At 34.4% G+C, this 115,343-nt stretch carries 124 protein-coding genes, 1 tRNA gene, 1 other RNA gene, 3 pseudogenes and 1 riboswitch (2 of these 130 cut by a window edge); of the genes and pseudogenes, 31 read left to right on the top strand and 98 right to left on the bottom strand.

Going from position 1 to position 115,343, the window contains the following annotated elements:
• The 7 genes from D2K62_RS01250 to D2K62_RS01220 all read right to left on the bottom strand — a co-directional run.
• A protein-coding gene (locus tag D2K62_RS01250; RefSeq protein WP_112181077.1) for a polysaccharide deacetylase family protein crosses the window boundary here: on the bottom strand, positions 1–155 show its beginning. It extends 412 nt beyond the left edge of the window; 155 of the gene's 567 nt are visible here — the first part of the coding sequence; the start codon lies at positions 153–155; its stop codon lies off the left edge, out of view.
• A gap of 82 nt (positions 156–237) precedes the next feature.
• A complete protein-coding gene (phnC, locus tag D2K62_RS01245; RefSeq protein ID WP_112181078.1) occupies positions 238–1,002 on the bottom strand; it encodes a phosphonate ABC transporter ATP-binding protein in 765 nt (254 codons plus the stop codon).
• A 49-nt stretch (positions 1,003–1,051) separates the two neighbouring features.
• Positions 1,052–1,807: a phosphonate ABC transporter, permease protein PhnE gene (phnE, locus tag D2K62_RS01240; RefSeq protein WP_112181079.1), complete on the bottom strand. Its 756-nt coding sequence runs from the start codon at positions 1,805–1,807 to the stop codon at positions 1,052–1,054.
• Between the two features lie 11 nt (positions 1,808–1,818).
• Positions 1,819–2,712, bottom strand: a complete 894-nt coding sequence (gene phnD, locus D2K62_RS01235; RefSeq protein ID WP_112181080.1) for a phosphate/phosphite/phosphonate ABC transporter substrate-binding protein — start codon at positions 2,710–2,712, stop codon at positions 1,819–1,821.
• A 12-nt stretch (positions 2,713–2,724) separates the two neighbouring features.
• Positions 2,725–3,636, bottom strand: a complete 912-nt coding sequence (locus tag D2K62_RS01230) for an NAD-dependent epimerase/dehydratase family protein (protein WP_112182716.1) — start codon at positions 3,634–3,636, stop codon at positions 2,725–2,727.
• Positions 3,637–3,719: 83 nt separating this feature from the next.
• Positions 3,720–4,772, bottom strand: coding sequence for a selenide, water dikinase SelD (gene selD / locus D2K62_RS01225; RefSeq protein ID WP_198663111.1), 1,053 nt, complete (start codon positions 4,770–4,772; stop codon positions 3,720–3,722).
• A 38-nt stretch (positions 4,773–4,810) separates the two neighbouring features.
• The gene (locus D2K62_RS01220; RefSeq protein WP_198671265.1) at positions 4,811–5,806 is read right to left on the bottom strand and encodes a glycosyltransferase family 4 protein; all 996 of its coding nucleotides are present in this window, start codon (positions 5,804–5,806) and stop codon (positions 4,811–4,813) included.
• Positions 5,807–6,055: 249 nt separating this feature from the next.
• Here D2K62_RS01220 and D2K62_RS01215 point away from each other — a divergent pair, with 249 nt between their 5' ends.
• Positions 6,056–6,634 (top strand): cupin domain-containing protein, encoded by a 579-nt coding sequence (locus tag D2K62_RS01215; protein WP_112181082.1) that lies wholly within the window; start codon positions 6,056–6,058, stop codon positions 6,632–6,634.
• Between the two features lie 157 nt (positions 6,635–6,791).
• Here D2K62_RS01215 and D2K62_RS18670 read toward each other — a convergent pair.
• Positions 6,792–6,888: transfer RNA gene (locus D2K62_RS18670), tRNA-Sec, on the bottom strand.
• A gap of 309 nt (positions 6,889–7,197) precedes the next feature.
• Between D2K62_RS18670 and D2K62_RS01210 the strand changes: the two genes are divergently transcribed.
• The 5 genes and pseudogenes from D2K62_RS01210 to D2K62_RS01190 all read left to right on the top strand — a co-directional run bounded on the left by D2K62_RS01210 (position 7,198) and on the right by D2K62_RS01190 (position 12,844).
• On the top strand, positions 7,198–7,674 hold the full coding sequence (locus tag D2K62_RS01210; protein ID WP_112181083.1) for an NUDIX hydrolase: 477 nt from the start codon (positions 7,198–7,200) through the stop codon (positions 7,672–7,674).
• Positions 7,675–7,871: 197 nt separating this feature from the next.
• On the top strand, positions 7,872–9,752 hold the full coding sequence (selB, locus tag D2K62_RS01205; RefSeq protein WP_112182717.1) for a selenocysteine-specific translation elongation factor: 1,881 nt from the start codon (positions 7,872–7,874) through the stop codon (positions 9,750–9,752).
• A 135-nt stretch (positions 9,753–9,887) separates the two neighbouring features.
• Positions 9,888–10,073 (top strand): annotated as a pseudogene (locus D2K62_RS19355) (Rdx family protein); the annotation flags it as partial.
• A gap of 105 nt (positions 10,074–10,178) precedes the next feature.
• Positions 10,179–11,588, top strand: coding sequence for an L-seryl-tRNA(Sec) selenium transferase (gene selA, locus D2K62_RS01195; RefSeq protein WP_112181085.1), 1,410 nt, complete (start codon positions 10,179–10,181; stop codon positions 11,586–11,588).
• 23 nt (positions 11,589–11,611) lie between these two features.
• Complete coding sequence (locus tag D2K62_RS01190; protein ID WP_112181086.1) at positions 11,612–12,844, top strand: NADH:flavin oxidoreductase/NADH oxidase family protein; 1,233 nt, start codon at positions 11,612–11,614, stop codon at positions 12,842–12,844.
• A gap of 57 nt (positions 12,845–12,901) precedes the next feature.
• On the opposite strand, the gene D2K62_RS01185 is transcribed toward D2K62_RS01190, so the two are convergent.
• Complete coding sequence (locus D2K62_RS01185) at positions 12,902–14,080, bottom strand: acetyl-CoA C-acetyltransferase (RefSeq protein ID WP_112181087.1); 1,179 nt, start codon at positions 14,078–14,080, stop codon at positions 12,902–12,904.
• Between the two features lie 412 nt (positions 14,081–14,492).
• Here D2K62_RS01185 and D2K62_RS01180 point away from each other — a divergent pair, with 412 nt between their 5' ends.
• A complete protein-coding gene (locus D2K62_RS01180; RefSeq protein WP_112181088.1) occupies positions 14,493–15,665 on the top strand; it encodes a hydroxymethylglutaryl-CoA synthase in 1,173 nt (390 codons plus the stop codon).
• Between the two features lie 79 nt (positions 15,666–15,744).
• Here D2K62_RS01180 and D2K62_RS18660 read toward each other — a convergent pair whose 3' ends face one another.
• Both D2K62_RS18660 and D2K62_RS01175 read right to left on the bottom strand, forming a co-directional pair.
• Positions 15,745–15,921: a hypothetical protein gene (locus tag D2K62_RS18660; protein WP_157967309.1), complete on the bottom strand. Its 177-nt coding sequence runs from the start codon at positions 15,919–15,921 to the stop codon at positions 15,745–15,747.
• Positions 15,922–16,093: 172 nt separating this feature from the next.
• On the bottom strand, positions 16,094–17,383 hold the full coding sequence (locus D2K62_RS01175; protein ID WP_112181089.1) for a hydroxymethylglutaryl-CoA reductase, degradative: 1,290 nt from the start codon (positions 17,381–17,383) through the stop codon (positions 16,094–16,096).
• Between the two features lie 236 nt (positions 17,384–17,619).
• Here D2K62_RS01175 and D2K62_RS01170 point away from each other — a divergent pair, with 236 nt between their 5' ends.
• The 5 genes and pseudogenes from D2K62_RS01170 to D2K62_RS01155 all read left to right on the top strand — a co-directional run bounded on the left by D2K62_RS01170 (position 17,620) and on the right by D2K62_RS01155 (position 20,363).
• On the top strand, positions 17,620–18,156 hold the full coding sequence (locus D2K62_RS01170; RefSeq protein WP_117148792.1) for a DUF5412 family protein: 537 nt from the start codon (positions 17,620–17,622) through the stop codon (positions 18,154–18,156).
• Positions 18,157–18,369: 213 nt separating this feature from the next.
• Positions 18,370–18,489, top strand: a pseudogene (locus D2K62_RS19230) (DUF5613 domain-containing protein); the annotation flags it as partial.
• 39 nt (positions 18,490–18,528) lie between these two features.
• A complete protein-coding gene (locus D2K62_RS19000) occupies positions 18,529–18,960 on the top strand; it encodes a GNAT family N-acetyltransferase (RefSeq protein ID WP_232824036.1) in 432 nt (143 codons plus the stop codon).
• 98 nt (positions 18,961–19,058) lie between these two features.
• Positions 19,059–19,556 (top strand): LURP-one-related/scramblase family protein, encoded by a 498-nt coding sequence (locus D2K62_RS01160; RefSeq protein WP_112181090.1) that lies wholly within the window; start codon positions 19,059–19,061, stop codon positions 19,554–19,556.
• A 24-nt stretch (positions 19,557–19,580) separates the two neighbouring features.
• Entirely contained in the window at positions 19,581–20,363 is a 783-nt protein-coding gene (locus D2K62_RS01155) for an alpha/beta hydrolase (protein ID WP_117148793.1), read from the top strand.
• Between the two features lie 283 nt (positions 20,364–20,646).
• On the opposite strand, the gene D2K62_RS19350 is transcribed toward D2K62_RS01155, so the two are convergent.
• Positions 20,647–21,006 (bottom strand): hypothetical protein, encoded by a 360-nt coding sequence (locus tag D2K62_RS19350; protein ID WP_332871727.1) that lies wholly within the window; start codon positions 21,004–21,006, stop codon positions 20,647–20,649.
• A gap of 219 nt (positions 21,007–21,225) precedes the next feature.
• Positions 21,226–21,322, top strand: a riboswitch (cyclic di-GMP riboswitch).
• 131 nt (positions 21,323–21,453) lie between these two features.
• Between D2K62_RS19350 and D2K62_RS01145 the strand changes: the two genes are divergently transcribed.
• The 7 genes from D2K62_RS01145 (at position 21,454) to D2K62_RS01115 (ending at position 25,805) form a co-directional block, all read left to right on the top strand.
• On the top strand, positions 21,454–22,437 hold the full coding sequence (locus D2K62_RS01145; protein WP_117160771.1) for an HD-GYP domain-containing protein: 984 nt from the start codon (positions 21,454–21,456) through the stop codon (positions 22,435–22,437).
• Positions 22,438–22,496: 59 nt separating this feature from the next.
• Positions 22,497–22,634 (top strand): YpzI family protein, encoded by a 138-nt coding sequence (locus D2K62_RS01140; protein WP_112181094.1) that lies wholly within the window; start codon positions 22,497–22,499, stop codon positions 22,632–22,634.
• A 192-nt stretch (positions 22,635–22,826) separates the two neighbouring features.
• A complete protein-coding gene (locus tag D2K62_RS01135) occupies positions 22,827–23,594 on the top strand; it encodes a DUF975 family protein (protein WP_117160770.1) in 768 nt (255 codons plus the stop codon).
• A 102-nt stretch (positions 23,595–23,696) separates the two neighbouring features.
• A complete protein-coding gene (locus D2K62_RS01130) occupies positions 23,697–24,089 on the top strand; it encodes a hypothetical protein (RefSeq protein WP_117148795.1) in 393 nt (130 codons plus the stop codon).
• A 71-nt stretch (positions 24,090–24,160) separates the two neighbouring features.
• On the top strand, positions 24,161–24,715 hold the full coding sequence (locus D2K62_RS01125) for a GNAT family N-acetyltransferase (RefSeq protein ID WP_112181097.1): 555 nt from the start codon (positions 24,161–24,163) through the stop codon (positions 24,713–24,715).
• 99 nt (positions 24,716–24,814) lie between these two features.
• The gene (locus D2K62_RS01120; RefSeq protein WP_112181098.1) at positions 24,815–25,372 is read left to right on the top strand and encodes an isochorismatase family protein; all 558 of its coding nucleotides are present in this window, start codon (positions 24,815–24,817) and stop codon (positions 25,370–25,372) included.
• Between the two features lie 31 nt (positions 25,373–25,403).
• A complete protein-coding gene (locus D2K62_RS01115) occupies positions 25,404–25,805 on the top strand; it encodes a DUF4181 domain-containing protein (RefSeq protein ID WP_112181099.1) in 402 nt (133 codons plus the stop codon).
• Between the two features lie 111 nt (positions 25,806–25,916).
• Here D2K62_RS01115 and brnQ read toward each other — a convergent pair whose 3' ends face one another.
• The gene (brnQ, locus tag D2K62_RS01110) at positions 25,917–27,248 is read right to left on the bottom strand and encodes a branched-chain amino acid transport system II carrier protein (RefSeq protein ID WP_117148796.1); all 1,332 of its coding nucleotides are present in this window, start codon (positions 27,246–27,248) and stop codon (positions 25,917–25,919) included.
• 306 nt (positions 27,249–27,554) lie between these two features.
• Here brnQ and solA point away from each other — a divergent pair, with 306 nt between their 5' ends.
• Both solA and D2K62_RS01100 read left to right on the top strand, forming a co-directional pair.
• On the top strand, positions 27,555–28,688 hold the full coding sequence (gene solA, locus D2K62_RS01105) for an N-methyl-L-tryptophan oxidase (protein ID WP_112181101.1): 1,134 nt from the start codon (positions 27,555–27,557) through the stop codon (positions 28,686–28,688).
• 465 nt (positions 28,689–29,153) lie between these two features.
• Complete coding sequence (locus D2K62_RS01100; RefSeq protein WP_117148798.1) at positions 29,154–29,564, top strand: hypothetical protein; 411 nt, start codon at positions 29,154–29,156, stop codon at positions 29,562–29,564.
• 362 nt (positions 29,565–29,926) lie between these two features.
• Here D2K62_RS01100 and D2K62_RS01095 read toward each other — a convergent pair whose 3' ends face one another.
• From D2K62_RS01095 to D2K62_RS01065, 7 genes are all read right to left on the bottom strand, one after another.
• Complete coding sequence (locus D2K62_RS01095) at positions 29,927–31,063, bottom strand: glycosyltransferase family 4 protein (protein WP_112181103.1); 1,137 nt, start codon at positions 31,061–31,063, stop codon at positions 29,927–29,929.
• A gap of 17 nt (positions 31,064–31,080) precedes the next feature.
• Entirely contained in the window at positions 31,081–32,229 is a 1,149-nt protein-coding gene (locus D2K62_RS01090; protein WP_112181104.1) for an NAD-dependent epimerase/dehydratase family protein, read from the bottom strand.
• 111 nt (positions 32,230–32,340) lie between these two features.
• Positions 32,341–33,105 carry an alpha/beta fold hydrolase gene (locus D2K62_RS01085; RefSeq protein WP_112181105.1) on the bottom strand — a complete coding sequence of 255 codons (765 nt, stop codon included), beginning with the start codon at positions 33,103–33,105 and terminating at the stop codon, positions 32,341–32,343.
• Positions 33,106–33,110: 5 nt separating this feature from the next.
• Positions 33,111–34,652: an FAD-dependent oxidoreductase gene (locus D2K62_RS01080; protein WP_117160769.1), complete on the bottom strand. Its 1,542-nt coding sequence runs from the start codon at positions 34,650–34,652 to the stop codon at positions 33,111–33,113.
• Positions 34,653–34,812: 160 nt separating this feature from the next.
• Complete coding sequence (locus tag D2K62_RS01075; protein WP_117160768.1) at positions 34,813–36,045, bottom strand: peptidase U32 family protein; 1,233 nt, start codon at positions 36,043–36,045, stop codon at positions 34,813–34,815.
• A gap of 15 nt (positions 36,046–36,060) precedes the next feature.
• Positions 36,061–36,987, bottom strand: coding sequence for a peptidase U32 family protein (locus D2K62_RS01070; RefSeq protein ID WP_112181108.1), 927 nt, complete (start codon positions 36,985–36,987; stop codon positions 36,061–36,063).
• Between the two features lie 89 nt (positions 36,988–37,076).
• Entirely contained in the window at positions 37,077–38,063 is a 987-nt protein-coding gene (locus D2K62_RS01065; RefSeq protein WP_112181109.1) for a P1 family peptidase, read from the bottom strand.
• An 89-nt stretch (positions 38,064–38,152) separates the two neighbouring features.
• Here D2K62_RS01065 and D2K62_RS01060 point away from each other — a divergent pair, with 89 nt between their 5' ends.
• The gene (locus D2K62_RS01060; protein WP_112181110.1) at positions 38,153–38,431 is read left to right on the top strand and encodes an acylphosphatase; all 279 of its coding nucleotides are present in this window, start codon (positions 38,153–38,155) and stop codon (positions 38,429–38,431) included.
• 54 nt (positions 38,432–38,485) lie between these two features.
• On the opposite strand, the gene D2K62_RS01055 is transcribed toward D2K62_RS01060, so the two are convergent.
• From D2K62_RS01055 to D2K62_RS01000, 12 genes are all read right to left on the bottom strand, one after another.
• Positions 38,486–38,725 carry a ferredoxin family protein gene (locus tag D2K62_RS01055; RefSeq protein WP_112181111.1) on the bottom strand — a complete coding sequence of 80 codons (240 nt, stop codon included), beginning with the start codon at positions 38,723–38,725 and terminating at the stop codon, positions 38,486–38,488.
• A 98-nt stretch (positions 38,726–38,823) separates the two neighbouring features.
• Positions 38,824–39,369: a histidine phosphatase family protein gene (locus tag D2K62_RS01050; protein WP_117160767.1), complete on the bottom strand. Its 546-nt coding sequence runs from the start codon at positions 39,367–39,369 to the stop codon at positions 38,824–38,826.
• 98 nt (positions 39,370–39,467) lie between these two features.
• On the bottom strand, positions 39,468–39,671 hold the full coding sequence (locus tag D2K62_RS01045) for a DUF6501 family protein (RefSeq protein WP_112181113.1): 204 nt from the start codon (positions 39,669–39,671) through the stop codon (positions 39,468–39,470).
• 77 nt (positions 39,672–39,748) lie between these two features.
• Complete coding sequence (locus D2K62_RS01040; protein ID WP_112181114.1) at positions 39,749–40,807, bottom strand: AbrB family transcriptional regulator; 1,059 nt, start codon at positions 40,805–40,807, stop codon at positions 39,749–39,751.
• A gap of 86 nt (positions 40,808–40,893) precedes the next feature.
• Positions 40,894–41,856 (bottom strand): peptide-methionine (S)-S-oxide reductase MsrA, encoded by a 963-nt coding sequence (gene msrA, locus D2K62_RS01035; RefSeq protein WP_117160766.1) that lies wholly within the window; start codon positions 41,854–41,856, stop codon positions 40,894–40,896.
• A 67-nt stretch (positions 41,857–41,923) separates the two neighbouring features.
• Positions 41,924–42,484, bottom strand: a complete 561-nt coding sequence (vrrA, locus tag D2K62_RS01030) for a VrrA/YqfQ family protein (protein WP_117160765.1) — start codon at positions 42,482–42,484, stop codon at positions 41,924–41,926.
• Between the two features lie 193 nt (positions 42,485–42,677).
• Complete coding sequence (locus D2K62_RS01025) at positions 42,678–42,926, bottom strand: DUF2584 family protein (protein WP_112181117.1); 249 nt, start codon at positions 42,924–42,926, stop codon at positions 42,678–42,680.
• A gap of 51 nt (positions 42,927–42,977) precedes the next feature.
• Entirely contained in the window at positions 42,978–46,085 is a 3,108-nt protein-coding gene (locus D2K62_RS01020; protein WP_117160764.1) for an AAA family ATPase, read from the bottom strand.
• A 1-nt stretch (position 46,086) separates the two neighbouring features.
• Positions 46,087–47,241: an exonuclease SbcCD subunit D gene (locus tag D2K62_RS01015; protein ID WP_117160763.1), complete on the bottom strand. Its 1,155-nt coding sequence runs from the start codon at positions 47,239–47,241 to the stop codon at positions 46,087–46,089.
• A 66-nt stretch (positions 47,242–47,307) separates the two neighbouring features.
• A complete protein-coding gene (locus tag D2K62_RS01010) occupies positions 47,308–47,523 on the bottom strand; it encodes a YozE family protein (protein ID WP_112181120.1) in 216 nt (71 codons plus the stop codon).
• A gap of 24 nt (positions 47,524–47,547) precedes the next feature.
• Positions 47,548–48,039 carry a dihydrofolate reductase gene (locus D2K62_RS01005; RefSeq protein ID WP_112181121.1) on the bottom strand — a complete coding sequence of 164 codons (492 nt, stop codon included), beginning with the start codon at positions 48,037–48,039 and terminating at the stop codon, positions 47,548–47,550.
• A gap of 17 nt (positions 48,040–48,056) precedes the next feature.
• A complete protein-coding gene (locus D2K62_RS01000) occupies positions 48,057–49,016 on the bottom strand; it encodes a thymidylate synthase (RefSeq protein ID WP_117160762.1) in 960 nt (319 codons plus the stop codon).
• Between the two features lie 143 nt (positions 49,017–49,159).
• Here D2K62_RS01000 and D2K62_RS00995 point away from each other — a divergent pair, with 143 nt between their 5' ends.
• The gene (locus D2K62_RS00995; protein ID WP_117160761.1) at positions 49,160–50,233 is read left to right on the top strand and encodes a C40 family peptidase; all 1,074 of its coding nucleotides are present in this window, start codon (positions 49,160–49,162) and stop codon (positions 50,231–50,233) included.
• Positions 50,234–50,289: 56 nt separating this feature from the next.
• On the opposite strand, the gene D2K62_RS00990 is transcribed toward D2K62_RS00995, so the two are convergent.
• Together D2K62_RS00990 and D2K62_RS00985 are read right to left on the bottom strand one after the other, a co-directional pair.
• The gene (locus D2K62_RS00990) at positions 50,290–50,904 is read right to left on the bottom strand and encodes an HD domain-containing protein (RefSeq protein ID WP_117160760.1); all 615 of its coding nucleotides are present in this window, start codon (positions 50,902–50,904) and stop codon (positions 50,290–50,292) included.
• 18 nt (positions 50,905–50,922) lie between these two features.
• Entirely contained in the window at positions 50,923–51,780 is an 858-nt protein-coding gene (locus tag D2K62_RS00985) for a DUF72 domain-containing protein (protein WP_117160759.1), read from the bottom strand.
• Between the two features lie 267 nt (positions 51,781–52,047).
• On the opposite strand from D2K62_RS00985, the gene D2K62_RS00980 reads away from it, so the two are divergent.
• Positions 52,048–52,452, top strand: coding sequence for an RNase H family protein (locus tag D2K62_RS00980; protein WP_117160758.1), 405 nt, complete (start codon positions 52,048–52,050; stop codon positions 52,450–52,452).
• Here D2K62_RS00980 and D2K62_RS00975 read toward each other — a convergent pair.
• Positions 52,445–52,717 (bottom strand): DUF6123 family protein, encoded by a 273-nt coding sequence (locus D2K62_RS00975; RefSeq protein ID WP_112181127.1) that lies wholly within the window; start codon positions 52,715–52,717, stop codon positions 52,445–52,447. The two genes, D2K62_RS00980 and D2K62_RS00975, sit on opposite strands and share 8 nt — an antisense overlap.
• A gap of 268 nt (positions 52,718–52,985) precedes the next feature.
• Here D2K62_RS00975 and D2K62_RS00970 point away from each other — a divergent pair, with 268 nt between their 5' ends.
• Positions 52,986–53,510, top strand: a complete 525-nt coding sequence (locus tag D2K62_RS00970) for a hypothetical protein (RefSeq protein WP_117160757.1) — start codon at positions 52,986–52,988, stop codon at positions 53,508–53,510.
• A gap of 41 nt (positions 53,511–53,551) precedes the next feature.
• Here D2K62_RS00970 and cypC read toward each other — a convergent pair whose 3' ends face one another.
• Positions 53,552–54,808 carry a CYP152 family fatty-acid peroxygenase CypC gene (gene cypC, locus D2K62_RS00965; RefSeq protein WP_117160756.1) on the bottom strand — a complete coding sequence of 419 codons (1,257 nt, stop codon included), beginning with the start codon at positions 54,806–54,808 and terminating at the stop codon, positions 53,552–53,554.
• A 338-nt stretch (positions 54,809–55,146) separates the two neighbouring features.
• Between cypC and D2K62_RS00960 the strand changes: the two are divergent.
• Positions 55,147–55,811: pseudogene (locus tag D2K62_RS00960) on the top strand (hypothetical protein).
• Between the two features lie 85 nt (positions 55,812–55,896).
• Here the strand turns inward: D2K62_RS00960 and D2K62_RS00955 are convergent.
• From D2K62_RS00955 to D2K62_RS00940, 4 genes are all read right to left on the bottom strand, one after another.
• Positions 55,897–56,364: a hypothetical protein gene (locus D2K62_RS00955; protein WP_117160755.1), complete on the bottom strand. Its 468-nt coding sequence runs from the start codon at positions 56,362–56,364 to the stop codon at positions 55,897–55,899.
• A gap of 54 nt (positions 56,365–56,418) precedes the next feature.
• Positions 56,419–56,958, bottom strand: a complete 540-nt coding sequence (locus D2K62_RS00950) for a hypothetical protein (protein ID WP_117160754.1) — start codon at positions 56,956–56,958, stop codon at positions 56,419–56,421.
• A gap of 185 nt (positions 56,959–57,143) precedes the next feature.
• The gene (locus D2K62_RS00945; protein WP_232827948.1) at positions 57,144–57,617 is read right to left on the bottom strand and encodes an NUDIX hydrolase; all 474 of its coding nucleotides are present in this window, start codon (positions 57,615–57,617) and stop codon (positions 57,144–57,146) included.
• A gap of 79 nt (positions 57,618–57,696) precedes the next feature.
• Positions 57,697–58,503, bottom strand: a complete 807-nt coding sequence (locus tag D2K62_RS00940; RefSeq protein ID WP_117160753.1) for an alpha/beta fold hydrolase — start codon at positions 58,501–58,503, stop codon at positions 57,697–57,699.
• Positions 58,504–58,963: 460 nt separating this feature from the next.
• Here D2K62_RS00940 and D2K62_RS00935 point away from each other — a divergent pair, with 460 nt between their 5' ends.
• Both D2K62_RS00935 and D2K62_RS00930 read left to right on the top strand, forming a co-directional pair.
• Positions 58,964–59,521 (top strand): winged helix-turn-helix domain-containing protein, encoded by a 558-nt coding sequence (locus tag D2K62_RS00935; RefSeq protein WP_112181133.1) that lies wholly within the window; start codon positions 58,964–58,966, stop codon positions 59,519–59,521.
• A gap of 26 nt (positions 59,522–59,547) precedes the next feature.
• Complete coding sequence (locus D2K62_RS00930; protein ID WP_117160752.1) at positions 59,548–60,852, top strand: MFS transporter; 1,305 nt, start codon at positions 59,548–59,550, stop codon at positions 60,850–60,852.
• A 242-nt stretch (positions 60,853–61,094) separates the two neighbouring features.
• Here the strand turns inward: D2K62_RS00930 and D2K62_RS00925 are convergent, their stop codons facing one another.
• The 9 genes from D2K62_RS00925 to D2K62_RS00885 all read right to left on the bottom strand — a co-directional run bounded on the left by D2K62_RS00925 (position 61,095) and on the right by D2K62_RS00885 (position 66,940).
• Positions 61,095–62,594 carry a carboxypeptidase M32 gene (locus tag D2K62_RS00925; RefSeq protein WP_117160751.1) on the bottom strand — a complete coding sequence of 500 codons (1,500 nt, stop codon included), beginning with the start codon at positions 62,592–62,594 and terminating at the stop codon, positions 61,095–61,097.
• 14 nt (positions 62,595–62,608) lie between these two features.
• Positions 62,609–63,742 carry a THUMP domain-containing class I SAM-dependent RNA methyltransferase gene (locus D2K62_RS00920; protein WP_117160750.1) on the bottom strand — a complete coding sequence of 378 codons (1,134 nt, stop codon included), beginning with the start codon at positions 63,740–63,742 and terminating at the stop codon, positions 62,609–62,611.
• A gap of 101 nt (positions 63,743–63,843) precedes the next feature.
• An RNA gene (gene rnpB, locus D2K62_RS00915) (RNase P RNA component class B) lies at positions 63,844–64,232 on the bottom strand.
• Between the two features lie 131 nt (positions 64,233–64,363).
• Positions 64,364–64,666, bottom strand: coding sequence for a cell division regulator GpsB (gene gpsB, locus D2K62_RS00910; RefSeq protein WP_117160749.1), 303 nt, complete (start codon positions 64,664–64,666; stop codon positions 64,364–64,366).
• A gap of 60 nt (positions 64,667–64,726) precedes the next feature.
• Positions 64,727–65,296: an SLOG family protein gene (locus D2K62_RS00905; protein ID WP_369974614.1), complete on the bottom strand. Its 570-nt coding sequence runs from the start codon at positions 65,294–65,296 to the stop codon at positions 64,727–64,729.
• 71 nt (positions 65,297–65,367) lie between these two features.
• Positions 65,368–65,664, bottom strand: a complete 297-nt coding sequence (locus D2K62_RS00900; protein ID WP_112181148.1) for a CotD family spore coat protein — start codon at positions 65,662–65,664, stop codon at positions 65,368–65,370.
• 134 nt (positions 65,665–65,798) lie between these two features.
• Entirely contained in the window at positions 65,799–66,194 is a 396-nt protein-coding gene (locus tag D2K62_RS00895) for a cytidine deaminase (protein WP_117160748.1), read from the bottom strand.
• Positions 66,195–66,243: 49 nt separating this feature from the next.
• Positions 66,244–66,594 carry a DUF1798 family protein gene (locus tag D2K62_RS00890; protein ID WP_117160747.1) on the bottom strand — a complete coding sequence of 117 codons (351 nt, stop codon included), beginning with the start codon at positions 66,592–66,594 and terminating at the stop codon, positions 66,244–66,246.
• Positions 66,595–66,628: 34 nt separating this feature from the next.
• Positions 66,629–66,940: a hypothetical protein gene (locus D2K62_RS00885; protein ID WP_117160746.1), complete on the bottom strand. Its 312-nt coding sequence runs from the start codon at positions 66,938–66,940 to the stop codon at positions 66,629–66,631.
• 315 nt (positions 66,941–67,255) lie between these two features.
• Between D2K62_RS00885 and recU the strand changes: the two genes are divergently transcribed.
• Together recU and D2K62_RS00875 are read left to right on the top strand one after the other, a co-directional pair.
• The gene (gene recU / locus D2K62_RS00880) at positions 67,256–67,846 is read left to right on the top strand and encodes a Holliday junction resolvase RecU (protein WP_117148818.1); all 591 of its coding nucleotides are present in this window, start codon (positions 67,256–67,258) and stop codon (positions 67,844–67,846) included.
• An 18-nt stretch (positions 67,847–67,864) separates the two neighbouring features.
• On the top strand, positions 67,865–70,390 hold the full coding sequence (locus D2K62_RS00875) for a transglycosylase domain-containing protein (protein WP_117160745.1): 2,526 nt from the start codon (positions 67,865–67,867) through the stop codon (positions 70,388–70,390).
• Between the two features lie 31 nt (positions 70,391–70,421).
• Here the strand turns inward: D2K62_RS00875 and D2K62_RS00870 are convergent, their stop codons facing one another.
• From D2K62_RS00870 to D2K62_RS00785, 18 genes are all read right to left on the bottom strand, one after another.
• Entirely contained in the window at positions 70,422–70,739 is a 318-nt protein-coding gene (locus D2K62_RS00870; protein WP_157967829.1) for a YpoC family protein, read from the bottom strand.
• A 13-nt stretch (positions 70,740–70,752) separates the two neighbouring features.
• Positions 70,753–71,421 carry an endonuclease III gene (gene nth, locus D2K62_RS00865; protein WP_117148820.1) on the bottom strand — a complete coding sequence of 223 codons (669 nt, stop codon included), beginning with the start codon at positions 71,419–71,421 and terminating at the stop codon, positions 70,753–70,755.
• Between the two features lie 14 nt (positions 71,422–71,435).
• The gene (locus D2K62_RS00860) at positions 71,436–72,128 is read right to left on the bottom strand and encodes a DnaD domain-containing protein (protein ID WP_117160743.1); all 693 of its coding nucleotides are present in this window, start codon (positions 72,126–72,128) and stop codon (positions 71,436–71,438) included.
• A gap of 97 nt (positions 72,129–72,225) precedes the next feature.
• Positions 72,226–73,518 carry an asparagine--tRNA ligase gene (gene asnS / locus D2K62_RS00855; RefSeq protein WP_117160742.1) on the bottom strand — a complete coding sequence of 431 codons (1,293 nt, stop codon included), beginning with the start codon at positions 73,516–73,518 and terminating at the stop codon, positions 72,226–72,228.
• Positions 73,519–73,545: 27 nt separating this feature from the next.
• Entirely contained in the window at positions 73,546–74,730 is a 1,185-nt protein-coding gene (locus D2K62_RS00850; protein ID WP_112181158.1) for a pyridoxal phosphate-dependent aminotransferase, read from the bottom strand.
• An 18-nt stretch (positions 74,731–74,748) separates the two neighbouring features.
• Positions 74,749–75,279 (bottom strand): cell wall elongation regulator TseB-like domain-containing protein, encoded by a 531-nt coding sequence (locus tag D2K62_RS00845; RefSeq protein ID WP_112181159.1) that lies wholly within the window; start codon positions 75,277–75,279, stop codon positions 74,749–74,751.
• The gene (locus D2K62_RS00840; protein ID WP_112181160.1) at positions 75,245–75,415 is read right to left on the bottom strand and encodes a YpmA family protein; all 171 of its coding nucleotides are present in this window, start codon (positions 75,413–75,415) and stop codon (positions 75,245–75,247) included. The genes D2K62_RS00845 and D2K62_RS00840 overlap by 35 nt, the downstream gene beginning before the upstream one ends.
• Before the next feature lie 243 nt (positions 75,416–75,658).
• Complete coding sequence (locus D2K62_RS00835; protein WP_117160741.1) at positions 75,659–76,450, bottom strand: ComEC/Rec2 family competence protein; 792 nt, start codon at positions 76,448–76,450, stop codon at positions 75,659–75,661.
• Between the two features lie 53 nt (positions 76,451–76,503).
• Positions 76,504–79,296, bottom strand: a complete 2,793-nt coding sequence (gene dinG, locus D2K62_RS00830; protein WP_117160740.1) for an ATP-dependent DNA helicase DinG — start codon at positions 79,294–79,296, stop codon at positions 76,504–76,506.
• A gap of 103 nt (positions 79,297–79,399) precedes the next feature.
• Positions 79,400–79,789: an aspartate 1-decarboxylase gene (panD, locus tag D2K62_RS00825; RefSeq protein ID WP_112181163.1), complete on the bottom strand. Its 390-nt coding sequence runs from the start codon at positions 79,787–79,789 to the stop codon at positions 79,400–79,402.
• Positions 79,790–79,800: 11 nt separating this feature from the next.
• Positions 79,801–80,673, bottom strand: coding sequence for a pantoate--beta-alanine ligase (panC, locus tag D2K62_RS00820; protein ID WP_117160739.1), 873 nt, complete (start codon positions 80,671–80,673; stop codon positions 79,801–79,803).
• A 2-nt stretch (positions 80,674–80,675) separates the two neighbouring features.
• On the bottom strand, positions 80,676–81,503 hold the full coding sequence (gene panB, locus D2K62_RS00815; RefSeq protein ID WP_255421345.1) for a 3-methyl-2-oxobutanoate hydroxymethyltransferase: 828 nt from the start codon (positions 81,501–81,503) through the stop codon (positions 80,676–80,678).
• A 13-nt stretch (positions 81,504–81,516) separates the two neighbouring features.
• On the bottom strand, positions 81,517–82,491 hold the full coding sequence (locus tag D2K62_RS00810; RefSeq protein WP_117160738.1) for a biotin--[acetyl-CoA-carboxylase] ligase: 975 nt from the start codon (positions 82,489–82,491) through the stop codon (positions 81,517–81,519).
• Positions 82,467–83,669: a CCA tRNA nucleotidyltransferase gene (locus D2K62_RS00805; RefSeq protein ID WP_117160737.1), complete on the bottom strand. Its 1,203-nt coding sequence runs from the start codon at positions 83,667–83,669 to the stop codon at positions 82,467–82,469. The genes D2K62_RS00810 and D2K62_RS00805 overlap by 25 nt, the downstream gene beginning before the upstream one ends.
• The gene (bshA, locus tag D2K62_RS00800; RefSeq protein ID WP_112182722.1) at positions 83,662–84,798 is read right to left on the bottom strand and encodes an N-acetyl-alpha-D-glucosaminyl L-malate synthase BshA; all 1,137 of its coding nucleotides are present in this window, start codon (positions 84,796–84,798) and stop codon (positions 83,662–83,664) included. Before bshA ends, D2K62_RS00805 begins: the two co-directional genes overlap by 8 nt.
• An 8-nt stretch (positions 84,799–84,806) precedes the next feature.
• Positions 84,807–85,211: a methylglyoxal synthase gene (gene mgsA / locus D2K62_RS00795; protein WP_112181167.1), complete on the bottom strand. Its 405-nt coding sequence runs from the start codon at positions 85,209–85,211 to the stop codon at positions 84,807–84,809.
• A gap of 31 nt (positions 85,212–85,242) precedes the next feature.
• Entirely contained in the window at positions 85,243–86,043 is an 801-nt protein-coding gene (dapB, locus tag D2K62_RS00790) for a 4-hydroxy-tetrahydrodipicolinate reductase (protein WP_112181168.1), read from the bottom strand.
• Positions 86,036–86,392, bottom strand: a complete 357-nt coding sequence (locus D2K62_RS00785) for a nucleotide pyrophosphohydrolase (RefSeq protein WP_198663113.1) — start codon at positions 86,390–86,392, stop codon at positions 86,036–86,038. Before D2K62_RS00785 ends, dapB begins: the two co-directional genes overlap by 8 nt.
• 197 nt (positions 86,393–86,589) lie before the next feature.
• Here D2K62_RS00785 and D2K62_RS00780 point away from each other — a divergent pair, with 197 nt between their 5' ends.
• The gene (locus D2K62_RS00780; protein WP_112181169.1) at positions 86,590–87,465 is read left to right on the top strand and encodes a YitT family protein; all 876 of its coding nucleotides are present in this window, start codon (positions 86,590–86,592) and stop codon (positions 87,463–87,465) included.
• 45 nt (positions 87,466–87,510) lie between these two features.
• Here D2K62_RS00780 and D2K62_RS00775 read toward each other — a convergent pair whose 3' ends face one another.
• From D2K62_RS00775 to sleB, 31 genes are all read right to left on the bottom strand, one after another.
• Positions 87,511–88,191, bottom strand: a complete 681-nt coding sequence (locus D2K62_RS00775; RefSeq protein ID WP_117160736.1) for a zinc metallopeptidase — start codon at positions 88,189–88,191, stop codon at positions 87,511–87,513.
• Positions 88,192–88,256: 65 nt separating this feature from the next.
• Entirely contained in the window at positions 88,257–89,024 is a 768-nt protein-coding gene (locus D2K62_RS00770; RefSeq protein ID WP_157967828.1) for a sporulation protein YpjB, read from the bottom strand.
• An 80-nt stretch (positions 89,025–89,104) separates the two neighbouring features.
• Positions 89,105–89,695 (bottom strand): lipoprotein heptaprenylglyceryl N-acetyltransferase LhaT, encoded by a 591-nt coding sequence (gene lhaT, locus D2K62_RS00765; protein ID WP_117160734.1) that lies wholly within the window; start codon positions 89,693–89,695, stop codon positions 89,105–89,107.
• A gap of 123 nt (positions 89,696–89,818) precedes the next feature.
• Positions 89,819–90,373 carry a ReoY family proteolytic degradation factor gene (locus D2K62_RS00760; RefSeq protein WP_112181172.1) on the bottom strand — a complete coding sequence of 185 codons (555 nt, stop codon included), beginning with the start codon at positions 90,371–90,373 and terminating at the stop codon, positions 89,819–89,821.
• Between the two features lie 100 nt (positions 90,374–90,473).
• The gene (locus tag D2K62_RS00755; protein WP_117160733.1) at positions 90,474–91,739 is read right to left on the bottom strand and encodes a tetratricopeptide repeat protein; all 1,266 of its coding nucleotides are present in this window, start codon (positions 91,737–91,739) and stop codon (positions 90,474–90,476) included.
• A gap of 849 nt (positions 91,740–92,588) precedes the next feature.
• Positions 92,589–93,881 carry a 3-phosphoshikimate 1-carboxyvinyltransferase gene (gene aroA / locus D2K62_RS00750; protein WP_117160732.1) on the bottom strand — a complete coding sequence of 431 codons (1,293 nt, stop codon included), beginning with the start codon at positions 93,879–93,881 and terminating at the stop codon, positions 92,589–92,591.
• A 14-nt stretch (positions 93,882–93,895) separates the two neighbouring features.
• A complete protein-coding gene (locus D2K62_RS00745; protein WP_198663114.1) occupies positions 93,896–94,996 on the bottom strand; it encodes a prephenate dehydrogenase in 1,101 nt (366 codons plus the stop codon).
• On the bottom strand, positions 94,993–96,099 hold the full coding sequence (hisC, locus tag D2K62_RS00740) for a histidinol-phosphate transaminase (RefSeq protein WP_117160731.1): 1,107 nt from the start codon (positions 96,097–96,099) through the stop codon (positions 94,993–94,995). The genes D2K62_RS00745 and hisC overlap by 4 nt, the downstream gene beginning before the upstream one ends.
• Before the next feature lie 18 nt (positions 96,100–96,117).
• Complete coding sequence (gene aroH, locus D2K62_RS00735; RefSeq protein WP_112181176.1) at positions 96,118–96,480, bottom strand: chorismate mutase; 363 nt, start codon at positions 96,478–96,480, stop codon at positions 96,118–96,120.
• Positions 96,477–97,562 carry a 3-dehydroquinate synthase gene (gene aroB / locus D2K62_RS00730; RefSeq protein ID WP_112181177.1) on the bottom strand — a complete coding sequence of 362 codons (1,086 nt, stop codon included), beginning with the start codon at positions 97,560–97,562 and terminating at the stop codon, positions 96,477–96,479. The genes aroH and aroB overlap by 4 nt, the downstream gene beginning before the upstream one ends.
• A complete protein-coding gene (gene aroC / locus D2K62_RS00725) occupies positions 97,562–98,728 on the bottom strand; it encodes a chorismate synthase (RefSeq protein ID WP_112181178.1) in 1,167 nt (388 codons plus the stop codon). Before aroC ends, aroB begins: the two co-directional genes overlap by 1 nt.
• A gap of 187 nt (positions 98,729–98,915) precedes the next feature.
• Positions 98,916–99,686 (bottom strand): CheR family methyltransferase, encoded by a 771-nt coding sequence (locus D2K62_RS00720; RefSeq protein WP_112181179.1) that lies wholly within the window; start codon positions 99,684–99,686, stop codon positions 98,916–98,918.
• A 92-nt stretch (positions 99,687–99,778) separates the two neighbouring features.
• Complete coding sequence (gene ndk / locus D2K62_RS00715) at positions 99,779–100,183, bottom strand: nucleoside-diphosphate kinase (protein ID WP_112181180.1); 405 nt, start codon at positions 100,181–100,183, stop codon at positions 99,779–99,781.
• Between the two features lie 24 nt (positions 100,184–100,207).
• Positions 100,208–101,176, bottom strand: a complete 969-nt coding sequence (gene hepT / locus D2K62_RS00710) for a heptaprenyl diphosphate synthase component II (protein WP_112181181.1) — start codon at positions 101,174–101,176, stop codon at positions 100,208–100,210.
• Positions 101,177–101,199: 23 nt separating this feature from the next.
• On the bottom strand, positions 101,200–101,916 hold the full coding sequence (locus D2K62_RS00705; protein WP_112181182.1) for a demethylmenaquinone methyltransferase: 717 nt from the start codon (positions 101,914–101,916) through the stop codon (positions 101,200–101,202).
• Between the two features lie 3 nt (positions 101,917–101,919).
• On the bottom strand, positions 101,920–102,711 hold the full coding sequence (locus D2K62_RS00700; protein ID WP_232827959.1) for a heptaprenyl diphosphate synthase component 1: 792 nt from the start codon (positions 102,709–102,711) through the stop codon (positions 101,920–101,922).
• 97 nt (positions 102,712–102,808) lie between these two features.
• Entirely contained in the window at positions 102,809–103,033 is a 225-nt protein-coding gene (gene mtrB, locus D2K62_RS00695) for a trp RNA-binding attenuation protein MtrB (RefSeq protein WP_112181184.1), read from the bottom strand.
• A gap of 88 nt (positions 103,034–103,121) precedes the next feature.
• Positions 103,122–103,394, bottom strand: coding sequence for an HU family DNA-binding protein (locus D2K62_RS00690; RefSeq protein ID WP_112181185.1), 273 nt, complete (start codon positions 103,392–103,394; stop codon positions 103,122–103,124).
• Positions 103,395–103,712: 318 nt separating this feature from the next.
• On the bottom strand, positions 103,713–105,191 hold the full coding sequence (spoIVA, locus tag D2K62_RS00685; RefSeq protein WP_117160729.1) for a stage IV sporulation protein A: 1,479 nt from the start codon (positions 105,189–105,191) through the stop codon (positions 103,713–103,715).
• 360 nt (positions 105,192–105,551) lie between these two features.
• Positions 105,552–105,812: a stage VI sporulation protein F gene (locus D2K62_RS00680; RefSeq protein WP_112181187.1), complete on the bottom strand. Its 261-nt coding sequence runs from the start codon at positions 105,810–105,812 to the stop codon at positions 105,552–105,554.
• Positions 105,813–105,872: 60 nt separating this feature from the next.
• Entirely contained in the window at positions 105,873–106,913 is a 1,041-nt protein-coding gene (locus tag D2K62_RS00675; RefSeq protein WP_117160728.1) for an NAD(P)H-dependent glycerol-3-phosphate dehydrogenase, read from the bottom strand.
• A gap of 18 nt (positions 106,914–106,931) precedes the next feature.
• A complete protein-coding gene (der, locus tag D2K62_RS00670; protein ID WP_117160727.1) occupies positions 106,932–108,242 on the bottom strand; it encodes a ribosome biogenesis GTPase Der in 1,311 nt (436 codons plus the stop codon).
• 216 nt (positions 108,243–108,458) lie between these two features.
• Positions 108,459–108,644, bottom strand: coding sequence for a capping complex subunit for YIEGIA (locus tag D2K62_RS00665; protein WP_112181190.1), 186 nt, complete (start codon positions 108,642–108,644; stop codon positions 108,459–108,461).
• A gap of 1 nt (position 108,645) precedes the next feature.
• A complete protein-coding gene (locus D2K62_RS00660; RefSeq protein WP_112181191.1) occupies positions 108,646–109,539 on the bottom strand; it encodes a YIEGIA family protein in 894 nt (297 codons plus the stop codon).
• Positions 109,532–110,137, bottom strand: coding sequence for a YphA family membrane protein (locus D2K62_RS00655; RefSeq protein WP_112181192.1), 606 nt, complete (start codon positions 110,135–110,137; stop codon positions 109,532–109,534). Before D2K62_RS00655 ends, D2K62_RS00660 begins: the two co-directional genes overlap by 8 nt.
• A 119-nt stretch (positions 110,138–110,256) precedes the next feature.
• The gene (rpsA, locus tag D2K62_RS00650; RefSeq protein WP_117160726.1) at positions 110,257–111,396 is read right to left on the bottom strand and encodes a 30S ribosomal protein S1; all 1,140 of its coding nucleotides are present in this window, start codon (positions 111,394–111,396) and stop codon (positions 110,257–110,259) included.
• 103 nt (positions 111,397–111,499) lie between these two features.
• Positions 111,500–112,081 carry a lysophospholipid acyltransferase family protein gene (locus D2K62_RS00645; protein WP_117160725.1) on the bottom strand — a complete coding sequence of 194 codons (582 nt, stop codon included), beginning with the start codon at positions 112,079–112,081 and terminating at the stop codon, positions 111,500–111,502.
• Entirely contained in the window at positions 112,078–112,764 is a 687-nt protein-coding gene (gene cmk, locus D2K62_RS00640) for a (d)CMP kinase (protein WP_117160724.1), read from the bottom strand. Before cmk ends, D2K62_RS00645 begins: the two co-directional genes overlap by 4 nt.
• 252 nt (positions 112,765–113,016) lie before the next feature.
• Positions 113,017–113,673: a flagellar brake protein gene (locus D2K62_RS00635; protein WP_112181196.1), complete on the bottom strand. Its 657-nt coding sequence runs from the start codon at positions 113,671–113,673 to the stop codon at positions 113,017–113,019.
• Positions 113,674–113,801: 128 nt separating this feature from the next.
• Positions 113,802–115,142 carry a germination protein YpeB gene (gene ypeB, locus D2K62_RS00630; RefSeq protein ID WP_112181197.1) on the bottom strand — a complete coding sequence of 447 codons (1,341 nt, stop codon included), beginning with the start codon at positions 115,140–115,142 and terminating at the stop codon, positions 113,802–113,804.
• Positions 115,143–115,160: 18 nt separating this feature from the next.
• On the bottom strand, positions 115,161–115,343 hold the final stretch of the coding sequence (gene sleB / locus D2K62_RS00625; RefSeq protein WP_112181198.1) for a spore cortex-lytic enzyme. Its footprint extends 747 nt past the window's final position; 183 of the gene's 930 nt are visible here — the last part of the coding sequence; the start codon falls outside the window, past its right edge; its stop codon occupies positions 115,161–115,163.

The raw sequence follows: 115,343 nt of genomic DNA, 5'->3' as shown, positions 1-115,343 counted from the left end.
GGCCTTTTTGGATATAAAAGTCGAGTTTGCCAAAAAAACATTGCAGGGACTTCTTCTTTTTTTAATATGTCGAGTATTTTTGAAAGCACTCGACTCGGACCATCATCAAATGATAAAACAACTGTTTTATTACTAAGCGTAGATACTTTGGTCATTACTTTTGGATGCTTAGAGTCGTACACGACCCTTGATTGATCAACTATTCATGGGCTTTTTATCAACGGTAATCAAACTCCTTTACTTCGTTAAGGCTAACTTGTTTGTTTCTGAATGATAAGTATGGTAATAAGCTTCTTCATTAAATAATTCAGGAGCATCATCAAACACTATTTTTCCATCCTTTAATGCAATGATACGCGTTGCATATTGTCTAGCTAAATCAACATCATGTACATTAATAATAGTGAGTAATCCTAAGCGTTCATGCATTTCTTGCATCAGATTAAATATATGGCTAGATGTACCAGGATCAAGGCTTGAAACAGGTTCGTCCCCAAGAAAGATAGCTGGTTCTTGTAATAAAGCACGTGCAATACCTACACGTTGTTTTTGACCACCACTTAACTGTTCAATGCGGCGATGAGTTTGATCCGCAAGCCCGACGTCAGCAATTATTTTTTTTGCCCGATTTACTTCTTCGGTTGTAAACCACCCAATTAAATTCTTAAAGGTAGAACGATAACCAAATAAACCAGTTAAAACATTCTGAATAACAGAGAGGCGGGGAACCAAATTAAAATGTTGAAAAATCATTCCCATTTCTCTGCGAACCGTTCTTAATTGTTCTTCATTCAATTTTGAAATTTGTTGATTATTCCAGTGTACTTCACCAGTTGTGGGTTTTTGTAAACCATTGATACAACGAATAAATGTTGATTTCCCAGAACCACTTTGGCCCAAGATACATACGAAATCACCTTTTTCAAAAGATAAATTAATATCCGATATAGCATCTTCTTTTCCACCAGAATATCGAACAGAAAGATTTTTTAACTCTAACAATTTAATCGTGCTCCTTTGTACGTATGCTTTAGGCTAAAGAAGTTATACATTAAATGACTTTATTTCTTACATAGCTACCAAATAAGTCTACGATAACCACTATAACCATGATAATTAGTACATCGAGTGAGACTGCAGAATATTGGAACGTTTTAAAGTCATTAAATAGTCTTTGTCCAATACCGCCTCCACCAATAAAACCCAAGATAAGCGAAGTACGGATCGCAACTTCAAAGCGATAAAAATAATGTGATAATAGATTTGGCCAAATTTGTGGCATGGTACTAAAAATGTAGGCAAACCCTTTTTTAGCACCAACAGCCTTTATTGCTTCTTGTGGTCCAGGATCTGACGATTCAATGAGTTCTGAGATCAATTTACCTAATACACCGACATTATGAAACATGATTGCCATAACAGCAGGGAAGGGGCCTAGGCCTAGCGCAGTTAATAATATTAACCCAAAAACAATTTCTGGTATTGAACGAATAAAACTAAGTGCAAATCTTGAAAAGTGATAGAGAGACTTAGATGGTGACGTATTCGATGCAGCAAAGAAACTTATAGGCAATGCAATTAAAAGACCGAGAAAACTACCTAGAAAAGCCATTGCTAAAGTTTCCATACTATCCTGTAACATAAGCGGTAGCTTAGAAAAATCCATCGGGAACCACTGCGACAAGAAATCAATCATATTTCGGAAGTCTCTAAATTTTGTTAAATCAAACTCAGTTAACCTCATGCTAATGTATAGGAACACGATTAACAGGATCACTGTATAGATGTTTTTTTTCTTGAACCACACGTTAATCAACTCTATTCTTCAATAATACCTTGCTTAATTGCTGCTTGTTTTATACTTTCATAATCTTCATCGGTAGCTTCTGTAAATCCACTAGCACCAAAAGCGTTTAAAATATCTTCATCTTCAATAGCAAAGAAGGCTTCTTGTAAAGTTTCAATGGTTTCTTGATCTGTATTTTCATGAACAGCCCATGGATATTGGAACAATTCTTCTGATTCCCAAATTATTTTTATTTGTTCCTCATCAATTTTTCCAGCTTCAACAAGTTGATTATAAATTGCACTATCTATTGCTCCAGCATCCACTTGTTGGTTTTGAACAGATAGAGCTGTTGCATCATGTGAACCTGTATAACGAACGGAATTAAACGCATGATCATCCTCAGACATATAAGCTCCACGATCTTGTAATTCAATACTAGGTATTAAAGAACCAGAAGTGGAGTTAGGATCTCCAAATGCAAAATCAACTTCGGCAGAATCCTCTAGCAGTTCATCAAGTGAATCCCATTTATTATCGGTATGCGTAATGATATATGAATGATAAAATGGCTCGCCATCAATTAACTGCGTGATAATAGCTTGGGCTCCACTTTTTGCATTAGCAACAACGTAGGTCAATGGGCCGAAATATGCCATATCAATTTTGTCATAATTCATTGCTTCAACTACACCGTTATAATCAGGGTAAACTTCAACTTCAACATCTATTTCTAATGCATCTGTCAATGTATCTTGTAACTTAGTCATTGCCGTATCCATTTCACCTTCTGTTTGTGCTGGAATGACACCAATTGTGAAAGTATCTTGCTCATCTAAATTTTGACTTTCTTCATTTTCTTCTCCACATGCAGCAAGTAAAAGAATAAGTAAAAAAATGCTTAACGTTAGTAAGACTCTCTTCATTTAAATACACCTCTAATTTATATTTTTTAATTCAGCTACCATCAGACGTAATCCTCGTTCTAAAGAATAAGAACTTTCCCAATTTAACTTCTCACGTGCCAACTCATTTGATAAAAAACTGTGTGAAATATCTCCAATACGAGAAGGGAGGTAGGTTGCTTTTTGGTTTTTCTCTAATATTATGTTCAACTTGTCCACTAATTCATTAAGGGTTGTTGGATTATTCGTACTAATATTTACGGTTTGTCTATCACCTTGCGTAATTGCAGCAACATTAGCACGTGCAACATCTTTTACAAAGATAAAATCTCGAGACTGTTCACCATCACCAAAAATAGTAGGGGAGTTGTCCGATGTTAATTTGTCTATAAATCTTGAAATAACATTTCCATCTTCTATTCTTAAGGAACCAGGACCATAAACATTTGCATACCTTAAGATCGTATAATTTAATCCATGTAGTGCTGCAAATGTTTCAATATACGATTCAGCAGTAAGTTTCGATACACCATAGAATGAATTAGGACTCTTGGGGTGATTTTCATCAATTGCCAAGTATGTAGGTTCTCCATAAATAGCTGCTGATGATGCATAAATTATCTTCTTTACTTGCTGTTTTTTACAGTTTTCTAAAATATTTAATGTTCCCAAGATATTGGTAGAAGCGTCTAACATCGGATCTTTCACAGATTTAGATACATCAACCTGTGCAGCAAGATGAATAACAATATCAGGTTTTTCTTGCTCAAATATAGCTGTAACATCTTTCGTAATATCTGCACAGTAGTAGTGCACTTGATTATCTAAATCAGTCTGATCAAACGGTTCTAGATCAATAACTGATACGTGGTAATCTCCTTGTAAAAGTTCATTAATAACATGTCTGCCAATAAAACCGGCACCGCCTGTAACCAAAATTCTCATTTGGATAATCCTTTCATATAAAGAAGGACTCAACAGAAGTAGAGTCCTTCTTTCATTTCAATTTAGTAAGTGAGATTAATATTTTAAATAACCGTTATTTTACCAGGTTTCTCACTTGTTACTTCACCAATTATTGCTGAAAACACATTATTATCTTTTAGTTTTTGTTGTAATAAGTCTGCTTCAGATTCCGGAATTGAAATCAATAATCCACCTGATGTAACAGCATCACAAAGGATATATTGATCAACTTTACTAATATGGTCTCCGTATTCAATGCAATCAGAAAGCCATTTATGGTTCTTCTTCGTACCACCAGGAATAATATCTTGTTCAGCTAGTTCACGCGTTTTGGATATAACGGGGACATCTTTATGGTTTACCGTAATTCCAACATTACTACCTTCAGCAATTTCACGTGTATGACCAAGTAGGCCAAAACCAGTTACATCGGTACATGCGTTAATAGTATAGCCGTCCATTGCTTCAGAAGCGTATTTGTTTAATGTCGCCATTACATCCATGACTTCTTCAATTGTGTCATCATCTAACAAACCATTTTTAAGCGCAGTTGTTAAAATACCAACTCCTATTGGTTTTGTTAAAATAATACGATCACCAGGTTGGGCACCAACGTTAGCGCGTATATGATCAGGGTGAACGGTACCTGTTACAGATAAACCAAATTTAGGCTCATCATCATCAATAGAATGTCCACCAACTAATACTGCACCAGATTCAACTACCTTATCAGAAGCACCAGCTAATATATCTGCTAAAATGCTTTTATCTAATGTATTTATTGGAAAACCAACAATGTTCATGACTGTCAACGGTTTACCACCCATAGCATACACATCACTTAGAGCATTTGCTGCACCAATTTGTCCAAACATATAAGCATCATCGACAATTGGAGTAAAGAAATCTAATGTTTGTACAAGCGCAGTATCATCATTTATCTTATAAACACCAGCATCATCAGATGTATCTAATCCAACGAGTAAATTGGGATCAACTGCAGTTTTTGGTAAGTGTCGCAGAACCTGCGACAGGTCTTCAGGACCAATTTTGCATCCTCAGCCACCTTTTGTAGATAAAGATGTTAATTTAATAATCTCTTCTTTCTTTGACATGGTATCACTCCTTTAAACAAATAATCTCTGTTAACAAATCATCTTAATCGGGTTTCATATATAGCTAATAAGCTTTTTATCTCATCATTACCTGAATGATGAGAAGAAATATAATTCATAGCTTGATGCCCGATAGCTTGCCTTAAAGTTACATTATTCATTATTTTCTCTGCATAATCAAGAAATTGGTTTTGCGAGTCATATATAAATCCAGTTTCCTCGTTCATTATAATACTCGCATTACCCTCATTATTTGCTACTAAAACAGGTAAACCATATCCCATTGCTTCTAAAATGGCTGAAGACTGTCCTTCGGAAATAGACGTATTTAAAATGCAATCCGCTTCCTCGTATATGGTCCCCATTTGATCATGCGGAACTTGTCCAAGATAACTTACCCATTCTTTATTCTCTTCGACCAAACGTTTCACTTTATTACCTTCTGATTCTTCAAGTATAGGTCCTACTAACCAAAGCCGAATTTGATTATCTTTTTCGCGTAGTAACTGAAGCATCTTAATTGCTGCTGGTACATCTTTTATCTTTCTAATACCGGCTGGTAAAACAAACAAAAATGAGCCATCTGGTTTTTTGTGCGGAAAACTTGTACTAATAAACTCACTTGTTCCTTGAGGAATCATAAACAATTTGTCTTTTACATCTGGAATTTCTTTCTCAATTGTTTTTTTACCTTCCTCATTAAATACATGAATCGCTTTTGCTTCACGAAGGCAAGTTATTACATCTTGGCGCGTGTCTTCATCATATAAATTATGATTTAGATCCGTACCAGTTATCGTAATCATGTATGCTTTTGGTTTAGTATCCAATTGTTGCATAAAAGTGTAGAAACGATAGGCATGAAAACCATGAACAATATCCGCTTCAGGTAAACTATACTTTTGAGGCTTTTCTGTTGTTGAAATAATCTCCGTAGTTATACCGTTTTTTTCTAATCCATCCGCAATCCGTTGCACCGTTATCGTATTTCCACGTGGCTGATGAAAATTAGGTGTTGCTAATAAAACTTTCATATTATTCATCCTTTAGTCGACTTGTTTAGTTTAAATATACTGTTTAAAGGTGATGGCACGGATTTGAAATGCCTCTACATTACTATGTAACAATATATTCCTTAGTATTGCTTATTCCATTATATAAATGCTTAAACTTAATTACAATTAATTCATTCTATATACAAAAGTAAATTTACGCAAAATCAACAAGTACATTCGCTCCATTCTTGCATAGGATAATGTGATAAACAGAAGGGATTGAAAAGAATGTACTATGTTCCTTATATGTATCCTGGTCAACATCCTCATTATAGGCATGCTCCAATGTATAATTATGGCGGACAGTTTGTTCAGTTAGATTTTTCTAATCAGTCAAATCATTGGGGTGGAATTGATAATCTACGATACTCAAACATTGAGGCAAATAGGCTGTTAAAAGATTATGGACCTGAACCCTTTGTCATTAATATCAATGAAGCAACTAAGAAAAACAATACATTTCGCACTGCTTTATGGACAGGAAGCCATCTTCAGGTGACGTTGATGAATCTGGAAGTTGGTGAAGATATTGGTTTAGAAATGCACGCAGATGTTGATCAATTCTTACGTATTGAACAAGGCCAAGGAAATGTTCGAATGGGCAACACGAAAAACAATGTAACTTTTGAAGCAACTGTTTATGATGATTCTGCCATCGTTATACCTGCAGGGACGTGGCACAATCTCATTAATACAGGTACTATTCCACTAAAACTGTATTCTATATATGCCCCACCAAATCACCCATTTGGCACTGTTCATCCAACCAAAAGAGATGCAATGACTGCAGAAGAAGGAAACAGTTAAAAGGAGAGAAATGATAGGATAGTAGGAAAAGACCAAACCGCATAACGATTTGGTCTTTTCCTATTTATAAGCTAACGGTTTTAACTGATTGACGTATTATAAAGATCTATTAGTTAAGGGGAATATTATAATAAATCACTTGATAATTATGTTAGTTTGGCGGAATTGTGTGGGAATCGAACCCACCGAGCCTGACACGCAGGCCCCTCAGGGTTTTGAAGACCCAGGAGGACACCAGTCACCCATCCAACCCCATAATATACTTAATATTACTGTTCTCTACTGAAGCCAATAATAAGCCTCACTTGAACTGACTAATTTACATTATACTTATTTTCATACAAATGGACAAGAAATTAAAACTTTAAATGGGAAAGGTATATTTCGCTTGATCAAAGTAAAAGAACGGTCCTCAGTTAAATTGAATTTTATGGTAAAATAAAATTATAGTTAGAAGAAATTCCATAAGTGTATAAGGTACATTTAAATTAAGTATTTATTTGGTATCAAAAGAAAAGAAAGTGCAATGTCAATGCGTATGATAAAACTTGGAGGTGAAAACTATGGATGCAACATTTTTTCTAAAAAATGCCGTTTTTAATTATAGAGTTGCTGGAGTTATGATTGAAGATGATCACGTACTTATACATAAACAAGTAAAGGAAAAGCATTGGGCTTTGCCAGGTGGAAGAGTAAAAGTTTTAGAGGACTCGCAGACAAGTATCAAAAGAGAGATTAAAGAGGAATTGGGATTTGATGTATCGGTGGATAATCTGCTTTGGATTACGGAGAATTTCTTTGCGTACAATAATCAAAACTATCATGAAATAGGATTATATTATCGTATTTCTTCAGCAGCTTTCTCATCCAGTTTTACAAAAGAGGAATTTTATGGTGAAGAAGGGGAAAGATTAATTTATAAATGGACACCTATTAGTGAAATTGATGGTATTAATCTATATCCTGAATTTTTAAAAGATGGACTTAAGGAGATACCTTCTACACCGAAACATCTTATTCTTAAACATTATAAAATGTAGAATTTCTGATTAAAATGAAAGATGATATAGAATCTAAGGATTTGGAGATTGACTTGAAAGGAAATGTAGTTGAGATAAATGATAAGTTTCCTTTTGAAGTAGGTGGTTCATTAAAGATTTTAATGTATTATGCTTGATTCACCTGTAAACTATGATTAAAGTAGGGTTATATAGATCATATGAAAGCAGGTTTAAAAATGGAAGAGTCATATTATACAATTGGCATGGCTGGACATATTGACCATGGCAAAACAACCCTAACAAAAGCATTAACAAACGTCGATACAGATCGATTAAAAGAAGAAAAAGAACGTGGCATCTCCATTACTTTAGGATATGCCCCGATACATACACAAGACGGCACTCACGTTTCAATCGTTGATGTACCAGGGCATGAACGGTTTATCCGTCAAATGATTGCAGGAGTGGCTGGTATTGATCTCGTCGTGCTTGTGATTGCAGCAGACGAAGGAGTAATGCCGCAAACAAAGGAACATATAGAAATATTAGAATTTCTAGGTGTAGAACATGCAATTATTGCCGTGACAAAGATCGATCGTGTCGAAGCGGATATGTTAGAGCTTGTAAGCTTAGATATTGCCGAGAATCTCGAAGGAACTACTTTTGAACAGGCAGCTGTATTTTATGTTGATAGTCTCTCAGGTAAGGGCATTGATCAATTAAAAGAAACAATATTTACTCAGGTAAATACAATACAGAATAGAGACCGTTATGGTTCTTTTCGAATGCCAATTGATCAGGTTTTTACTGTTCAGGGACAAGGGACGATAATAAGAGGTACAATCTATGAAGGTATTGTTAAACAAGCAAGCCAATTAACTGTATTACCATCGAGAAAAAAAGTGCGTGCGCGAAATATTCAGGTACATAACAATGATGTAATAGAAGCAAAGGCTGGTCAACGAACAGCGATTAATCTCACTGGATTAGACCGTGAAGAGATCCAACGTGGGGATGTTTTAGTAACTTCTGAGCATTTTATTGTCACAAAGACGATCGATGTCTCGATTCGATTTGTAAAAGCTATTAGGTACACATTAAAACAACGTGCTCCTGTAAAGGTTCATATTGGTACTTCCGAAGTTATCGGTAAGATTGTCTTTTTTGATCGCAATGAGCTAACAGAAGCAACAGAGGAAGTTCTCTGTCAAATTCGATTAGATAATGAAGTAGTTGCTCGCAGGGGTGATCGTTTTATTATAAGAAGGCCAACACCTGTTGAAACGATAGGTGGTGGTTGGGTGATTGATCCAATAGGTGAGAAATATCTTTTTGGTCACGAAACAATCGAGATGTTAGAGAAAAAGAAACAAGGTTCACCAGAGGATTTAATCGTCGATGCCCTTTCTCATGAAGGATTGCTGTCACTTGACCAACTTATTCAAATGACGTCTCTAGATAAAGAAGTAGTCACGAAACTAGTAGAAAGTGATTTATTCATTAGCTTACCTAGTAACAAGTATGCACGAAAAAAAGACATCGAAATAATAAAAGATATGTTGGTAACCGAATTGAACCACTATCATCAGGATTTTACAATGCGTATAGGTATGAATAAAGCAGAATTGATTCAATTGGTACAAGCTAACTTTTCTAAGCAACTTATCGTATTCACACTGGAGCAAGCAATAACAGAGGATTTAATAAAAAAAGAGAGTCAATTTATTGCTTTAAAGAGTTTTTCACCACACCTTCCAAAAAAATGGTCCAAAAGGATGGTAGAAATTATTGAGACAGTTGCTGGAGATGGTCTTTCTGTACAAAAGTGGGAAGACTATTTTATAGACACGCCATTTTCACAAAAGGTCGTAGACGAATTAAAGAACTATTTACTTCAAACAGGACAAGCCTATCCGCTAACAGAGGATTTGCTTGTTGATAAAGAAGCATTTGATCAAGCTGTTCATACGTTACGACAACAAACAGAAAATACTTTTGATTTGAAAGAGGCTAAAGAAATCTGGAACGTTTCGCGTAAATACCTTATTCCACTGCTTGAACTATTAGATCGATTGGAGCATACGAAAAGAGATGAAACAAAGCGATCTTGGCTTTAATAGGGTCGAGCACATTTTTTTAGTTTCCATATGATCAAGGATATAATAAAAGAATAGATAATTTTAAAAAGGAGGAAGTATCAAATGAAGTATAATCTAGTTGTAGAATTTTGTATGCAGTGAAACTACGCACCTAAAGCCGCAAGTTTTGCGGAACAGTTATTTACCCATTATCGCAGTGCAATTACATCATTAGAATTAATCCCAAGCTCTGGTGGAGCATTTGAGATTAGCGTGAATGGGGACAAGATTTATTCGAAACGAGAGACAGGCGAATATCCTGATCTAGCACTTATTATCAAAGAAATAGACAAACACTAACAAAAAGCTACTGCTGATTCACATCGTCAGTAGCTTTAACTATCTAATGAAGACATTTCCACTTATACTAAACTAATAGATTGTGTTCCATGAGGAGGAATGAAGATGAAGCATTTAGTAAGGGAATTGCCACCTGTGCATGCTTTCAAAAAAAGTGATCAATTCACAAATCTTATCGAAACAACAGGTTTAACTGAATCACGGGTTATAACAATCATCCAGCATGTAATAAGTGAATTGCGCGAGCAGCTTCTTACTGGAACTTCACCGATTGAGAACCCTTCACAAGAAACCTTTTTTAACTACATCATTATGCGGACAGAAGAAAGTGTACAAAAGCGACAACAAGATTCCCTAAGACCTGTTATTAATGGCACGGGTACGGTTTTACATACGAATTTAGGACGAGCTCGTTTGAGTAATGATGCGATTGAGCATGTGCGTGCTGTTGCGGGAAGTTACTCAAACTTAGAGTACAACATAGAAGAGGGAAAACGCGGTTCACGACATGCTATATTGGAAGAATTACTGGTGGAAGTCACTGGTGCAGAAGCCGCGATGGTTGTGAATAATAACGCCGCAGCGGTTTATCTGATTTTACGGGCATTAGCTAAAGATAAAGAAGTCATTGTTTCAAGAGGGCAACTTGTTGAGATTGGTGGATCATTTCGAATTTCTTCTATTATGGAAGAAAGCGGAGCTAATCTTGTTGAAGTTGGTACAACAAATAAGACACACTTGTATGATTATGCCAATGCAATCGGAGAGCAAACCGGTATGTTATTAAAAGTACATACAAGTAATTTTAAAATGATTGGTTTTACGGAGTCGGTTCGAACAGAGGAGTTAGTGGAACTAAAGAATCAACAGGATGATTTGATTTTTTATGAAGATTTGGGAAGCGGATCTATTTATGACTTTAGAAATGACGGTATTGGTGACGAGCCAGTGGTGAAAGAAGTCATTCAATCTGGTGTTGATCTTGTTTCTTTTAGCGGTGATAAATTACTTGGAGGACCGCAGGCAGGTATTATTGTTGGGAAAAAGGAGCTGATTAATCGACTGAAGAAGCATCAACTAGCAAGAGTGCTACGTGTTGACAAAATGACTTTCGCAGGATTAGAAAAAACAATTCGTGCTTATTTAACAAGTGAAGAAGCTATACGTAAACTCCCTACAGTAAGAGATATTACAAAACCCTTAGACGAGATTGAACAACAAGCAAATATGTTCATAAAAGCGCTAAAAGAAGTCGCTACAGCTTATACATGTTCTATAAAAGATTCCACCTCACAAATCGGTGGAGGAACCATGCCTGATGTCGAACTTCCAACCTATGTGGTTTCAATTACGCACGCAACAGATACTGCCAATGATTTAGCAGAAAAACTAAGAAGCGGCAAACCCGCAATTATCACGCGGATTCAAGAGGAAGCTGTCTTATTAGATTTCCGGACGATTGCACTAGAAGAAATCGATATGCTTATACAAGTATTTATTGAATTAGAAAGGTGAAAATAGGAGAGGAGACTTTTAATATGAGCGAATTAACTGTAACACAGCCTTTTTCATTAAAAAACGGGGCGATTACATTTAAAAATCGCATTGTGAAGTCCGCAATGAGCGAAGGCCTTTCTACAAGAGATCACCTTCCCACAGACAATATTATTCGCTTATATGAGACATGGGCACAAGGTGGTGCTGGACTTGTGATCACAGGAAACGTCATGATAAACAACACAGCACTTGGAGAACCCAAAAATATTGTATTAGATAATGATAATAATCTAGGAAAATTTAAAAACTGGGCAAAAGCGGGGACGAAAAATAATACCCATTTATGGATGCAAATTAATCATCCAGGAAAACAGGTTATAAAAGGGGTAACCTCTGAAGCCTTGGCACCATCTGCAATCCCTTTTGAACCAAAATTCCAGCGTTTCTTTCCAATGTGTCGAGCGCTAACTGAAGAAGAAATTAATGACCTCATTCAACAATTTGCTAACACAGCGAAACTGGCTAAAAGTGCTGGATTTACTGGTGTGCAAATTCATGCCGCACATGGTTATCTAATCAGTCAATTTCTTTCTCCAAGACACAACCAAAGAAGCGATAAGTGGGGTGGCAAAGTAGAAAACCGCTTCCGTTTCTTGTCAGAAATCTATCAAGCTATGCGTTTAGAGGTAGGGAATGATTTTCCGATTGGGGTTAAAATTAACAGCTCTGATTTTATGAAAGCTGGTTTTTCTGAAGAAGAGTCACAATTTGTGATCACAAAGTTAGATCAACTCGGTGTTGACCTAATTGAAATATCTGGTGGTACGTATGAAAGGCCAGAAATGACTGGTAATCACGTAAAAGAATCAACAATTAAACGAGAAGCCTATTTCTTAGAGTATGCAGAAAAGCTAAAAGAAAAAACAGGGGTACCACTTATTTTAACAGGTGGATTTAGAACACGCATAGGAATGGACGAAGCATTGCGGTCAGGAGCAACTGATTTAATAGGATTAGCAAGACCATTAGCTATAGATCCAGACTATGCAAATCAAATATTACTTGATAAAAGTACAAAAGTTAACGTGAAGCCGATCAAAACAGGTTTTTCGTTTATAGACAATAAAGGACTAATGGAATTGACTTGGTACGCCCAGCAACTAAATAGAATTGGCAATGGAAAAGAACCAAAGCAAAATTTTTCACCAATACTTTCTCTATTTCTTACCATATTCAAAAATGGAAATGATGTTTTTAAAAAAAGAAGAGTTTAATTACTATCAAAAAAAATGCAAGAGCCAGTTATTAGTTACTGGCCTTGCATTTTTTATTTATCGTTCCAAGATCATAGAAACGCCAATTCCGCCACCTACACAAAGAGAGCCTAGACCCAAATGGGCGTTTGTCTTTTGCATTTCATGAAGTAACGTTACTAGAATTCTTGCACCAGATGCACCAATTGGATGACCCAATGCAATTGCACCACCATTAACATTTACTTTCTCGGTATCAATCTTTAAATCTCTTAATACTGCAATACTTTGTGAAGCAAAGGCCTCATTCAATTCAAACAAATCGATCTCATCTAAACTAATTTCTGTTTTCTCCATTAGCTTCTTAATAGAGTAATATGGTGCATATCCCATTAATGCAGGATCTGTTCCAACTTCTGCATATCCTTTAATCGTTGCTAAATAGGGAATATTTCTTTCTTCTGCAGTCGACTTCTTCATCAGTACAAGTGTTGCTGCACAATCGTTAATACCAGATGCATTACCAGCCGTGACCGTACCATCTTGAATAAACGGTGTTTTCAGTTTTTGCAAATCTTCTATTTTTAAATTTTTACGGACATGTTCATCTGCAGAAAATAAATATTCTTCTCCAGTATCATCTTTTACGGTGACTGGGATGATCTCATCATCAAATCTACCATTTTCAATAGCCTTTTGCGCTTTTTGTTGCGAGCTTAAAGCAAATGCATCTTGCTCCTCACGAGATACAACTAGCTTCTCTGCTACATTCTCAGCTGTTACTCCCATATGGGTTTGGTTAAATGCATCTGTTAGACCGTCATGTATCATGCTATCTTTCAAGTTTGACTCATCCATAGCTTTATCCCAGCGATAATTTGGTAATAGGTGGGGAGCTTGTGTCATATTTTCTGTACCACCTACGACAACGATATCCGCATCACCTAGTTTAATAGCTTGACTGCCAAGAATAACAGACTTTAAACCGGAACCACATACTTCATTAATTGTCATAGCAGTTGCTTCATAAGGTATTCCAGCATTTACAGCAATTTGGCGTGCCGGATTTTGACCTGATCCAGCTTGCAAAACATTTCCAAAAATGACCGAATCAACATCTTTTGGCGTAATATGTGCACGACGAATGGCTTCTTTAACCGTTAGTTCGCCTAATTTTTCTGCAGATATATTTTTTAAACTCCCTTTGAATTTACCGATAGGGGTACGAACCGCGCTAACAATTACAACATCTTCCATATTTTCATGCACTCCTTCATAGAAATATATAACAACTTGAATCCGAAAGGTAGAATATTTCATTGACTTTAATTACTTCTCATTAAGATAATAAGGTTTTGCTACTGACTTTTATTCAATTACTAGATTTTGTAAAGAGAAAAAATTGGTGTAAATTACTTGAAGATAAAAAAGAGATAGGGTATCCTCAGAATTAACAACGAAATGAATCAAGAAGGATATCCTATCTTTGTTTACTAGTATAAAACAAGAAGTATTGTAAAATCAACTAGACCAACTGAAACATTAAAAAGAAAATGATAGGGTTTTCTTCAAGCATTATTCGGTGTTATACTTAGGTAAGATTTCTGACATAGTAGAAGCAAGTAGAAATGGAGATTTATCATTAAATTAAAAAGGATTGTGAACTATTTTGAAAATAGGAATTGATAAAATTGGTTTTTATACACCACATATGTATGTTGATATTAAGGAATTGGCTATTGCTCGAAATGTAGAACCAGAGAAATTCACTATTGGAATTGGACAAGAGAAAATGGCCGTTCCACCTATTACTCAGGACGCCGTTTCTTTAGCTGCTAATGCAGCCTTAGAAATATTAACGGAAGAAGATAAAAAAACAATTGATTATGTTATTTTTGCAACAGAATCAGGAATTGATCATTCGAAAGCAGCCTCTATTTATATTCATGAATTATTAGATTTAAACCCAAATGCTCGCTCAATCGAAGTGAAACAGGCTTGTTACGGGGCAACAGCAGGTATTCAAATTGCAAAAGGTCATATTGCATTAAATCCTGAAAGTAAAGTACTTGTTCTAGGATCTGATATAGCACGTTATGGCTTACATACAACTGGTGAAGTTACCCAGGGAGCGGGAGCAGTTGCCATATTGGTGAGTAAAGATCCAAAAATTATGACAATAGAGAGCCCGAGTGCTTACCAAACTGAACAGGTAATGGATTTCTGGCGTCCTATTTATTCAGATACTGCTTATGTTCAAGGTAAACTTTCTGTTGACCAATACTTAAACTTTTTCCAACGTGTTTGGAAAGAACACAAAGAAAAGACAGGGTTTGAATTAAAAGATTTTAACTCAATCTTTTTCCACTTACCATATACAAAAATGGGCTTAAAAGCACTAAGAACTGTTATTGATGAGGGGACAGAGGCGGATAAGGATCGTTTATTAGCTAATTTTGAAATTAGTAAGCGATATAATACTATTGTAGGTAATATTTATACAGGAGCCCTTTATCTAAGCTTACTATCCTTACTTGAATTAAATGATACCATTGAGCCAGGATCTAGAATAGGATTATTCAGCTATGGATCTGGTGCAGTGGGCGAATTCTTCTCAGGAATATTACAACCAAATTATCGCGAAGCCTTATTTTCAGATCAACATGCGAAATTATTAGCAGATAGAAAAGAAATTAGTGTTTCAGCTTATGAAGAGGTATTCCAAGATACATTACCAGTTGGTATTGATAACATTACTTTACCAATCGAGAAAGATCCAGCTTCGATCTGCTTCTCAGGCATAAAAGATCATATGCGCCAATATGTAAACAAAAACAAATAGGCCAAAAATCCGTTAAGCACAGCTGCTTAACGGATTTTTTTAATGATTATTATGTATTACATTATACAAGTGGATGGCATTAGAGATTATCGGTATTAATTCTTGGATACTCTGGTTCAACCGCTGCTAAAACACGTGCATTATTATTATGTCGTTCATTTTTTGATTCTTGATCACAATCTCCGTCAGCTATCGGAATAGTATTGTATTGACTCTCTCTCTTTCCTTTTGTTTCCTTATTATTTTTGTTATGCATTTTATCACCTCCACCATAGTATATCTAGGAATAACAGCACTATACATGTTCCTAAGTTGGCAGGTAGTTTTCAAAATAATCAACAGAAGGATCAGTCTAAGTTAAAGTGATAGACTGATCCTTTTTAAAATATAAAATTGTAAAACAAGTGTGAGGTTATGGGTATTATTAATTAGTTTTTTAGTCGATTCAATATATCTTTAGCTGTTGCCAAGTTCATATTCTTTCTCTGTTTCAATTCTTCTGTAACGATATCAATTTGTTCACCCTTAGCCCCCGCACTAATAGCAAGCGATTTCGCATGAAGTCCCATATGTCCTTTTTGAATACCTTCGGTTACAAGTGCCTTAAGAGCAGAAAAATTTTGCGCTAAGCCAACAGAAACAATAATCGATTCCAATTCTTTTGCTGTCGGATTTCCTAAAAGTTGCTTCGTGAATTGAGCTGTAGGATGGATGTTAATAGAACCTCCAACAGAACCTACTGGTAAAGGAATTGTCATTGAGCCAACTAAATCACCGTTTTGTGCTTTAGACCATGTAGAGAGGGAACGATACTGGCCACTCCGTGCTGCATAAGCATGTACGCCTGCTTCAATAGCTCGAAAATCATTTCCTGATGCAAGAACTACCGAGTCAATACCGTTCATAATTCCTTTATTATGTGTGACAGCTCTATATGGATCAACAGTAGCAAATTGACAAGCTTCGATGATCCTATCACGAACTACCTCACCTGAAAAAGCACCTTTTTCTAATAATGTAACTGGAATATGACAAGTTGCAGTTGCTAAACATTCTGTCGCATAGTTTGAGAGTATGCCCATTATGGCAGTTCCACCTGTCAAGTTTTCTACATATGGCTTAATAGCTTCAACCATTGTATTGATAATATTGGCTCCCATTGCTTCTAATGTTTGAACGTGGATATGAATTACAAAAAAAGAAGGCGAATCATACTGATCATCTGCTTCAATCTGTCTGGTTACAACAGAACGAGCACCACCGCCTCGCTTCACAATAGAAGGATGGGCTTGATTTGCTTTTTCTATGATCTGATCTACATGCTGAAAAATATTTTGTTCAGCTTGATTCATATTAGAAACGTTCGTTAAAGCAATCTGACCTATCATAGTTCGTTCTTGTATAGTTGTCTCAAAACCACCTGATTGGCTGATAATTTTTGCTGCAGAACTAGCGGCAGCAATAACGGATGGTTCCTCAACGGCCATCGGGACAATGTATTCCTTTTGATCAATTAAAAAGTTAAGTGCAAGCCCAAGTGGTAATTCGTATGTAGTAATTTGGTTTTCAATCATATGATTCGCAATTTCATCTGGTAATTCTAATTTACGCTTTAAGTCTACTGCATCTTCATCAGTTAGAATCTCAGCTGAAATCAATGCTTTGATTCGTTCTTCATGCGTCTTCTGATAAAATTTATTTAAAAAGTGCTTTTTCATTTGTTGGCCTCCTGTGATCATAACAGTTCATTCTAATTTTAATTTATCACAGAAATGCTTGAGATCAAAGAGATGTATGCGTTTGTGTGAAATTCTGAAAAAAAACAAGTTATTTTAGTCGATGGAAAACATATGAAATCTACAGTTAGTTGTCATTATATGTTAAAATATGTATAGATGTTTTATGCATTTAGTTAAAAATTACTAACCTATTAATTGAGTTAGGGGGAAGTGCTGTGGAGAGAACCTATAATTTATGGTCATTTTATTTAATATTATTATGTATTGGTTTGTCTCTCTACTCACTATATTCTAATATCAGCAACGCTTGGAGAATTGCACCATCAAATTATGTACTTCTTTTAGTTAGTATCATTGCATTTATTTTTGGAGTTATAGGATTCAAAGATAACAGGCACTGGAAGAGTAAAACAAGAAGTTGGTTGACTCTAATTTTATCTATATTGTTTTCGTTAGCTATTTTCTATGTGATATTATTATCGTCACTTTTATCTTCAATGGGAGTAAATGAACAGATTAAAACAGTTAGTTCTCCCGATGAGAATTACACCATTGATTTTTATTTTTATGATGCAGGAGCATCAGGATCATTCGGAATAAGAGGCGAACTAAACGGACCATTATGGTTTAAAAAAAGAATTTTCCTTCAAAGCGGAACAGAAGAAGTAACTGTTAAATGGGAAAGCAATAAGATAGTGGTAATTAATGATCAGACGCTAGATTTAGATAAAGGAGATACTTTTCGTTATTAGAACTTTTTAATTTAGTGACATGAATTATAAAGAAGGAGAATATGAATGGACCAAATAACATTTGAAGATATATACACACTTGGAAAAATCGTAACCGAAAATGCTCATTATAAACACTATCATTATGCATAGATGTTAATCAGGTATGATAGTAATTTCATTGAATTTAAAAATTCACCTTCTTTAAGTAAATTTTAAGAGGCAGAAAAATACTTAAGGGAATTTCACCTGAGACAAGGCCAAAAACATGTAAAATTTCATTTTCCTGCTAATACAAAGCCTACCGCAGAACTCCTTGCACAACTGAATGATATGGGTTATGAAATAGGGTCTCTAGAACTATATACTATTCAACCGAAGCACTTTCCTTCTTTGAGAAACAACACAGATATAGATATTCAAGTAGTGACAGGTGAAAATTTAGAAGTTCTTCTTCATCTACAATATCAGTTTGACCTTAACTTTGGAAGTGAGTTTGCAAAACAAAAAGCTGATCTTATAAAACGTCAATTTGAAGAGGAACATATTCATCAAGTTTTAGCTTTTTATAAAGGAGCTCCAGCAGGTTGTGTAGATGTTATTATTTCTAATGAAACAACAGAAATCGATAATCTTACTGTTGTCGAATCGTTTCGGAATAGAGGAATAGGCAGCAGATTACAAGAATTTGTAATGAAGACATTCCCTGATAAGACTGTCATATTAGTGGCTGACGGTGAAGATACGCCTAAAGAAATGTACTTAAAACAAAACTATAAGTATCGTGATTTTAAATATGAAGCACAAAAAATATATCAAGATTAGATTTTAATGAATTTTATAAGAAACCAGGAATTTTGCCACATTTGTCGAAAAGGTAACTAATGAACACCAAATTACTTTAAAAAGAAAGCGAGGCTTATATGAAAAAACTATATATTAAGCAAAAAGTTTTTAGTTTGGGTGGTAATTTCACTGTTAAGGACGAATTTGAACAAGATAAGTATGTGATAAAAGGAAGTTTCCTTTCCATTCCAAAAACTTTTACTATCAAAGATACCTCTGAAAATGAAATTGGTACAATAACAAAGAAGGTATTTAGTCTAATGCCGAAATTTTTCGTTCAGGTTGATGGAAAAGATGTTGTTACTATTAAAAAGGAATTTTCTTTTTTAAAATCACGCTATCAAATTGAAGGGCAAGATATTTCAGTACGTGGTGACTGGTGGGACAAAAAATTTGATATAGTGAGCAATGGCGAAATAGTAGGCCAAGTTACCGAAAAATGGTTATCATGGGGCGACACCTATGAGGTAAACGTTAACGACGAATCACTAGAACATATAATTATTTCATTAGTTATAGCGATTGACTTTGTCAAACAAGAAGAAAGCACCGTAGCAACAAATGCGGGTAATTAATTACAACAGAGGGGGCAGAAGAAGATGCTGTTAGCACTATATAATGTAGATAAACAGTTACATACAATAGATGAAACGGTCCCTAGCTTGACACCATATTTATTAAAACAACAGAATCCAACACCAGTTATAATTGTATGCCCAGGTGGTGGGTATACACATCGTGCAGAACACGAGGGAACACCTATTGCAGAATGGCTCAATGAAATTGGAATAGCAGCAGTAGTATTACATTACAGAATAGCTCCTCATCAACAACCGACTCCGTTAAATGACGCTAAACGAGCTATTCGCACTGTTAGACATCATGCTAGCGAATGGAATATAGACCCAGATCGAGTCGGTATATTAGGTTTTTCTGCAGGCGGGCATTTGGCAGCTTCCGCTGGTATTCATTACGATGAGGGTAATCCTGAGGCGACTGATGCCATTGAACATCAAAGCAGTCGTCCTAATCTAATGGTACTATGTTACCCTGTTATTTCGATGGGTGAATTTACGCATGAAGGCAGTAAGCAGGCTTTACTTGGCGAACAACCTAATTCTTCTTTAGTGGAACTTATGTCTTTGGAATACCATGTTACAATTGACACACCACCTGCTTTTTTATGGCATACAGTAGATGATGGCGCCGTTCCAGTAGAGAACAGTCTACAGTTTGCTAGTGCTTTAAGTAGAAAAAAAGTTCCTTATGCGTTGCATGTTTTTGAAAGTGGCCGACATGGACTTGGACTTGCGAATGATCTGAAAGATGTCAGCTGGTGGACATCTGTTTGTGAAATGTGGCTAAGAAAAAGGGGATTTTAAAACACAAGTAAAAAGTAAACATAATCTGAATTTCTGTATATTTTAATATAAATGTTAATCTGAGTTTTCTAGGGAGTGACGTTATTTATGTCTACTCCCTAGTTTTCTCACTATTTTCGTCATCCAATAAGCACTAATCGCTATAACCAAATCAACAAGTAACAGATAAAATGAATTCATTCCTTTATCAAATTTTAATAATCCTACCTTATCTTCAATAATTGCTAATCCAAACGCAAAAAGAATACTTAATAGTAAGATGTATAAATAAAAACTCTTCTTATTATTCGTACAATACTGGTATATAAGTAAAAAAGCTACTGGTAGTGCGGAAGCAGTCATGCTGTGCATAGGGGATAAACGGTGTAAGAAAATAGGTGTGAACGAAAAAACCGTGACGCGATAATATAATTTCTGCGTATGTCCAGAGCATATGTACTGTATAACCAAAGAAAAAAACTTCAAAAATTCGTTTGCGATCCACTTTAAAATAAAGAAGAACCAAGGGTGATAAAAAGAAAAGAACAACTATCCAGAATTGCCATGTTCCAAAGCTTGAATAGGCATGCCAATACGAACGGAAAAGTTCATTTAACGCTTCGTTCTTATCATATATATTCTCCCAGTACGTTTGATAGTCCATGAAGAGCCCTCCTATAGTAGCAATAGTATTTTTCTTATTTTGTGACGTTAAATGTAATCTATACCGAAAAGAATTAAACCGTAGTGTAATTTAACTGCGTTCTTTAGCTTAAAAATATACAATAGCCTTTTCGGTCGAAATATGTTGAATTATAATTAAAAATAAGCTATTCTTAAAACAATACTAAAGTACTAATAAAAGGTGTTACTAAATAGAATATCACGAAAAAGGCAAACTATTTGAAAGAATAGGACGCAAAGTCATGGGTCTAAGGTATGGATTTATCTTCATTACTATTGATCGCCAGACCACCAAATTACATTTACAGTTATTTTGGCTATACATTGATTTGTGATAGCTTTTTTTATACTCTTTTATCGAACTACTAATAGTTATGAGTAGAACTATGTTAATTAGTATTTATAGATTATAAAAAGAGGTGTAAACATGAGACTAATCAGTATCTCAGACTATGACAACAAAAGTATGGTACTTGCCAAGCCAATATATGATTCGAGCAAACGTGTTTTACTTGCAACTGGTAGAACGATCGATCCTAAAATACAATCTAGACTAGAAAACATGGGCATTAATTTTCTTTTTATAGAGGATGAGGTTTCTAAAGGAATTACAATTGAAGATATGCTCGATATGCCAACATGGACAGACGCCATTCAAGCAGTTAAAACCTTTTATGAACATGTGACGCAAAAAAGCACGCCGGAATTAAAACCTATTCAGCAAGTAGCAGGCATATTGCTTAAAGAAGTAAAGCATAGACCAACACTTATACTTATTCCATCGGGAACAATGACAAAGGAATTACAGCCTTATGCACATGCAGTTAATGTCACAATTCTGGCTTTATTGACTGCCAAAGAAATGGGCTATAATGACTTAAAACTTAGGGATCTAGCAATTGGTTCCTTATTACATGATATAGGTAAAGCAATTGATACAGATGAACAGAAACATCCTGATTCAGGGTTCCAATTATTGCGAACAATTAGTCAGTTTAGTATTGTATCAGCTCATATTGCCTATCAGCATCATGAAACATTAGACGGAAAGGGTTTTCCACGTCAAATAAAGGATAATGATTTTCTAGAAATTGCTCAAATTTGCGCTGTTGCAAACCGCTATGATAATTTAATTGTAAAAAAAAAGCTTCCACCACATGATGCTATGGAAGCAATTATGGCTATGTCAGATCGTTTGTATTCGCACAAAATTGTTACAGCTTTTAGTCAATCCATTTCTACTTACCCACCAGGAACGAAAGTACTGATCAATCATAATCAACCAGCAATTGTTACTGAAATAAACAAACATTTTCATCGACCAATGATAAAAATACTTGCGACTGAAAAAGTGATTGATCTAATTGATAATCCTACGTTTATGATAAAACCATTTGAATCAGCAGTATAGATTACTCTCCGAATAATTTCACTTTAAACGATCCATGTTAGCATTAGGAGGTGTTTAAAGTGGGAAAAGACCGTCAAGAAAAGAAATTAAGAGAAAGTGGACGTGTTGAATCTGATCGAGATCAAGATCTAAGTAAAGCAGGAGCAACTAAAATGTCTAGCCCTGAAGAAGGCAGAAAATTGAACGATGGGAAATAAGGCAGCATAGTATCAAAAAATAGATTTTGAAGAACACTTTTCTTTTTTTAGAAAAGTGTTCTTTATTATATGAAAAATAAAAAAATTAAAAGAGGAATCTAAATTGATTGGATATTTATGTTAAAATAAATATAACTTTGTGGTAAGAGATTACAAAAGTTAATACTAATTTTTTTGTTGAAGGAGAGTTTTATGATTCAAAACGTTTTTAAAGAAGCGATGACAATACTTAGTAATAATTGGTTGAAGATTATCGGAATGGTTCTTCTAACTTATTTTATCAAGCTTTTACTTGGAACAGTGCCTATTCAGGGGTCTGTAAGTATTAGAATGGATCCATTAGCAGTATCAAGTTTAGACTCAATACAGTCATTACTAATAGGACCATTAGTAAATAGCATATTGTTTTTTATACTTCTTCAATACATTATCCTAACCAAAAACACGATGAGAAAAAGGTTTTTGACCGCTATCACTTATCCATTTCGAAACGCGCGCTTGCTCTATAAAGGACTTATTGTCTTAATCATTTCAAATTTCCTACTGTATCTTATCGGAATGTTAGCTATATATACAGTAATTATATTTCTTGCAATTATTCCAGTTGGGTTAAATTTAGGAACAGGTTCGATAATAGCTGGTTTTATAATTCTATATGGTATTCTTTTTTGGCTTTATTTAGGTACTTCACAAGCGCTGTATTTGTTACATGATGACCCTACGCTTGGTATCTTTAGAAGTGTTAAACAAAGTTTCTCCTTAATGAAAGGTAATAGATGGTCCTTATTCGGATTATTTTTATTAACAGGCTTAGGGTTTATCATCGGCATACTACTATTACTAGTTGGAGCAATATTTAGCATCGTGGTATACGAAGTTGCTCGCTTAGCTTTTTACAGAGAACTGTTACGCAAAAAACGAAAGAAAGAATGGCAGGATAAAGTTCAGAGAGTAGACTAGTTGATGTTAACTTATCCCATTAAATGTTTAATGTGCAAAAATATTGCGAGTTGTTATTTTTAGAAACATAGATAAACTAATAATCTAAAGGAAGTTATTTTTATGAAAAATAAATTAACAGGTTACATAGTTCTTATTATTGCTATAATCTCTATTATAAGCTTTGGATTATATAAGTGGTTTATTGACAGTCAATTAAGAACTGATACATTTATTTATGTTTCATTTGTTCTTGCATACTTATTTAAGTATTTAGCAAATGGAGAGACGGATACAAACGCTCAAGACAAAAAGGAAGTTTATTTATCTATAAAGGCATTACGAATAAGTTATTTACTATTGGTAGTTGGTTTAGGGATAACATTGCTTGTAACTGAGGGAACAAGTATGCTAATGGAATTTGAAAATGCACCTTTAGTAATCTGCTTCTCGATGAGTATAGTGATCTATCCTTTAGTCCGGGCAGTTATATTTTTAAAGCATGCAAAGATGTGATAACCCGTAAAGATTGTTAGCATGTCTCTTAAACATTATGGAATCAATACAAAGCGAGGTACCCTTAAGTCATGAAAGTCACCGAAGAAAAATTTACTGTAAATGGAATTACTTACAATATTAAAACTCCAATGAATACAGATGCAAAAGCTTTGTCAGATTTACGGCTACAAATTGATGGAGAAACTGAAAATTTAGATAGAGTAAGAGGGGAAGAATACATAGATTTAATTAGATTTGAAGAAATAATTAAAATAGACAATGAGAATGCTAAAAACCTATTTTTAGTTGTAACCGTTAATAATCGAATTATTGGATATTCAAGATGTACAGGAAATCCATTACAAAGGTTTAATCATAATGTTGAATTTGGAGTCTGTGTACTGAAAGAATTTTGGTCTTATCAAATCGGTGGGAATTTATTACAAAAATCCATTAAATGGGCAGATGACAATCATATCAAAAAAATAAATTTAAGAGTAATGGAAACAAACAGTCGAGCAATTAAACTTTATCAAAAATATGGTTTTGAAATCGAAGGTGTTTTAAAAAGAGATAAATTACTTTCTGATGGAAACTACTACAACACCATTATGATGGCTCGATTTAAAGAGGGATGGAATTAAACTACTTACATTCCTTTAAAAAACAAAAAACACATATAAACTAAGAGGAAATCGATCAAATTAAATAATCATTTTTTATGATAAGAGAGGAGAAATCATTTGAATCAAATTTTGTTAATCATTGATGCTCAACAAGAGTTAATTGAAGGTAATCAGGAAGAAAATGCTGTATTTAAAAAAGAACAACTTCTTAGAAACATTAATTTAGTAATTAAAAAAGCAAGCAAATTTGATATACCTATTGTTTTTGTTAGAGACCTAGAAATCGCAGATGGTAAAGACAAAGGATTTCAAGTCCATGAGGAAATTAACGTCACTAAGAATGCAAAGTTTTTTAATAAACTCGCAACAAATGCGTTCCATGGAACTGGACTTCTAAATCATTTAAAGTCTCAAATAATTGAACATATTGTTGTCATGGGCTGTGCAACCGAACATTGTATTGATAGTGCAGTCAGAACAGCAACTATTAATGGTTTGGATGTCACATTAGTCGGAGATGGACATTCAACAAAAGACAGTGCTGTTTTAAGTGCAGAAGAAATTATAAAGCATCACAACGAAACGCTTCATGGTCATTACAATGTTGAAAACTTTTCAATTGTAAGAAATACAGAAGAAGACTTGTTCACTCCAACTCATTATTTATATAGATAAGAGTCAACTCAATTGGTAAATAGGAGGGATTATGTACTTTTTAAAATTTGGATTAATCATGTTAATTATTTTTAGTCTTATATCAATAGTTAATTTTATTTTGAGGAAGCTTTTTAAGATTGAAAAAGTTAAAAATAAGTTTTTTTCTAATAATTATATAAATGTTTTACATCGAAGGGTAGACAAATGGAATAGATATTGTATTGCAATCATAACAATTCTAATTTGGAGTCTCTTTATATTTAATGATTTATCCTACTTGATTTTTATTGGATTAACGGTTCCTCTGGCATTAGATTATGGCGTAAAGGCATTCTTTGAATTGAAGTATAGTGACTACCCAAAACGAGCTATTATAACGTTAAGCGAAATGTTGTTAATGTTAACTGCAGCAATTATAATAGTACTTCAGTTAGAAAGATGGTTTCCTTAAGCTGACGGTAAAATTAAGAAGCAGCCTCCATTCTATAAGAGGTAGAAAGGGCTGCTTCGATTTATATAGATAAAGCTTTAGATGCTAATTTTGGTTTCTATTGTATCAACGTTATCTTGTTGGCCAAAGTAATCCAATGATCGCCCCAATTAACGCTGGCAAAATCCAACCAAGTCCAATTTCATAGAATGGCAGATATAAAAGGTAGAATTCCCTTATCGATTCAATGACTGAAATTCTTACACCCGGAATACTATTTGCTAAAGCGTTATAACCATCAATGATACTAACGAAAAAAGTAAGAAACATCGACACAGCATAAACTTCTTTCTTATTCGCGAAGAAAGAAGAGAAGAGGCCTAACAAAATAAGAACAATTGCTAAGGGATATAAAAACATTAATACTGGAACAGCAAATTGGATAATATTATTTAAACCAAAGTTAGCAATTATAAATGAAACAAGGCATAAAACAAGAACAAATGTCTTATAGCTAATTTTAGAGTACGTTTCATGGAAGAATTCACTACAAGCCGTTATGAGACCAATACTTGTTTTTAAACAAGCTAGAACAATAATAATTGCAAATAAAATAGCTCCAAACGGACCGAAATAGTGTTGCGCTACTTTAGCAAAGATAAGACCACCATTTTCAAGAGTGCCAATGACGGATATACTAGATGCTCCAGTATAGGCAATTAGTCCATAGATCACTGTCATTAAACCCATTGCAAAAAAGCCAGATTTCCATGTTGCACTTGCAATCTCTTTTGTGTCTGTAATTCCTCTTCGTCTAATTGCATGTATGACAACAATACCGAACGCAAGTGATCCCAGTGCATCCATTGTGTTGTAACCTTCTTTAAATCCTGTCATAAATGCAAATTCTTTATAATCTCCAATTGGATCACCAAAGTTACCCATTGGTTTAAGTATAGCTACAATTAGTAAAAGAAACAGGAATAGCAGAAAAGCTGGTGTTAAATATTTGCCAATATAATCTGCAATTTTTGCAGGATTTAATGAAAAATAATAGACCATAATAAAAAATAAAAAACTAAAAATCGCTAACCATAAACTCGCTTGTGCTGGATTAATGAATGGTTCGAATCCAACAACGAAAGGTACGCTAGCTGTACGCGGAATGGCAAAGAAAGGACCAATTGTTAAGTAAAGAAGTAGGCTAAAAGTAAGACCGAAGATTGGATGGACACGACTCGCTAAGTCGCGCAAACCGTTACTTCCCGATAGGCCAATAGCCAATATTCCCATAAAGGGCAAACCAATTGTTGTTACTAAAAACCCAATTAACGCAGGCCAAAAATTTGTACCAGCAAGTTGCCCTAATTGAATAGGGAAAATCAGGTTCCCTGCACCGAAGTACATTCCAAACAGCATCGTACCGATAACTGCATAGGTTGAAAAAGAGGTTCTCTGTTGCATTTTTTATGACTCCTTCTAGTTGTAAACTTCATATTCTTTTATCGACAATAAATAATAGTAACAATAATTTGTTCAAGAAACAATAGATATTATGTGAACGATCCATGATACTAGTAACAATATCAAGGATCGATTTATTATTTTAACAAAAATCCACATAATATAATCTGTTTTTGATAGTATTAGAGGATAAAACTAATATTTTACTTATGAGCCTTATCTTAGATTAGGATTCTTAATGGTTCATTATAATAGTAGTTACAACTTAGTGAAGATTACTAGAATTATTTATGGAGGTTAGGTAGCGTGGACTATGATGTAATTGTAATTGGCGCAGGTTCAATGGGAATGGCAGCAGGTTATTATTTATCCAAAAGTGGTAAAAAAACGTTATTATTGGACTTATTTAACCCACCACATAATAAAGGGAGCCATCACGGGGATACGCGAATTATCCGTTATGCCTATGGTGAGGGGGAAGAATATGTTCCATTAGTTCTCAAAGCACAGGAATTGTGGAATGATTTAGAGAAAGCCAGTGGGAGGAAAATCTTCACGCAAACTGGGGTTTTAAATGTTGGTAAGGAAGAATCCGATTTCATACAAAACACTATCTCTAGTGCGAAAAAGTATTCCTTACCACTTGATATATTGGATGCAACAAAAGTTCAAAATCGATGGCCAGGCATTACGTTACCAAACGACTTTGTTGGTTGCTTTGAACCAACATCAGGCATACTTAAATCCGAGGAAATTATTAAAGCGTACCGTGAGCTTGCGGAATTAAATGGTGCTACCATAATTTCGAATAGTAAGGTCACTGAAATTTCCGTTCAAGATGATCGTGTAACAATTAAGACAGACAAAGAGACCTTTTACTCGAAGTCGTTAGTAGTATCAGCAGGAGCAGGCTCAAAAGATCTACTTTCTATGATAGATTTAGATATGCCACTTACACCAGTGAGAAAGACTTTTGCTTGGTTTAATGTTGACGAAACTAACTATAATCATAGTAAGTTTCCAGCCTTTGGATTTGTTACACCACTAGGAACATATTATGGTTTTCCAAGTATTGATAAAATGGGTTTGAAGTTAGGGCGACATGATGGTGGGGATCAAATAAATCCAGATAAAACAATGGTAGAGTTTGGTGGAATAACAGAAGATATAGAAGATTTAACACAATTCTTGAATCAATATCTCCCTATTACTCAGGAATTAAAGTATGGGAAAACGTGTATGTACACACTTACACCAGATGACAAATTTATTATTGATCTCCATCCAAAGCATTCAAATGTTGCAATTGCAGCAGGTTTTTCTGGTCATGGTTTTAAATTTAGTAGTGCGGTCGGACAAGTCCTAAGTGATTTAATTATCTCAGGTAAGAATGAAATAGATATTTCTCACTTTTCTATAAAGCGATTTATTAATGAATAATAAAGTTAAAGAGCGTATTCAATACGAACACGCTTTTTTTACAATTTATTTAATAGATACTAATTCACTATCTGTAATCCATTTATGATTTATTAATATTATCATAGTAAATAACAATACAACACAATAAAAGGGAGAGGGATAGTCAACTGTCATTATATTATAGGATTTGTTGTAATAATTACAATTGCAGGCACCTGCAATAATGAATTTATTAACAATGTCTTATTTATTTTCTACACTATCAAGAGAAATATGGACTTGAAAGTTTAAACTACATATAATAGAAACATAAAATTCTAAACTTTTAACTTGCGGGATACATACAGCATATAGAGAGAAGTATAAGCATATGAACGCTATATGTCTATATGTCTAAAATTTAAATAACTAAATTGGATGACCTAATTCAACTTAAATTTTAAAGTTTTAAAAAAGAAGTATATGTGCGAAGGGGTGGATATATTGAAAAAGGTTTTGTTTCTATTGCTTATCTCTATATTTTTAAGTGGATGTACACAAACTGAAACTGAAGTATTTAATTTTGAAGGTGAAAGTGATAATTGGAAGGTAATTTACACTGCGGAAATACTTGATGCACAAAAAGCGCAAACAAAGTTAAAAATACAATACATTGGTGAGGAATCAATTCCTGAAGAAGGTGAAGGTGGTTATACGCTGGAAACTAACAGTGAAATAATGGGAGGAAGTATGTCACTAGATGATAAGGGTGTAGTAGAAATAGAAGGGCTTGCAGGTGATTGTAATGACTGTTTATATTTATATGTCGATGAAAATGAAGATCTAACATCAAGTATAAGTTGGAACGGAAACATCGAGGAATTAAAACTATATAACGATGTAACCGTCGAGTAGAATCAAAAGGTATCTTCACAAGTGAAATCTTACTATAATTAAGATTTTACAGATTAAATATACAGTTAGTGTTTTAGTTCTCTAAGGTTATTTAAGTATAGACAACTGTTTCATTGTCGGAGAGTTAAAAATAAATAGTAATAGATAAGCAAGGCAAAAAAACATAAATAGAAATAAACAATCTTACATGAGTGTGAAGAGGATATCCCAAAGTAACGATATTATAGAGATATCAGAGGACACAATCAAATTAAATAAAATTTTATTCTAGTTTACATAATATATATTATCGGAAGTTAAAGGAATAAAATATATTCTGTCTCAAAACTAAAGTATTCTCTAGATAGTGAGACAGAATATATTTATTTTGCTAGTTTATGTGATTCATTCATAATTAATAATTCATCATAAAAATCTACTAATTGCTGTGACGGTTCAGTCCAACTGAATTTTTCAGCTTCTTTGCGCGTATTATGTCTTAATTGTTTATACGTTTCTTCGTTATCTAATTTACTAATTGCGGCAATTAGACTGTCTATATTTTCATTTTCAAATAAAAAGCCAGTTTGTCCATCTGTAATTTGTTCCATAGTTGGACCACTTTTTGCTGCAATTATTGGTAAACCTGTCGCCATTGCTTCTAATATTACTAAGCCTAATGTCTCTGTAACTGATGGAAAAATCAACGCATCAGCTGATGCAAATGCTGTTGAAAGTTCTTCTCCTTGCATAAATCCGGTAAATACAGTATTTGTTTCTTCAAATGTTCGCTCTAACATTTCCCTTGCTGGACCATCACCAACAATGGCTAAACAAACATCGTCACGCGTATCTAATAAAGGTTTTAATTTATGGATTTCTTTTTCTGCTGCCAATCTTCCTACGAAAACTAATAATTTTTTGTCTTCTAATCCATTAGATAAACGTTGTCGCATTGACTTATCTCCATAACTTGGATGAAATTTATCAATATCAACTCCGCGTTTCCATAAATGAACATTATGAAAGTTTTTTTCAACTAATTCATCTTGAATTGCTTTAGATGTACATAAATTTATATCCGCCATGTTGTGTAATTTCCGTGCATAGCTCCAAAAGATTGGTTTCATTGGTTTATACAGCTTATAATAGTCCAGATATTTCGGAACATGTGTATGATAAGATGCAATTAACGGATAACCTAATTTCTTAGCATAATAGACGCCTGTTGCGCCAACTAACGCAGGATTAACAACATGAACTAGATCAGGGTCATGTTTACGTAATAACGTTTTAACTTTTCTTTGTGGAAGTGCAAACGGACGATAGCGATAAAAAGGCATTGTCGTTGCTTTTAACCCTTCAACAATTGCACCTTCATATTCATAAACCCCTAAGTCTGGTGCAATTACAACTACTTCGTGATTTTGTTGACGCAAATGTTTAATTGCTGCTGTTAACCTCGTTACTACTCCATCTATCGAAGGCAAAAAGGTTTCTGTTACGATGACTATTTTCAAAACAACATGCTCCTTTGTTACTTCCAAGAAATAGTAGGTAACACATTATCCTTAATAACGCGGTCCTTATGTTCCACTACTGTCTCCAATATTTCTTTTAAAACTTGATCTGTTAATAAATTCGGTTCCAGTCCTAATGACTTTAATTTTGTATTTACTGCATGATAATAATGCTCTTCAGTTTCTACTCTTGGATTTTCTATATGAGCTATATTGGTCTCAAGATTAAGTTGACCGGCAACGTTTTTCACCTTTTCAGCTAATTCTTGGACAGTAAAGTATTCTGTGAATTGATTAAATACACGAAACTCACCATTGTCAGCTGGATTATTTACAGCTATTTCAACACAACGAATTGTATCTTTAATGTTGAGAAAAGCACGTGTTTGTGAACCTGATCCATACACGGTTAAATCATGACCAGTTACAGCTTGTATCAGAAAACGGTTCAATGCTGTACCATATACACCGTCATAATCTAGTCTATTATTTAAAATAGGATCTAATTCAGTTTCTTCTGTATGTAACCCATAAACAACACCTTGATTTAAATCTGTAGCTCTTATGCCCCAAGCCTTACAAGCGAACATGATATTATGGCTATCATGTACTTTAGACAAGTGATAAAAGGAGCCTGGTTGTTTCGGAAATGGCACGGTATCTTTACGTCCGTTATGTTCAACTTCTAAGTAACCTTCTTCAATATCAATATTCGGTGTACCATATTCGCCCATAGTTCCCAATTTAATTAGATGACAATCGGGCGCTAGTTCTTTAATCGCATATAAAACGTTTAGATTCCCCATCACATTATTTGTTTGTGTATAGATTGCATGCTCACGATCAATCATGGAATACGGTGCTGATCGTTGCTCACCAAAGTGAACAAATGCATCTGGTTTTGTTTGTTCAAATACTTGTGTAAGGAAGTCATAATGATTTAAGTCACCGACAAAGATCTTTATATCATTTCCGGTAAGCTCTTTCCACTTTGTGACACGTTCTTCTAATGTGGCAATAGGCGTTACTGAATTTGAACCTAATTCCTCATCGATTTTTCTCCGTACCAAATTGTCTAAAATGGAAACTTCATGGCCTTGTTTTGATAAGTATAATGCGGTCGGCCAACCACAAAAACCATCTCCCCCTGCTACTACTATTCTCATAGTTTCCCTCCTGTTTCTTCTTAACATCTCTCTTATTATAAGATAAATAAATTGAAAATGAAAATGAAAAGTGTTAATATTTTTAATAACAAAAATTTTACAAATATTAACTTACTTGAAATAACGTTGCATATAGTGTCTAATAAGCTGATTAAATGAAAGCCAATTCTTTGTTGGTAATTGATGAAATGCATTTGCAACAATAGTAATTTCTATATTCGAATTGTCTTGATAATACTTCTTATGCATGCGTACCCAGTAAGCGCGCTGGCCATATGCAAAAAGGCTTGGACAGTTAATGTCATTAATCCAATCTCTCACATCATAGTGATACGTATCATTATAATATGCATACCAATGATCAATATTAGTCTTCATCGTATGGTCAAATAGTATATCTTTATATACCTTATTTCGTGCATTACTAAACGCCAATAGTTTAGCTAATTTTTCGGGATTCTTTTTAACCATATATAAACCAAATTTATACATTAAATCTAATCCTAAAGAGCCTACTTTCGGATATGCTCCAGCAATCAAAAGGCCTTTTACTTTTTCAGGAAACGCATGAACAAAAGCATGTGCTATTGTACCTCCTGCTGAATAGGCGCAGATAATCACCTCTCCTATTTGCTCCTTTAATAAAATCTGTCTAATCTCAATAACATATTGGTTGACAATATCATCACTTAAGATAGATGTAGAATTTCCATGCCCACTAAAATCTGGTATTAATAAATGAAATGCATCAGCCAATTTCTTCTGATTATCAAATATACGTCTCCCTAAACCTGGTGGGTGAATAAATAGAATCGGTACACCCTTCCCAAGGCTATCATAATAGACGATAGTATCATCGTATGTTACAGATTCCATTATATTTACCTCTCTTCATTTGTTGGTATTTTTTTTAACGGTTTATGTGCGGGACCTTCAATTACTTCTCCATCTATAGTGAAACGCGATCCATGACAAGGACAATCCCATGTATGCTCTGCTTTATTCCAATTAACCTCACACTTCATATGTGTACAGGTGGTATCTATATGCTGTATCTTTCCTGAAGTATCGCGATATACGCCAATTCTTTTTCCATTCTCACGTATAATAGTAGCTCTATTCTCTTCTAATTCATTTAATTTATCTTCGGGAATTTCAAACTTTCCTTTAATCATATGCTTAGCTACATCTGTATTTGCTTTAATAAAATTCTTTACATCAGGATCAAAATCAAATCGTGATGGCTTAAATAAAGATATATACGGATTTTCTTTGTTTCGAATAGTGTCTGATAGTATCATTGCGGCCGCTGTTCCACTTGTCATACCCCATTTACGATAACCAGTTGCAACAAGTACATTTGGTTCATTCGCTGTAACCGGTCCAATATATGGTAGTTTATCTATTGTAGTCAAATCTTGAGCAGACCAACGATATTTATATGACTTTATTCCGAAATTTTCGTTCACAAATGTTTCCAACTCTTTATGATGATCAAGCGTTTCCTTTTCCTGACCTGTTTTATGTCTTTCACCACCAATTAGCCAAACTTCCTCTCCTTTATTCATCGTTGTTCGAATAGATCTTGTTGGTTGCTCGGCATTAATATACATACCACCAGGAAATTTTTGATTAGTTGTAACGGCTATTAAATAAGAACGTTCAGGATGAATTCTAGAAAAATATAATCCCTTTTTATCATAAAAAGGATAATGAGAGGCAATCACGACGTGTTTACATGTTATTTTTTTCTTATCTTTTGTATGAATCGTTGGATTATCACCAAAATCTATATTGGTTGCGGTTGTGTGTTCATAAATATCTACACCACTATCACTTATTGCTTTAATTAAATAATTCAAATAGTGTAGGGGATGAAACTGGGCTTGGTGTTTCATAACTAGTGCAGATTTCATTGGTATGTTTAACGGCATTTTTGATACGAGTTCCCCGTCAATTCCTAATTTTTGATAAGCATTATTTTCATCTTCTATATTTTTTATCTTTTTTTCTGTATTTGTATAAATATATGCATCCTCTTCTGCATATTCACAAGAAATGTTATGCTTGACAACAGTATCCCTTATTTGTTGCTTCGCGTCCATTGCGGCTTGATAATATAATTTGGCTTTCTCTAAACCAAAGTGTTGGATTAGTTCATGATAAATCAAGCCATGTTGTGCAGTGACTTTTGCCGTTGTATAACCTGTTGTTCCAGTTAAAATGGTATCAGCCTCTATTAATGCTATTTTATAACCTTCATTTCTTAGAAGATATGCTGTAGTAATACCAGTAATACCAGCACCTACAATTGCAACATCCACTTCTATGTCTTGTGTTAATTGCGTAAATGCAGGAAAAGCTGCAGTATTTCTCCAATATGACGCTGTTTCAGTAGGCGCCTGATATGATTTTTGATCCATTAGCCAAACCTCCTATAATTCATTTCGGTTATTATTCACTAGTAAGGTTGGATTCATGTAAAAAGCCTTAAATTTTAAAGTTCCAATTATTAGTTCAGTTAATTAAAACAGAAAAAAACACCTGTAACATCTTTAAGTGTTATAGGTGCCGATCTATTGTTTATTTACTTTTTCGCATCATATCGTAATAGCTTAACGGCTGATCTACTTTTATTTTCGTAATCATCAAGGCATGTTTTGCTCGATCAATAGATTTTCCGCTTTCATCCATTATTTTCCTGATTTTCTGTTTAAAGTGATAGAAGTTAGGACCAAAAAATTCAATCTCATCACCAACCGCAAAACTATTGCGCTGTTGGATCGTTGCAATCTGCGTTTTTTCGTCATAATTTAAAACAAGACCAGAGAAATCATATTTTTGAATCCGATCAGGCTTTCCAAATAACTGATCTTTTTCGGTTGGTTCCTTGTAATAAAATGCTGTGGTTAAAGAACGTTGTGCTGCTTTCCATATTTCATCTACCCAATTTGGGTCTAACTGATAGTTATCTGGATCTTCATAATACGTATCAATAATCTTTCGATAGACATTTACAACAGTTGCTACATAGTGAATACTTTTCATTCGACCTTCAATTTTAAGACTATCCACACCGGCTGCTAATAAATCTGGTAACTGTTCTACCATACTAAGATCTTGTGAACTCATGGTATATGCTTCATCCGTTTTATCCGTCACACTAATAGCACCATCGACACCATCTTCAAATAAATCATATTTCCAACGACATGATTGTGCACAACCACCCCTATTTGCATCTCTTGCAGTCATATGATTAGATAAGACACATCGGCCAGAATACGAAATGCACATTGCACCGTGAATAAAGGATTCAATTTCAATATCAACCTTTTCTTTTATCTCTTTTATTTCTTCAAGGGAGACTTCACGCGCTAATACAACACGCGGAATACCTTCTTTTTTCCAAAATTCTACTGTACGCCAGTTAACAATTGAAGCTTGTGTACTAATATGAATTTCTAATTCAGGCGCTCCTTCTTTACATGCCTGAATTAAGGCAGGATCAGCAACAATAACTGCTGCAATACCTACTTCATATAACTTCTTAAAATACGCCTGTGCACCCACTAAATTTTCGTTGTGTGCAATAATGTTAGCTGCGACATAAACTTTCGCTCCATATTGTTTGGCAAAAGCAACGCCTTCTTTCATATCTTCAAATGAAAAGTTTCCTGCTTTCGAACGTAAACCAAATTGTTTTCCACCAATATAAACAGCATCAGCACCATAGTGTATCGCGAATTTTAATTTTTCTAAATTACCTGCTGGTGCAAGTAATTCTGGCTTTTTAAGCTTTGTTTTCTTATGCATAAACGACACCTCTTATTAATAAATCTGTTCTTTAAAGTAAAAACCAGTATGTAACTTTCGATCTTTTGGTTGAATTTTATATAAGCCTTGCTTCCAATCAGCCTTTTTAAAATGAAACGTTACCGGATCTTCGAGATATAAGTCTACTGCTTTACGATACATTTGCACTACAGCTATGTTGTATACTCTGCTCTTGAGTAAGCCATTGATACGCAAACCATCAATCTTAGCGTCTAAGACGTGATCTAATTGTTCAATCATACATAAATCTTCATTACTCATAATGTGTGTTCCATTCTCATCCTCATAGACAGGATAATGTGTAGCTTCTATTTTTCTTTCTTTTAAGTAAAAAGATAAATCACTATCATAAGGTAAATCTACATGTGAATAGTAATTACGAACAAGTTTTCGTTTAGAATGAAAAATACATGTCATACCGTGAACTTGTACTTCAATTGGAAAGGTAAGTTCATTCTTGATGTCCTTAATTTCATTTAAGGTTAGTTCATTAGATAAAATTGCACGTTTGATACCTTTTTGATGCCAATAGCGTAAAGTTTGGTAATTAGTTGATAATGTTTCTGGATTCCATGTGATTGGAATAACGTATTTAAATTCATCCATAACAGTAAATATAGAAGGATCTCCACAAATAATCCCGTCAACCTGCAGTTCTACCAACTGTTTTATATAAGCTGGTAAAGTTGCTAGAATTTCATTATGAAAAATCGCATTCACTAGAATATATACTTTTTTATTCACCTGATGAAGGTATTGAGTCGCTTCTGCTAAAGCATCTATGGAAAAATCGCCAGCTACACGTAATCCATAACGTTGATGCCCAATAATGATTGCGTCAGCTCCTGCATCAGCTAATGCCTTAACTTCTACTATATCCCTTGCTGTAGCAAGTAGCTCTGGTTGATAAGATTTCTTCATTTTTTCACCTCAAAATACAGTCTACAGTAGATTATGACTGATTTTGAAATTCCATCAGTGATCTTTATCACAAATAAATATACTTTTCATTACTTTTGGTTTATATCTTGGTAGCTGGGTTGACCAAATAAAGAACTTGCTTGCTTTACAGCACGTATAATTGCTTGTTCTACTACTTCTACCGCGAGCATACCAACAATATTTAAATCCACATCTACTTGATTCGAAGTCATTGCGAATAACGTATCGCCATCTACTAAAGTATGAGAAGGTCGCATTGTTCTAGCCATACCATCGTGGGCGATAGATGCTATTTTATTCATTTCTGCTTTACTAGCTTTCGCATTCGTTAGTATGCTGCCGATTGATGTATTACTTGAAAAACGATTTGTTGTGCTCTCTAACTGTTTCAGTAATTGTTTCTCCGTATTTAAATACACACCTTGTTCTCGGTCAAATATACCAGCTAAAATCTCATTTGTACTCGGATCAATAATATCACCAAAACTATTGACTGCAATAACAGCTCCTATTTTTAAGTCTCCTATTTGAATAGCATAAGTACCAACTCCACTCTTCATGCTGTAAGAAGGTCCAAGGCATTTCCCAACAGTTGCCCCCATTCCTGCTCCAACATTTCCTTGTGCATGATCACGCATGTCATATTCACTGTTCAGACATGCTTGGTATCCCATTTTCGCATCAGGACGAATATTCACTTCACCAATTGCTAGATCAAACAGAATCGCTCCTGGAACAATTGGTACCTTTGCAACTTGCACGTCAAAACCTATTTTTCTCTCTTCTAGATAATGCATTATGCCAGTTCCGACTTCCAGACCATAAGCACTCCCACCGCTTAAAAAAATAGCATGGACTTGGTCAACTAAGTTTTCTGATTTTAATAAATCAGTTTCTCGTGTACCAGGTGAACCACCTCGAACATCTACTCCTGTAACCGCACCTTTCTCAGAAATAATTACGGTACAGCCAGTAGCTGCTTTCTCATTTTGAGCATGACCAATTTTAAATGCGTCTATTTCGTTCATAGTAATTTCAATAATATTATGATGCATTATAGTTCCTCCTCGATTTTTGATAAAAATTAGTTTAAATTGTTGATATAAAGTAAATAGTTAAATAACAACTGATATGGGGTGATAATATGAGTAAATTAGGAGCACACATGCTTGTTAGTGGCGTCGTACAAGGTGTAGGCTTTCGCGCTACAACCCAAATGAAGGCAACTGAAATGGGAGTTAACGGTTGGGTGAAGAATTTAGCAGATGGTAGGGTTGAAATTGAAGCAGAAGCAGAAGTCGAAACCTTATATGAGTTCATTGATTTGATTAAAAAAGGTCCAAGAAAATTTATTAAAGTAGATCACGTAGAACTGACAACGTATGAGAAATTAAATGACTTTCAGAATTTTAAAGTCGTGTAGATAAAAAAGCCGTAATTTCACAATCTGAAATTAGCGGCTTTTTATCTATTCTGTCTATTTCTCTTCAAAGAATTTACGATTCAAAGCAATATAATCATGTTCCTTATCTGGAACTTCATCTTCCATATAAATTGCCTCTACTGGACAAACCGCTTCACACGCTCCACAATCAATACAAATATCTGGATCGATATAGAACATATCTTTTCCTTCTTCTATACAATCAACAGGGCAAACTTCTTCACATTCGCCTGCTTTCTCTTCTATACACGGTGACGTTATTACAAAAGCCAAAAATTACTCCTCCTTTAAAACATTCTTACTGTGTTATCATATCACAAATACATAATCTACCCAATGTATTTCATGCATCCAGCTAACTGAAATTCACTTTACCATACATGTTCAACGGCATACTTATCTGCTTCTTTTTGAATAACAAATACATCAGGAGTTGTTAGCATCTTCCAGTTAATAAAGCCGAATTCTTTTTCAAATTGTGATAGTAATATCGTTAATAAATTACCATGGGTAACAATAGCAATATGTTCATGTTCTTCATCTTGTAGTGCTTGATGTAAGACTTCCAAACCTCTTTTTAGTGCATCATTGGAAGATTCACCACCAGGTAATCGAAAATCAAAGTTAGAAAACGATGTCTCCAACACATCAATCCAGTCATCTATTGGTTCATTACTTAATATTCTTTCTTGTAAGCGACGATCCTTTTCAATTGAGATATGGTGTTCATCTGCATAAGGTTTAATGGTTTCTATTGCACGCATAAATGGACTGGATATAATCCTGTCCAATTTAATTGGTTGTTTATTTAAAAATGCAGCTAAACGATGTGCTTGATTGACACCACTTTGTGTTAGTGGTGAATCTTTATGTTGCCCTTCTGCCTGACAATGACGAATTAATATAAGTTGTTTCACTACATCATCTCCTAAAAAGGGTTCAGTCTATTATTATACATAAATAGTGGAAACACAAGTCTGATAAGTAAGTCTATTTTGATTATTTATAATTAATTTCATTTTTCTGTGAAATACTCTTTCCTAAAACCACCAATACGATTCGTATTATCTATTATAAAATAGAATTCGTCTGTTTCATTTTTAACGTCGTACACTTTCTCAGGTGTTAAGACATGATTGACTACAAACTTTTTTGCATCTGCATGTACGCATTTGATTTGTTTTACTGTTACGTTATTTTCCCAATTTAAATGGATCATGTTTGCACTCCCTTCTTCTATCTCTAAGTAAAGCACTTTACTCTCTTAGTTTATCACGTTTTCTATTAAAAAATAAGCTATTGATTTCTAGATTGGACAAACTTTGGTAAAATCAGTTGAATGATAAAGGGTACTAATAGAACAATAGTGAGTAATCGAATCGTTTGCAAGGAGCTAACAATGGAAGAATCACCACCAACTGACTGAGCAGTTAGAGCCATTTCAATTAAACCTCCAGGTGCAAAACTTAGTATAGCAGTAGCTAGATCCACCGCTGTCAACATGCTAAATATATACCCAAAACTACCCGCCACTATTATTAGAAAAACGGAAAGCAAAAAGTAATACAAGGCGAATTTCCCTGCCTTTTGTATATCTTTTAATGAGATCGAGTAACCAAGATAAATACCTAAAGTAAGTTGTGCAAAAATATAGAATACATTTGGTAAGATAAATAATTGAATGGGCAGCATTTGCAAGATACCGACTAGTATCATTGGAATAATAACAAGTGCTGCTGGTACTTTTTTCTCAAATCTAAAAGCTATAAAATAAATGACTACATATAATGCTACTGTCCATAGCGGACCTTGGTTAACAACAACAGCTGATTGCAAAGTAGTTGAATTGACAGGTATAAAATAATGTGATGCTACAAAGGGAACGATTAGTAGAACAGACAACAAACGAATGGTGTGAAAAATAGTCACTAGTCCAGTATTACCCTTTACTGACTCACTTAATGCGATAATTGCCGATAAACCACCTGGAATACTACCAAGCATACTCGTAATCGGGTCAATAGGTAACCATTTCGACAATAAATAGGCAGCTATTAAGCTAATAGCAATCAACAAAAGCGTAAATAAACCATAAGGAATGATATAAGGCATTACATCAGTGAATGTCGTAGCTGTAAAGGTTGTACCAATCTGAATTCCCATTATAGTAAAACTTACTTTACGTAAAGGTAAAGAAGCTTGGACCTCTATTCGTGTAACTGTTTGAACTGCAAAAATACCTATTAATGGACCTAATATCCACGGTAACGGAACATGAAGCCACGTAAATAATAAACCAATAATGACCCCCACTAGGTAACCTGTTCCTAAACGTTTTATGTAAGGCAATGTCATAGAAATCCTTCTCTCAATCAGTTCAATATTAGTTTATTATAAATAAAATGACCTCCTACCACAAAAGTAGCATGAGGTCATTGGTCTTATTTAAAAAAGGCTGTTAGATATCCATACCCTTCTTCTTCCAATTTTTCTTTTGGTACGAATCGCATGGCTGCTGAATTCATACAATAACGCATTCCACCAGCTTCAACTGGTCCGTCATCAAAGACATGACCTAGATGAGAATCTGCATCTGTACTGCGAATTTCTATTCTTCTCATGCCATGTGCAGTATCAAGGGTTTCTTGTAATTGGTTACGATCAATTGGCCTGGTAAAGCTTGGCCAACCACAGCCCGCATCATATTTATCTTTAGATGAGAACAAAGGTTCTCCACTTACGATATCTACATAAATGCCCTCTTGTTCTAAATCATAATATTCATTTTGATAGGGTGCTTCGGTACCCTTTTCCTGTGTTACTTGATATTGGATTGGTGTTAATTTCTTTTTTAGATCTTTTTTATCATATTTAGGTTTCCAATTGTTCTTAATAAAATCTTCTCTACCAGAGCCTTTTTTATATAAACGATAATGAAAACCTTGCTTTTTATAGTAATCCTGATGGTGTTCTTCCGCACGATAAAAGGTAGAAGCTGGTAATATCTTTGTTGCAATTGGCTTTTTAAATTTACCTGAATCTTCTAGTTCCTGCTTTGACTGTTCAGCTAGCTCTTTTTGTTCATCTGTATGATAAAAAATAGCTGTCTTATATGAATCGCCTCTGTCATTAAACTGTCCACCTGGATCGGTAGGATCTATTTGACGCCAGAAGAGTTCAAGTAATCGCTGATAGGGAAAAATGGTCGGATCATAAGTAATTTGAACCGCTTCGACGTGACCTGTTGTATCGGAACACACTTCTTCGTATGTGGGGTTTTCTGTATGTCCCCCTGTATAGCCTGATACAACCTTCTCTATACCAGGTTGTTCGTCAAAAGGTTCGACCATGCACCAAAAGCACCCACCCGCAAATGTTGCTACTGCTTTATTTAATTGATCCACAGATCATTCCTCCAATGATTAATAGTGTTCGTACATAGGTATAGTTTAATTCTTTTTACATTTGTTTTCAAATATATAGTTTAGGTTTCGAACTCTGTGACTGTGTTTGCTTTATTTGTTTGGTATTCATTTCTGTTTCAATATGATAAAGATCATCTGATGATTCATTAATGGATACTTTTTGTCCTTTATCAACCAATTCGTCTTCCTGGGTTGAATTTGTTACTTGATCTTCATCCTTAATTTCATCTTCATCAAGGACCGTATCCGCTTCGTCTTCCTCATCATCAGACTCTTGAAATGCTTTTAATAACGCTAACATAGAAGGTATATTTTTAACCATTGGTCCGTATTGTTGAATTAGTGGTGTAACAGACTGTGACATCTTCAGCACTTGTTGAATATTGTTTAGTGTTCCTGTAACCCCAGATCCGCCACCTGAGTTTTCTAACAGTTTAGTAGGCAAATACTTTTGAAGAATCCCCATTATACCTGTTTTTTCAACTGGATCGACTTGAGAAGGTAATCCTCCTTGTTGAAATGGTCCCCCCCAATAATCAAATGGTTGTCTGCTAGCTGGTGGTAACAATTGTTGTGTTGGAGGCCTTCCTTGGAAACGTGAAACCATAATAATCCCTCTTTTCTACTGATTTTGCTATGATATTGTACGCCATGGAACGGAATCTGTGTAGGTCAGGTACACAAAAAAAGAGCCGTTCATTAAATAAGAACGACTTTTTCATTATAGAATAGCTGCATTATTTCCTGGGCAAGCGCAAAATAATTGTTTATATTACATAGGAGTAGAAGCAAACGTGTCATTAATTGACGCTATAAAGAGAAAGAAGTTGATACGTGCAAATTGTTTCGTCATTTTTCCAAGTTAGTTCGATAACTTTTCCAAAACCAATTTGATCTGATTCTTGATGGCGTCTAATTTCCATCCGCTCTTGCATGGGAAATAACCAATAACCTGCTAATGTGATAGAAAAATGATTCTCAAACCCTTCCACACGTATTTCTTTTGCATCTGTAACGAGTTTTGTTTCTATTGTAAGCGGCATTGTCATATAAAAACCTCCGTTCTATTTTCTTTCATTATACAGTAATATCGTTTCAATTTAAAAAGTAAAGACTGCACGTGATCCTTGTGGAGAAGGTTTAATTTGTAACTTCGCATAAATTTCCTCTTTTAATTGTGGTACATGTGAAATAATTCCTAATACACGATTAGATTGTTGCAGTCCTTTTAAACATTCTATAGCTTGCTCTAAAGATAGTTCGTCCAATGTTCCAAATCCTTCATCAATGAAGAGCGTTTCTAATTGTACGCCACCTGCATGAGCCTGGACAACATCTGCCATTCCTAAAGCTAGGCTAAGTGCCGCTTTAAATCCTTCGCCACCTGATAGTGTTCGGACAGAACGTTGTTGGCCTGTGTGTTGATCCATCACCTCTAAGTCTAAACCACTCTTTGCACCTCGTTTTGCGACTTCATTACTGCGTATGAGTTGGTAACGATGTTCTGTTAACTGATCCATCCGTATATTAGCTTGTAATAGTATTTCATCTAAGAAAGAAGATAAAACATAGCGCTCAAATGATAATTTCAAATGATTCGTACCACGCGCAAGATCTGCTAATTCAGCAATATCATAATATTTCTTTTCATATGATTGTTGCTCTTTCACTAATTTTAGAATACTAGTAAGAAGTCTTTCATGTTGTTGTATCCTCAAATCACTTGCATGAAATGCTTGATTTGTTTGTTCTAGTTCTACTGTATATTTATCAACCATTTCTTTTAACTTATCAAGATCTGGTTCTGTTTGATTGTACAATTGTTCGGTTAATACATGTAACTGTTCCGTAATCTTTTGTTTTAATTGTGTGTAGTGTTCAATTTCAGCTCTTAACTTATTTAAGTGTTCGATTGATCGTTTTGCTTCTTGATAATGCTTCATACTTGCAAAACCAGCTTCTTCAACTTTTTGATTTAAAATTGCTTCCTGTTCTTCTTTTCTATGTGCTAATTCTGTTGTGAACTTTTCAAAAGAAACAAGATTAATTCGAGCTTCATCACGTTTTCGTTTACTACTTTCCCATATCTTTTGTTGTTGTTCCAACTGTTTAAACCATTCATCCAATGCTTGTTCTGTTTTTTGAATATGGTCCTGCCATTCATTTACTGTCAGTGACTGTGTTGGAATGTCTGATTTTAATTGTGTTAGTTGCGCTTCTATTGTTAATTGTTCATTCTTTGCATCTTCTAATCGTTGCTTCTCTGTTTCCAACTCACTAGTTAACTTTTCTATTTCCTTTGTAATCTGTTGCTTCTCTACTTCCGCTTTGTCTAAACGTTTAGCTTTAATCTCTTCTTCTTTGAAAGCTTGTTTTTTCTTTTCTATTTTAGCTAAAGATTGCATCGTTAGTTCTTTTAAAGCTTCTTGATTAAGGCTATCAATGGAAAGATTAAATTCTCCAGCTAGATTCTCAACTAATTCCCGTTTTGTTTCCCCTTTAGACTTTGCATTAACATATGCATCTTGCCATTTTGTTACTGCTTCCTCTAATTGAACTAAAATAGCTTGTTCTTTATTATATGCTTCTTCTGATATTATAGTTGCTTTATTCGTTGCTTTAGAAGGATGATCTTGTGACCCACAAACTGGGCACGCTTCACCATCGTGTAAGTGATTCGCTAATACAGAAGCATGATGTATTTGCTGTTTTTTTTCCATTTCTTGCAAACGTTGACGCTGGTCTTTTATTTGTTGATTTATATTTAAATAGCTATTTTTCACTTGTTTATAGTCCTTGCGCAATACTTCTAAATCAGTGAAAGCCTCTAGCAACGTATGGCTCTTTTTATCTGATTCTTGTGCGTGCTGTAAATCTTTCTCTGCCTGATAATAAGCTTTTGTTTGTTGGGATTGTGTACGTAATAAACCGTCAACTTGTTGAAACGCTTTTTGCTTAGCTTCCATTACTTTTGTCACAGATTGTACGTTATCACTTGTTTTAGCAACCTTTTTCTTAGCTGCTTCTAAAGCGCTGTTACGTTGTGTGTATTGACGTAACTTTTCAACTTGTTTTTTCTTTTCAACAAGTTGGGCTCGTTCTTCTTGTTTTTCTTTTTCCATTTGTTTTTGTTGCTCATACTTTTCTGTCACGTCTTGAAAACCATTTTCGAGAGTTAGTAATAACTTTTTTTGGTTCGTTACTTTTTCTTGTTGCTCTTTCCATTCTTGTCGACGATCAGCTGCTTGTTTCTCATATGCTAGTAATGTATTTGCTTTATCACCCAACAATAACACGTGCCTTTTCTCTTCTATTTCTTTTTTTTGTTGCTCCATGTTTTGCTTTTCTTTTGTCAGTTGTGCCTTCTCTAGAAATTTATTTGCCATCTGTTTTCCGTTGAAGAAAGCTTCCTGACTATGTTGAAGTTTATCCTTTTTTTTCGTTACCCTTTTATTTAAATCTATTCTCTTCTCTTTATCTACTTTTATTTTATCTTGTAGTGCTTCAATAGCTTTATTAGTAGTTGATAGATCTACTAGAGTAGGATCATCCCATTCTATTTTGTTCATTTCCTGCGTTACTTTCCACTCTGTTTGCTCTAATTGTTCTTTTATATCTTTTGCTTGTGCTTTTAGTGCTTCTGTTACATCTTGATAAAAATACGTTCTAAATATTTTCTGTAAAATTTCTTCCCTCTCGTTACTATTTTCAGCTATTAACTTACGAAACTCTCCTTGAGGAATCATAATCATTTTACGAAATTGATCATAATCAAGACCTAGCATCTCCTCGATTGTTTCGTTAACGTCTTTAATTTTCGAGTGAATTAGCAGTTTTTCACCGTCTTCTATCTGATAAAGTTCCGCAAGTGCGGGCTCTTCTCGAAATCCTTCACCTCTTTCTTTTAACTTTAGCTGTTTAGGTTGTCGGTAAACGAAGTAGGTCTTTTCTTTTAATTGAAAGGTAAAAGAAACTGCGGTTTTGTCATCAGGTGTAGCAAAATGACTACGAAATGTATCATGATCACGGTCACTACCACTTGCTTTTCCGTATAGCGCAAAGCAAATTGCATCAAATATGGTAGTTTTACCAGCACCAGTTGGGCCTGTTATTAAAAAAATAGATTCATTGCCTAACTCCCTGAAATCTATCTCCTGTTCTTCCTTATATGGTCCAAAAGCAGATAGTATAATAGATACAGCCCGCATCTTATTTCCCCCTCTCTTGTTCGATTAACGTTTGAATAACTTGATCGATATGATCTTTACGTTCTTTCGTAATTGGTTCGCCTTTCATTTCTTCATAAAACGTATGAAATAGTTGTGCATGGGTCATCTTCTGTTTTTCTTTAATTTGATTTAATTCATTTAACTGTCGGTTCGATTGCAGTACTTTGCGCTCTAGACGTAAAATATTTGGATACTTTTGCCGTAACTTCCCAATCGGATCCAATATTTGACCATCATCCAGTAAACGAATGTGTAAATAATCCTCTGTTGGTTCCGCTTTATCCCCATTTATAAATTCATCAAAGTAACCTTCAATAATTCGCAAATCACGTTTTGGTTGCAGTGGAATACGTGACATGTCAATGGTTTTGTCTGCGGCTAAGTTAATCATCGTAACTGATTTTGTATTACTGGCTTCCGAGAAAGAATATTTCAAAATGGATCCACTATATTGAATCCAGTCATAGGTAACCTTTTGTGGCTGATGTAAATGGCCTAAAGCTACATAACTAAAATCTTTAAATAAATAGCTATCAATATAGGGACTACCACCAATCATCGATAACCTTTCTTCAGAATCAGTTTCCATACCACCAGCAAGAAATGCATGTCCAATTAAAACATGTCGTTCTTCCATATTTTCACGTGCTTTTATACGGTCAATAATCGTTTCCATTGCTTGTTGATGTGATTGAATCGTCTCGTCCTCAAATACAGATCGAGCATCAGCAGGTTCAATATATGGAATAAGATGAAAATGAACAGGTCCAAATTCGTCATCAAATGTTAGTGATCTCAATTCAGTTGTTAACTTTGTTTCGATAAAGAGATTATTTTCTCTAAATAAACGACTACCAAATTGTAAGCGATCAGGACTATCGTGGTTACCAGATATAATCAAGATAGGACAATTAAATTCCGTAATTAATTGTGTCAAGACACTATCTAAAAGTTCAACCGCTTCTTTAGGTGGGATTGAACGATCGTAAATATCTCCAGCTATAATAATTAAATCTGGTTTTTCTTCTCTAACAATATCTATTAATTGTGCTAAAACATGTGCTTGATCTTCTGTCATGTGAACGCTGTTAACGATTTTTCCTAGATGCCAATCTGCAGTATGCAAAATTTTCATGTGTTCTACTCCCCCTCTTGCTAAAAAAGCTAATATAAATGGAGAGGCCCTAGTATACACTAGAGCCTACTTTACTTCTTGATAGTCATCCCATAAATGATCAAATACTTGAACGGCCTCTTTGAATGGGATATTCCATTCTAAATACCGACTAATCTCATCATATGATTCACTATGTTTAGGAAAATCATGATCACGAAACATCCATTCTGCTAATCGGCTTTCGTTTGTTACTTTCTTCGCTCCTCGGTACCGCATCATATATTGATAGAATGAGCGCATCTTTTCTCTCCTTACATGACTTGCTTATTTTTTTCGGTCATATTGTATAAAGTAATAATCCTCTTGATTTTTTTCATCCTTTATTCCTTTGGTTTTACTAGTGATGATCCACTCTTCTTCGTTGTAGGAAGGAAAATACGTATCACCTTCAAACGTGTTATCGATGTAGGTCATATACATTCTGTCAGCATAAGGCAAGACTTGTTCAAAAATAGTACCTCCACCAATGACGAAGTATTCCGTTTCTGGGTTAGCTTTATTCCAATCAAGAATTGTATCAATAGAATGGATTATGTCACATCCTTCTTGTTGATAGGTTTGATCGCTGGTTAAAATAACGTTCTTTCTTTTTGGTAAAGGTTTCTTAAATGATTCGAATGTTTTTCTACCCATTATAATCGTATGATTTAGTGTTACATCTTTAAAGAATTTTAAATCCCGTGGTAAATCCCAAGGCATCCATTGTTCATATCCAATTACCTGATTTTTATCCATAGCAAAGACAAATGAAATCACACTATGCACTCCTTTCTTTATACAGCTACTGGTGCTTTAATTGCTGGATGTGATTGATAATCAACAATTTCTAGATCATCCATTTCGATATCAAAAATAGACGATAACGCCGGATTAATTTTTAATGTAGGAAACGCATAAGCTGTTCGATCAAGTTGTGTTTTCACTTGTTCTAGATGATTAACATAGAGGTGTGTGTCTCCTAATGTATGAATAAAATCACCAACTTCTAAGTTACATTCATGCGCAATTAAGTGTGTAAGCAAAGCATAACTTGCTATATTAAACGGAACACCTAGAAAGACATCACCACTCCGTTGATATAATTGGCAAGAAAGTTTACCATCCGCTACGTAAAATTGAAACATGATATGACAAGGTGGTAATGCCATATTACTTGGAACATCTTCTGGATTCCACGCAGTGACAATATGTCTTCGTGAGTCAGGGTTTTCTTTAATAGCCTTTACTACTTGACGCAATTGATCAATGGTTTCCCCTTGTGACGTTTTCCATGCTCGCCACTGGCTTCCATATACAGAACCTAAATCCCCATATTTTTTTGCAAAAGCATCATCATTTAAAATGTTATCTTTAAACTTATCCATTTCCGTTTTATATACTTTTGCAAACTCTGGATCATGTTGACTCCGGTTGCCAAAATCGGTCATATCAGGACCTTCATATGCTTCGCTTTCAATCCATTTTTTAAATGCCCACTCGTTCCAAATATTATTGTTGTGCTTTAATAAATATTGGATATTCGTGTCACCTTTTATAAACCAAATTAATTCACTGGCTATTAATCGAAACGGAACGCGCTTCGTTGTTAATAAAGGAAATCCTTCTTGTAATGGAAAACGCATCTGGTGTCCAAATACGGATAATGTACCTGTTTGTGTTCGATCATTTTTTTTGTTTCCATTTTCTAAAATCATATGACATAAATCGAGATAAGTTTGCTCTCCTGTTGTCATGATATACACTCCTTTATTTACAAAATTACTAAAATCTTATTGTATCATATTACAAAAACATTTCGTTTTGTATAATAGTACATTTCTTAACCAATTGCATCATAATTTACTACGTACAGATAATTTGAAAGGAGGCGTTTTACATGCTTTCGACTAGTAACATCCAACAAGTTGCAAAACACTCCATGGCTTATGGCTATATGATAAGTCAACCTTTCGCCTTTTACGTAGATGCCTATCCGATGATTCAAAATGAAATCTTTCAAAACGAAGACGTAGCTGTTGCGTTTGGTGAACATAATCAAGCTGTTCGTGTACTGCAAAAAAAATTAAATTACTTATCGTATTACAACAAGGAAATTGATGGAGAATTTGGTATATTTACCGAATATGCACTAAAGAAATTACAGATTGAACATGATCTAAGTATAACAGGTAAAACTGATCAACAAACAATTAATATCATATTAAGCAGGGAACGCGAAAAATATTTAGCACCTTTAAAAGACATAGACCAAACGTATTATCTAGGTGAAACTGGAGAAGCAATAAAGAGCATCCAACAGGCATTATACTATTTTGGTTATTATAAAGATTCATTAGATGGCATTTTCGGTCCAAAGACTAATCAAGCACTGATGTATTTTCAAGAAGACAATGGATTAGAAGTAAGGCAAGAAATCAATCAAGAAACCATACAAACACTTCAACAAAAAGAAACCGAAGCAAAGACTGCTGCTATAGAGGTTGCTGTTGAAGTGAAAACAAATCAAGAAAAAAGTGTAAAAGAAGACAATGCTACACCAAAAGAAAGCGTAGTCGTCCCTAAAAAAGAGACAAATCAATCAGTTGATATCAACCAGTTAATTACTACAGCAAAACAGTATAGAGGAACAACCTATTTATGGGGCGGGACGTCACCTAGCGGATTTGATTGTAGCGGTTATATTCAATATGTATTTCAGCAAATTGGTATATCTATTCCAAGAACTGTTTCTGAAATATGGAATATGTCAGTACCGGTGGAACAACGTTCAATTGGTGACTTAGTCTTTTTTGAAACCTATAAATCAGGACCATCACATATGGGAATATACCTAGGCAATAATCAATTTATACATGCTGGCGAATCAAATGGTGTAGAAATTAGCGATTTAGGTATTAGTTACTGGCAAGAAAGGTATATTGGAACAAAGCGCATGGCTGTGGAAAAATAACTACTAAAATTGGTGAAGCAAGCGGAAAGCTAATGGATCCACCGCTTGCCTCTTTATTAATAATATGCATCACTGTTCCACTCGTTATAAAAAATAGAAAGAAAATGTTCCATATAGGTATGGCGTTCGATCGCTATACGTTTCGCTGTCGGTGTTTTTATTTTGTCCTTTATTAATAATAGTTTATCGTCAAAATGTTGAATAGTTGCATGTTGTTTTTGTTGTTCATCCTCTGAATGTATGGGACGATTTTTATTGCCACCATAAGCAAATGCTCGTGCAATCCCCATTGCCCCGATTGCATCTAAACGATCTGCATCTTGAACGATTTTACCCGCTAAAGATTTTGGATCTTGTCCTTTTCTAAATGAAACAGTAGATATTATCTCTACGATCGTATTAATCTGATCGTCTGATAGAGAAATAGACGCTAAAAATAGTTTTAACTCTATTATTGCCTTTTCGGGATCTTTCGTTAATTTATCGTCTGCAACATCGTGAACCCAACCAGCCAATTCACAGAGAAGTACATCACCATGTTCTTGTTCTGCTAAATACTTCGCCATTTTGGCCACACGTTTCATGTGATAATAATCATGTCCGGTGGCATCCGAATGAAACATCTTATAAATGTAAGCCTCTACTTTCGCTATAATAATCTCGTTTTTCATTAATAGCTCACCTCATTTCTATTCGAATAAATCTAATTGTCTCGGATTTAGGTTATCATATGAAATATGTAATAACTGTATTAATTCTTTTGCATTATTACTAGCATCTCCACCGGAATTATTATTAAATAAGACCGTGACGGTTTGTGTCATTTTCTCTAATTGTCTTATGTATGTTGCCCATTCTGTTAACGCTTTTGCATTATATTGATAAAGGTATCGTACATTTCGCCAGTCTTCACCACCACGACCATTGCGATTCCAACCATGGACATTTCTACCATGCATGCGAATAAGTGCAGTAGTTGGATTGGTAATTTCTAAGACAGTCGGAACAGATCCTTCACCAGCTTGTGGTTCATCACAAATCGTATGTGTCCAGTCATTCTTCTTAATTAAATCTAATGTAGCTTGTCGATGAGCAGCTTCAAACCATGTTTGGTTCCTGAATTCAATTGCTATTGGTTGATTTGGAAGTAGTTGTTTTATTTTTTGCAACTTTTGAATGTGGGCCACGCGAACATCGAACCAAGGTGGAAATTGAAATAAAATAGCTTGTAGCTTAGATGCCTTACTTACTGGTTCAATCGATTCAAGAAATGACTGAAATAATTGCTTCGCTTCCTGAATCGTTCGTGTTATACGATCATGTCCGGTCATAGATTGATGCGCCTTGATAACAAATTGAAAATGATCTGGTGTCTCAGAAATCCATTTATCATAATTTTCTTGCGACTGAATGGCATAAAAGGAACTATCTATCTCCACAACTGGGAAATGTGAACTATACGTTTCTAATTTATTCTTCTTTTTATCTGCATCTGTATACAAGGTGGTATGATCTCCCCATCCAGTTAAGCCAATTAGTATTGTCATACATGCTCCTCCATTTATTCTGGTGTAACTAACAAGCAAAAGAAAAATACAAAAACTCTCCTTGCTTGAAATTTCACTTTATAGTAAAACGAATTACTTTATTTTACCACATGCAAAAGGGATAGTGCATTCAATTCCTTGACTGCTTAAATTGAATAAGCTATATTGAAATCAAGTAGTAGACCGTATTAGATGCATGTATGTAAAGTAGCTTTTTTAGAATTGGATGCACAAATGCTCAACGTCTTTAGATAGGGGTGCGTACTAATGATAGAAGTATATGTAGATGGGGCTTCTAGTGGAAATCCTGGACCAAGTGGTGTTGGTATTATTATTAAAAACAAACAACACTATTTATCCCAAAATTTTTATGTAGGTATTCTTTCTAATCACGAAGCCGAAATACATGCCGTGATCAAAGCACTACAGTTATGCAAAGATAATTTCCCAGATCAAATCTTGTCTATACGTTCTGACTCAAAATTAGTCGTAGATATCATTGAAAGAGAGCACACTAAAAATAAAACTTACCAACCCTTATTACAGGAAATACTAGCCGAAATTGAAACGTTTCCCCACTGTTTTATTAAATGGATACCAAGTACACAAAATAAAAAGGCAGATCGTCTCGCACGAGAAGCAATTTTACAATGGAAAAATACAACTACATGATTCCTTTATTCTGAAATTCCTTTATCGCCTGTTTTTCGGTCGTCACCTTTTTCTCTTGTAACAACTCCAACAAACTAATATAGAAACTTCCATCAAATTGATGTTGAATTTGGAGCGTCGTTTTTAATGCCATGATGATTAACCAATCATTTGCATTCGTATACTGTTTACCAAAATAAATAAATTGCACTTCCTCATCTGTTAATTTGAAACCCTTTTCCCATAATAGTTCAATATAATCTCCAAGCGTTACATTATTCTTCATTCGATCCCCTCTTTCAAAAAACCTCACCAACACATTAAAATGGAATCATGACCTTACTAATGACAGCACCTATAGTAAGTATAATACAGTTTTTTGTCGAATACTAGATTAATTTTATACGCCATTGCCCATACTGAGACTATCTTTATTTAATTAACAGAATTATTTTAATAATTAAACTAATTATTAATATATTTACATTTCATAACAAGCGGAATAAAATAGATAATTAGCATTATATTACATAGATACAGTAGGAGGAAACAACATGAAGAAATTTTTATTTGCGTTTAGTTTAGTAACACTATTAATTATCACTGCTTGTTCATCGGATGAAAACGAAGATGCAACAACAGAAACACAAGAAGAGCAAACAACAGATGAGCAATCCGTGCAAGTTGGGTTATTAGATGCTCAAGCTGAATTAACAAGTGATGTAGCGCCATACCAACAACAGATTAATGCTTATCAAGCAGCAGCCGCTGATGAAGAAGTAGACGAAGCAACAGTTCAATCTGCATTAGATGAGGCGAAAACTGCTGCTGAAGAGGCATCTAGCACGCTTGAAGGTTATTCATTAGAAACTGAATTACCAGAAGAACAAAAAATGCAATATGAAGAAGCTATTGCTACTTTGCAAAGCTATTACCAAGAAGTTCAAACTGGTTTAGATGCTGATGAAGTAGATTTAACAACTGCACAAGCTGCGTGGGATGATTTTCAAGCGGAAGTCACTTCACTTTATGAAGCAAATGATTTAATTGCTCCTGATATGGCCTCAGCATTAAGTTAATAGAATCAAAAAGGATTATGAGAATTTCTCATAATCCTTTTTTATACGCATTTTATGTTTTTTATTACCAATTTACTTTCTGGTAAACTTGGCATTTTAACCATACTTAAACTTAAATCTTGTTTAGGTACCTCATAGTCTATTTGATGGATTAAAAATTTTAGACTTACTTTCATAATATCTAGTGTTATCCATTCACCTGCACAGCGATGACCAAGGTCAAATTCTCCTCCACCTTGAGGAATAAAATCAAATGGACTACCTTTCCATTCATGAAAACGTTCTGGCTGAAATGAATATGGATTCTCCCAAATTTTCGGATCATGGTTTGTACCATATAAATCTAATAGTGTAAGTGTTCCTTCTTCAAATGAAAAACCGTTCCAGGTGAAATCTTTTTTTACTCTTGCTGCTGCAAATGGGAAAAACGGATAAAATCTGCGCACTTCTTGTATGAACCATTGGTGATCTTTATCTTTTCCAGACTCTAGTTTTGCTACTTCATTCGGAAATTGATGTATCGCAAGCCCTGTTAAACATACATAAACAGATATCGCTACTATAGGCCGTAATAAATTCAATAATTCTACTGCAACAGTTTTTTTGTCAAGTAAATTTCCCTCAAGATCTTTATGCCATGAGAATGTGTATAATGCACGATCAGGTGAAACGGCAAGTTGTTCATTGCGTACATTCTCAATCAGGTCCTCTATCCATTTCTCAGCACTAGCACGGGCTTTTCTGCCTTTCCAATGCTTTGGCCCAATAGCTGCTGCTGATTCAAACATATCTGCTAGCTGTTCAGCTCTTTTTGCTAGATCACGTTCCGGTAATGGCACTCCTGTCCATGCACAAGCAACCTTTGTCATTACTTGTTTCGCTTCTTCATACAGAATAATTTCCTTTTCACTTTCCCAATTCTTAGCCGCTTGTTTCCACTGTTTTTTGGTTATATTAGAAATTTCCTCAAGCGCATCTTTTGTCATCAATGACATGAACATAGCTTTTCTATGCCGATGTTCTTCTCCATCTAAGCCCTGCACACCACCCTGACCAAATAGTGTCTTCTTCAGACGTTTCGGAGCAGCATCACTTCTTCTAAAATAGTTCGTATCATAAAAAAGCGTTGCGCTCTCTTTACCTGATAAACATATGGCATCCTGAGCAAGTAATTTCGTTTTAAAAACGTTTGTATCATAACGATCACGTCTATTTAGAATAAAGTGATACCCTTCTTTTAACAGCGCTATGCTATGATCCAATCCACCTTCGACTGGCATGGTTCTTCTTTCTCCCATATCCTCTTGTTCCTCCCTCATAATACATTTAGTTATTATATATACTTACCTTGCGCTATAAAATTAAACATTTTGATATGAAAATCACTTACTTTTTAAGTAATGCATAGATAACTAACTATAACCTCTAATTTAGATATGTATGAAATAAGAAATAATACTGTTTCGAGGTTGTGGTAAATAATATTTTGACTATATTAATAGTGTGAATTCATTACAAAAGGAGTCGTATTTGTATTAGAAGAAGGAATTATTATAATTACTAAACTTTTACATTTTTAAATTGATTAACAGACTTTTAGTGTGATATGTTGTGAGTGCAAGAAAGGAATGATCAAATGAATAAATTCACAAAAGTGTTTATTTGCAACATAACTCTACTAATGCTCTTTGGTTGTACAAGCGGTATGAACGAAGAATCAAATACAGATTCTTCAGTGAAGGACTCTGCTTTACAATATGAAGAGGAAATTGACGATAATACAGAAGACATCAACCTAAAAGGCACAGAGGTAAATGAATCGGCGCCTACAACTAAAACAGAAGAAGATATGAATAGCGATTCAGGCAAAGAATCTTCAGAAGAAACAGAAAGTGATGAGCAAATGAAGAATTATCAAGCTATTCTTCTGAAGAAATTGAATATGCTCGGGTTTGGTTACAACTAGGAATGATTAAAGACGTAGAAGGATTGTATGTTCGACATATACAGGCAGGCGAATTAGTGAATCCTAACGATGATACTAGTGTTAAATATCCAGAAGATGTTATACAACTATCAGGTGGGCGCCTAGTGGCTGGTTCGGTAACTTACAGTAGTAATGGGGGTGGCACAATTAATGTATACAGTATTCCAATACGTTGGGATTCCTCTCCAGATTTAGAAGAAGGCGTGATGCGAGAAGTAACAGAAGATATGATTAATAATCTAAAACTAGTTTATGTTGAAACAGGTGACAATAAAGAAATCATAAATCTTATTGACGTAATGATTATTCAATAATTTGAAGTAGTTGTTTTATAATAGAGAAATTAGTAGAAATGGATGCAGACAAAAAACAGTCTCAATTGAGAACGTTTTTTGTCGGTTACTCATCTATCAGCATATGAATTTCTCCTTGAATATCTTCTATTTCTTCAAAATATTCCTTTTCTGAGTTATTGTTTTGAAAAGATTCTTCTGTAATTTCAATTGCCTCATCTACTAAATCCGCAACTGATTCAGGCACTTCATCTAGTGCTTTAAAATGTTTTAAATAAGAATTAGCAATTCTTATTCTATGACTTTTAAAATCATCTTCTTGATAAATATTTTGTTCATCGAAGTTTTCTTGTGTTACTTCACTTTCTATGTAACCTTCAAACGAACTATATTCTGGTTTTGATAATATATTTGAACTATTATCTTCAACAGTGTCAATTTCCTTATTTAGTTTTAATTCATAAGAACTGTCAGCTTCTACCTTAACCCTATCAGCGTTAGAATTCTCTGCATATGTGATACCAAATACCAATACAACTAACAACGTAAATAAACCTATAAACGTTCTTTTCATCAAACCATCCCCTTATTTTTTGAAGGAACCTATCAATTTACTCATTAACATAATTTATTCTACACTCACTTTTTCCAAATTTAAACCAGTATTCTTGATATATTGATGAATTCGAGTATTATATTCATTTATTTCCTCATCCGTAAAATTAACGGGATACTTTTTAATTACAAACAACTGAGGAGTTCCAAAAATTAACAAGAAATATCTTCTTGCATCTTCTTTGGCCATTGTAATCGATGACCATTCCGTTTTGGTTATTAAATCACTATACTCTCTTATAAACTTATCTTCAGAAATAGTAAGTTTACACTCTTCATCTAAATATTTATTTTTAGCAACTGTTTTTTTCACAAATTTGACTAAAGCTCTTTTATAAACATATTTACTACCTACGAAATACATGATAAGAGTAAAAAGTATAATATAACGCCAAAATTGAACACCCACTAGCGACGTTGCAAGTACTAAATATAAGATACTTATAAACAAACCACATATTATCTTGTTCTTTTTATAATTCGGGAATTTATCAGCAAACTCTTTATATATCGCTATCAAATCCTCTTGGTCCACTTTAAAATATGCAACCATACAACTTCACTTCCTATATTTTCAATTATAAATTATCTACTAAATCACTAGTTTAATATCAGCTTACTTCTTCTATTAAAAAACAATTAAAGTTTAATTTACAACGACATCTAGTTTTGAAATAATATGTTCACTTAACTTTTTAAAAACAAGCGCATGTGCTTCTGAATCACCTAGATTTGTCATCACAGAACTTTGCTAAATGTTTTAAAAAATATTTTAAGTAATGTAGTTCTCATAGGTGAAACGGTAATTGCTTCTTGTATTAATATGTCTTTATAGCTCAAGTACTTGCTTAGTTGTTTTCTTCTATTAGGAATCATAAATAAAGGTAATCTATTAGGACTAAACCATTTTACCTTTTCTGTTTCAGGACCATCTTTAATTGGTTTACCACCTTTTAATTCTCCTAAGAATATATGTTGCATATCATCATATTGAGGTTGATAATATTCCCCAACTTTCTTCTTGATTTTAATAATGTATCCTGTCTCTTCCTTAGTTTCTCTTATAGCGCACTGTTCTATTGACTCTTCTTTTTCCAAAGTTCCTCCTGGAAAGTCCCACACAGGGTAGTCCTTTCGCTTCGCCAATAATACATTTCCATCTTTGTTAAAAACTATAGTGAAGCAACCCGAACTTTTACTCAAATTAATCATCCTCTTTTTTAAAAATATCCCCATCTAAATTATACTTTAAGTAGGGCAATTTGGTAGTTAATCACCTTAATTTTAAAAATCATTCAACCCTGTCCAACCATTCATTTATAAGGGAATCAAAAATTTGTGGTTGGTCAATTTGTAGATTGTGACCTGCTGTATCCAATACAGTAAATGTTCCACGTGGGTATTTATTCATAATGTCAAGTGCATCTTTATAGCCCACAGAAGAGTCTTGTCTTCCTAATAGAAATAAACTTGGATTATTGAAATCAGACTGATCAATCTTAAAAGAAAATTCATATTTACTCTTAACTTTATTTAGAAACTCTTCATCTCTAATTTTAATACCACTTAAAATTTCTTTGTTGTATCTCAACCAGTTGTACTCATTGAGTACAACTTGATTATTTCTAAAATCCTTTAATTCTTCTTCTGATAAATTGAGTAAAAATTTGTCATCTGTTTTTAAAACCTTATGTTTTTCAATTAACCTATTTTCTGGACTAGGAATAATTAATGGACATATAAATGCTGCACCAAGTATTCTTTCTTTTTGCTTTTCTATAATACCCCTGGCAATATATCCACCGTACGATTCACCAACAATTAAATATTCTTGGTTAGGAATTACTGTTTCAATAAAATCTAAAACGGTATCCAACATTTCATCAGAACTGCATATATCATGGTAATTTTTTGTTAATCCCATTCCGGGTAAGTCAATATAAATACGACGCCATCCTTCCTTCTTTTTAAAAATAGGTTCCATACAACCACTCATTAATCGGTGGTCAGGAGAATAACCGTGTATCATTAATACTGGTTTTCCTTTCCCTAAATCTTCATAAAATATATCCGCTTGGTGAACTTTGCAATATGCCATATTTAATTCCTTTCAATTAAAAACTGTGTAATCGTTCACAATACATATTTAGTTTAACATAAATATTCAGATTATTTTTAAAACAAGAAGAAAACTAATAAATTCACAATCTATCTATGTAACATCCACATTAGTTTACAGTAGAAAATGTACCATTCTTGTTTAAAACTAGATGACCAAAAATAGGACAATGAATGAAATACTGTGTATCACTTCATACCTTAACCTACGGGGTAACGTTCTTTTGGGTATTCATTATTAGCGAAAAAACAAGTTATTTCCGATCAATCTGTCCTTAGGCTTTAGATGAGGGCATATATAGTGAGCTCAAAAAGTTAGATTTTTTAAAGGGTCTATTTGCTTTCTAATCTTTAAAATTTATAGACAAAATTCACGACGCGTGTTAATCTATTTTAAACGGTTAATATTTTTTAACCATAAAGAGAAAAGAGGAATAAACATGTTAGAAAGATATGTAATAAAAAATTATACGCAACTTAAAACTATTTCTGATCCTTTAAGAGTACAAATCGTTATCATGTTAATTGAAAAAGAATGGACTGTCACAGAAATTAGCAAAGAGATTGGATTAGAAAAAGCTAAAGTTTTTTATCATTTAAAAGAATTAGAAAAACAAAACATGATTGCCATTGTAAGAAAAGAAGAAGTAAAAGGTAATATTCATAAATATTATAGAGCAACACATAAAGGCTTTAAGATAGATAAAGAGTTAATACCTCTATCAAAGGAAAATGCAGAACATGTCTATAATTCTCTTATTGTACAACAACTTGAAAACACTAAAAAAATCGTTTCTAAAAATAGTCATTTAGTAACAGAAGAAACCAGTATGGCTCAAACTGTACAAATCAACTGTTCAACTAAACAATTTCATATGTGGAAGGAGAAATATAATCAACTCATAGAAGAATTAGAGCAAATGAAAAGCGATGATGACAATCATACTTTTTATATCAATACGATTGCAATAGAATTAGAAAATAAGGTCTTTGAATAGAGACTTAAAGAAGGGATAGATAAAAGATGGATGTGTTAAAAAACAAAAACTTTCTTTCTCTTTTTTGGGGCCGTTTAATTACAAATGCGGGAGATAGTATTTATTACATAACAACCACTTGGTTAGCAGCTACAATAACAGATGATCCGTTTTACGTAGGTGTAACAAGTGCTGTGATTTTGATACCTAAAACCTTACAATTCTTATGGGGACCTTTAGTTGATCGCTGGAATATTAAGCCTGTTCTTATATTTACTCAACTGATTCAAGCGGCTTTGATTCTCTTAATCCCTATTCTCTATTATATGCAATTATTAACTATTTTTAACTTGTTGCCCATTGTTTTTGTTGCAGCAATCGTTGCAGAACTTGGGTATCCTGTACAACTAAAAGCTCTTCCTATTATTCTACCTAAAAATAAACTTATTAAAGGAAATTCTTTGTTAGCTATGGCGAATCAATCAGCCGATATTGTCCTAAATGCATTGGCTGGTATCTTATTAGCCATTTTAGGATTCGCGACTTTATATTTAGTTGATTCGGTTATCTTTACTCTAGCTGCACTTACATTTTCTTTAATAAAACTAAAAAACACATCTTCAGATACTATAAAAGTAGAAAAGTTTAGTTTAAAAAATTATCGATTAGAAATGAAAATGGGGTTAAAAATTGTTTTTACATCTATGATATGGATTTTTCTAATAGCAAATACGATTAGTAATTTTTGTTTAGGAATTATGTATGCCATATTACCTATTTATGCAAACTCACTTGGCGGAGAAGAAAAATATGGCTTTATATTAACAGCTATATCTGTGGGTACTGTTTTAGGGGCATTAATTAGTACTAAGCTGAATAAAGTTCCAATTGGATTATTTATTGCCTCCTCCTTTATTTTAGCTTTTATTCTATGGGGCATTGCTCCTTATATGAACTTTTACGTCTTTCTTTTATTATTTACGTTATCCTGGATACCAGTAGGAGCTGCGAATATCATTATCGGTTCCATCATGCAATCCGTTATTCCTTTGTCAATTATTGGAAGAACCAACACTGTTATTGCTAGTTTTTGTGCAATTGCTATGCCCTTAGGTTCTTTAGCTGGAGGATTACTTGTAAGGTATCATGATAGCCGATTAATTCTTTCCTTATCAGCTATTGGCTATTTAGCAGTTGGGTTAACATGGTTATTAAATAAAAAACTTAGGAATCTTCCTAATAGTGAAATCATTCGTTTTACAGATTTTAATATACCTAGAGAATTAATAGATGTAGATACTATGGAAAAAGAAACAAGAAATCATACAAATGTATTTGGAGGGCGTGAGTAACCATTGAAAAAATGACCTCTTTTCTCTTACTTCGTATTTCCATCTATGGTAAAAAACTCAATAGTCCTACAACCTCTTCCTCTTATAAAATAAAAAGAGATCATATTCTAACGGGGCAATGTTTTCCCTGATTGAATTGATCTCCTCCATATGACAGTCTAAAGGCATGTAAATTATTCATATTCATTTGCTAACCAATAAGTTTGCAAATATTTTAGAAAAAAGCAGTTGCACAGTTACTGTTATAGATCGTATATTTTTGTGTATTTATCTGTTAAATAGTCCAACAAATAGTTTGCATTCAAAGGTTCATTGGTGACTTCTTTAATGATTTCAAGTGGCTTTTTCATTTTACCATGCTGATGAATGTGACGCGTAAGCCAATTCTTTATTGGAGAAAAATCGCCTGAATTTATTATTTCTTCGATATTCATCTCTTTTGACAATTGATTGTTAAATTGTGCAGCATACATGTAACCTAATGCATAAGATGGGAAATATCCGAAGTCTCCAGCAGACCAATGAATATCTTGTAAAACGCCTTCTTGGTCAGAGTTAGGTCTAATTCCTAAATAATCTTCCATCTTTTGATTCCAAGCTTCAGGCAAGTCCTTTACAGCTAATTCCCCATCAATTAGTGCTTTTTCTAATTCATAGCGAATCATAATATGTAAGCAGTATGTTAATTCATCCGCCTCGATTCGGATATAAGAAGGTTTCACTTCATTGATTGCTGTATAAAAGTCAGAAAAATCAAGTGTATGAAAAGCAGCTGGTGCATAGCTATGGAATAAATCAAAATGCTCTTTCCAAAACGCTTCGCTTCTTCCAATGAAGTTTTCCCAGAATAAAGATTGTGACTCATGTATGCCCATAGAAGTTCCACTAGCCATTGGTGTTTGTGCAAGTGACGCAGAGATGTTTTGTTCATATAAGGCATGTCCACCCTCATGAATGGTACCAAAAACGGCCATGCGGAAATCATTTTCGTCATAACGAGTCGTTACACGCACATCATTCGGATTTATTCCAATTGCAAATGGATGAATTGTTTCATCTAATCTTCCAGCATTAAAGTCATAACCCATCTTCTTTAGTATATCTAAACTAAAATTCTTCTGATCATCTTTTGGAAAGTGATGTGTCAACAAATTCGCGTCTGGTTGTACTTTTGCTTCACTAATTTGCTGCACAAGCTTTGTTAAACCTGTCCTAACTTGTGCAAATACGTTATCTAAAATCTCTGTAGTCATTCCTGGTTCATATAAGTCTAATAAGCCATCATATTTATTATCTTGATAGCCCCAATAAGTGGCAAACTTTTTATTATAAGATACAAGTTCTTCTAAATAAGGTTGAAGTAGACTGAAATCATTTTCTTCTCTTGCTTTTTGCCAAACAGATTCTGATTTAGAACGAAGTGTAACAAATGCTTTATATTCAGCATCAGGAATTTTGATATTACGTTTATATTCAACTTCACATTCTTCCACTGACTTTTGTAACAGGGTATTACTTGTTTTATCCTTTAACTGATCAATTAAACGCTTCATTTGATCAGAAGTTGCTAGTTGGTGCATTTTCTGTGACAAAAAACCAATTACTTCTGATCGTTGTTCAGCTCCCTTTTCAGGAATTTTCGTCCTCAAATCCCACTGAACTAATGCTAATGCTTCACGATACGCATCTTGATCTTTTAACAATTCTTTGAATTCTTGTTCTAATTGTTCTAGAGTTTGCATTTTATCACTCCTTATTACATTCTTTTACCAAAGTATTGATAATAATCCACTTTAATAAAGCCATTAAATAATTTGCGTTTTTTTGTTGCCTTTTTACCATACATGGCTTCAAACTTTTCATCAGATGTTAAGACATAAGAACTCCAAGAAGGATTTGATCGCATCACTTCTCCTACTTGTTGATAGGTATGTCTAACTTCCTCTTGATCGCCAATACGTTCACCGTATGGTGGATTTGATATCAAGTAACCATTCGCCCGTTTAGGATTAAAATCCTTTGCTTGCATCTGTTTCCAATCAATTAAATCTGCTAACCCTGCTTCTGTTGCATTATTTTGTGCAATTTGGATCATTTTGTGATCAATATCAGTGCCAGTAATATCTAATACTTGGTCATAATTAGCAAGATCTTCCGCTTCTTCAAATGCCTTATCCCATATTTTACGCTGAATAAGAGGCCATTCTTCAGATGCGAATGAACGATTAAATCCAGGCGCAATATTTTGTCCTATTAAAGCTGCTTCAATTAAAATCGTACCAGAACCACAGAATAAGTCAACTAAGGGATAATCTGGTTTCCAATTTGTTAATTGCACAAGCGCGGCTGCTAACGTTTCTTTTAATGGCGCTTCCCCTTGACCTGTTCGGTAACCGCGTTTATGTAAGCCAGCACCAGTAGCGTCAATTGTCAAGGTAACGAGATCTTTTAATATCGCAACTTCAACACGATATAAGCCATCTGTTTCTGGAATGCGATCTGCTATTGAGTACTTATTCTTTAGCTTTTCAACGATTGCCTTTTTAACAATTGCTTGGCAATCAGAGACACTGAACAGTGTTGATTTATGCGACTTTCCTATAACAGGAAATTTTCCGTTTTCAGGTATGTACTGATCCCACTCTAATGCTTTTGTTGCTTCAAAAAGATCATCAAACGTTTTTGCATAAAACTGGCCAATAACGACTTTTAATCGATCAGCCGTACGCAACCACAAATTACAACGTGGGATTGCACTAATATCCGCTTCAAATATTACTTTTCCATTCTCGACTTGTACCTCTGTGTATCCTAACGCTTTGACTTCATTTGCAACTACTGACTCAAGTCCCATTGCAGCTGTTGCTATTAATTTAACTGTTTGTGTCATTATTTTTAATCCCTTCCTATCCAAAATAAAAACCCTTCCAAACACCAATTAACAATTAGTTTAGGAAGGGCAATACATCTTATTTAATAGACCAATGAATGTTTTGTAAGCCATGTTCTGTACTATTTGCACTACAAACGGTGGTCAGCCTCGTGCACAAGTAGTAATCATCTATCTACAAGCAATCAAGCTTGTCCTTGTTTCGGTTGAATTCCCTAATCCAAGATGCCCCTACCAAAATTTGGGTTTCTCACTCATGGGGTTTACCCGTTCCACTCAGACTGTTTCCAGCCTGATTACGTCACTGTGGCACTTTAAAGGACATCACACCATATCTATTTAAATAGACGTAGGTGCTTATCCTGCCGTTAACCATATAGGTTACCTTGATTTATGTCTTCATCAAGCACGAACACTACAAACATCTCAGTTTGTGTGAGCATGGACTTTCCTCTACACATCATAATATGTGCAGCGATTACTAAAACATTCATCTTATAATTATTTTAATTCAATTTATGCATTATTATTGCCGACCCAGTATTTCATTGCGACAACTAAACTAGTATACCATACTTTTTCATTCTAATGTTGTGGTAATTTACGGTAAATGCATAAACATTAAGAATCTGCGTATTTCTTACCAAATACAGACTTCTCTAAATTAGATAAACGTTTTAAAATATCATAATTGACTTGATGGTTTGAAGTTGATGGTCTCGTTCTAGTTTGATCTGGTGTTTGTTTTTTAATACGATCATTTTCTTGTCTTAGTTTGGCAATCTCATTTGCAAACCGCTCATAGTCTTGAATGATTACATCCAAAAACTCATCTACTTCTTCTTGGTTATATCCGCGCATTGACGTTTTAAAATCTTTATCTAAAATATCTTTTGTTTTCAATTGATTAACTTCTTCTGTCATTTTATTCACCTCGTATTTTCCAAAGCTCTGACCCTATTTTTTCAAATTTCTCGACAAATGTCAATCACTGTTTGGTAAATCAGGATTATTTTCAAGCCATTCTTGTACAATATCATCTAAATCAAATGGTGTTATGTAGTATATTGGATAGTCAGTCTGGTTATGTTTTTTCTTCGCTTCTTCTAAAAAGAACTTTACACTGCCTGGATTTTCTTCATCAACAAGTATAAGGCTTGCTTGACTTTTTTCTAAAAGCCATTTGTTTTTCGCCTTAAATTGATGGGGTCCTTTATAATCGCTTTGGTAAAGTAGTTCAAAAAAGTCAGCTTGGATGATAACTTGCTGATAAGCCTCTTTATATGGCTCAGGCCAACGAGATTCTTGATTATCAAATGGTGGAATAACAGCTAGTTTTATATCATATGTATCCTGTAAATCCATAATTACCTCAGCTGCCCATAATTCTACACCCATTTGACCGGAAACAATGACCCATTCTAACCCTTCCTCAATAAGAGAAATAAGTCTTTTTTTTATTGCCTTTTTTATAAAGCTAATTTTCTGATCATCACTATTATAAATATTTATTTCAAATGATTTATAACCTGTAATAGTTAATATCTTTATCATAGATCATCTTTCCTTTTTTCATAAAAAAAGCTGGAAGCTCCAGCTTTTTTTATGGTACATAGTTGATTCTATTATCTCCAAAATCCTGGTCTTGGTGGTTGATTCACTGTTGGTGCTGGCGGAGCAGGTACTTGCGGTGCGCCTCCATATACGTTAACACTATTCACAGAATTCTGAAATGATGTTGAATGCGGGTAAATATGCGTATTTTTCACTAAATGATGATTTTTTACCACCGTATGTGATGGATGAATATACTGTACATTACTCTGACTAGCAGTATTTACCTCATTACACGTAGTAGGGCAAACAATAGTTTCCGTTGGCCCACAAGCTTGATTACCATAAAAAGGTTTGTGATGTCTCATAAAATTATCTCCTCTCCAATTGTTTAACAGTTAACAATCATTCTCTAAATACAAAGTAATGATTGATTCCCTATTAACCTATGTTAGGATTGAGATAATTGTCTGAGTCAATGTCCTAGTTTTTTAAACTTTCTTTATTTCATATCTGTAGCTTGAAAAGAGTACGGTAATAATTGATCAATTGTTACTGTCTTTAAATCATTTTTTAAATTCGTAATATGCACAGAGACATCTTGATTAAAAAATTCACTCATCACTTGTCGACATGATCCACAAGGGGATATTGCTCTATCTGTATCCGCAACAACCGCTAATTGTTTGAATTCCGTTTCTCCTTCTGAAATTGCTTTAAATATTGCTACTCTCTCTGCACACAAGCTTACAGGATAAGCAGCATTTTCAATATTACAACCTAAATAGACTTTCCCAGACTTTGTTTCTAAGGCTGCACCAACTGCAAATTTAGAATACGGTATATATGCTTTTTTTCTAGCTTCCTTTGCACTTTCAATTAATGCTTCTTTATCCATACAGGAACCCTTCTCTCACTTTTTTATGTAAATTAGAACAGAATATTCTTTATTGAAAATCTTCTAATATTAAATCGCATACGTATTGTACGGATTGGTACAATTCCATATATCTTTTTCTTTTTACATCTATGTAATAACTATGCATTAATAATAGATCCATATTCTCTCTTGTCGATGCCACTTGCTGTGGATGTACACGAACATTTCTGTTTTTAACATGCTCAGCTGCAAGAGTTTCCCATGATTCATTTAATTGAAACACGGGATTTGTCTTTTCTTTTACAAAAAGGAAAAAGTCTTTGTCGCGTTTATGTGCTGGTTTCTCTTGTTCAAGATAATTTGACTTCAACAATTCTAATTCTTTTTTTAATTGAATGGTTGTTTCTTTTAAATTCATTCTTATCGCTCCAATCCACTACCTTCTTACTTTATCATGATTTTTGCACAAATGGGAGTAATTTAACCCAATTTTTATTTCTTTTCTGTCTCTTTAAAGGAATGGAATGGACATTATCTGCATGCGTTTGTTGCAAATCTTCTACTATCTTATGAATACGATTCACTTCCTGTTGTAAATTTTCAATTTCACCACGATGAGCCAATACCATTGTTAACACAACATCATCAGCCTTAGAACTAATGCGTTGATCCATTAAACGAATAGTTTCGATAAGTTTTGTATAGGATTGATTATATGCTTGTTTTGATACACCATTCATTTGATTGACTAATTTTTGTCCCAAATCGATCACTCCTCTAGTTTAAGTTTGCATTGTTTTAAAGATTCTCTATCGAATGAAATAACCCTGCACAGTTGACAAAACTAGAAGAAAACATACATATTTAGTGCAAAAAATCTTATTTTTTTATCTGAATCATTCTATAAATAGATTAGCTTGTTTTTGTAAAAATAGTGAAAAACAATTATAATAAGATAAAGCTTTGATCTTCCCTATCAAAAATAGGTATTTGCACACATTTTTGTAAAAAAAGACACTTTTATACTCAATTTGAGTACTTATTTGGTATGATACTTTCTAGCAGGAGGAATAAATAGCATGAATTACCCGAATGGGAGTAAAGCTTCCTCCCAGTCTAAACTTACTACTAATAAAAATAAGACAAGCTTTAGTAATCGTGGAATGACGTTAGAAGATGACATTAATGATACAAACGACTACTACCGTATCACGAATCAAGCAGTCATTCATAAGAAACCCACGCCAGTGCAAATTGTCAAAGTGGATTATCCGAAGCGAAGTGCAGCAGTAATCAAGGAAGGTTATTTTAAACAGGCTTCCACCACTGACTATAATGGCATATATCGATCCAAGTACATTGACTTTGAGGCAAAAGAAACGAAAAATAAAACATCGTTTCCTCTTAGCAATATTCATGATCATCAAATAGATCATATGAGAACAATTATCGATCATGGTGGTATTTGTTTTCTATTAATTCGATTTGCTGTATATGATCAAACTTTTTTTCTACCAGCAATGAAACTTTTCCCTTATTGGGATCGTCAATCTAATGGTGGAAAAAAATCTATTCCCTATCAAGAGATTAAGGAAGCTGGTGTTGAAATCCCAATAGCTTTCCAAGCACGAATAGATTATTTAAAAATTATTGACCAGCTTTACTTTTAGAACGGAGGAAGATGAGTTATGGCAAATGATAGCCAATCTCGAGCAGCAAGAAGAAAACAACAAAATCAATCAAAAAAGAAAAATAAATCTATATTCAAAAAAACATTGCTAGTCATAGGCATTGTATTTTTAGCATCTGTTATCGGAATTGGTGGGTTATTCACTTATTATGTTGCCACTGCGCCTAACTTAGATGGTGCATTACTTTCAGATCCTGCTTCTTCAAAAATTTATGATATGGATGAAGAATTATATGCGGATCTAGGTACTGAAAAGCGAACAAAAATTAGTTATATAGATCTACCAGATACATTAATTGATGCGGTATTAGCAACAGAGGATGTCCGTTTCTTTGAACATTCTGGTATTGATTTAAGAAGGATTGGCGCAGCAGTTTTAGCCAATTTCACGGATGGATTTGGTTCCGAAGGTGCAAGTACAATTACACAACAGGTAGTAAAAGATTCATTTCTATCTACTGATAAAACAATAAAAAGAAAAGTACAAGAACAATGGATAGCGATTCAATTAGATCGTGAATATTCAAAAGAAGAAATACTTGAAATGTATCTAAATAAAATCTATTATGGCTCTGGTGCTTATGGTGTTGCAACAGCGGCAAATACGTATTTTAGTAAAACGGATTTATCAGAATTAACGCTTGCAGAATCTGCTATTTTAGCTGGTTTACCACAACGACCTTCTGCATACGATCCAACAGTTAATCCTGATTTAACCCAAGAAAGAATGGAAACTGTTTTAACTTTAATGGTAAGACACGGTAAGATTACAGAAGCAGAAGCGGAAGAAGCGAAAGCTGTTAATGTAGAAGATATATTAAATGTTTCGGTAGAACAAGAAACACCGTATCAAGCTTTTATACAAAAAGTAGCCGATGAAGTGGAAGAAAAAACAGGTGCAAATATTTATACAGATGGTTTACAAGTTTACACTACACTTGATCCCGTTGCGCAGGAAGAAGTTGAATTGGTCTTATCTAATTCAGATGATAACCCTATTGACTTTCCGGATGACGAGTTACAATCAGGTATTGTTGTAACAGCTACCAATACTGGTGCTATTCGAGCTATTGGTGGTGGAAGAAATCGTGAAAATAATAATGGTTGGAATTACGCTTTTCAAGGTGATGGTCGACAAGCTGGTTCAGCAATTAAACCTATACTTGATTATGGACCTGCAATTGAATATCTAAATTGGTCAACATACCAACAAATAAATGATGATGCACCTTATGAAATTGGAAATGAAGCTGGGGATACGATTAATAACTGGAATAATCAATTCCAAGGATGGATGAGCATTCGATATGCCCTCCAATGGTCACTTAATGTTCCTGCCGTTAAAACGTTAGATGAAGTTGGTACGTCACAAGCAGCAGATTTCGCGAATGGTTTAGGTTTTAATTATGATGAAAATAATTTAGGTATTACAGAGGCGATTGGAGGAGCTGAATCAGATGTCACTCCACTAGTAATGGCTGGAGCTTATAGTGCATTTGGTAATGAAGGTATTTACAATGAACCATATGCTGTAACAAAGATTGTTTATGATGACGGTAGCTCAGAAGATTTGAAATCAGAGCCAGTAGCTGCTATGTCTGACTCAACTGCTTACATGATAACAGATATGTTGAAATCGGTAGTTCAAAGTGGTACAGGTACAGTTGCAAATGTATCTAGTATTCCAATGGCAGGGAAAACGGGAACAACTGATAACGATGCAGATATTTGGTTTGCAGGTTATAGCACAAATTACACTGTTTCTGTATGGTCTGGTTACCCAGAAGGTAATGAAAGAGCAGTACCTGATACAAAGATTTCACAAAATTTATTTAATCATGTTATGTCAACTATATCAGCAGGCGTTGAGACACCGGACTTTGAGAGACCTAGTTCTGTTGTTGAAGTGAAGGTTGAAAAAGGTTCAAACCCTGCTAAATTAGCAAGTTCATACACCCCGTCATCACAGATAGTTACTGAATTATTTAAAAAAGGTTATGAACCAGAAGCGACATCCGAAAAGTTTGAACAAATTGATCCTGTTTCAAGCTTACGTGCAAGTTATGATGAAGAATCGAATCTGATTGATGTCTCCTGGAGTTATAATGGTGACGAAGATGTTACATTCCAAGTTAGTACCGGTTCAAATAGTACAACTACTGATAATAACGAACTTGAAATAAGTAACGTGGAAAGAGGCACTTCTTACACCATTGAAGTTATTGCGATCAGTAATACTGATGAAAGTAATGTAAGTGAAGTAAAAACTGTTGAAGTCACTGTTCCAGAGGAAGAAGTTGAAGAAGAAGAACCTGAAGAAGAAATAGAAGAAGAAGAACCTGTGGAGCCTGAGGAAACGGAAGAACCCGAGGAACCCGCAGAACCTGAAGATACTGATGAAAATAGTGAAGAACAAGACGATCCAGCTAGTGATGATTCGACCGAAGATGAAGAAACGACAGAAGATCCAGAAACTCCTGTAGTTACTCCACCAGAAGAAGATGAAGAAACGACAGAAGAATAGTAGACAAAAAGGCAGCATCTGCTGCCTTTTTTTATTGCTCTAATATTTCCGCTTTTGCATACAGTTTCTCTGCTTCTTTATACAATTCATTCAAATGAATATAAGAGTGATATTGATGTGGGTATGACTGTATAAATTGAATTCTTTCTTTTATATTTAATGGTTTGTAGGTGAAATTTTCCAGTTTGTCAACACCATCTAGTTCTTCATCCCACTTCTCTTTATTTAATAAAAATAACAAGTGAATATAGTTTTTAATAGACTGTTGCATAGGAAAAGAAGCTTCTTGAATTTTTCTTTCATGAAATAGATTTGAAATATATCCTGATTTACCTTTCCATTCGTTCATCAATTCTATCCCTTCAGTTTGCATATTCCTCACGTTCCTTTTGTTTCATTCTTTTCTTACCTTCTCGACAAATAGTTAACAAGGGGCATGCAGGACAATTAGGATTTCTTGCTTTACAATGATAGCGACCAAAGAAAATCATGCGGTGGTGTGTATCACTCCACTCCTCTTTGGGGACCTTGCGCATTAATGTCTTCTCCACTTCTAAGACAGAATCTTTCCAACGACACAAAGCCAATCGTTTAGATACACGTTCAACATGTGTATCTACAGCAATTGCTGGTTCTTTAAAAGCTACTGATGCAACAACATTTGCTGTTTTACGGCCAACACCAGCTAATGTTTCTAAATCTGCTTTACTTTCTGGAACCTCTCCATTAAAGTTATCCAATAATGATTGGCAAAGCTTTTGTATATTTTTTGCTTTATTACGATATAAACCAATAGATCGTATATCTTGCTCTAATTCTTCAACTGTTACAGCTAAAAAATCTTCCGGAGTTTGGTATTTTTGGAAGAGATTTTTAGTTACTTTATTAACCAAATTATCTGTACACTGCGCTGATAAAAGAACAGCAATTACAAGTTCAAATGGATTTTTATGCACGAGTTCACATTCTGCGTTTGGATACATTTCCTTTAAACTATCTAAAACGTAAGCAATGTCTTTTTTATTAAGCATAATACTTTCTCTCCTTATTCATCTTCTAACCAATTGTAATACAAGGAGACATCCCGTTTTGGCTCTTCTCGTTCTAAGTTTGAATTTGATTGATTACTATGGAATGATTTACTCTGTTCTCTTGATTGTTCAACAGATCGAATTCCTTTCTTCTTCCACTCTCGTAAGATTCGATCTATATATTTAAAATTGAGTTTACTCATTAATACAGCTTCACGTAAGGCTGCTTTAATAAGTGCAGGTTTTTGTTCATCTTCATCAATCCAAATATTAATCGTCTCAATTTCAAATGGTGATAATGCTCGTCCGAATTCTTGTTCAAATAAAAGAAAGATATTCATTGCAAGCTCATGATCCGTGTCATCTTTTTTTGGTGGAGCTTCCTGATATAACTTCTCCCACAAAGGTTCGAGGGAATATTGTTCACCCATCAAAACTTGTTCTGCTTCATTTTGTTCAATTGCTAACATATTTTTTTGTATTAATTTGCGTAATATCGTCGAACACTCTTGTTGATCAAACGAGACACAGTCAGCTATTTCATCAGGTGTTGGAAAATAAACCGCAGATATACTAAAGCGATGAATTTGCAAAAGAACAATGACATCTTTTTCTGTTAATCCAAGTGTATGATATTCTCCTAATAGTTTTGCAGGAATCGTTAATTGATCCCTCAAAAAGGTTTGATAAGAATGTTTATTTTTCATGTAAGTCACCTCAAAATAGTCTGAACATCTTTAGAAATTGATAGTAAAACCCCTGACAACATCAAATATGTCAAGGGTTCTACATTAAATAAACGTATTATGGATATAGTCGATTTAACAGACGTGGAAAAGGAATTGTCTCACGTACGTGTTCAACACCTGAGAACCATGCAACCGTTCTTTCTAAACCTAATCCGAATCCTGCATGTGGAACACTTCCAAATTGACGCAATTCTAAATACCATTTGTAAGCATCACCTGATAATTTATGTTCATCATAACGCTGCTTCAATAATTCCAAGTCATCTATTCTTTGTGATCCACCTATAACCTCACCATAGCCTTCTGGTGCAATCAAGTCAGCACATAAGACTACTTCTGGCCGATTTGGATCAGGCTTCATGTAGAAGGCTTTAATGTCGGCTGGGTAATTCGTAATAAATACTGGTAAGTCAAAACTTTCTGCAATCGCAGTTTCATGAGGAGATCCAAAATCTTCGCCCCACTCAATATCTGTGAAACCTTTTTCTTTAAGGAGTTCCAACGCTTTATCATATGTAATCCGTGGAAATGGCGCTTTAATTTTTTCTAATTTAGATACATCACGTTCAAGTGTTTTTAATTCTAATTGACAATTATCTAAAACTGCTTGCGCTAAATAACTAACATAATTTTCTTGAACTTCTAAACTTTCCTCATGATTCATAAATGCCATTTCTGGTTCAATCATCCAGAACTCAATTAAATGTCTTCGTGTTTTAGACTTTTCTGCTCTGAAAGTTGGTCCAAAAGAAAATACTTTACCAAACGCCATTGCTGCTGCTTCCATGTATAATTGGCCACTTTGTGAAAGATATGCCTCTTCATCGAAGTATTGTGTGTGAAACAATTCTGTCGTACCTTCTGCAGCAGCTCCAGTTAAAATCGGTGGATCAATTTTCATATAGCCATTTTCATTGAAAAATTGGTAAGTTGCACGAATTATTTCGTTACGGATTTTCATAATTGCATGCTGTTTTTTAGAACGTAACCATAAATGACGATGATCCATTAAAAACTCAGTACCATGCTCTTTTGGTGTTATCGGAAAATCAACTGCAGCATGAATAATTTCAATTTCTTTGACTTGTAGTTCATAACCAAACGCTGAACGTGTATCTTCTACAACAGTCCCAGTAACATACAATGATGTTTCTTGCGTTATATTTTTAGCCAATTGAAAGATTTCCTCTTCTACGTCAGCTTTTGCAACGACACCTTGGATAAAACCTGTTCCATCTCTAAGTTGAAGAAAAGCAATTTTACCACTTGATCTTTTATTGGCTAACCATGTGCCAATTCTCACTTCTTCCCCTACATGTTTTGCTACTTGATCTATTGTTGTTTTCATCCTTAATTCCTCCAAAAATCTCAATACTTATGATTGATGATTAATTACAAATCGTTTAATTCTCTTCATTGCTTCCTCTAGTTGCTCTAACGAAATCGCATAGGAAAGTCTGACATTTTCTGCTGCACCAAAACCAGTTCCAGGAACCAATGCTACCTTTTCCTCTTCTAATATTGCTTCTACCCAATCATCAACTGTTTTATAACCTGTCATCTTAACTGCTTCTTTTACATTTGGAAATAAATAAAAAGCACCTTTTGGTTTAACACATGTAATACCAGGTATTGCAGTGAGCCATTGATAGGTTTTCTCTAATCTATCTTGGAACGCTACACGCATCTGTTCAATTTCTTCATCTCCGTTTGAATAGGCAGCCAATGCAGCATATTGTGCAATTGATGTTGGGTTTGACGTTGAATGTGATGCTAGTCCCGTCATTGCTTTAATAATTTGTTTGTTGCCAATCGCATAACCAATTCGCCAGCCTGTCATAGAGTGAGATTTTGATACACCATTAATAATGATGGTTTGTTCTTTTAATGCGTCGGAAATCTCAGCTATTGATACATGTGCTTCTTCTGTATAGATTAGCTTCTCATAAATTTCATCTGAGACAATCAAAACATTATTCTCCAAACAAATTTTACCAAGGTCGTTTAATTCCGATTTAGTATACATAGAACCTGTTGGGTTACTTGGTGAATTAATAATAACAGCTTTTGTTTTATCTGTTATCGCATTCTTTAGTTGATCAGGTGTTAATTTAAACTGGCTCTTTTCATCCGCTTCTACATAAATAGGTGTACCTTGGGCTAACTTAATTTGTTCTGGATAGCTTACCCAATAAGGCGAAGGAACAATTACTTCATCGTCAGGATTTAACAAAACTTGAAATAAAGTATATAGTGCATGTTTAGCACCAGTAGTAACGATGATTTGATCTCGATCATAGTCTAAATGTTGATCGTTTCTCATTTTCTCAATAATTGCATCTTTTAACTCTACTATACCACCTGCAGGAGTGTACTTTGTAAATCCACTTCTCATTGCATTTGTTGCTGCATCTAGAATATATGATGGTGTATTAAAATCTGGTTCACCTGCGCCTAATCCGATAACATCATGTCCTGCATCTTTTAGCTCTTTTGCTTTAACAGTAATTGCTAATGTTGAGGATGGCGTCAATGCTTGTACTCGATGTGCTAATTCCATTTGATCACCCTTCTTTTTTTAATAATCATTTGAAAACGATACACCACTATCATAAGACCCATCATCTAAGCGGTAGTATGCATAACTTAATCGATCTTCTGCATCAAAGTAACTTAATTCTAACAATGGGGTATCCCCTCTGATCCCGTATTGTGATTGTAATAGCTCACATGATGTACTACAGGAATTTTGCCATTGTGATAATAACGTATTCTTATCCAAAAAATTAGATAACTCAAAAGTTTTTATCTCAACTTCTTGATTTGAAACCTCTACAAAGGCAAGGATACTGTCACCAGTTTCTGTCTGTCCCTCTACCACATTATAATAAATCTCACCGTGATAGCGAGAAATATCATCTATTTCAATGATCGCTGTTTCTTCTAGCACACGTTCTTCTGAAGTTGAAAAGTCGGACGTTTTATTCGCTTCTACAGTTTGATACAAGATGACACTGTAAACAAAGATTCCAATAATAAGCAGAATAAATCCAACTAGAATCCAACTTAGCCAATTAGGTACGGTAAATAGTAAAGATTGCTTTTTCATGATCATCCTCATCCAATGCTAATCCAAACATTAAATCATCTTCTTTCAATGTACGATTTAAACTGTCAACTATTTTATACATGTCTGTTGAATGTGTTAATTTTACTGTTGATAATGTTTCTATTTTATCCTTCATAAATATCTCCTAAATGTGAATTTTTAATTAACTGCTAATTAAAGTGTTTTTATTACAAAAAATTGTTACACATAGATAACTAATTCATTTGTATACTAATGATATGTTGAAAAGAAATATGTAATATGTCTATATATTATAACAGGTTTTATGACAAAAATTGATAGACAATTATAATTTTTCAACTAAATTTATCCCAACCCACCATATTTACTGTGTACAGTTTACTGTACACAGGTTTTTTTATGAAATTATTTCGTAATCATTCAAGTCCATTCGGATAATTGTCGTTCCTACTTGTTTTAGTTGGTAGACATCAATCCAAGATTCATTAAGTCTCTCCATTAAATCTTTATTAGGTGTACCAGCCTCTTGATTAAAAACTATACTAATATGTGGATCCATTTTCTGTAACAATTTTGCGCTGGGTGAATTACTTTGACCATAATCAGCAATTTTAATTATTTCAGACTGCAAATTGTAAGCTTCCAATCCTTTATCACTATCTGGATCATTGACACTCATATACAAAATGCTGTTTTTTCCAAATTCAATTAAAAACGTCATTTCTCCCGCAGTATTTGTTTGTAATACATGAATGTTTAAAGCACTACCAAGTTTGATTTGGTCATCTTTTTTCCACATTGTTTTATTAGTGATACCTGTTAATAACTGTTTTTCTGAATTTGCATAATAAATATTTTGCACATCAAAATTCTCGCTTATTTGATCTATATTACCACAGTATTCTTCTGTTTGCTTCGTTAGTATTAAGCCATCCAACTTCTCTACATGTAGTTCCTTTAACTGTTTCCAAAGCTCTAATCTACTCTCTTTTGAACCAGTATTAATCAAAAAATTCTTACCATCAGGTGTTTGAATAATAGTTGCTTCACCATCTGGTATATTCAGAAATGAAACATATAATTCGTTTTCCTCGACCGGCGATGTTGAGGCAATCACATTAATTATACCAGTTACTGGAAAGAAGAACAACGCTAATAAAAGCGTAAAAACATGAATAAATCGGTTCATCTAATCACCTACTTCACAATATTGTAGGCTTAGGATGCGTAAATGTTAACAGATCATAACCAATCTTGAGCTATTTCCATTAATTCTTTTGTTGTTTTATGATGGATAGGTATTTCTGGTATCGAATCAATAAAGTAATTACTGTATTTAGCAGTCATTATTCGATCATCACAAACAAATACAATACCTCGATCAGTACTGGAACGAATTAATCGACCAAATCCTTGTTTAAAACGAATAATTGCATTAGGTAAGGCTAGTGTGGCAAACGGGTTTTTTCCCGACTTTTTTAGATAGTTTGCTTTTGCTTGATATACCGGATGATTAGGTGGTTGAAATGGTAATCGCACGATCACAACACAAGATAAATCACTTCCTGGAATATCAATTCCTTCCCAAAAAGAATTCGTACCTAACAAGATAGCCTGATCAAATGTTTGAAAATTCTTTTTTAATCTAGATCGACTTCCGCTTGAAACCCCCTGAGCAATTAACATATATTCTTCTTCATCGATTATCTCACGTAATAAAATATACGCTTTTTTTAACATATCATAAGATGTAAATAAAACGAGCATCCTACCCTTTGTAATATGAGCTAATGATAAAATCGCTTCACACGTTGCTTCAATAAAATCATCCATTTTACCGTATTTTGCATAGGGGAAATCAGTTGGAATTAATAACTGAACTTGATCTTCGTATGCGTATGGTGAAATGATTTTCTTTTCTAAAACATCTTCTTTTAGAAGACCGACTCTTTCCTTAAAAACAGAGAATGAATTTTTCATTGTTAACGTTGCACTCGTCATGATAACGCTCTGTTTTTCTTGGAATAGTTTCTCCTGTAACAGATCGGCAACATCAATTGGTTCTTGGTATAAATACACTGCATTTTGAGCTCCAAATGCATCAATTTCAATCCATTTAACTTCTTCCATTTTCAATTGGTGAATAAAATAATTTTCCAATTCATCGATAATAGTCTGAATGCGTTCCATATGCCATTTAACTTCTTCCATTAAATCTACAGCCATGTCACTTTCCCGCATCAAATGTAAGATTCGTGATAAAATATGAATGAGGTCACGTAATTGAAAAGACAATCGGTTTACCATCTCAATAATTGTGTCCCAACCTTGATCTGTTCCCTCTGGTATACGATATTGATAACGACCTATATCGTTAATTGCAATGTCATTTACTTGTTTTTCTTTAACATATTGAAATAAAAAGCGAAATAAGGTATCCGTTTCTTCTTTAGCCTCTAACCACCATTTATCCCATTCGTATTCTTTACAAATAAGAGCAATGTCATTGTCATACTTCATTAATTTTTGAATCCAAGCTCCATCTTCCATACTTCCAATCGCTTGTAATGTTCGTTGAACGGAAACGTAATCTAAACTCAGTCCAAAATGTTTAGAAGCAGTTGCTTCTAAATGATGTGCTTCATCGATAATTATCTTCTGAAATGATGGCAATAAAGGAATCTCGCTTGTCATATTAGCACATAATAATGCGTGATTCGTAATGATTACATCCGATTTTTGAGCATTTGTTTTAGCCCTATAATAAAAAGAACGTGTGAACCAAGGAGAGCTAACATCTAAACCACCTTCTGCTTCAGTAGAAACTTTACGAAAGAATTGTTGTCCACTTGATGGTAATTGAATTTCATCTATATCACCAGTAGTAGTTTCCGTTAGCCAAATTAGGATAATTGCTTTTGTTAATGTTATATCGTAGTTGTCAAATTCAGATGAACGGAGTGTTTGTTCAAATTTAGCCAAACTAAGATAATGTTGTTTTCCTTTTAAGATAGCTGTTTGGAATGGAAAAGACAGTACTTTTTCTAGTAAAGGTATTTCTTTCTCGATTAACTGCGTCTGTAACTGAGTTAGATGCGTACTAACTACCACTCGCTCATTATCATGAACTGCCTGAAATAAAGCCACGATTAAGTAAGCTAATGATTTACCTGTACCCGTTTCTGCTTCAATAATAGCATGTTGTTTTGACTGAAATGCATCATAGATTAGTTCAGTCATTTCACGCTGTCCACTTCGCATTTCAAACTGACTCATCGCCTTCGCCAAGTCACCATCTTTTTGATAAAATCGCTCCATGATTTCACCAAAAGAAATAGTTGTGTTGTTAGTCGACTTTGCTTTTGTTACGTGTTTCTTTAAAGCTAACCCTCGAAAAATTTCAATACCTTCAGGTTCTTCTGTTAGAAAAGCTAATTGATTTTCTCGTTCTTTTAAAACTTCTCCTAGATCACTTTTTATTCTTGGTTCCATTTGCCTAAGTTGAACAATTGTTTCGTATGGTAATGCATATATTTTATTTAATAAATGCGCAAGTAAATAAGATGTTACATGCGCATCAGACAGCGCTCGATGTGGGTCTACATGGCTTAATTCTAAAAACGTAGCCAACTGACCCAATTTAAAACCTGGTGCTTGAGGTAATAATATACGTGATAGTTCTACCGTATCAATCACCGGTTGTATTAAGGGAGCAAGACCTACCCGTTTAAACTCATCATTTAAAAACCCTAAATCAAACGGTACATTATGCGCGACAAAATATGCATCATCAAAGAGTATTCTGATTTGTTCTGCTATATCCTCGAATATTGGTTGACCGGAAACATCTTCATCCGTAATACCTGTTAAATTTGTTATAAAAGTTGATATGTTGACTTCTGGATTTACTAAAGTAGAATATTCTTCAATTATTTCGCCATTTGACCAAACAATTATGCCCACTTCTATAATTCGATCACCTTTAGATGGTGTATGTCCAGTAGTTTCCAAATCAATAATTACATATTTGTTCATTAACCCATCCCCATATGATAACTTATAAGAAGTTATTTATATTTCTTCCAGTATGTAGGATATATAAAAAGAAAACTCCTACCAAACATACTGTTGATAAGAGTTAAGACTGAAGTGACGTAAGTGGTGTCTCCTGTTCAAGCATCTCAACCACGTCATTTTTTTCGTTCATAATGGCAACTTTAGGTTTATAAGTTGAAAACTCTTCATCAGATACTAGCGCATATGAAACGATTATCACTATATCGTTTTTTTGAACAAGTCTTGCGGCAGCACCATTTAGACAAATAACTTTACTTCCTCTTTCTCCTGGAATCACATATGTTTCTAATCTAGCTCCATTATTATTATTAACGATCTGCACCTTTTCGTGCGGTAAAATATCGACTTTATCTAGTATATCCTGATCAATTGTAATACTACCAACATAATCTAAATTTGCTTCGGTAACACGAGCTCGATGGATCTTCCCTTTCATCATCGTGCGATACATACGCTTTCCTCCTAGCCTAATACGTTTGAACTTGTGCCATCAGGCATTAAGATAATATTATCAATAAGCCTAGCTTGACTAAATTGTACAGCAACTGCAATGATCACTTGCTGATCTACTCTAGTTAAAGGCTTTAACGATGGAAATCGTAATATTTCAACATAATCTATATTACCAGTTGTGTGCGTATTGATATATTTTTTTACTTCATTCACTATAATAGCAGGATTTTTTTCACCGTCAAATATTTTTTGTTGCGCTACTTGTAAACTCATAAATAATGAAGGAGCTTCAGTGCGTTCTTGTTCTGTTAGATAGACGTTTCTACTGCTTTTAGCTAAACCATCTACTTCTCTTATTGTCTCTAACATGTGCAATTGTATTGGAAAATTGTAATCTTTAATAAGTTGATCAACAACCGCAACTTGTTGCGCATCCTTGATTCCAAAATATACATGATCTGGTGAGGTTGTATGGAATAATTTCGTTAATACAGTGACAACACCATCAAAATGACCTGGTCGTGATTTAGCGCATAAGACATCAACACGATCAACCACTTGAATTGCTATACCTAAATCTGTTGGGTACATTTCTTCTACTGTAGGCATATAAAGAGCATCCACGCCATTCTTTTTCGCAATTTCTATATCATGTTGTTCGTTTCGTGGATACTTTTCGAAATCTTCATTAGGACCAAACTGTAAGGGATTGACAAAGATACTTGCAACCAAAATATCATTTTCTTGACGGGCTTTCTTAAGTAAAGATTCATGTCCTTCATGCAAATAGCCCATTGTCGGAACAAATCCAATCTTCTTCCCAAGTCTCTTGTTTTTCAATGTATACTCCTGCATGGAGCTAACTGTTTTTATAATCTGCATGCTTATTCCTCCGGTAGTATTGTATCTGCATTAATCGTGTAGCTATGTTTTTCTTCCGGAAAGCTCGCAGTTTTAACTTCTTCGACATATGTTGATAATGCTTTAAAAATAGGTTCCGTAACATTTTCATATGTTTTTACGAATTTCGGAAGATGATTGTCACCGTATTGGATCAAATCATGATAGACAAGCACTTGACCATCACATGAACTACCTGCTCCAATACCAATTGTCGGAATTTCTAGTTGATTCGTTATTATTTTAGTGACTTCTTTTGGTACACATTCTAATACTAAAGCAATTGCACCGCTTGCTTGTAATGCCTTGGCATCTGCAATGATTTTTTCAGCACTAGCCTGGTCTTTACCCTGAACACGATATCCGCCAAGGACATTGACTGTTTGTGGAGTCAAGCCTATATGAGCAACGACTGGAATTCCAGCATTTGTTAAATGTGTGACTAAAGTTAGAATCTCAGGTGATGCACCCTCAATTTTTAAACTTTGTGCATTTGTTTCTTGAAAAATACGTTTTGCATTTTTTAATCCATCTTCTAATGAAATATGATACGACATAAAAGGCATGTCTACTACAACATATGTATCATTTGCAGCTCTTGTTACTGCTTTTGCATGGTGAATCATGTCATCTACTGTTACTTGGATGGTTGAATTATAACCTAGTACAACCATCCCTAAGGAATCACCGACTAAAATCATATCAACATTTGCCTGTTGTGCTAGTTTCGCTGCAGGATAGTCATATGCAGTTACCATTGCAATCTTCTCATTTTCATGTTTCATTGTCTGAAATGTTCTACTAGTTTTCAACGTTGACGCTCCTTTACCACTTTATTTCTGCTGAATACAAGACTTCAATTTGATTTTGCTCGTTTTCTATCCGTAATGCACCATCAGCACTAATCCCTCTAATAATTCCTTGCTTTTCAACATTTCCTGCTTTATAAACTATTTCTTTATTTATTTTATAACCAAAGGATTCCCATTTACTTTTTGTTTCTGAAAACCCCATTAACAGATAGCGATCATACGCTTCTTCAAAGCGTTGTAATAGTGCTTGAATCAATTCTTGTTTTTTAAGTGTCTTTTCAACTTCTATTTTTAAAGAAGTGGCAAATTGACTTATCTCCTCTTCAAAACTATCTGCGGTTTGATTTACATTCAGACCAATTCCTATTACAATGTGATTGATATTATCTTGTTCTGCTTGCATTTCAGTTAAAATTCCTGCTACTTTCTTACCATGAATAAGTATATCATTTGGCCATTTAATTGTAGGTGTAATACCTACCTCTTCTTCAATCAGTTCAGCTAATACTGTTGCTGCTACTAAAGTGAATTGTGGCGCCTGTAATGGCGGAACATCAGGACGTAAGATAATACTCAACCACGCACCTAAATCATTGTTAGAGAACCATGACCGATTCATACGTCCTCTTCCGCTTTCTTGTCGATCCGCTATTACCACGGTTCCATGGGCATATCCATCTTGAGCTAATTTATTTGCTTTCGTTTGAGTGGAGGGCATTTTCTCTTGGTAGACCATACTTTTCCCTAACCACTTTGTCTTCAATCCCCATTGGAGTGTGTTTTTACTCATTTTCAAAGGGAATGCAACAATCCGATAGCCTTTATTTGGAATGGCTTCTATTTGGTAACCTTCTTCTTCTAAACGTTTCATCTGCTTCCATACTGCTGTGCGTGATATGTCAAGTCTTTCAGAAATAGCTTGTCCAGAAATAAATGCAGTACCACTTAATGCTAATAACTCCATTAATTGTTCTTGGGTGGATGACATGTAATAACCCACTCCTTAATTTCTATCTTTTTATTTAATAACTCACCATCAACAATCGCCTTTTCAATTTCATTAAGATAAGTTGCAATCCAATCACCTTTTTCTCGATTCGGATACAACGCAATTAGCTCTGTACCAGATAATTCGACTTCCTTACGAGATTGAATAGGTAAGCTATCTACAACTGCTAACAAATCTGTTTTTTTTATTTCAACTTGATAAAGGATTCGGCTTAAACGTATAAACGCTTCATATAATGTTTCAGGTAATTGATATAAAAGCCAGTTATGTATACCATCTTGTTTATATAAATGTAAAATTCGCACTAACTTATCAGCCATTAAAAAAGTTCGATTTGATTGTTTCCATTCTCGGACCATATCTTTAATCGATACATGTGATGCTTCCATTTTTAAAAATGCAAATACTTCATGTAGCGATAAAAGTGGGGTCTGTATAGTTTCCATACTTTGCACTAAGATTGGATCGTGCTTAAATACAGGCAATTTATCCCACATTTGTACAGTTGACCAAAGTACCATAGCATCTGAAACTGCTTGGCCTGCAAGGGTTTTCTCAAATTCAACTGCTAAACGTTCTACTGCAATCTCTTCTATCCATGCTACTTTTTCTTTAATTGCAACTAATGTCTCTACTTCTAGAGTGAAATTTAATTGACTGACAAACCGTAATGCACGCATCATTCGCAGTGGGTCTTCATGAAATCGATCACGAGCATTTCCTACTGTTGAAATAATCTGTTTCCTTATGTCCAATTGACCTTTAAACGGATCATATAAGTCTCCACTTTTATCCATTGCTATCGCATTAATAGTAAAATCTCTACGACTAAGATCTTCACCGATTTGATTAACGAATTGCACTTGATCTGGATGTCTAAAATCCGAATAATTGCCTTCTGTTCGAAATGTAGTAACTTCAAAAGATTGTTTCTTTAGACGTACAATGACAGTCCCATGCTCAATTCCAACTGGGATAACTTTCGGGAAAATGGCTTGAACTTCTGTCGGAGTTGCAGATGTTGCAATATCAATATCTTTAACCGGGTTCTTTAATAGATAATCGCGAACTGCACCACCAACAAAAAATGCCTGATGCCCTTTTGCTTCTAATTTTTCTAATACAATTACAGCTTGTGAAAATAAGGCATCAAGCATTATTTTCACCCTCTAAAAGTCGATCATAGATTTGTTCATATTCATCAACTATTTTATCAGCCGAGAATTCTTGCTTTACGTGAGCTATTGCCGCTTGAGAAAATGCTTTCCATTCATCTTTATTTGTTAATAAATGAAGTGCCTTGGAAACGATCGCTTCGTTATCTCCTAATTCCACAATATAGCCATTTATTCCATCCTCAATTACTTCAGGAATACCACCAATATTTGTACCAATACAAGGGACACCACACGCCATTGCTTCTATTAAAACAAGGCCAAAACTTTCTTTTTCAGATAACAATAACTTTAGATCAGCTAACGATAATATTGAAGCGATATTATTTTGCTTACCTAAAAATAGAACGCGGTCTTGTAATTGCAACGATTCCACTAGTTGGAACATTTCAGCGTACTCTGGTCCATCGCCAATCAGTATTAATTTAGAAGGGATTTTCTCATTTATGTCACGAAAAGCATAGATAACATCTTGTATTCTTTTCACTTTACGAAAATTAGAAATATGTAATAGTACTTTTTCATCAGACTTGATACCATAATGATTACGAAGATCACTCGTATCTTGATAATAATATTCACTTTCATCGACAAAATTATAGACAACATTAATTTTCTTGTTAACTGCTAACATATCTTGTGTTTGCTTAACTAGACTGTTTGAGACAGCCGTAACAGCATCTGAATTCTCAATTCCGTGCGTGATCATTCGTTTTAAACTTCGATCAATACCAAGTACAGTAATATCTGTTCCATGCAATGTCGTAACAATCTTTATATCACGTCTAGCCATTTGTTTAGCCAGTAAGGCACAAATAGCATGAGGCATCGCATAATGAACATGTAAGATGTCTAATTCTTCTGTATCAATTACTTCAGCCATTTTATTTGCAAGAGCTAGATCATACGGTGGGTATTGAAAAACTGGATAATGGTTTACCTCTACCTCATGAAAGTATATATTCTTATGAACGCTATTTAATCGAAATGGTATGCTTGATGTTATAAAATGAACTTCATGTCCTTTTTTTGCTAAAAATTTCCCTAATTCAGTAGCAACGATGCCAGAACCACCTACAGATGGGTAACATGTTATTCCAATTTTTTTAATATTCATCATTAATTATCCTTTTTATTTAGATTTCTCCAATCAAAAAAACCAGCTTCTAAAGCACGTATGACAATCTCTGCTCCCGCTAAATTAGTAACTAAAGGAATTTGATGCACATCACATAAACGCATTAATGCACTAATATCAGGTTCATGGGGCTGTGCAGTTAATGGATCTCTGAAAAAAATTATTAAATCCATTTCATCTGTTGCTATCTTCGCGCCAATTTGCTGATCGCCACCTAGTGGTCCAGACAGAAAGCGTGTGATAGAAAGACCAGTTCCTTCACTGATTTTAGTTCCTGTTGTTCCTGTAGCAAAAAGCTCGTGTTTTTCTAATATATGTTTATAAGACATAGAGAATTGAATAATTGCTTCTTTCTTTTTATCATGCGCTACCAATGCAATTTTCATTTAACAAACACTCCTCGTTTAATTTCTAACTCTACTCCAATAGATTTTCTAAACCATATACAAGTACATCTAGCTTCATTACATGATCAATTGAAAACTTAATTCCAGACATAAATGATTCCCGATGAAATGAATCATGTTTAATAGTTAAATTCTCACCAGGTCCACCGAATATGACTTCTTGATGAGCAACTAGTCCCGGTAATCTTACACTATGAATGTGCATACCATCAATATTAGCACCTCTTGCACCAGCTATTGTTTCTTTTTCATTTGGATGTCCCTGTTGTTTCGCTTCCCGTTCTTGCTTTATTAATTCAGCTGTCTTCACCGCTGTGCCGGAAGGGGCATCAAGTTTTTTATCATGATGTTTTTCAATGATTTCAACGTCAGGAAAATACTTAGCTGCCCACTTCGAGAATTCCATCATTAATACTGCCCCAATCGCAAAGTTTGGTGCAATTACTACGCCTATTCCCTTCTCTTCTGCTAAATCAGTTAATTCCTCTAATTGTTCAGATGTAAAACCCGTTGTTCCCACAACTGGACGTACACCATATGAAATAGCCGTTTTTGTATGTAAAAAACCTACTTCTGGTGTAGTAAGATCTACTAATACATCTGCTTGTGACTCACTAAAACATTGATCAATATCCGTATAGATTAGTGCATTAAAGCTTGGTAAATCTTCAACATCTTTAACTTTTTTTTGGTCATTTTTCGTATCTAAACAAGCCACTAATTCTAAATCATCATGTTTTTCAATCATACGAAGCGCTTCACTACCCATTCGTCCACGAGGTCCTGCCACTACTACTTTAACTTTACTCATCTTGATCACGCTCCAAATCTATTTTTGTCCATCTGTCTTTGTCTCTTGTTTCAATTTTTGTCATCGCTTTATCAAAAGCTTGACTAATGTCAATATCTAACGAATTAGCAAATGAAAGTACAACAAACATCAAATCACCTAATTCATCTTCAATTGTATTTGAATCTTCTGTATCCTTTTTAGTTTTTTCTCCATGCACATGATTAACTTCTCTTGCTAACTCCCCAATTTCTTCTGTAAAGCGAGCTAACATACTTAAGGGACTAAAATATCCTTCTTTAAATTGCGCTATGTATGTATCGACACGTTTTTGCATTTCCACTGTATTATGTTTATCTTCAATTGACATAAAGGAAACTCCTTCTTTTTCTTATAAGTATAACATTTCCTATTCAAATTCTCTTCTAATGTTAGCGAAAACAACTCAGTTTGACAAATTTTTTAATCTATTTAGGACAAAATAATTTTTAAATTGATTCGTTAGTTGAGAATACGCTTCTGTTTGACTATAATAGATAAGGTGCTTTTAACAGGAGGTCGAATAGTTTGTCATTATTTGGTTTAAAATTGAAAAATATTTTCTTTATTTTAATTGGTTCAGCTATTTTTTCGTTTGGTATAGTTCACTTTAATATGCAAAACAATCTGGGGGAAGGTGGATTTACAGGGATTACGTTACTTTTCTATTTCTTATGGAATTGGGACCCAGCTATTTTAAACATCATTCTAAATATACCGGCATTTATTATAGGTTGGCGTTTCTTGGGTCGAAATACGTTTCTATATTCGATTATTGGAACTTTAGCAGTATCTGTGTTCTTATATATTTTTCAGATTAGTCCTTATCAACTTCATTTAGAATCCGACATGACACTTGTCGCATTATTTGCAGGTGTGTTTATTGGTGTTGGTCTTGGAATTATCTTTCGCTATGGTGGGACTACAGGTGGGGTCGATATTATTGCTCGGATCGTTCATAAATATGTTGGCTGGAGCATGGGGAAGACGATGTTCATTTTTGACGCAGCCGTAATAGCAACATCTCTTGTTCTCTATTTAGAATTGGTTGAAGGTATGTATACACTAGTCGCCGTTTATCTTGCTTCACGTGTGATTGATTTTATACAAGAAGGTGCTTATTCTGCAAGAGGTACAACGATTATCTCCAATTATAGTCATCAAATTTCAGAGAAAATCCTAATAGAGATGGACAGAGGCGTAACGGTCTTGCAAGGAAAAGGCCGATTCTCTGGAGAAAATAAAGAAATATTATATTGTGTCGTTGGTAGAAATGAAATTGTACGCTTAAAATCAATCATTCATCAGATTGATCCGCATGCCTTTGTAGCTGTTTCTGCGGTACATGATGTTTTAGGAGAAGGTTTTACGTTGGATGAGAATAAAAAGCCCTATCCAGATTAAAAAAACAAGCTGGCGTCTAAAGACACCAGCTTGTTTTTTATCTAATTACTCGTCACCTAGCACAAACATCAGTACAAAACGAATTAATTCCGCTACAGCAACCATTGCTGCGGCTACATATGTTAGTGCAGCTGCATTTAATACTTTTTTAGTTTGTCTTTCCTCATTATTTCGAATGACACCAGATGAAACTAGCTGGGTCATCGCTCGACTAGATGCATTAAACTCAACTGGTAACGTTACTAATTGGAATAAAACAGCAAAAGCCATAAAAATAACACCAATCAAGATTAAATTTGTTGCTTGCAAGATTACACCTGCAATGATAAGAATAAACGACGTCTTATCCCCAAAACTAGCAATAGGAAATAAAGAATGTCTAAAACGTAAGAATGCATATGCTTCAGCATCCTGAATAGCATGTCCAACCTCATGTGCTGCAATTGCAGCTGCTGCCATAGAATGGCCATGAAAATTATCACTTGATAAGCGAACAACTTTTTTACGTGGATCATAATGATCCGATAAAGTTCCTCTTGTTTCTTCTATCGTTACATTATACAAACCGTTATCATCTAATATTTTTCTAGCAACTTGAGCACCTGTCATATAAGATGACGTTGCAATTTTGGCATATTTTTTATACGTACTTTTCACTTTCGATTGCGCCCAGATTGGAATAATCATTAATAACGCAATATAAATTAGGTAAGAACCCAAGCCCATTTCCATTCCTCCATAAATTTTCTTCAACTACTTACGATTAATTTTAGTCAATAATGGTCAAATAGTCAACTGTTATGTTGTTTCTGTTTTTTCTTTTTCTGACCTTTGTATTTTCTCCAAGCAACATACGTTAGCGTTAAAATAATGACGCCACCTACGATTAGAATTATCCAATAAAAAGATAAATAAGCACTTTGTTGAGCGGGAATCGTAATGTCCATTAATTCAGCCTGTCTAAATACTACTTGAAAGGGTTCCATATTCGTTTCGCTACGCACATCATACAATCGATTGTAGGAAGAAACGAGTTCGTAATAATCTTCTTCTTCTAACATGATCGATAAGGTTGGTTGAATTATTTCCCATTGTGAAATAATCTCTTTTCTTTTACTGTCAGATGCCAGTCCTTCTGCAAGCACAGATTCGACGGTTTGGTGCAATGACTCCTTCGTCTTTACCCAAATTGGTTGTTGGTTATGCTCAAGTGCATCTAATGCAATAACAAGCGACATAGCAGTATGTAGTTTTTCCACCCGACCTATTGATGTATCATTTACTATTTCAAGATTTTCATGAATTAACTCTCCGATGACAGCTTGTGATTTTTCATGATCTGTATTCGCAGCAAGGCGAATTACTTCCTGATTTTCTTTTAACCAATTATTTGCCATTTGATATCTTTCTTCTGTTATATACCGTTCATATTGATATGCAATAGAAGAAGCCTCTATTTCATCTGCATCTAATTCGGAGAATAACTGATATAAAACAATACATAAAAGTATTGTCAAGCTAGTAATAATGGCTTTTTTTTGAAATTTCCAGTGTTTCACTCGAGATCCCCTTCTCTCATTCATTCTTCCTTACTTAATACTTAATGTATGAGAAGAAGGACGAGCTTAGACCAGATGAATTAGGATAAATCTATTTGATTTCTGCTTCGAATCGTTAAATAATATGCCAACGCTACCGAAAATACACTTAACCAGAAGGTGAAATAACCAATCTCATTCATATACAGATCTAAACTACTATATCTGGGCATCATATTATAAACATAATCAATAAAATCATTATGAAATGTCCAAACTGCAGCCACAACTAAATGGCGAATCTTTATTTTATAATGAGGCGCATATAAAAGTCCTTGTATAGCCATTGCGCCATGGGAAGCTATTAACATATACCCTGCCCAAGAGAGAGAACCATTCACTAGTAACATAAAAAGATTCATCACAACTGCCCAAACACCATACTTAAACAAAGTGACTATTGCTAATGCTTCAATATATGGAATGTTTTTACCAAAAATAAAAAACGTTAAAAATATGGTGAAAAATAAACTGGCGGTTGGACTATCCGGCACAAAAATCAAAAACTTAGCAGGTGTGTTCGCTAGTTGGCCTTCATACCACATATAACCGTAAATCGTTCCAAAAAAGTTAATCATCCATAAAAGAATCAAGAATGTTCTGTCCTTTAATATCAATCTTAAGTAATTCATTATTTATTCCTCTCCACTCAAATAAGAAACCCCAACCAATAAGGAAGGAGTTTCCTGATTATACACTATTTACTGATTAAAATTAAACATAGCATGTACGTGCCTACATATCAAGCGTAAAAGCTATTTCTTATTTGGGTCTATTAACCCATTTAATTGATCAATATACATTGTAAAAGCAATCTGATCTCGTTTATCTAGCGCTTCATCAATTTTGTCTTCTAATCGTTTCTTTTGTGATTGATAAATTGTATATTCTAGAACCTCTTTAGCTATTTCCTTTTCCCTTTTCGTAATAAAAAAGTCTTCAGATAAATATGGATTATCCTCTAAAACCGCTACATAATTAGCATTTTGATGGGCATTTTCAAAACTTAATTGTACATAAATGGGGTCACTTCGATTCAACCTTATATCATGAAAAGATTTCTCAGCATCGGTTGTAACAATATGATTTTTATAAAAACGAAAAGGTACATCATTCGAGCAATGCGTAGATATAACAATCCCTCTTGGGCAATAGCGTGCTTCTCTAATAAAGTGAACATGCGCTAATAAAGCATCATGGTTTGTTAAATAGTTCAATATCCAGACGCTTTCTCTTTTTTTTAATTGGTAATTTTGCAAAAACCAACGAATAAATAGTTTTTTATCTTGTACAGAAACAGATGTATCCAAATTATATCCCTCCTAAACCGACTATAGGAAAGTAAAACACCAGATGTAAGAAAAGTATTATAATCGTCATTATGTGCTAGTTCAATACAACATAGCTATATTAATAATCTTCAGCTTGGTCTTTTAACCTTGCAATATATTCTTCTAATTCTGTATCACTTGGTTCCAAACCTAAGTAACGTTCTAATATCGTAATCGCTTCGTTTCTCCTCCCCTCTTCTACTAGAAAGTAACCATATTCTTTAAGGAAATCCTCATCATCCTTAAAAGTATTATATGCATCTTGATAAAATTTTAGTGCTTCAGAGAAGGATTCTTCTTCTTTATATGCTTTCGCAAGTTCCCATTTATAATAACCTTCTTCTTCCCCTTGTTCAATAATATGCGTTAACAGGTCTATTATTGCGTCTTGATCTTGATCGTGTTTATAACTTTCAACTAAAAACAGAACAGCCTCTTTAAATCCTGGATCAATACTAACCGCTTCTCTTGCTAGCTGATAACCTGCCGCATGATCACCCATTTTCCGTGCTAATGAACCTGCTACAAGATATAAGTCCTTGTTTAATTCATCCATATCTAAGCCTTTTTTTGCCGTTTCATAGGCCTCTTGAATAAGCCCTTCCGCTTCGTATACTTCTGCTAAATATAGATAGACAGATTGATATTCAGGATCTAATTCTATTACTTGTTCCCATGCCTGTTTAGCAATATCATACCGATCTGCGCGATAGCCAATAAAACCATAGCGGAATAGCACATCCACATCATCTGTTTCGACGAGTTGAAAATATTCTATCGCTTTCTCAAATTCACCAGTTGCTGCATAGCATTCAGCAAGTCTTACGGGAATTTCCACCTCTGCCATTACTTGTTGCATGGCATAGACTTTCTCATAATAGGGAATCGCTTTTAGATATTCACCATTTGAAAAAGAAAGCTCACCTAATGCAAAATCAAGTAACGTTTCAGCAGGATCAAGTTGCTTTGCCTCTAGTAACTTTTGTTCAGCAACTTCAAATAGACCTTGGGTTTGGTAAAGATCAGCTAATTGCAATAAAACAGCTAAGTATTCTTCATCTTGTGGATTGAATTTGTTTAGCAATTCAATTGCTTCTTGATCCTCTTGTAAGTCAATATGTATGTCAGCTAACATTAACTTTAAATCCGTTTCATCTGGATATTGTTGTACAATACCTAGCAAAATCATCTTCGCTTCTTCTAGCATGCCCCATTGTTTATATAATTCTGCAATGGTATATTTTTCATCCTCATTCGCTTGTGGTAAGAATTCTTCTAGAACCTTAATTGCCTCTTCTGTTTTATATTGTTCCATTAATTTAATAGCTCGATGTATTTCTTCCATATTCACGTCCAACCTCTCTGTCATAAAATATAACTATCGATAGCTCCATAATAACTAAAAAGTGTTTTAACAGCAATTAATTAGTAGTCGCCACTGTTATTTATTTAATAGTAGTTAACTTAAATTTCTCAAATCAAATTAGAATTTGACTTCACACTTGAGAGAAACTGCGACGTAGATTCTCTACCTAACTCGTCACATTAGTAAAAAATTTTGATATGACAAGTCATATCAATCTTAAGTGGTTTCTTATTCGCTACGTCAGCAAATGGATGCCCTTTCCGTGGGCACAGGAGTGTCATCCATTTACTTCCTTCGCTAGAAAGAACTTAAAGTCCGAAAAAGTCTGTAATTGTTGATATTGTAACTTCATCAATAAACATATTACCGACCAGCGATGAAAATCTACTACGACTCCTGCAGGAACAGCGCGATCTGAAGATCCACTTGGAAGTGTCTTTCTTCCAAGTTAGCTGAAGACGTGCCTGCGGAAAGCGTAGTGGATTTTCAGAGCGAAGTAATCTGTTGAGTTAAGTCGTAGTTGATGATGATTCCGATGTAAGGAACGTTACGTTGGAGTCTAGGCTTAATCTGTTATTGACAACTTTTTTTAGAATGCAGAGCTGTTTAAAGAATATCAAGTAATAGAACAGCTATAATTCAAACGAATGACAACCAATGATAAGCGCTTATTTTCAAGTTAGAAAGTTAATTCATTTAATATAAAGCATTCTATTTGTTTTTATCCAACTATCAATGAATTCCTTTAACATAGCCAAACAAAAAAACACCCCCATTTTTAAATTTATTGTTACATACGCAGAGGGTGTCTGATTAATTATAAAGTAATTATTTTTTTATACTTTTATCCAAGTGTTCAAAAAATGTTGGATAAGATATGTTTATACAGTCTGGGTTATTTAATGTTACCTGATCAGTAGTGATTAATGATGCGATTGCAATCATCATTCCAATACGATGATCTCCTAATGAGTCTACTGAACCACCAGTTAATTTTGATTGTCCTTCTATTATCATACCATCATTTGTTGCTGTAACCGACGCACCTAGTGCTTGTAATGTATTTACAACTGAAGCAATTCGATCTGTTTCTTTATATCGCAATTCTTCTGCGTCGCGAATAATCGTAGTTCCTTTTGCTTGGGTCGCAAGTAATGCTACAATTGGAATTTCATCAATCATTCTAGGAATTAAATCTCCACCAATTTCAATTCCTTTCACATCTGACGAACGAACAGTTATCGATCCAATCGTCTCTCCACCTATATGACGTTCTTCTACTACATCAATATCAACACCCATTAACTGAAGTACATTTATAATACCTGTTCGAGTATGATTTAAACCAACGTCTCGTATGGTTAATTCACTATTAGGTACAATTGCTGCAGCAACAAGGAAGAATGCAGCTGAAGAAATATCGCCTGGTACTTGAATCGTTGTACCCGTTAATTTCTGTTCTCCGTCTACTATTATTTTCTCATTCTCTACCGTAATATCTCCACCAAATGCTTGCAACATATTCTCAGTGTGGTTTCTTGTTGTGGTTTTTTCTATAACTTCCGTGGAACCCTCTGCTAATAAACCAGCTAATAAGATGGCAGATTTAACTTGCGCACTTTTAACTGGTGATTCAAAGGAAATCGAATGGAGATTCCCACCACGCATTGCTAAAGGAAGGTACTTACCATTTTCTCTTCCATCAATATGGGCACCCATTTCTCTTAACGGAACTGTTACACGATCCATTGGTCTTACTGATAAAGAATCGTCTCCATATAACGTGACATGAAAAGGTAATCCCGCTAATACCCCTATTAGTAAGCGAGCTGTTGTCCCAGAATTCCCTAAATTAATTGGTGTTAGCGGCTCTCGTAATCCTTCTACACCAGAACCCTCTATTGTAACTTCCTGAGCTTCTTTCTTGATGACTACTCCCATTGCTTGAAAAGCATGAATGGAACGCATACAATCTTCGCCATCCAAAAAATTAGTAATAGATGTTTTACCATAACTAAGTGAGCCAAATATAATGGCACGATGTGAAATTGATTTATCACCTGGAACGTATATATCACCACTTAAACCAGATGTGATTGGAGATAACTTTTTACTATCCATATGATTACGACCTCCTATTCTTGAAGCATTGTTTCATAGCCCTTTTTGACTAATAATCGATGACTTTCAATTTGATCTTCTTGGGTAATAAAACTTAACCGAAGTACACCAGTAATACCTTCTCTAATTTCAAGAATTTCAATGTTTTTAATACTGATTTCATGTTCTGCTAATAAGGATACAACTTTTAACAACGCACCTGTTTGATCAAATATATCAATATATAAATCATAAAAAGATGGAATAGCTCCTTTTTTCTTTGTTTCTAGACCGTCTCGGTATTCTCTAGCTTCTTCCAAGTATTGGTACATTGCATCTTTCTCATTCGTATCCAACAAGTTTTTCAGTTGATCCATTTCTTTGATCCAGTCTTCTAAAAGATTGGCGATCACTTTTTTATTTTGAAAAAAGATATCTTGCCACATTGCTGGATTACTAGAAGCAATTCGGGTGATATCACGAAATCCACCAGCTGCTAATGTAGGAATATTAACGTGTTTTTTTTGCCATTTTTTTGCTTGATGGACAAGTGAAGAAGCAATTAAATGTGGGAAATGTGAGATCACACTTGTCATTTCATCATGTTCAGTCGGTTCTAACACCAAAAAACTACTTCTTGTACCTTCTAGCAGCATTTTTAAAGCGTTTATATGTTTCTTTGGACATGATTTCTCTGGTGTTAAAATATAGATGGCATTTTCAAAAAGATGTCCTTTTGCAGCTTGTATACCCTTTTTATGTGAGCCCGCCATTGGATGTCCGCCGATAAAAGTGATCAGATTTGATTCAATTCCTTTAGCTGCTTCGACAACAGGGGATTTCACGGAAGAAACATCTGAAATAAGCAAAGGTTTTTTAATCTCTATTTCATTTAATTGCTCAATTAATTCGACCGTCTTTGAAACCGGTGCTGCTAAAATACAGTAGTCCGCTAGTTTTAATGCTTCAGAAAAAACAGTATAAGCTTCATCTATTATTCCATTCATTAAAGAATAGTCCAATGTGTTGGAATTAACATCGTAACCAATAACATAATGGTCCGTATTATCTTTAATATTAACAGCGAGAGAACCGCCAATTAATCCCAATCCCGCAACTAAAACGGTTTGCTTCACGATTCCATACCTTTTAATATAGGAGTCAAAAATGCGCGAATATGTTCTTGTATTTGTTCCATGTCTTCTTTCTTTCCAATAGTTATCCGCACACCATTAGGATGTCCTAATGCTTCTCCAGAACGAATGATATATCCTTTACTCAATAAGTGTTCAAATAACATATCACCGCTAGTAGGTAATTTAACAAAAACAAAATTGGTTTCGGAATCATAATATTCTAAATTCAGTTCATCTAAGAAATCCAAAAATGCTTGTTTATTCTTCTCTGTTTCTGTTAATGAATAAGAAAGAAAGTCAATATCTTCTAAAGCAACAACTGCAGCTCCTTGTGCAACACTCGTTGTATTGAAAGGACCTCTTGTTATATTTAATAGAGTAGTAACTTTTTCATTCGCTACCCCGTATCCTATACGAAGACCTGCAAGTCCATATGCTTTTGAAAAGGTACGTAAAACAATTAAATTTGGATATTTATCTAATGCTTTAATCGCATCTGGAGCATTTTCAGCGGTAACATACTCATAATAAGCTTCATCAACAACAACTAGAACATCACTAGGACATTCATCCATAAATATCGTTAAAGACTCCTCGTTAATTAAACAGCCTGTTGGATTATTTGGTGTACATAACCAGACTATTTTTGTTTTATTATCAACTGCATCTAACATGCCTTGTAGATCATGATAGCCATTAAGTAGTGGTATTTCTTTAACAGTAGCGCCTTGAATAAGTGCGTTATGTTTATATTGAGGAAACGTTGGATTAGCAATAATTGTATTAGAACCCTCTTCAAGAAAAGTTCGGCAGATAATATCAACAACTTCATCAGATCCACAACCAAATACAAGTTGGTCTTTATCCACTTGTAATTTTGCTGCTAACACTTTTCTAAGTTCTGTCGTATAGCCATCAGGATAAATTTCAAAATTAGTAGCTAAAGATGGAATTGCATTTTTTACTTTATCTGAATAACCGAATGGATTCTCATTTGATGCCAGTTTCACTATGTTCTTTAGACCATATTCTTTCATTACTTCTTCCGTCTGCTTTCCCGGTTTATAAGGTGTCATTTCTTCAAATACTTTTTTTCCATTCATTTTAATTCGCTCCTAACGTTAATTCAATAGGTCTGGTCTAAGTTTTGTCGCATTGTGATGATAGACATGTCTGATTTCTTTTTGTGTTTGTTCTGTGTCAACTGTCATCATAATTCGAATACACTTTTCTAAACTTCCTGGGACATCTATTTCTTGCATGCACATCACGGGGACATACATCCACCCATCAAGTTCTCTAATTGGTTTTGCAGGAAAGGTTGCATTTAAGTCGGACGTTACGGATACTAATACATTTGAAACGCTCTCTGGCTGAATCTGATTCGCTTTAATCATTTCGCTTACTAATTCATTTGTATTTCTTAATATTTCTTGCGCTTCGTTATGTACAACAGTTGTCGCACCTCGAACACCACGTATCAATAGCCCACCAACTCTCGTAAAAATTTCTCTAGTAATATCGCTAAGTTATGGTCATCAATCAATTCAATTGCTGGTTCACCAACTGATTTAAGTAATACCATCTGAACGTTATGATTTCTAGCCTTTTTGTCTTTTTTCATACGATCTATTAACTTATTTATTTGTAACCGCGGTAGATCGAATGGATACTGATTTGTTCTAAGCCATGTCAATAATTCATGATAAGGTAACTTATTGTTATTATCATAAAAATATTCACTAACACGAATAGCAAATAGCATTCCAATTCCAACTGCTTCTCCATGTGTAATTTCCCCATAACCTAACTCAGCTTCTAGAGCGTGACCTAACGTATGTCCGAAATTTAAATACTGACGGATGTTACTCTCTCTTTCATCTTGTTCCACAATTGATGCTTTTACTGCAATCCCTTTTAACAAGTGATCCATTAATACTTCTTCAGACAAAGCATCTTTTACATTAACAGAACTGATTTTATCCCAAAACGGTTTAGGACTAATTAAGCTATGTTTAGCTATTTCTGCATAACCAGAACGAATTTCTGTTTGTGTGAGTGTATGTAATGTTTCTACATCATAAATGACTGCTTGTGGCGGGTGAAAGTTACCGATTAAGTTCTTCCCTTCTGGGTGGTTAATCGCTACCTTACCACCTACACTACTATCATGTGCCAGAATAGTTGTTGGCATTTGAATATAATCTATCCCTCGCATAAAGGTAGAAGAAACAAAGCCAGCTAAATCACCAACCATACCTCCACCCAATGCGATTATTAATCCATGTCGATCTAGTCCATATTGTAACGCTTGTGTAATGACATCGAAATATACACGAACACTTTTAGAACTTTCACCTGCAGGTACAATTGTATAATTAACTTCTTGATGTTTTTGTAAGGACGTTAGAACGTCTTGTAAGTATAACGATTCTACATTGCTATCTGAAATAATAAATATACCGCTATACGACTTTGATATGAATTTGTCCGTGTCAAAGCGTAATTTGGTTCCAATAGTAACATTATACTTATTTGTACTCGTCTTTACTGTTATGGTTTCCATTAAAAGCACCTTAATTCTTCACGATATTGTTTCACCGCTTCTTGTAATTTAGGAAACTGATCATGTGGAAATTGTTCTAGTATAGCTTTTGCAACTTCGAATGCTACAACGTGTTCCATTACAACGGCAGCAGCCGGAACTGCACATGAGTCAGATCTTTCTATACTTGCATTAAAAACTTCTTTTGTTTCAATATCAACACTTTGTAATGGTTTATAAAGTGTTGGTATAGGTTTCATAACACCTTTTACAACGATTGGCATGCCAGTAGACATTCCACCTTCAAATCCACCTAAACGATTGGTCTTTCTATAATACCCTTGTTCTTTATCCCAAGCGATTTCATCGTGAACTTGACTACCATTTTTTCTAGCAGCTTCAAAACCAATTCCAAATTCCACACCTTTAAAGGCGTTAATACTTTGAACTGCTCCGGCAATTTTAGCGTCTAATTTGCGATCATAGTGCACATAAGAACCAACACCAGCTGGCATGCCTTCTATGTATACTTCACAAACTCCACCAATTGAGTCACCGTCTTTTTTAGCTTTATCAATAGCATCCATCATTTCCTGTCCTGCATTTTCATCAAGACAACGTACAGGAGATGCTTCTGAAACTTCCATTTTTTCTTTGATTGACAAGGTTTCGATTTCTTTTGCCTTAATGCCAGCAATTTCTTTTACATATCCAACTATTTCGATTCCTAGATGAGTAAGCATTGTTTTAGCTACAGCACCTGCAGCAACTCTAGCTGCAGTTTCTCTAGCAGAAGAACGTTCTAATATATTACGCATATCACGATGGCCATATTTTAAAGCACCATTTAAATCGGCATGTCCAGGGCGTGGACGTGTAACTTTTCTTCTAATATCCTGATCACTTTCGATTGGATCTTCTCCCATAATATCTTCCCAATGTGCAAAATCATCATTGCTGATAACCATCGCGATTGGCGAACCCAACGTATAGCCATGTCGAACGCCACCTGCAATGTCAACTAAATCCTTTTCAATTTGCATCCGTTTACCTCGTCCATGTCCTTTTTGACGACGTAATAAAGAATGATTAATATTTTCTGATGTCAATGGCATTAAAGCTGGTAAGCCTTCTACTATTGTTGTTAGTTGTTTACCATGTGACTCGCCTGCTGTTAAGTAACGCATTAAAATCCCCCCGTGTGATTACAATTTTGTATTACTATACCATACCTTGAACCATCTGTGTGGTTGCAATTAATAGATTATTCATTTTTTTCGAAAAGTTTAGAATCGTCCAATACAAATCATTTATATTTTACCATAAATGTGATTTACTGGACGATTGATATACGATTAATTTAATTTGTCTAAGCTAATTCTTTTGATAAAAAAAGGTATCCAAAACTTCAAAACCAAATTTTTCAGGAGTGAAAATTTGTTCGGTACTCCCGACAAAAAACACACCTTTTTCAACTAAAGCATTATTGAATTTATTATAAATAGTTGTTTTAGCCTCTTCTGTAAAATAAATAAGTACATTACGACAAACAATTAAATCAAAATTAGATTGGTACGGATCCGATAAAAGATTATGTTTTTTAAAAGTGATAGATTTCTTTATCTTATCATCAATAACATAAAGTGCTCCCTCTTGTTTAAAAAACTGGCTCTTTAATTTAGGTGGTACTTCATTTAATGCACGTTCAGTATATATACCTTTTCTAGCACGTTCTAAAATTTTATCATCAATATCAGTTGCTAAAATACTAACATTAGCCAAGTCAACGTATTGACTTAACATCATCGCAAGCGTATATGGTTCATCACCAGTCGAACAGGCAGCACTCCAAATTTTTAATTTTTTATTTTTTTTAAGTAAATCCGGCAAAATCTTATTTTCTAATACATTCCATCTTGTTGAATTCCGATAAAACTCTGACACATTAATAGTCATTTTATCTAGAAATTCTTCCATTAATTCTTTATCTGAAACTAACGCTTTATAATATGAATTAAAATCAGAGAACCCTTTTTTATCACGTAACGAAGTCAATCTTCTTTTCATTTGAACTTCTTTATACAATGATAAATCAATTCCTGTTTTTTTCTTTATTGAATCGCTAAACGTTTGATAGTCAGTCATCTTAATATCCCCTAACATAGATAATAATAAGCTAAGCCTCACCCATTAAAAGGGAATGAAACGTTCTTACTAAATATATAATTAAAAAACCTTTACAAGTCTGGAAAAAATAAATTGATTTCTCGCCTTGCATTTTGCAAAGAATCCGAACTGTGTATCACGTTTCTTCTTTTATCTGTTCCATAATCAGCTCTTATCGTTCCCGCCTCTGCTTGAGCAGGGTCGGTTGCACCTATCATCATTCTCGATTGCTCTACTATATCTTCTCCTGCCCAAACCATTGCAAATACAGGTCCAGAGGTTATATATTCTTTTAGTCCAGGATAATATTCTTTATTTCGATGTTCTTGATAATGTTGGTTTGCAACTTCACTCGTCATTGTTAACATTCTAGCAGTAATCATCCGATAACCTTTTTTCTCAAATCTAGAAATGAGTTCACCAATTATAGCTCTTTTTACACCATCAGGTTTTATCATAATAAAGGTATTATCCATGAGTATCCTCTTTTCCTAATGTAATTATGTTTTTCGATTTCCTATGTAAGTAGCGATGTCTTTTAACGTTTCTTTTGCTTTTATATCAGGTAGGGCATCTAATGCATGGTAAGCTTTTTCTAAATAAAGATTGCTTAATCTAAAAGAAGCATCAATAGCATCTGAATTCTTAATTTGTTTTATAAGTGCTGGCATCTTCATATTGATATTCATCGGATCAGAAAATACTTCTTTTAACTGCTGATAAAAATAATGATCTCTCATCGCGTATAGGACAGGTAATGTTATATTACCTTGCATTAAATCACTACCCGCTGGTTTACCTAATTGTTGTGCCGAAGCCGTGAAATCTAAAATGTCATCTATAATTTGATAAGACATGCCAATATAATAACCATATCGATATAATAAAATCTCTTGCTCCTTAGGAACTTCTCCAGCAATTGCACCTAATTGACAACTAGCAGCTATTAAGGAAGCAGTTTTACGTTTTACTCTTCTCAGATAGTGCCGTACATTCTGATTTACATTAAATTTACTCTTTATTTGTTCCATTTCACCAATGGTTAATTCAACCATTGTTTTAGATAGAATTTGATGTGCTTTTGCGTTATTTATTATAGTCAGATATTCTAAGGAACGAGCAAAGATATAATCACCCGTATACATTGCAATTCGGTTGTCCCATTTAGCTTTAACAGTTGGTTTACCTCTCCTTAGTTCAGACTCATCAATTACATCGTCATGGACCAAAGAAGCCATGTGAATCATCTCAACTGATACAGCAACAGCTTTTATTTTTTCTAAATCGTATACTCCAAACTGGCCGGCTAGTAAAACAAACACTGGTCTTAGCCGTTTTCCTCCAGCATGTAAAAGTTGCGTAGAAGCTTCTCCTAAAACGGGATGATCCGCTTTAACCGTTTCTTCCAATGCCTTTTCAATTAATTGAAGATCTGGTTTTAAATACGCATAGGTCATTGCTAATTTCATTCTGTTCACCTTTATGATTTAATTTACAGATGGTTTGGTTTTTCACCTAGATGCATAGCTGCAACACCACCAGTATATCCTTTTACTTTCACAGACTTCAGTCCAACTTCTTCAAATAACTCTTTTAATTCTTTTTTACCTGGGAATGCTTTAGCTGATTCGTGTAACCATGCATATTCATCTTGACTTTTCGCTATAAGTTTACCAACTAATGGCATAATGAAACGAAAGTAAAAGTAATACAACTGACGAAATCCTAGAGCAGTTGGTTGTGATGTTTCTAGACAAACAACTTTTCCACCTGGTTTAACAACTCTTGTCATTTCCTCAAGTGTTTTTTTGTAATCAGGTACATTCCGCAACCCAAAACCGATTGTCACATAGTCAAATGAGTTTGACTCAAAAGGAAGTGCCATTGCATTCCCTTCAACAAACTCCAGTTGAGGATACGTTTTTTTATCTAATTTATTTCCTGCAACAGATAACATATTTTTACTAAAATCTAATCCAATTACTTTGCCACTTTTCCCTGTTGCATCAGCTAAAGCAAATGACCAGTCACCAGTTCCACAGCATACATCTAATGCTTGATTTCCAGCTTCTACTTGCATGGTTTTCATGACATTTTTCCGCCAAGATTTATGCCTGTTAAAAGATATAACTGAATTCATAAAATCATATCGTTTATATATTTTTTCAAATACGTGATGTACACGTTCTTCTTTTGATTGCTCGGCCACTGATTACCCTTCTTCCATCGCGATTTTGTTAGGCGTGTAGTTCTCTGCATATAGATTATGAACATCATTTTTCAACATTTGATAGTGTGTAGGCAGAAAATCCACAAGCTCTTTTGAGACGAGTAAATGTTTATAGATAAATGATTCAATTGTTTGGTCTACTTGATTATATGTGAGATTAAAATCTTGGCCATGGATCAAAAATTCTACTAATGGTGCTCTTTGATCTGTTATAAAAAGGTGCTTCTCTTTAATTAATTTTCGTGTAAATAACCAATTTTTCGCAAACTCGTTAATCGCTGACCTGTTAAAATGTTCGGCTACGCGTATAACCAAAATTGATTCTAGACTTTTTATATTTTCCATGAGATCTGAGATTGAACCATGCACTTCATAATAGATGATCATCTTTAACTCATTAATTTCTTTAATCGCTGATGCTAGTGTGCGAATCATCGGTATGTCGTCAAGCTTTGCGAGCATATAGTAATATAGCCCACTATAATAATCTCCAGCCAATACCGTTAATTGCCTGTTTCTTTTATATGTATCAGATTCTTCTATATTATTTTCAGTTACCAAGTCATGTGTATCTAATGCAATTTGCACTAACATTGTAGTGATAACATAATTCTTTTTCTTTATATCAGTATAATTTGTATTTTGTATTAATGTATACAATATCATGAGTTTATCATTATCGATCTCGGGTTTTTGTAGATGCTTTTGCAAATAAGAATCTTGTAAGATATCCTCTAATTCCTCTTGTATATGTTTGATGGACAAACCCGACATACTTTTCACCCAAACCCTTCTTTAAAACCCCTTAATTTCTAAACATAATTATAACATAAGATATATAATTCCGCTTTTTTTATGTATGTAGTAACAATTAATTATCATTTCTAACTTCTCCAACATTTGATTGAATAATTGCTTTACCTTTAATTTTAATTGCTGAAGTGTGCTCTGTAAATTGAACAACTAAAATTTCATCCTCATCTAATTTTTCAGCATGATGAAACCGTGTATCAGTACCTCTAGTCAAACCGATTACTTGAACACCATTTTCTAGTGCTTTAACAATGAAATATTCACCTTTATTTACATCCTGCATAAAAAGCACCTCCTAAATATGTAAGAAGAAAATTGTAAAAGAAAAAGGGTGCAATATGCACCCTTCACTCATGCCCGTATGTAAAAAATTATTTTACAATATCTTTAAGGGCTTTACCTGCTTTAAAAGCTGGTACTTTACTTGCTGCAATTTCAATCTCAGCACCTGTTTGAGGGTTACGTCCTTTACGTGCAGCACGTTCGCGCACTTCAAAGTTACCGAAACCGATCAATTGTACTTTTTCACCATCTTTAAGTGAATCCATGATAGATTCAAAAACTGCATCTACAGCTTTTGTAGCATCTTTCTTGGATAGTTCACTTTTTTCAGCGACTGAATTGATAAGATCTGTTTTGTTCATGATATTCACCTCCTCCCAAAATCATTTACGTTGAAGCATCGAACTAAAATGGCAATATTCCATTTGTTCACTAATTTCATCCAACTTATACTTCCAATCATCAATAAAATGATGACAAAGCTTATAATAAACGACTTTCTGCTTAAATTCAACAAAAAACAGCAATAATTATAATATTTTGTTCTTTATACCTAGTAATAAGCCCACTTTTTACTAGGATACATTATAAAATATAATTAAAGAGAAATCTTAATAAATGCTTATGTGATAGGTTTTTCAGTCATTTAAAAACCAAAAAACGACTTGGAATTCAAGCCGTTAAAGGATAATTGCTATTAAGCCACCAGAACCTTCATTAATAATTCGTTCTAATGTCTCTTTTAATTTATATCTAGCGTTTTCTGGCATCAATGATAACTTCGCTTGGATACCTTCACGTACGATGGAACTTAATGATCGACCAAATATATCAGATTGCCAAATCGATAATGGATCATCTTCAAAGTCTTGCATTAAGTATCGCACTAACTCTTCACTTTGTTTCTCTGTACCGATAATTGGTGCGAACTCGGATTCTACCTCTACTTTAATCATGTGAATAGACGGCGCTACTGCCTTTAACCTGACTCCAAACCTTGCACCTTGACGAATGATCTCCGGCTCGTCTAACACCATATCAGCTATCGATGGTGCAGCTACACCATAGCCTGTTTGTTTAACCATTTGTAAAGCATCGGAAATTTGATCATATTCTCGTTTTGCTTTCGCAAAATCCTGCATTAATTCAAGTAAGTGATCTTTACCTCTGATTTCTTCTCCCACTATTTCTTTTAAAACTTGATCATATAAGTGATCTGGAGCTTGCAAATCAATTTCAGCAATACCCTCACCCATTTGGATCCCAGCAATCTGTGCACGGTCAATGTAATCATAATCATCGAATTGACCAACAACGCGATCTACATCTCGCAAACGTTTAATATCTCTCACTGTTTCCTGAATTGCCAATTGATAGCTCTCTCGTAACCAATGATCATCATCTAAAACCATTACCCAACTAGGTAAGTTAACATTCACTTCTAAAACAGGAAATTCATACAATGCTTCTCTCAATACATTATATACATCATGTTCTTTCATACTTTCTACACTCATAGCTAATACAGGAATATCATATTCATCTGCAAGCTGTTGTCTGAGTAGCTCTGTATCTTGATGGTAAGGCTGAACAGAGTTTACCACCATGATAAAAGGTTTACCCACCTCTTTTAATTCATCAACCACACGTTGTTCTGCTTCGACGTAGTCAATACGTGGTATATCCCCTATCGATCCATCAGTTGTTACAACAACACCCATGGTAGAATGCTCTTGAATAACTTTCCTTGTTCCAATCTCTGCTGCTTCATGAAACGGAATTGGCTCTTCATACCACGGCGTATGAATCATCCTTGGACCATTTTCATCTTCGAAACCTTGTGCACCCTCAACTGCATAACCAACGCAGTCTACAAGCCTTACATTTACATCCAAACCATCATCAACATGGATGGACACCGCTTGATTTGGCACAAATTTCGGTTCAGTTGTCATAATCGTTTTACCCGCTGCACTTTGTGGTAGTTCATCTTGTGCACGTGCACGATCGCCTTCATCTGCAATATTAGGTAAGACAACCTGTTCCATGAATTTTTTAATGAATGTAGATTTCCCAGTACGTACTGCTCCTACAACACCTAAATAAATATCTCCATTCGTTCGTTTCGAGATATCTTTAAAAATATCAACTCTTTCCAAGTGATCCCCTCCCGATCTACTTCACCATAAACGATTACGAATCTTTGACATTTACAGTCTATGACATTGTCCTACTGTAATATGACTCGAATGAAAATAAAAATTCGAAAATGTCAAATCTTATGTAGATGAAGCCCAGTTGAACTAATTGTCCACTCCTAAGATTATTACTACAGAGAATCACTTTTTATGCTAAAAAGAATGTCATTTTTAAAAAAAGTATAAAAAAGACCGAGATAGAAGGGGCAATTTCTATCTCGGTATGACTAAATAATACCCAAAGCAACTCTAAAATGAATGCTTGTGCGTTTTATATTATGCTAATGATCCTATTTTGCATCCTCATATGCCCAGTTCTGTCTACTTTTTAAAAAGTTGACTCAATGAGTTTATATCAGTTGGAACATTATTCTTTGTAATAGATTCGACTAACTTATCTTCTTTCTCTTTTGAAATTGGCTTATTTGCCATCTTAGCTAACTGTCTAACTAGGTTTCGTACTGTTGTTTCATTTGAAAAATCAGCATTTTGAACAGAATTAGCTACCTTTATTATCTCATCTGATTTAATATTGGATTTTTTCTGGATCTGATCAAACATATTGTTTTTGTAATCGCTCACGAACTTCTCCTCCTTGACTAAATAGCTTCAACATACTATATGCAAGGAGGAATCATGATGTTAATCTATATAACGATTACTTAAAATAGCTGATAAATCTTCCATTTCATGGCGTCGCATTCGTGTCATTAATTCATCAACAACATTTTTCGGATCAGCATTTTCAAATAGAATGTGATATAAGCCCGTCGTAATAGGCATGTCGATCTTTTGGGAAATCGAAAGATGATATGCTGCCTCTGTTGTATAAACGCCTTCCACAACCATTCCCATTTCTTCTAACACATGATCAAGTACATTACCTTTAGCTAAAAGGTTACCCGCTTTCCAATTTCGACTATGAACGCTTGTACACGTAACAATCAAGTCACCAACACCGCTAAGTCCGATAAATGTTAACGGATCTGCCCCCATTGCTGTACCTAACCGTGCTATTTCAGCCAAACCTCTCGTCATTAAAGCTGCTTTTGCATTATCACCATATCCTAGACCGTCAGATATACCTGCTCCTAAAGCAATAATATTCTTTAAAGAGCCTCCTAATTCTACACCTATCATATCTGGACTAGTATACACACGGAAATCCTTATTAATAAACAGATCCTGTGCTTTTTGTGCTTCAGTAATACTTTTCGATGAAGCAGTTACTGTTGTAGGATGTTTTATAGCTACTTCCTCAGCGTGACTTGGTCCAGATAAAACAACAATTTCCTCAAAAAGATTCTCTGGAAGTTCTTCCTCCATCATTTCTGAAACACGTTTAAATGATTTAGGTTCAATTCCTTTTGTACCATGGATAATAGTGACTTTATAATCAATTGTTTCAGCTACTTGTCTACAAACCTCACGAATAGCTTTCGTAGGTAAGACAAATACAATTGTAGTAACATCTTTTAATGCCGTGCCTAAATGATTCGTTATAACTAAATCATCCGGTATTTCGATACCTGGCAAGTAGTCATTATTTTTATGTGTACTGTTCATTTTGTCCGCATGCGCTTGTTTATTTGTCCATAAGCGAACATCATGACCATTCTCTTTTAATACCAAAGCTAAAGCTGTTCCCCAACTTCCAGCACCTAACACTGCAATTCTATCCATCTATTTCTCCCTCCTAATTTAACTTCTGCGTCTTGCAAATATTTTGATAGGCGTGCCTTCAAATCCAAAAGCAGAACGTATACGATTCTCTAAGAATCTTTCGTATGAAAAGTGCAACAGTTCTGGATCATTAACAAACACAGCAAAACTAGGAGGTTTAACAGCTACTTGTGTTGCATATAATATCTTAAGTTTCTTTCCTTTAAATGTACTGGTTGGATTTGTTGCAATAGCATCCATAATAACGTCATTTAAAACGTTTGTTTCTACACGTTTTGAATGATTCTCACTAGCTATTAAGACTTGTGGAATTAACGTTTGCGTACGCTTTTTCGTTTTAGCTGATAAAAACACAATTGGTGCATAATCTAAAAACGGAAAGTGAACACGAATCTTTTCTTCGAATTCCTTCATCGCCTTATCATCAGACACCACTGTATCCCATTTGTTCACTACAATAACAACAGCTTTACCTGCCTGATGTGCATAACCTGCAATTTTTTTATCTTGTTCAATAATACCTGTTTCAGCATCAATTAATGTTAGAACAACATCTGAACGCTCAATTGCTTTTAATGCACGTAAAATACTATATCTTTCTGTCGACTCATAGATTTTACCACGTTTACGCATACCAGCAGTATCAATTATCACAAAATCCTGGTCATCTTTTGTAAAAGGAGAATCAATCGCATCACGTGTCGTTCCTGGAATATTACTAACAATCACACGTTCCTGTTGTAATAAGGAGTTAACTAATGACGATTTCCCTACATTTGGTCTACCAATTAAACTAAAGTGAATAGTATCTTGATCAACATCATCCTGCTCTAAGGATGGGAAATACGATACCACTTTATCTAAAAGGTCCCCTAGTCCTAGCCCGTGCGTACCAGAAATAGAATATGGCTCACCAAAACCGAGTGAGTAGAATTCATAAATTTGTTCACGCATCTCTGGATTATCTACTTTATTTACAGCTAAGACAACTGGTTTGTTTGATTTAAATAAGATTTTAGCTACTTCTTCATCAGCAGCTGTAATTCCTTCTCGTCCATTTACCATGAAAATAATAACATCGGCTTCTCGAATGGCTACATCAGCTTGTTCTCGCATTTGAACAAGTAATGGTTCATCGCCTAATTCAATACCACCTGTATCAATAAGATTAAATGTAGTTGTCAACCATTCTGCCGGCGCATAAATACGATCTCTCGTAACACCAGGCGTATCTTCTACAATGGAGATCCTTTCCCCAACAAGTCGATTAAATATCGTTGATTTACCTACGTTTGGTCTTCCTACAATTGCTACTACTGATTTTCTCATGAAAGGTACATCCTTTCTTCATACATTCATATAATGTGTTTCACTTATAGTAGATAGAAATTACAATTTATCAGATAATAATCTATTTCTATAACCTTAACTTATACATTTTAACAAAAGCGGTAACTTTAAACAACAATTGATTTTATCAAAGCATATATCCAAAAAATAGTAATTTTCTAACCTCTAAATTCCGTTACACCTCATAAAAATTAGTTAATGTTTCACAATGATATATAATTCATCGCTAAGTGCATGACAGATACCATCAATAATTGCTTCTAGATTTGCAGCAACCTTTTCCAATTCATCTTTATTATTACACAAAAAAATAGGTGCACCACCAGATACTTTTTCTTCATTTGTTGTAATGATAGCTAAAATTGCTTTCTCTATATCCATCCTACTTCCCTCTATTCTTTTTATTAGCTTTAGACTCAGAAGGCATTCGTATTGCATTTTCTAATACTGGAACGGCTCCAATGACATTCACAGCTTTTTCAACGTCTTGATTCTGAGGTAAAATGAAAACACCAATTCTTCCGTCATCTAGATCTCGTTTAATTAATGGGACAAGGGCCGGTGTTCCAGAATCACGAAACACACCTAAAGAAACAGAAACATCATGTAAAATAGCCTGTCTCTGTCCTAAATTTGCTATAGTAGAGCGGACGTTAAAATTTTTGGGCGTGAGTACAAAACCCATTCCATACTGCAATATTTCTTTTTGTCTAGCCGGGAGGCCAATATTCATAATGTAGATATTATCAACATACAGTCCAGCACCGTCAAAATGAACTTCTTTCTTTTCAATGTTTACAATTTCTTTCATAGTCGAACCACTCATTAATTTTCGCACTACGATAAAACTAAAAACAGCAAAAATTGATGCTATCCACCAATTAAACACAATGTAGATTAATGTAGTTAAAAAAGATACGAAAATAACAAGATAATTTCTGCTCTCAAACGCTACAGCAATACCTTCAATGTATGTATTCCCTCTAGGAACTAACTCATAACTATCTAATTCTGCTAATGTATTACGTTCCATATTTCGAACTTCTCTAAATTGTGATGCAGCAATTGTAAGGAAGGTAACGGCAGTAAATTCCTTTTCCATAATAGCTGGTATTGCAACAGCACCTAGGGCGGCAGCAATAAAACCTAAGGCAAGATGAATTACTTTTCCATGCAAATATGTGGGATACTGTCGATAGTCTGTTCGAAGCATAATAGCACGAGAAATTGTCCCAAATGTTACGCCAAAAATAATTGGTAATGTGTATTCATTCATTTGTCCACCTCTTCTTTTGCAGTTCTACTTGTTGTAGTATATCCTCGAACTTTAATTTTATTTCCGTCCATAAATATAAAATAAACAAGGAAGCAGTTTGTAAACATATTAAGTCCAATATATTACTATCTCCAATTGTGAGATTCCAGCCAATTTCACCAACTATCATGATATAAACTACTTCACCAAAACTTACTGCAAGGCAACAGACTAAATAACGTTGTAAGTATTTACGATTACATAACATCGTAAGTGTAATTACAATAAAAGCATATAAATACATACGAGGTATAATCACCCATATAGGGCTGACAACTTCCCATAAACGTAAACCAGCGTAGCTGAAACCAATCAATATAATAACAAAAAGCATGTATACTTTACGGGTTTGTCTAGTAAGAAGAAAAAATGAACCTAAAACAACGATACAAAAAGACAGACCTATCTCGTAACCCAGAATAGTGAATTTCACTAAAGATAGGGATATGATAAGCAATATAAAGAAAGATAATGTTGTTCTAAATTTCCCCTTTTGCATTAAAAATGTTGTAATAATCCAAAATATCCAGCCAAGCCAATAAAATAAAACCCCATCCATCCTAATCACCACCAGTAACCATTATAGCTATTGATACGTACTTTTAAACACAGATTAGTTAAGGTAATGAAACGCAAAAAAATCCATGCTTATGAGTATAAGCACGGATTCCTCTTAATTTATTTATATTTATCTAATTTGTTACCAATCATATCACCAAGTTGAAAACCTGCGTGATCACTTTCCTTTACATAAGCTTTTAAATCTTGTTGATTCTGATCGGCTTCTATTTCTTTAATACTCAATGAAACACGCTTATCCTTTTCATTTACATCTAACACCTTCACTTTTATTGACTGCCCTTCAGACAATACTTCTTGAGGCGTACCAATATGTTCAGTAGATATTTGCGAAATGTGTACAAGTCCCTCAACTCCAGGCAAAACTTCCACAAAGGCTCCAAAGTTAACTAAACGTTTTACTGTCCCTTCCACTATGCTACCAGATTGTAATTTTTCTTCAATATTTTCCCACGGTCCTGGTTTTGTTTCTTTTACGGAAAGTGAAATTCGTTCGTTTTCTTTATTAATTGCAAGAACTTTTACTTTAATTGCTTCACCTTCTGAAACGACATCCGATGCTTTTTCAACGTGATCATGTGATAGTTGAGAAATGTGTACAAGTCCATCAATTCCACCTAGATCAACAAAAACACCGAAATTGGTAATTCGCGCAACTTTTCCTTCTAGTATTTGACCTTCGGTTATGGAAGCCAATACTTTTTGTTTTTTTTCACTCTGATCAGCTTCAACTACTGCACGATGAGATAGAATCAAGCGGCTTTGATCTCGATCGAATTCCACAACTTTCAAAGCTAGTACCTTATCTTGATAGTCAGAGAAATCCTCAACGTAATGATCCTCTATTAGAGAAGCAGGAATGAACCCCCTTAAACCAACATCGACAACTAATCCACCTTTTACAACGTCTTTAACTGTCGCTTCAAATATTTCACCATTATTAAATTTAGCTTCTAAGTCATCCCATGCTATGTCTGCATCAATAGCACGCTTAGAGAGAACAATTTCTTCATCATCTACTTTTTTAATTTTTAATGTTAGTTCGTCACCTTCACTAACAACATCACTTGCCTTTTCTACGTGAAGACTAGATAATTCGCTAATAGGAACAATTCCTTCTACCTTATAACCAATGTCAACTAATACTTGTTTTTCTTCTACTTTTACAACTTTACCTGTAATTGTTTCGCCTTCTGTTAATTCTTTGAAATTTGATACTTCATTATTCATTTCATCCATACAAGAGGCCTCCTTCAATTTACGACAAAACTCAAAACTGCAATGTCCTTTTTTCTAACTTCTAACATTTCAAGCTGTTTGTCAAGTGTTAGGCAGTGAAAACTTATAAATTAGCCTGTCTTATTTTCCTTATTTCTTCCATAATTACATCCGTCACTTCTCGTGCTGATGCCTTTCTTTCACGTAATTCTTCCATATTAACTGGTTTACCATATACAACCTTAAGTCTTTTTCCTTTTTGGTATGGCCCTACAATAGCACATGGAACTACTCTGGCATCCGAGCGCAAAGCAAAAAAACCAATGCCTGAAAATCCTTCTCCAACTTCTCCATTTTTACTTCTCGTGCCTTCTGGAAATAATCCTAATGTATTTCCACCTTTAAGGATTTCTAATCCAGATCTTAGTGCATTACGGTCCTTCATACCACGCTTAATTGGGAAAGCATGCACTTTTCTTAATAATGTACCAATAATTTTATTAGAAAATAATTCCTCTTTAGCCATAAAGTATATATTACGTGGACAAGTTATACCTACAACTAATGGATCCCAATTTGATATATGGTTAGAACAAATAATAACAGGACCTTGTTGTGGAACATTTTCTTTTCCAATAACGTGCATACGATATACTGGTTTAACATATAATCCGACAAGATTTTTAGCGAAATTATAGAAACTCATTTGCTTTGCTCCTTTACACGCTGAACAATGTCTAATATCTTACTACTAACAGCTTTAATTGATAAAGCTGTTGTATCAATCTCTACTGCATCATCTGCTTTTAGAAGAGGGGAAACTTCTCGTTCTGTGTCTAGCTTATCTCTTGTTGCGATTTCATACTTTAACTGCTCAAGTTCTGAAGCAATTCCTTTTCTATCATTTTCTTTTTGTCTTCGCTCTGCTCTTTCTTCTACTGATGCAATCAGGAAAATTTTTACCTCTGCATCTGGAATGACATGAGTACCAATATCTCTTCCGTCCATTACAACACCGCGTTTTGCAGCCATCTGTTGTTGTCGCTTAACCATTTCGCTACGAACGCTAGCATGTTTTGCAACAATAGAGACAAGGTTAGTAACCTCTTGCGTTCTTATTAATTCCGTCACATCTATTTGATCAAGATAAACTTTTTGACCGTTTTGACCTTGATCTAACTCCAACGAAGTCGTTACGATTAATTCATGTAATGCATCGCTATTCTCTAAGCTAACATTCTGCTGCAACGCTTTAAATGTTATCGCTCGGTACATCGCACCCGTATCTATGTATATATAATCCAATTCAGATGCTACAATCTTAGCAACTGTGCTCTTTCCAGCTGCAGCTGGACCATCAATAGCAATAGCTATTTTCTCTTCAACCATTTCTATTCTTCCTCTCTAAACAAAACCATTTCATAAATTAGTATATCTAAAAGAATAACATATTTTTTAAATCAACGTTATTCTTCCTTCAAAATATTATTTTTATCGTCAAAAGGTTGGGGGATTCCAACCTTTCTTTTCCGCTATTAAGGTGAATATTTGATGATGGGTCGCTTAATCGTAGACCCTCTATGGATTTTCTGCCATAATGACAAGACTTAGCTTATCCTGCTAAATAACATCATGCTCAAATTAAAGATCTTTCCGTCTTTCTCTTAATTGTATTTCAAAACAATAACGGATAATTTTTTGTCTGTCTTTTTCATTTATATTGGTAAATTTCATAGATAGTAGTTGCCTATCTGATTCTTTTTTTTGATAAGTACGTATTGCTTCAGCTTCGGCAGTTACATAAATAGTTTCACCTGATTGCATAGGTAAAACAAGCCACATATAAACTGTTTTCCCAGGTTCTACAGCATGATTTGAAGGAAGAATGATAGCTAAACCTCCACCACTTATATCATAGGTAATTGTCGTAAAGGGTTGGTCGATTTGATTAGCATGATGAATAGATACATCAAGCGTAGTCAATACACGGACATACTCTCTTCTTTGAATTCTCTTTAGATCATCTTTTGGAAAATGTAGTAGCAACATAGGGAGATTCGCTGTTTTTTTCCCTTTTATTTCTGTATCAAATTGATAAATAGATTGATCATTACCAATAAAATTCGCTTGAAAAATAGTTCCCTTTGGAAAGATACTAGTTCTACCACTCTGTTCATTAATTGGATAATCTATATAAATTGTAGATCCTTTCATCTCTACAACCTTGCAACGATACCGATGCGTTTCTCCATCCTCATTTTCAGCTTCTAATGTAAGCGTTGTTCCAATTTTTATCAAAATGTTTCCTTCTCTCTAGGTAATTCTACACACGTCTATATGTATTATCGCAAAGAACATATAGAATACGCAAGTAAACTTTTTAGAGATTTCAAGAAAAATAAAAAAGGAAAGGAGTTTTTCCCTTCCTAATCAACATTCCATTTTGCTTCGGCTGTTTTTAACCTTTCTACATGAATTTCCGCACCGGACATCGCATTAATAAATATGCGAAATGTTTCATTATCCTTCGTCCCTAGAAATGCATATGCTAAAACCTCTTCCATACCACTATCATCGACAATAGCTAAATGCTGATCTTGAATAGCTACAGAAGGATTTACCTTCTCTTTTGCTTCATCTATTGATAATGTTGGTTCTTCAATTTTTCTTTCAACATGGTTTCTATAAAAGTCCGTTCCAATAAAACCTAATACTTCACCATTATCCAATGCAACTTTCATTTGAATTTTATCTGGATAAATACGCACATCATCTTGTTGGTATAAGAATTGAAAAACACCAACATGATCATATTGGCTACTTTGGAACATTTCCATGTTTTCAAAGCCATTTTTTTCAAGAAATTTTTCCGCTTCTAACTGTGCGTCATTTAAACTTAACTTTTGATCTTTAATTTCGCGATTCAACATAAAGGATAACGGGTGACCGCCTTTTGTTGAAATATCAATATATCCATGCTCATCATCTTTTTCAAAGGAAGCACTGTACATTGGAATCGTTGCACCATCTCCACTTTTGGCAACAGTTAAATCAATATCCTGATCTAAATCAAATAATTCACGAATTCGATCTTCAACTTTTGTTTCTGAGATATTTTTACCATTAATAAACTTAAATTCATGTGTTTCATTAGATATTCCTGTTAAACTTGCGGATAGATCACTTTCAGAATAGCCTCCTAATGTCTCTTCAACAGTCTCAAAACCATCTATAATCGTATTATCCATCGGTTCATCTTCAGATGCTAAAGCTAATTGAACATCCATCCAACGTAAATTTTCCTCTAGAACAGCGTGCTGTACTTTTCGTAATTCATTTTTTATATCACCTGCAGTTTGATACAACTCGTTTAATGTATTTATTTCATCATCGGTTAAAGGTTCTTGTTCAAGGTTACGAACAGATGCACGGTAACTAAAATCACCGATGTCAGATAAAAATTCTTCTGTTTTATTAAAAGGCATTAATACTAGTGGTAATTGGCCTACGTCGCTTTGTGCCTCTGATGTTATTCTCCAAATTTCAATCAATTGTGGCGATATTCTTTCTTTTGAATTCATGGCTAAGGTAGTACCTATCTTGTCATGTAATAAATCCATTTCATAACTTAAATCGTGAAAGGCCCGCTGATAATTATTCTCTGCTTGTACTAAAATTTCATTTTTCTCTTGATGTTCTTGATAACCCCATGCACCGGTTGCAAATACAACAATCGTAAGTAGACCGATTGCAATCCATTTAAACATAATAGTCATACTCCTTTCTTACATACAAAAAACATGTTTACCTATTTTTTTGATTTGAGGTCTTGACCAAATCCAACTAGATGTAGCAGTATCTGGATTAAAATAATAAATGGCTTCTCCAGTTGGATCCCACCCGTTAATCGCATCAACAACAGCATCCTTAGCTCGATCATTTGGCGTTAACCAAATCTGTCCATCTGC

It is taken from the genome of Paraliobacillus sp. X-1268, assembly GCF_003426095.1.
Classification (GTDB): Bacteria; Bacillota; Bacilli; order Bacillales; family Amphibacillaceae; genus Paraliobacillus_A; species Paraliobacillus_A zengyii.
Note: the sequence above shows the minus strand (reverse complement) of the source record. Positions and strands in the feature narration are given on the sequence as shown.

Bases quoted from the DNA above. Each gene is read 5' to 3' on its own strand.
- D2K62_RS00935 (WP_112181133.1), top strand. From the start codon at position 58,964: ATGTTAGAAAGATATGTAATAAAAAATTATACGCAACTTAAAACTATT.
- D2K62_RS01115 (WP_112181099.1), top strand. From the start codon at position 25,404: ATGTACTTTTTAAAATTTGGATTAATCATGTTAATTATTTTTAGTCTT.
- D2K62_RS01090 (WP_112181104.1), bottom strand. From the start codon at position 32,229: ATGAGAATAGTAGTAGCAGGGGGAGATGGTTTTTGTGGTTGGCCGACC.
- mtrB (WP_112181184.1), bottom strand. From the start codon at position 103,033: ATGCAGGATGTAAATAAAGGTGAATATTTCATTGTTAAAGCACTAGAA.
- D2K62_RS00925 (WP_117160751.1), bottom strand. From the start codon at position 62,594: ATGCAAACTCTAGAACAATTAGAACAAGAATTCAAAGAATTGTTAAAA.
- D2K62_RS00995 (WP_117160761.1), top strand. From the start codon at position 49,160: ATGCTTTCGACTAGTAACATCCAACAAGTTGCAAAACACTCCATGGCT.
- cypC (WP_117160756.1), bottom strand. From the start codon at position 54,808: ATGGGAGAAAGAAGAACCATGCCAGTCGAAGGTGGATTGGATCATAGC.
- D2K62_RS00835 (WP_117160741.1), bottom strand. From the start codon at position 76,450: ATGAACCGATTTATTCATGTTTTTACGCTTTTATTAGCGTTGTTCTTC.
- rpsA (WP_117160726.1), bottom strand. From the start codon at position 111,396: ATGGATGAAATGAATAATGAAGTATCAAATTTCAAAGAATTAACAGAA.
- D2K62_RS00675 (WP_117160728.1), bottom strand. From the start codon at position 106,913: ATGGATAGAATTGCAGTGTTAGGTGCTGGAAGTTGGGGAACAGCTTTA.
- asnS (WP_117160742.1), bottom strand. From the start codon at position 73,518: ATGAAAACAACAATAGATCAAGTAGCAAAACATGTAGGGGAAGAAGTG.
- gpsB (WP_117160749.1), bottom strand. From the start codon at position 64,666: ATGACAGAAGAAGTTAATCAATTGAAAACAAAAGATATTTTAGATAAA.
- D2K62_RS00775 (WP_117160736.1), bottom strand. From the start codon at position 88,191: ATGGGCTTGGGTTCTTACCTAATTTATATTGCGTTATTAATGATTATT.
- D2K62_RS00970 (WP_117160757.1), top strand. From the start codon at position 52,986: ATGAAGAAATTTTTATTTGCGTTTAGTTTAGTAACACTATTAATTATC.
- D2K62_RS00930 (WP_117160752.1), top strand. From the start codon at position 59,548: ATGGATGTGTTAAAAAACAAAAACTTTCTTTCTCTTTTTTGGGGCCGT.
- D2K62_RS01015 (WP_117160763.1), bottom strand. From the start codon at position 47,241: ATGAAAATTTTGCATACTGCAGATTGGCATCTAGGAAAAATCGTTAAC.
- D2K62_RS00920 (WP_117160750.1), bottom strand. From the start codon at position 63,742: ATGACACAAACAGTTAAATTAATAGCAACAGCTGCAATGGGACTTGAG.
- D2K62_RS01010 (WP_112181120.1), bottom strand. From the start codon at position 47,523: ATGCGCTCATTCTATCAATATATGATGCGGTACCGAGGAGCGAAGAAA.
- D2K62_RS01020 (WP_117160764.1), bottom strand. From the start codon at position 46,085: ATGCGGGCTGTATCTATTATACTATCTGCTTTTGGACCATATAAGGAA.
- D2K62_RS01065 (WP_112181109.1), bottom strand. From the start codon at position 38,063: ATGCATCATAATATTATTGAAATTACTATGAACGAAATAGACGCATTT.
- D2K62_RS01135 (WP_117160770.1), top strand. From the start codon at position 22,827: ATGATTCAAAACGTTTTTAAAGAAGCGATGACAATACTTAGTAATAAT.
- D2K62_RS01215 (WP_112181082.1), top strand. From the start codon at position 6,056: ATGTACTATGTTCCTTATATGTATCCTGGTCAACATCCTCATTATAGG.
- dapB (WP_112181168.1), bottom strand. From the start codon at position 86,043: ATGAGTAAAGTTAAAGTAGTAGTGGCAGGACCTCGTGGACGAATGGGT.
- nth (WP_117148820.1), bottom strand. From the start codon at position 71,421: ATGCTTAATAAAAAAGACATTGCTTACGTTTTAGATAGTTTAAAGGAA.
- D2K62_RS00700 (WP_232827959.1), bottom strand. From the start codon at position 102,711: ATGTCGGGTTTGTCCATCAAACATATACAAGAGGAATTAGAGGATATC.
- D2K62_RS00810 (WP_117160738.1), bottom strand. From the start codon at position 82,491: ATGTCATCCACCCAAGAACAATTAATGGAGTTATTAGCATTAAGTGGT.
- D2K62_RS00895 (WP_117160748.1), bottom strand. From the start codon at position 66,194: ATGGATAAAGAAGCATTAATTGAAAGTGCAAAGGAAGCTAGAAAAAAA.
- phnD (WP_112181080.1), bottom strand. From the start codon at position 2,712: ATGAAGAGAGTCTTACTAACGTTAAGCATTTTTTTACTTATTCTTTTA.
- D2K62_RS01210 (WP_112181083.1), top strand. From the start codon at position 7,198: ATGGATGCAACATTTTTTCTAAAAAATGCCGTTTTTAATTATAGAGTT.
- D2K62_RS00805 (WP_117160737.1), bottom strand. From the start codon at position 83,669: ATGCTTGATGCCTTATTTTCACAAGCTGTAATTGTATTAGAAAAATTA.
- mgsA (WP_112181167.1), bottom strand. From the start codon at position 85,211: ATGAAAATTGCATTGGTAGCGCATGATAAAAAGAAAGAAGCAATTATT.
- aroC (WP_112181178.1), bottom strand. From the start codon at position 98,728: ATGCGTTACTTAACAGCAGGCGAGTCACATGGTAAACAACTAACAACA.
- D2K62_RS00785 (WP_198663113.1), bottom strand. From the start codon at position 86,392: ATGTCAATTGAAGATAAACATAATACAGTGGAAATGCAAAAACGTGTC.
- D2K62_RS01145 (WP_117160771.1), top strand. From the start codon at position 21,454: ATGAGACTAATCAGTATCTCAGACTATGACAACAAAAGTATGGTACTT.
- D2K62_RS01190 (WP_112181086.1), top strand. From the start codon at position 11,612: ATGAGCGAATTAACTGTAACACAGCCTTTTTCATTAAAAAACGGGGCG.
- panD (WP_112181163.1), bottom strand. From the start codon at position 79,789: ATGTATCGCACGATGATGAAAGGGAAGATCCATCGAGCTCGTGTTACC.
- D2K62_RS00655 (WP_112181192.1), bottom strand. From the start codon at position 110,137: ATGGATGGGGTTTTATTTTATTGGCTTGGCTGGATATTTTGGATTATT.
- D2K62_RS00990 (WP_117160760.1), bottom strand. From the start codon at position 50,904: ATGAAAAACGAGATTATTATAGCGAAAGTAGAGGCTTACATTTATAAG.
- D2K62_RS00660 (WP_112181191.1), bottom strand. From the start codon at position 109,539: ATGAATGAATACACATTACCAATTATTTTTGGCGTAACATTTGGGACA.
- D2K62_RS00890 (WP_117160747.1), bottom strand. From the start codon at position 66,594: ATGAATTTAAAAGAAACAACCATTCAATTAAAAAAAGAATTAGAATTG.
- D2K62_RS00690 (WP_112181185.1), bottom strand. From the start codon at position 103,394: ATGAACAAAACAGATCTTATCAATTCAGTCGCTGAAAAAAGTGAACTA.
- D2K62_RS19350 (WP_332871727.1), bottom strand. From the start codon at position 21,006: ATGGACTATCAAACGTACTGGGAGAATATATATGATAAGAACGAAGCG.
- D2K62_RS01070 (WP_112181108.1), bottom strand. From the start codon at position 36,987: ATGAAGAAATCTTATCAACCAGAGCTACTTGCTACAGCAAGGGATATA.
- D2K62_RS01075 (WP_117160768.1), bottom strand. From the start codon at position 36,045: ATGCATAAGAAAACAAAGCTTAAAAAGCCAGAATTACTTGCACCAGCA.
- hisC (WP_117160731.1), bottom strand. From the start codon at position 96,099: ATGAATGGAAAAAAAGTATTTGAAGAAATGACACCTTATAAACCGGGA.
- D2K62_RS01160 (WP_112181090.1), top strand. From the start codon at position 19,059: ATGAAAAAACTATATATTAAGCAAAAAGTTTTTAGTTTGGGTGGTAAT.
- D2K62_RS00850 (WP_112181158.1), bottom strand. From the start codon at position 74,730: ATGGAATTAGCACATCGAGTACAAGCATTGACGCCATCCTCAACATTA.
- ypeB (WP_112181197.1), bottom strand. From the start codon at position 115,142: ATGTTTAAATGGATTGCAATCGGTCTACTTACGATTGTTGTATTTGCA.
- D2K62_RS01000 (WP_117160762.1), bottom strand. From the start codon at position 49,016: ATGACAACAGGAGAGCAAACTTATCTCGATTTATGTCATATGATTTTA.
- D2K62_RS18660 (WP_157967309.1), bottom strand. From the start codon at position 15,921: ATGCATAACAAAAATAATAAGGAAACAAAAGGAAAGAGAGAGAGTCAA.
- D2K62_RS01125 (WP_112181097.1), top strand. From the start codon at position 24,161: ATGAAAGTCACCGAAGAAAAATTTACTGTAAATGGAATTACTTACAAT.
- recU (WP_117148818.1), top strand. From the start codon at position 67,256: ATGAATTACCCGAATGGGAGTAAAGCTTCCTCCCAGTCTAAACTTACT.
- D2K62_RS01220 (WP_198671265.1), bottom strand. From the start codon at position 5,806: ATGAAAGTTTTATTAGCAACACCTAATTTTCATCAGCCACGTGGAAAT.
- D2K62_RS00900 (WP_112181148.1), bottom strand. From the start codon at position 65,664: ATGAGACATCACAAACCTTTTTATGGTAATCAAGCTTGTGGGCCAACG.
- D2K62_RS01040 (WP_112181114.1), bottom strand. From the start codon at position 40,807: ATGACATTGCCTTACATAAAACGTTTAGGAACAGGTTACCTAGTGGGG.
- panC (WP_117160739.1), bottom strand. From the start codon at position 80,673: ATGCAGATTATAAAAACAGTTAGCTCCATGCAGGAGTATACATTGAAA.
- selB (WP_112182717.1), top strand. From the start codon at position 7,872: ATGGAAGAGTCATATTATACAATTGGCATGGCTGGACATATTGACCAT.
- D2K62_RS01155 (WP_117148793.1), top strand. From the start codon at position 19,581: ATGCTGTTAGCACTATATAATGTAGATAAACAGTTACATACAATAGAT.
- D2K62_RS00875 (WP_117160745.1), top strand. From the start codon at position 67,865: ATGGCAAATGATAGCCAATCTCGAGCAGCAAGAAGAAAACAACAAAAT.
- D2K62_RS00955 (WP_117160755.1), bottom strand. From the start codon at position 56,364: ATGAAAAGAACGTTTATAGGTTTATTTACGTTGTTAGTTGTATTGGTA.
- D2K62_RS00665 (WP_112181190.1), bottom strand. From the start codon at position 108,644: ATGGATATAGAGAAAGCAATTTTAGCTATCATTACAACAAATGAAGAA.
- D2K62_RS01045 (WP_112181113.1), bottom strand. From the start codon at position 39,671: ATGATCCATTTAAATTGGGAAAATAACGTAACAGTAAAACAAATCAAA.
- selA (WP_112181085.1), top strand. From the start codon at position 10,179: ATGAAGCATTTAGTAAGGGAATTGCCACCTGTGCATGCTTTCAAAAAA.
- D2K62_RS00645 (WP_117160725.1), bottom strand. From the start codon at position 112,081: ATGAGTTTCTATAATTTCGCTAAAAATCTTGTCGGATTATATGTTAAA.
- D2K62_RS00870 (WP_157967829.1), bottom strand. From the start codon at position 70,739: ATGAACGAATGGAAAGGTAAATCAGGATATATTTCAAATCTATTTCAT.
- D2K62_RS01130 (WP_117148795.1), top strand. From the start codon at position 23,697: ATGAAAAATAAATTAACAGGTTACATAGTTCTTATTATTGCTATAATC.
- D2K62_RS00755 (WP_117160733.1), bottom strand. From the start codon at position 91,739: ATGGAAGAAATACATCGAGCTATTAAATTAATGGAACAATATAAAACA.
- lhaT (WP_117160734.1), bottom strand. From the start codon at position 89,695: ATGAATTACTTAAGATTGATATTAAAGGACAGAACATTCTTGATTCTT.
- D2K62_RS00985 (WP_117160759.1), bottom strand. From the start codon at position 51,780: ATGACAATACTAATTGGCTTAACTGGATGGGGAGATCATACCACCTTG.
- D2K62_RS01230 (WP_112182716.1), bottom strand. From the start codon at position 3,636: ATGAGAATTTTGGTTACAGGCGGTGCCGGTTTTATTGGCAGACATGTT.
- D2K62_RS01025 (WP_112181117.1), bottom strand. From the start codon at position 42,926: ATGACAATGCCGCTTACAATAGAAACAAAACTCGTTACAGATGCAAAA.
- D2K62_RS01175 (WP_112181089.1), bottom strand. From the start codon at position 17,383: ATGAAAAAGCACTTTTTAAATAAATTTTATCAGAAGACGCATGAAGAA.
- D2K62_RS00720 (WP_112181179.1), bottom strand. From the start codon at position 99,686: ATGACTGACTATCAAACGTTTAGCGATTCAATAAAGAAAAAAACAGGA.
- D2K62_RS00980 (WP_117160758.1), top strand. From the start codon at position 52,048: ATGATAGAAGTATATGTAGATGGGGCTTCTAGTGGAAATCCTGGACCA.
- D2K62_RS01085 (WP_112181105.1), bottom strand. From the start codon at position 33,105: ATGGAATCTGTAACATACGATGATACTATCGTCTATTATGATAGCCTT.
- cmk (WP_117160724.1), bottom strand. From the start codon at position 112,764: ATGGTTGAAGAGAAAATAGCTATTGCTATTGATGGTCCAGCTGCAGCT.
- D2K62_RS00860 (WP_117160743.1), bottom strand. From the start codon at position 72,128: ATGAAAAATAAACATTCTTATCAAACCTTTTTGAGGGATCAATTAACG.
- D2K62_RS00940 (WP_117160753.1), bottom strand. From the start codon at position 58,503: ATGGCATATTGCAAAGTTCACCAAGCGGATATATTTTATGAAGATTTA.
- dinG (WP_117160740.1), bottom strand. From the start codon at position 79,296: ATGAACAAATATGTAATTATTGATTTGGAAACTACTGGACATACACCA.
- D2K62_RS00845 (WP_112181159.1), bottom strand. From the start codon at position 75,279: ATGAAAAAGCAATCTTTACTATTTACCGTACCTAATTGGCTAAGTTGG.
- D2K62_RS00945 (WP_232827948.1), bottom strand. From the start codon at position 57,617: ATGATTAATTTGAGTAAAAGTTCGGGTTGCTTCACTATAGTTTTTAAC.
- aroB (WP_112181177.1), bottom strand. From the start codon at position 97,562: ATGGAAACCATAACAGTAAAGACGAGTACAAATAAGTATAATGTTACT.
- D2K62_RS00905 (WP_369974614.1), bottom strand. From the start codon at position 65,296: ATGATAAAGATATTAACTATTACAGGTTATAAATCATTTGAAATAAAT.
- hepT (WP_112181181.1), bottom strand. From the start codon at position 101,176: ATGAAATTAGCAATGACCTATGCGTATTTAAAACCAGATCTTCAATTA.
- vrrA (WP_117160765.1), bottom strand. From the start codon at position 42,484: ATGGTTTCACGTTTCCAAGGAAGGCCTCCAACACAACAATTGTTACCA.
- brnQ (WP_117148796.1), bottom strand. From the start codon at position 27,248: ATGCAACAGAGAACCTCTTTTTCAACCTATGCAGTTATCGGTACGATG.
- D2K62_RS00950 (WP_117160754.1), bottom strand. From the start codon at position 56,958: ATGGTTGCATATTTTAAAGTGGACCAAGAGGATTTGATAGCGATATAT.
- D2K62_RS00840 (WP_112181160.1), bottom strand. From the start codon at position 75,415: ATGAAGGATAAAATAGAAACATTATCAACAGTAAAATTAACACATTCA.
- D2K62_RS00975 (WP_112181127.1), bottom strand. From the start codon at position 52,717: ATGAAGAATAATGTAACGCTTGGAGATTATATTGAACTATTATGGGAA.
- ndk (WP_112181180.1), bottom strand. From the start codon at position 100,183: ATGGATAATACCTTTATTATGATAAAACCTGATGGTGTAAAAAGAGCT.
- D2K62_RS01080 (WP_117160769.1), bottom strand. From the start codon at position 34,652: ATGGATCAAAAATCATATCAGGCGCCTACTGAAACAGCGTCATATTGG.
- D2K62_RS01185 (WP_112181087.1), bottom strand. From the start codon at position 14,080: ATGGAAGATGTTGTAATTGTTAGCGCGGTTCGTACCCCTATCGGTAAA.
- aroA (WP_117160732.1), bottom strand. From the start codon at position 93,881: ATGGATAGTAAAAAGTTATCTCCAATCACATCTGGTTTAAGTGGTGAT.
- D2K62_RS01060 (WP_112181110.1), top strand. From the start codon at position 38,153: ATGAGTAAATTAGGAGCACACATGCTTGTTAGTGGCGTCGTACAAGGT.
- der (WP_117160727.1), bottom strand. From the start codon at position 108,242: ATGAGAAAATCAGTAGTAGCAATTGTAGGAAGACCAAACGTAGGTAAA.